Source organism: Pantoea sp. Acro-807, assembly GCF_011752675.1.
Classification (GTDB): domain Bacteria; phylum Pseudomonadota; class Gammaproteobacteria; order Enterobacterales; family Enterobacteriaceae; genus Pantoea; species Pantoea eucrina.
In genome coordinates, this window is the sequence record NZ_VWXE01000003.1 from 113,509 (window position 1) to 228,851 (window position 115,343).

Consider the following 115,343-nt stretch of genomic DNA (forward strand, 5'->3'; position numbering starts at 1 on the left):
GCGATTTTTTATCGCCTGCGTGTAGTCATACAGCGCGCGATCGCTGACCACATCATGCGTCTCGGGATAGCGCTGCTGCAGGAACGCGCCTAATCGCTGATGATCAATCAGCATTTGCACCTGTTCGAGGATATTTTCAGGGTAACCCTGCAGATAAATTAATGACATTGGGATTCCTGACGAAAGACAGTATACTGCGCCCCCCTTTTCAGGGCGAAAATTGCGCAAAGTGTACCACGCCGGAGATCCCATGAGCCAACTTGAACTGACCCATAGCACCCTTACGCTGGAGCGCTTTCCGCCGATGCGCGAAGAGAGCCCGTTACAGGCGTGGGATGCTGCCGATGAATATCTGCTGCAGCAGACGCTGCCGGAAGGTCCGGTGCTGGTGTTCAATGACAGCTTTGGGGCATTAACCTGTGGCCTGCAGGATCGGGAGATCTGGCATGTCAGCGACTCCTGGCTGAGCCAGCAGGCAGCCAGACAGAATCTGCGCTTAAACGGTTTGTCTGACGATCGCATTCACTTTATTGACAGCCTGAGCGCGCTGCCTGCGGCGCCTGCTGCTGTCTTAATCAAAATTCCCAAAGCGCTGGCGCTGCTGGAGCATCAGCTGCGTGCGCTGCGCAGCGTGGCCACGCCAGAGACGCTGATTCTGGCGGCAGCCAAAGCAAAAGATATTCATAACTCCACCCTGCAGCTGTTTGAGCGAATTCTGGGTGAGAGTAAAACGTCGCTGGCCTGGAAAAAAGCGCGTCTGATCTACAGCCGTTACAGCGCCCCGGCGCTGGCTGAGGCGGCGGACACTACCGTCTGGCCACTCGATGAGACGCCTTACCAGATCCATAACCACGCCAACGTCTTTTCACGCACTTCGCTGGATATTGGCGCGCGGCTGTTTATGCAGCATTTGCCACACAATATTGAAGGCGAAATCATGGATCTCGGCTGCGGCAACGGCGTGATTGGCTTAATGGCACTGGAGCAGAATCCGCAGGCTGAGGTACTGTTTTATGATGAATCTTATATGGCGGTCGCCTCCAGCGAGCTGAACGTCAGGGTTAACCGCCCGCAGGATCTGTCGCGCAGTCAGTTCCGCGTTAATAATGTGCTGAGCGGCTTTCCCTCCGACCGGCTGCATGCGGTGTTGTGCAATCCGCCGTTCCACCAGCAGCATGCGGTTACCGATCACCTGGCGTGGCAGATGCTGCGCGACGCAAAGCGTTGCCTGCAGTATGGCGGTGAGCTGCGCATCGTGGGCAACCGGCACCTCGGCTATCACCAGAAGATGAAGAAGCTGTTTGGTAACTGCGAACTGGTGGCGTCCAGCGCCAAGTTTGTGGTGCTGCGCGCGGTCAAACTGCGCTGATCACAGACTCAGCGCCAGCGCGGTAGCCTGTGCAATAGCCCGCCGCGCGTCCAGCTCCTGCGCCACATCTGCGCCGCCGATCACCCGCACCGGTTTGCCGCGTGCGGTCAGCTCGTCAGCCAGCAGGCGCAGCGGCTCCTGACCGGCGCAAACCACAATATTATCAACGGCCAGCGTGACCGGTTTACCCTGGTGACGCAGATGCAGCCCTGCATCGTCAATGCGCAGATATTCCACATCCCCCCACATCTCTACGCCGTGCGCCTGCAGGCTGGCGCGGTGGATCCAGCCGGTGGTTTTCGCCAGGCCCGCTCCGGGCTTCCCACCTTTACGCTGCAGCAGCCAGATTTGCCGGCCGGGAGAGGGTGGCCGGGCAGGAACAATGCCGCCGCGCGCCTGCAGCGTGCGATCGATTCCCCAGCGCTGGTAAAAATCCTCTGATGAATGGAGTAAATAGGCGGCCGTATCAAAACCGATGCCGCCTGCGCCGATAATGGCGATGCGCTGACCCACCGGTTTTTTATGGCGCAGAAGATCCAGATAGCCGATCACGCTGGCATGATCGATGCCAGGAATAGAGAGCTGACGCGGCGTTACGCCGGTAGCAATGATAATTTCATCCGCGTCTGTCAGCTCTTCGGCACAGACCCGGTGGTTAAGCCGCAGCGTCACCTTCGCTGCCGCAAGCTGATGGCGGAAGTAGCGCAGGGTTTCGCTAAACTCCTCTTTACCCGGGATCTGTCGGGCGATACCAAACTGCCCGCCAATCTCCGCCTCCGCTTCATAGAGCGTTACTTGATGCCCGCGCTGAGCCGCCTGCAGGGCAAAAGCCATGCCTGCCGGACCAGCGCCAACCACAGCCAGCTGCTTCGGCTGCGTGGCTGGTACAACCGGCATCAGGGTTTCGTGGCAGGCGCGCGGATTGACCAGGCAGGATGTCACGTTGCCTGCAAAAATCTGATCGAGGCACGCCTGATTACACGCAATACAGGTATTGATAGCTTCAGGCTGACCCTGCGCCGTTTTGGAGACAAACGCGGCATCCGCCAGAAACGGCCGTGCCATTGAAACCATATCAGCAGTCCCGTCGCGCAGCAGGGCTTCAGCCACGTCAGGGTGGTTGATCCGGTTGGTGGCAATTACCGGCACGGATACGCGTTCGCGCAGGTGGCGGGTTACCCAGGCAAAGCCGGCTCGCGGGACACAGGTGGCTATCGTCGGGATGCGCGCTTCATGCCAGCCAATACCGCTGTTGAACAGCGTCACGCCACACGCTTCCAGCGCTTCAGCCAGCATCAGCGTTTCATCCAGCGTGCTGCCGTGCTGCACCAGGTCGAGCAGCGACAGCCGGAAAATAACAATAAAGTCTTCGCCTGTGGCGTGGCGTACCGCCTGCGTCACTTCACGGGCGAAGCGCTGCCGCCGCTGCACATCGCCTCCCCAGGCGTCAGTGCGCTGGTTAGTCTGCGCCGTCAGAAACTGATTAATCAGATACCCCTCGGAGCCCATGATCTCTACGCCATCATAGCCCGCCTGCTGTGCCAGACGGGCGCAGCGGGCAAAATCGGCAATCGTCTGTTCAATTTCTGCTTCGCTCAGCGCATGCGGAGTAAAAGGATTAATAGGCGCCTGGAGTGCGGAAGGGCCTACCAGCGCACGCTGATAGCTGTAGCGTCCGGCATGCAGTATCTGCAGCGCGATTTTTCCGCCCTGCGCATGGACCGCCGTCGTGATCTGACGATGCCAGCCGCACTGACTTTCATCGGTCAGCATCGCACCACCCTGTGCCACCACACCCTGCGCATTCGGCGCGACGCCGCCGGTTACAATTAGCGCCACGCCCTCGCGTGCGCGCTCAGCATAAAAAGCTGCCAGTCGCTCCGCCCCGTCAGGGTGCTCCTCCAGTCCGGTATGCATTGAGCCCATCAGAAAACGATTTTTTAACCGGGTAAATCCCAGATCAAGAGGCGTAAATAAGCAGGGGTAGTGCTCGATCATGATCGGGTACTCGAAAGTGGTCGGATGAGTTAACTCTAACGGTAATCGCGCATGATGGAAGAGGGGGACGCTGAGCTTGTGAGAGACGTCAAAAAAAGCAGGGCGGCAGGTTACGTACGAAGTATCAGCTTGTCTTCGTTACGCACGGGAAGGACCGGCGCGCCCTGAAAGGGCCAGAGTACAGGGCTAATGACTTAGCACTTTTTATATATCATCATGGATTCCTTTTTCCGGAAACGCCGGGTAATTATCAGACCGCGGCAACCTGTGTTCATCGCAACTCGCCTGAGTTTTAAATATTATAGCGGGAAAGTAATCTGGAAATAAGTCTTCAGATAGAGTCAGACAGAGAATTTATCATTTTAACCGCTATTTTAATGTTATTAATGATGCTTGTTAATTATAGCGCGCAGCTGAATGGTGCGATCGGATGAGTGATATATTTATTGCGCGCCAGCCCGCACAGTTAGCGGCAGCCAGCAGCCGGGGTGCCTCTTTTTCTGGGTGGATTATCCTTTATTTTATTTGTGAGGCAGTTAATTCCATATCTTAACAATTTTTTATTTATCGGTTTTATATAATTACCTGAATAATCACATTGTGAAGGTGATTTTCCTGCTATTACCACTGAGTTAACTGAAAAGGTTAAACGATATAGCCCTTTTACCTGTCATATACTTTTAGAGGAGAGGCAGATTGGATTTAAACACTCAGCCAGTCCGTATTGCTGTTCTTGACGGTCATCCTATGATTCGTCTGGTTTTTGAGCTATGTCTGAAAAACCATCCCGATATTCACCTTGTTGCTGCCTGGTCTTCCGGCAGCGAGCTTTTCAGCGCGTTAAGTACGCACAGTGTTGATGTTCTGATTCTGGATTTCCTGCTGGGCGAGCGTGAAATTGATGGCCTGACGCTAATAAAGCAAATACGTAATCACTATCCGATGCAGAAAATGCTGGTTTTAACCTCTGCCGAAAGCCCGGCGGTAGCAAGAATGGTACTCCGGGCCGGCGTAAACGGGTTTATCGGTAAAAGCCATCCCTTTGAAGAGGTACTGGCGGCGGTCAGATCCGTTGCTGAGAATAACCTGTTTTTAGCCACGCACCTTGCTGAAGAGATCCAGACGCTGTATGCCATTTCCGGAAAAAAGGCGGACGATGATTTCTGTATCAGCTGTAAGCCGGTTCTTCACGAAAAAATAAGATTATTAAGCCCGCGTGAAGCAGAAGTGATCCGCTGCTTTCTTGATGGCATGAGCGTTTCACAGATTGCGGCCAAGTTCAGACGAAGCCGGAAGACGGTAAGCGGACAGAAGCAGTCGGCGCTGAAAAAGCTCGGCGTCCGTTCAGATTCGGAACTATTTAAATATAGCCGGGAGCTGCTGTCAGCCCGGTAATCGCGCAGGGCGGCCGCGCCCGAGCGCAGCAACCTGATAGCCAGTTCACGTTCCCGGTAACATCTTTTCTGTAACATCGTTCTGAGTGATGTTCATCACAGTTTTATCCTGTTTAACCCGTTTTTATAGTCGTCACATCATCAGACTCACAGGATAAACATGAATATTGAAACGCAATCCTGCGTTATTACCGGCAAAAAGCAGGTCAGTGTCGCACAGCAGCAGGTGCAATGGGATGGCTCCGGCACGCTGGTGCGCATTACGCGCGGCGGAATCTGCGGCTCCGATCTGCACTACTACCAGGAGGGAAAAGTGGGCAGCTTTGCGCTGCAAATGCCCATGATACTCGGGCATGAAGTGATTGGTTACGTCATTGAAAGCGACGATCCCCGCCTGCAGCCGCAGCAAAAAGTGGCTGTCAATCCGGCTAAACCCTGCGGTGAATGCAAATATTGTCAGCGCCAGCAGGAGAACCAGTGTACCGCCATGCGCTTTTTTGGCAGTGCAATGTATGTCCCGCACGTCGATGGCGGATTTACCCGGCACAAAGTGGTGGCGAGCAGCCAGTGCGTGCCTTTTCCACAGGATGCCGATGAAAAGGTGATGGTGTTTGCTGAGCCGCTCGCAGTCTGCATTCACGCCACGCATCAGGCTGGCGATCTTACCGGTAAGCGTATCTTTATCTCCGGCACCGGGCCAATTGGCTGTCTGATTGCCGCTGCCGCGCAGGCGCGTGGTGCTGCAGAGGTTGTCTGCAGCGATATCAGTGAACGTTCGCTGGAGATGGCGCAGCAAATGGGTGCCACGCAAATAGCTAACGCGGCAAGCGGCGATTTCACCGGCTGGATGGCGGATAAGGGCTACTTCGATGTTGCGTTTGAAGCGTCCGGCCATCCGGCGTCACTGCAGCGCTGCCTGGAAGTTGTGTGTGCCAGAGGCACGGTGGTGCAGGTAGGAATGGGCGGCGCATTTCCTGATTTCCCCCTGATGACGCTGATTGCCAAAGAGATAAATCTGACGGGATCGTTCCGTTTTACGCATGAATTCAATACGGCAGTTGAGTGGCTGGCGCAGGGCGTTATCAACCCGCTGCCGCTCTACAGCGGGGAATACCCGCTTCAGGATATCGATGCGGCGCTGCAGTTTGCCAGCGATAAAACCCGCGCGGCAAAAGTTCAGCTGACTTTTTAGGGAGATACTATGAACGCACTCTTTTCTCTGGCCGGCAAGCGTGTACTGCTGACCGGTTCAGCACGCGGTATCGGGTTTCTGCTGGCGCAGGGCCTGGGTGAAGCCGGCGCCGAAGTGATTATTAACGCGACCACAGCTGAAGGGGCAGAGCGCGCCGCCGCCGCCCTGCGCGAGCAGGGGATCGTCGCCTGGGCCAAAGCGTTTGACGTAACCGATTCCGGCGCGGTGCATCAGGCGATCGATGAAATTGAAGCACAGTGGGGCGCCATCGATATTCTGGTAAATAACGCCGGCATCCAGCGTCGGCGGCCTTTTCTGGAGTTTCCTGAACAGGACTGGCACGACGTAATTGCGGTAAACCAGACCGCCGTGTTTTTTGTCTCGCAAAAAGTGGCGCAGCAGATGGTAACGCGCCAGCGCGGCAAAATTATCAATATCGGTTCAATGCAGAGTGAGCTGGGCCGCGACACCATCACGCCTTATGCGGCCTCTAAAGGGGCGGTCACCATGCTGACGCGGGGAATGTGCGTCGAGCTGGCGCGCTACAACATTCAGGTTAATGCGATTGCGCCGGGCTACTTTGTCACCGAGATGACGCAGCCGCTGGCTGACGATCCCGCGTTTACCGGCTGGCTGACTAAGCGTACGCCTGCTGCGCGCTGGGGTAAGCCGGAAGAGCTGATTGGTGCCGCCATCTTTCTGGCCTCTGCCGCCTCAGATTTCGTTAACGGACATCTGCTGTTTGTCGATGGCGGTATGCGCGTAGCCGTGTAGTGCGTGGCCCGAGAGCCTGCCTGGCAACATTTTAAACAGTGGAGATTCAGAAGGAAGCGCCAATCTCGCCGCCTGGAGCCGCGGCTCTGCTGACGCTTAGCGCGCTTATCCACGGGCCGGCTGCTCACAGGGCAGCAAAGCGATTAACGACGGCGGATCCACGAAAAGCGCGACTGGTATCCACTACTGAAGTGGGTATTGCGCCGGTAGCTGGATCCCGCCTCGGCCATACAGTAGGTACATACGTTGACCGCATCAATCTGTGCCGGCCCGAGTCCGCGCTCTAGCAGGATGCTGCGCGCCAGCCCGGGCAGGCTGAACCACGCCCCCTGCTGCTGCGCCTGCGCCTGCGCACGTACCGCCTGCGGATTCACGGGTTGCTGATGCGTCCACTGCAGCGGCGGCAGATCGCTGCGCTGCTGCATCTGGCGGATACGATCCTCGCCCAGCTCATAACAGCAGGGGCCAATGGCCGGACCGATAGCGACGCAAAGCGTATCGATACTCGCGCCGCGTGCCAGCAGGGCATCCAGCGCGCTTTGCAGAATTCCGCTAAGCGTGCCGTTCAGCCCGGCATGGATCGCCGCCACCTGCTGCTGCACGGGATCGGCAAACAACACCGGCAGGCAGTCGGCAGTATAAACCGCTACCGGACGGTTATCTTCAGCAATCACACCGTCAGATTCACAGCTTTTTGGCGGCCGGTTTTGTCCCGATAACACCACGCGGGCGCTGTGACGCTGATGTCCGTAAGCGGCAGCCTCAGGTGCAGGCAGACCCGCAGGCTGAAAGGCATACTCCAGCCATGTCAGGCTATCCAGCAGCGCTGAACGCGGACCGCAGATTTTACTCTCCATACTTCTCTCCTGTGACCTGAACGTAACCGGCGACTGCGCACAGCTTACGTTAACCGGTACGTTTTTACAGCGCTCCGGCAGATATCTTTCTCATCACGGCTAACGTCATGCGTTCAGCTTATAGCTGCCCGTATCACAGCGCTGTGTTTCACGATGGCCTGCGCTGAGATTGCCGGGCAGAGCCGGAGTAACTGCATAAAAGAGTGGAACGGTAAATAATTTGACCACTGAAAAAACACCCGGCGGCGCAGGGGATTACGTTTTACCGTCAGAGCCACGCATATTTACATTTTGCGTTAGCTGCCAGGCGCTGGCGGCATTTCATGATATATAACCTGATTTTACGCCAGCGATGAGTGGATAATTTTGATGTTTTCCGGGTAATACAGATTATTGCGCTAAGCATTAATTTTAATAACTAAGAACTATCCTGGTTATAGTGCGATTATTAGCCAGCGCGGTGCATGCTGCTGCCAGATAATATGTATATTTTTGTCAGCCAGCTTCTTGCGTTATTTTTTATAGATTTTTATCCATTGAAATATAATCGCTTTAACTAATTATCCTCTTTTAAATATGCTTGCTTAAACTGACTTATTAATTACCTTTCCTGACTTTTATTTTACAAAACGGCTGCCGTCCCGCGGCGTTAAATAATAAAGATGCAACTTAAATCTTAAGCGGCTATAACCAATTTTTGTGAGGTGAAGCTGCTTTGTCTCCGCTGCGGAGGTTTACGGCCTCCTGCTCAGAGGGCATTTATTATCTGCAAATCAGATACGCAGGCATAAAGAGAAGATGATTGTGATGATACAAAAACCGTTATCAGTGAAATATCGCGGCGCCGTTTTACCCTGTCATGAGCACCGCTCAGGCTATGTTAAATACCCTCTGCGTCATCTGTACCGCAATCAGCTAAGGAGCATGTGCCATGAACGTTAAAACACTGCGGCAGGATATTCCGGCCGGGCTGGTGGTATTTCTGGTGGCGCTGCCGCTTTGCCTGGGCATTGCTCAGGCCAGCGGTCTGCCGCCTTTCGCCGGTCTGCTTACCGGTGTAATTGGCGGGCTGCTGGTAACCGCGCTGAGTCCGTCGCGCTTTGCGGTCAGCGGCCCGGCAGCAGGGCTGGTAACGATTGTGGTGGCGTCCATCCAGACGCTGGGCAGTTTTTCTGCTTTTCTGACCGCGCTGATTCTGGCGGGTGTCCTGCAGTGCCTGCTGGGCCTGCTGCGCGCCGGGCGGTTTATCGCGCTGGTGCCCGGCAGCGTAATTAAAGGCATGCTGGCCGCAATCGGCATTTTGCTGATTATGCAGCAGATTCCGGTGGCGCTGGGCGCAGCCGGAGAGGGCGGGCTGGGGGCGCTTCTGTCAGCCAATACTGCGTTTTCAGCAAGCGCGGCAGGCGTGGCCGCAGCGGGCCTGCTGACGCTCTGGCTCTGGACCACGCCGCTGGTTAAGTCAGTCAGGGTGCTCAGCTGGATCCCCGGTCCGCTGGTGGCGGTGCTGATTGGCTGTATGGCAACCTTCGCCGGAGACCGGCTCTTACCAGCGCTGGGTGACGGGTTACCGCGTATCGTACTGCCTGCGTTTGACAGCCTTAGCGCGCTGGCCGCTGAGCTGGAAACGCCGGACTGGCTGGCGTGGCAGAATCCCGCCGTCTGGGTGGTCGCGATCACGCTGGCGCTGGTCGCCAGCCTGGAGACGCTGCTCAGCCAGGAGGCGCTGAAAAAACTGCGCCCGCAGTATCCGGCTCCTTCGCCTGATAAAGAGATGGTGGCGCAGGGAATAGGTAACTTAACGGCAGGATTACTGGGCGCAATGCCGATTACCGCCGTCATTGTCCGCAGTTCGGTTAACGTCAGCGTCGGTGCACAGAGTAAGCTCTCAATTCTGATCCATGGCGTCCTGCTGCTGGTCTGTGGCCTGTGGTTCAGTTCGCTGCTCAACGCGATCCCGCTGGCCAGCCTGGCCGCTGTGCTGCTTTACACCGGCTACAAGCTGGCGACGCCGCGCCTGTTTGCTGAGCAGATCCGGATGGGGTGGGCGCAGTCGGTGCCTTTTCTGGCCACGATTGGCGGCATCATCCTGCTGGGGATGCTGGCCGGTATTTTCCTCGGGATCGCCGTGCAGATCCTCTGCAGCATCTATCAGAGCCACCGCAATGCGCTGCAGCTCACCCGCCATGACGATCACTATGTGCTGCGCTTTCATCAGAATCTGACGTTTATGCATAACCCTAAGCTGCAGGGCGTGCTGGCAGAAATTCCGGAAAACAGCCTGGTGATTGTGGAGCAGGGTAACGCGGAATATCTCGATCCGGATGTGAAAGCGGTTCTGCGCGACTTTGGCGAAAATGCGCCGGAGCGGGGCATACGGCTGAGCCAGTGGCCGGTAGCCGTTAAGTAGGTGATTATGCCCGGCAAAAATCGGATATCACGGGTAGACGGTTTTTGTTCGGGCGCGGCATAATCGGCGGCAGAACGTCTGCAGGCCGGATGCCTTAGCCAGCCGAACAGGAGAGTAAACCCGAACCTGTTCGCTGAATTGGCACCGCACGATCTGATGTTCAATAAAAGGGGGTGCCACTGCAACGCGGCAACGATTTCAGGTTACAGGATGCGGATGAATGCGCGTTTCGCTGTTTGATGAACATAACGATAAGAAAAATGCTCTCACGCTTTTCTTGATTACGCTCTTTTTCTGTTTTCTTGGCAGCCACCTGCGGGTCCCTGAAGAGTTTTCACTGTTCTGGCCTGTTAATGCGCTGATTGCCGGGCTGATTGTCCGTCAGCCTTTTCTGCATACGCCCTCCACTTATCTTGTTGCTCTGGCCGCGATGATTTTTAACGACACGGTATTTTCAGGCTGGGCGTTTGCTGCTGTCACGATCAATATCGCCAATATTCTGTTTACGCTTGTCGCGGTCTGTATGCTGATCAGACCGCTGCAGACACCAGCTGCCAGCAGTCAGGTCGTCAATGCGATGCGCATTTTTCCCGCCTGTTTACTCGGGGCCGCTGCCTGTGCGACCTGGGGCGCCTGGGCGCAGGGCATCGATTTCAATGCGCGCTTTGTGGTCGCATGGGCTGACTGGTTCAGCGAACAGATCTCGACCTCGCTGATGCTGCTGCCCGTTATGCTGGCCCGCCCGCTGCGCAGCGTCTCTCTGCGTCAGCTGCTGACGCCGGCGACGCTGCTGCCGCTGCTCGCCGTGGTGCTGTCGCTGACAGCGGGCGCGCTGATTGGCGGCGCCGGCAGTCTGACCTTTCCGGTGCCGGCGCTGATCTGGTGTGCGATTGTGCTGCCTATGCCGGTCACCAGCGTGGTGATCCTGCTGACCGGTATTACAGAGATTGTGCTGGTTTCTCACGGCGTGATGAATATTCAGGGTAACGACGCGCTGTTGCCGATTGGCCACCTTACGTCGGCACGCCTCGGGGTGGCGACCGTTGCGCTGAGCCCGCTGCTGGTGGCGGTCAGTATGGACGCTATCCGTCAGCTTAATCAGCGTCTGGCGCTGCGGGCAAACGTCGATGTGCTGACGCAGCAGCTGTCGCGCTCCGGCCTGTATGAACAGCTGAAACAGATGCCGTTTTCTCTGCAGCGCCATACCGGCGTGATCATGCTGGATGTCGATTACTTCAAAACCATTAACGACAACTTCGGACACGACGCCGGTGACAGCGTGCTGGAAGAGATTGGGCGACGTATCCAACAGGTGGCGCAGCAGCAGGGCATGATCTGCCGCTTTGGCGGCGAAGAGTTTGTGATTGTGGTGTTTGATGCCGTGCCGGAACAGCTCTACCGGCTGGCGGAGTCCGTGCGCCAGGCGCTGGCGCGCGAAAAGTTCTGGATCAAAGGAAACAGCGTGACGGTGACGGCCAGCATGGGCCTGGCGTGGGATTGCGCGCGGCACGAGCGGGAGTGGCCGGAGGTGATTAACCGGCTGATTTCCGCAGCAGATAAACATCTCTATAGCGCCAAGCGCAACGGACGTAACCAGGTGGCGCCCGCCGCCGCGCTGAGCGCCAGTCATGTGGCCTGAGCGCCGCTTACATCGTGCTGGCTAAGCGCTGACGCTGCTGATGTCGCGCCTGCGCCAGCTCAATCAGGCGGCTGATCAGATCGCGATAGCTCAGATCCGCCGCCTGCCACAGCTTGGGATACATGCTGATATTGGTAAAGCCGGGCAGGGTATTCACTTCGTTCACCACGATCTCGTCGCGATCCGTCAGAAACACATCGACACGCGCCATGCCAAAACATTCGAGCGCTTTGAAGGCGGCCAGCGCGGTTGCCTGAATAGCCGCGCTGTTTTCCCGGCTGATGTTTGCCGGCACCACCACCTGCGCACCGCTGGCGTTGATATATTTGGTGTCATAGGCGTAGAACGCATCCTGCACCACTACTTCTCCGCACGGGCTCGCTTCCGGCGCGTCGTTACCCAGCACCGCACACTCAATCTCACGCCCGTTAATCCCTGTTTCAATCAGGATTTTGCGGTCAAAACGAAACGCTAAATCGGCAGCAGCGTTAAACTCAGCGGCATCGGTAACTTTGCTGACGCCCACCGACGATCCCTGATTAGCCGGTTTGATAAACAGCGGCAGGCCCAGCTGCGCAATGACCGCTGCCGCGTCCAGCGTGTCGCGCTCTGCCTGGGTCACGCTGATCCACGGCGCAACGCGAAGGCCGGCATCACGCAGCAGACGCTTGGTAAAATCTTTATCCATGCTCACTGCGGACCCCAGTACATCCGAGCCGACAAACGGGACATCCGCCATGCGCAGCAGCCCCTGCAGTGAGCCATCTTCCCCCTGCGTACCGTGCACAATCGGAAAAATGACATCCAGATGAGGCAGCGGCTCCGCCTGCTCACAGCCGATAAACTGCGCCCGCTCGCCTCCGGGTATCAGCGCCACGGCTTCTCCCTCCGGGTGCAGCGCAATGCGCGCCGGATCCGTAGCGTTGAGCAGAAAGCGGCCGGCGTCATAGCGCCGCCAGCGGCCCTGTTTATCAATGCCCAGCAGCACCGCGTCATACTTCTGCGGGTCCAGCGCATCCAGAATATTTTTTGCTGATTGTAATGAGACTTCATGCTCAGCAGATTTGCCGCCGAAGACAATCCCTACGCGCTGTTTTGCCATTGTTTCTTATCCGATTGCAGTTAAGCGAGCAGCTAAGATAGCACGCGTATTCCGGGTCAGGGGAGCGCAAATCGCATCAGAACGGCGCGCCTGCTGCCGTGCTCCCGCTGTTGCAAAAAACGGTCAATCATCCCTAAACAGACGGGAAATCAGTTTGATTACGCGACTTTCTGTGCTTAAAATCGCGGCGGTTTACTTAACAGGAGCACTCTCTTGGACAACTGTCCCAAACGATCGCAAAAGGCGTCCGCGCTAAGATAGTGTTCCCGCTGTCTTAACCGCGCGTTGAGATGGCATATTCCCTCCCGAATGGCCTCTGTTCATCTGCTGCCTCACGTGCAGCACGTCGCCCGCTGCGATCCATTCTTTCATTCTGAGCTGTTGTCAGCGTCTGCTGACATGCGGAGGATAAAATGGACTGGAAAATTTTCCTGCTGCGGGTGACTGCAGCACTGATTCTGGGTGCGCTGATCGGCAGCGAACGCCAGCTGCGGCAGCGCATGACCGGCCTGCGCACCAACGCGCTGGTCAGCACCGGTGCCTGCCTGTTTGTACTGATGACGCAGAGCGTACCTGGTATTGCCCATGACGCATCGCGCATCGCCGCCTACGTGGTCTCCGGCATCGGCTTTCTCGGTGGCGGCGTGATTATGCGTGATGGCCTGAACGTGCGCGGACTCAACACCGCTGCCACGCTCTGGTGCACGGCGGCAGTAGGGGTGCTGTGCAGCATGGGGCTGCTGCTGGAGGCGGCTATCGGCACCCTGATCATCCTGTGCGCTAACATTCTGCTGCGCGAACTGACGCGGAGCATCAACCGTCAGACGCTGGTGCCGGCCGCCGAAGCGGTGCAGCACTATACGGTGCAGATCACCTGCCTGGCGCAGGATGAGGTGCAGGTACGCAGCCTGATGCTGCACAGTTTAGGCAACAGCGATCTGCGCCTGCAGTCGCTGCAGAGTGAAGATATCGACAGCTCGCAGCGCATGATGGTCAGCGCCGAAGTGCTGGGTAAGCCCAATCTGACCCAGCAGCTGGAAAATCTTGTCAGCCGCATCAGCCTGGAGAAGGGCGTCAGTGCGGTGCGCTGGCAGGTGTGCGGTATGGAGCGCGATTAAAAGCGTCTGGTTTTACCTGCTTGTTAATTACATCGAGGAACTGTTCCATAAAAAAACAGTTAAAAGATAATGATCAAGTTAACTGCGCAGAGTTCTCATAACCTGGCGGAATGAAAAATACAATCGATTAATTTTCAGATAAATCTGAACAATGTTTTAAAAATCAATTTCAATGACTTAAGTCGAATTTCCGCTTTTTTTCTATATAAATCAATTATAAGAATTTAACCCATGCGGTTGATTTATTAATCCGGCCTATTTTATATTCACGCCATACCCCTAAGGAAGCAGAGGGGTTATCTGTTTTTTTCGCCATTTTTACAGGAGTAAATATGAGCAATTCTTATCAAAACGAGATCCCTAAAGCACGTATTAATCTGCGCCTTGACCTGCATACCGGCGGGGCACAGAAGAAAACTGAGCTGCCGCTGAAACTGCTGGTGACAGGCGATTTCAGCAACGGCAGAGATAAGCGTGTAGTTTCTGAACGCGAAAAAATCAGCGTCAACAAAAACAACTTTGACAGCGTGCTGAGCGAGTTTTCACCTGCGGTAAATTACGCTGTACCAGACGCCGTCGCCGCTGACGGTAGCGAACAACAGGTCAGCCTGACATTTCGCAGCATGAAGGACTTCGAGCCGGAACAGGTTGCCCGTCAAATCCCGCAGCTCAATGTGATGCTGGCCATGCGCAACCTGCTGCGCGATCTGAAATCCAACCTGCTCGACAATGCGACCTTTCGCAAAGAGTTTGAAACCATTCTCAGAGATCCGGCCCTGAGCCGTGAACTGCGCAGCGAGCTTTCTGCCCTCGCCAGTAACCACGACTGAATTCTCCCCTTAACGGACTAATACGAGAGACAATCCTGATGTCAGTTCAGAATGAAACCCTGTCTGCGGGCAGTGCCGCCGTGCCGCAGCGCCCGGCAGCGGAGGGCGTTTACGCCTCGCTGTTTGATAAAATCAATCTCAATCCGGTCTCTGAACTCAGCGATCTGAACGTCTGGCAGGATAGTCAGGCGCTGTCAGACGCCTCGGCCGATGAGCGCGTTACCGCGGCCATACAGGTGCTGCTTACCCGTCTGAAAAGCAGCAACACACAGGTTGAGAAACTCGACAAGCATCTGCTGGATCACCACATTGCTGAGCTTGATGCGCAGATTAGCCGTCAGCTGGATGCAGTGATGCACCATGAGGCGTTTCAGAAGGTTGAGTCGGTGTGGCGCGGCCTTAAATCCCTGGTAGATAAAACCGACTTTCGTCAGAACGTGAAGCTCGACGTGCTGGACATATCGAAAGATGACCTGCGCCAGGATTTTGAAGATGCGCCGGAAATAGTCCAGAGCGGTCTCTATTTGCAGACCTACGTTGCCGAATACGATATGCCAGGCGGTGAGCCGATTGGGGCAGTCATTTCAGCCTATGAGTTTGATGCATCCGCACAGGATATCGCGCTGCTGCGCAACATCTCTAAAGTGGCAGCCTCTGCGCATATGCCGTTTATCGGTTCAGCAGGTCCGGCGTTCTTCCTGAAAGACTCCATGGAAGAGGTCGCGGCCATTAAGGATATCGGCAACTACTTTGATCGCGCTGAGTACATCAGGTGGAAATCTTTCCGCGAAACCGATGATGCCCGCTATATCGGCCTGACCATGCCGCGCGTGCTGGGTCGTCTGCCCTGGGGCCCCGACACCATGCCGGTACGCAGTTTTAACTACGCGGAGGAGGTGAAAGGCCCGGACCACGAGAAATATCTGTGGGTAAACGCCGCGTTCGCTTTTGCCGCAAATATGGTGAGAAGTTTCATCAGCAACGGCTGGTGCGTACAAATTCGCGGTCCGCAGGCGGGCGGCGCAGTAGATGACCTGCCTATTCATCTTTACGATCTCGGCACCGGCAACCAGGTGAAAATCCCGTCAGAGGTGATGATCCCGGAAACCCGCGAGTTTGAGTTTGCGAACCTCGGCTTTATTCCGCTCTCGTACTATAAGAATCGCGACTACGCCTGCTTCTTCTCGGCAAACTCCACGCAGAAACCGGCGCTGTATGACACGGCTGACGCTACGGCAAACAGCCGTATCAATGCCCGCCTGCCCTATATCTTCCTGCTGTCGCGTATTGCGCACTACCTGAAGCTGATTCAGCGCGAGAACATCGGAACCACCAAAGATCGTCGCCTGCTGGAGCTGGAGCTCAATAACTGGATAAAAACGCTGGTGACGGAGATGACAAATCCGGGCGATGCGCTGCAGGCTTCGCACCCGCTGCGTGAAGCAAAAGTGGTGGTGGAAGACATTGAGGACAATCCAGGCTTCTTCCGCGTGAAGCTGTTTGCGGTGCCGCACTTTCAGGTGGAAGGCATGGACGTCAACCTGTCACTGGTATCCCGGATGCCAAAAGCGAAAGCGTAAGGCGGCCATCCGGAATGAAAATTTACCGTCCGTTATGGGAAGAGGGCGCGTTTCTGACGCCGCAGCAGTTCCAGCAGCAGGCGATGTGGGACGCGCATGTGGCCGGTACCGTCGCAGGTATGACGCTGGCTCATCCATGGGGAGTGCTGTGTGCAGAGTTCGATGACGGCGCGCTGGCACTCTCAAAACTGAATGCGACGCGCATTGCCGTCCGCTTTACCGATGGCACGCTGGTTGATACCCGCCTGGCTGATGCGCTTCCGCCAGTTTGTGACTTAACGAACGTCACAGATCGGGATTGTGTGGAGGTGGTGCTGGCATTACCGCTCATCAACGCAAGCGGCGGTAATCTGGTCAACGATGCCGAAAGCGAGCGTCCGCGCCGCTGGGTCGCCGCCCGGGAGCGCGTGCAGGAACTGGCCGGTCATGAGATCACGGAGATGGCGGTGCAGCGTTATGCCCTGCGGCTGCGGCTGACGCATCAGGAAAACGCCGCGTATCTGACCTGTCCGGTAGCCCGTCTTAAGCGCAATGCGCAGGGAGAGTGGGTACGCGACGCGGCATTTATCCCGCCCATGCTGGCACTGACTGCCTGTCCGGCGCTGGTTACGGGGCTGGGTGACCTGCTGCACCGCCTGCAGGCGCGGCGTCAGCATCTGATGCAGCTGCGCCGCGAAAGCAATGAGCGTATGGCGGACTTTGCCGTATCCGACGTTTCTCTGTTCTGGCTGCTGAATGCGCTGAACAGCGCCGATCCGGTACTGACAGAGCTGCACCACGCGCCGTCACGTCATCCTGAACTGCTTTATCGCGAGCTGGTGCGGCTGGCAGGCAGCCTGCTGACGTTTTCCCTCAGCAATACGCCGGATGAGATCCCACGCTACCGGCATGAGCTGCCGGAGCAGGTTTTCCCGCCGCTCTTTATGCTACTGGACACGCTGCTGGAGGCGAGTCTGCCTTCCCGTGTTATCGCCATTGAGCTGGAGAATCAGGGCGTACTGTGGAAGGGAAAGCTGCACGATGCCCGTTTGCGCGAAGGGGCCGATTTTTATCTCTCTGTTCGATCGTCTCTGCCAAATCACGAACTTCAGGCGCGTTTTCCGCTGCTGTGCAAGGCTGGCAGCCACGCTGACGTTTCTGAAGTGGTGAATATTGCCCTGAGCGGTATGACCATCCGCCCGCTAGCCCATGTGCCTGCGGCTATTCCGCTGCGCCTTGAAAACCAGTACTTTGCGCTGGATCTTTCAACGGATGCGGCGAAGGCGATGCTTGCCTCCGGCGGCTGTACTTTTTATACCCCGGAATCGCTGGGTGAGCTGAAGCTGGAACTCTACGCGGTGCTGCGCTCATGAATAATCTTAACAAACTGACGGAACGACTCTTTTTTCAGGGCTGGCTGATGGTGAGCCAGCTGCGAGGCGGGCAGCAAATTGAAAACGGAGACGCGCTCTATCGTGAGGCGGTTAACTGGGTCAAGTCAGCCCGTGAAGCGCTGTCAGAAGCCGGAGTCAGCGAGGCCAGCTGCGACCATATGTTATATGCCTTCTGCGTGTTGCTGGATGAGGCGGTACTGAACCGGGGAGTTCAGGATGATGGCTGGGCTCGCTGGAGCCGTGATCCGCTGCAGGTGCGTTTTTTTGGCTCCCTGAACGGCGGGGAAGCGTTATGGGATCGCATCCGTACCGTGCTGCATGAGCCAGCGCCGGAGATCGCTGTCCTGACCTGCTTTTACCGCACGCTGCAGCTGGGTTTCGTCGGGCACTATCGCGCTCAGGATGATGAACGCCGTGAGGATGTGGTGAATGCGCTGGCTGCGCGGGTGCCGCCGTTTACGCTGCCGGAAGATGCACCGCTGGTTATCCGGCCCGCAGGTCTGCGCACCGGACGCCGCGTTTACTGGCTGAGCTGGGGAGTGGCCGTGATGCTGCTCGCCGGACTCTGGTTCGTGCTGGAGTCAGCGCTGGCAGATATGGTGTCGCACATTGCGGGGGCGCAGTAATGTTCCGACCCGATTCACGTCAGGGCCTGGTGCTGCTGGGGAGCGGACTTGCCCTGCTGCTGGTAGTGGAGTACTGGGGTCTGAAGCCGCTGAACAGGGCGATGTTCTGCGGACTGATACTGCTGGTATCTGCGTTTATTCTGTGGCGGTTGCAGCGGTCCACCTCTGACAGTCACTCTGCTGCAGATGCCAGCCTGCCACCTGAAACCTGGCGCCGGCCGGTGATCCTCGTGACAGGAGACACCGCGCTGCTGTTTGGCGAGCGGGACCACCATGAGAGCGGGCAGGGATGGTATCTGAACGTTCGCCAGCCCGGTGAGTTATCCGCGCTGGCGGAACGGCTGGCTCTTCACTCTCCGTCACTGATGCCGCAGCTGTCAGTAATGCTGGCAATCGTCCCCGGACTGCACACCTCCGCAGAGATATTTACACAGCAGCAGTGCGTATGGCTGCGGGCATTTCTGCAGTGCCGCCGCGTGCTGAACGGACTGCCGCCGCTCCGGACGGTGATATGGAATTCGTCCGGGGATAGCGGCACATACTGGTTCAGCCTGACGGCCGACCATCCAGAGCTGCAGTTTCATCCGGACAAACGTGCCCGCCTTTCACTGAGTGAATGGGCAGCACAGGATGCGCACTCTGTTCACCACGCGCTCAGGCTGCAAAGCGTGATGCAGTGGTATGCGGGGCAGTTTGCCGCTTCGCACTCAGCGCGCCCCTGCCAGATCGGTCTCTGCCTGACGCCGTCGCCGGCGCTGGCGGACAACCTGTGGCAGCAGCATGTTGCCGGGCTGACCACGCTTTCATCTGAAAACAACGAATCCCCGCTTTCACTACCGCTGCCGGATCGCCTTCTGTCCGGCCTGGCGCGGCGGCCGGGGATCAGCCGCTGGCTACGCAAATTGCGCATAGCTGGCCTGATGCTGGGTTTGTTTCTGGCACTCGCCATGCTTTTTTCTTTCATTCACAACCAGCGCCTCACACGCAGCGTGACCGATCACCTTGACCTGTGGCGCAGCCTGCCTGATGACGCCATTGCGGCGAAAACCCTTGCGCGCAATGCGCTTATCCGCGATCGCGCGCTGCTGGATGAGTGGCAGCGCAGCGGTGAGCCGATGCGGTTTGGTATGGGGCTCTATCAGGGCATGCGGCTGACCGCACCGGTGAATGCGGCCATACACCGCTGGGCACCGCCCCCGCCGCCGGCCCCGGTTATCCGGCAGGTCGTACAGGGGCCAGAAACGGTGCGCCTTGACAGCCTGTCGCTATTTGAATCGGGCAGGGCAACGTTAAAAACCGATTCCGGCAAGGTGCTGCTCCACGCGCTGGTGAATATCAAAGCCCGGCCCGGCTGGCTGATTGTGATAGCCGGCCACACCGACAGTACCGGCAGTGCACAAGCTAATCAGCTGCTTTCACTGAGACGCGCGGAAGCCGTGCGCAACTGGATGCGCGACACCGGCGACGTGCCGGAGAGCTGTTTTGCGGTGCAGGGTTACGGTCATGACCGCCCGCTTGCCGCCAACGACACCGCGGCGGGTCGCGCGCGTAACCGTCGCGTCGAAATCAGTCTGGTACCGCAGGCTGACGCCTGTCACGTAGCGAACGGACTCACCCGGTCATCACAGGATGATGGCCATTCTTAATCTGAAAAGGAGCAATACCATGGCAATTCCGGTTTATCTGTGGCTGAAGAATGATGGCGGAGCGGACATCAAAGGGTCTGTAGATGTGAAGAGTCGCGAGGGCAGCATTGAGGTGGTGGCACAGGAGCATAACCTGTACATCCCTACCGACAACAATACCGGCAAGCTGACCGGCACCCGTATTCATACGCCCTTTCTGCTCACTAAAGAAATCGACGCGTCAAGCCCGTATCTCTACAAAGCGGTAACCACCGGACAGACTCTGAAATCGGCGGAGTTCAAATGGTATCGCATCAACGACGCGGGTCAGGAAGTTGAGTACTTCAACACAAAGCTTGAGAACGTGAAGGTGGTGAAGGTGAATCCGGTGATGCACGACACCAAAGATCCGGCAAAGGAGAAGCACAACCATCTGGAGCACGTTGAGCTGCGCTACGAAAAGATCACCTGGACCTATAAAGAAGGCAACATCATCCACTCCGATTCCTGGAGCGAACGCGCTACCGCGTAACTGATTCACCCTGCTCAGGGCGTTGTGCTCTGAGCACCTGCAAATGGAGGCGTTATGTCGCATCTCGCTAACTGGGCGACCAACTGGCAGAAAGATCCGCGTTTCAGCAAGAACTATACGGAACGCCTGATTGAAAAAGCGTGTGCCATCGATTCTCAGCTTAATGATGCTTATTGCAGCGGTACGCTCAAGGTGATTGCCGGACCACACCGGAAAGCGGGGCCAAATGGCGGCGGTGATGCCCGCTGGCATATGACACTGCAACCGGATACGGGCAGCTCCTGCTGGCACGTCATTCTGGATAACAGCGTCACCCGGCCAATTGATATCAATAAAAGAGAGCACCTCGGCCACAGTTTTTAACCCCTCTGTGGCGACACCTGTCGCCACGTTCAGTGAGCGTTTTTACACCAGCGCTCAGCCAATCCTGTTTTTAAGCCTTATGGGCCTCGGTGAACGGCCAGGGGCGGTAGCGTGCCTGAAACGGAGAGAAAATATATGGAACATGCGTCTGCAGCGCTGCTGCGCCGGCTTAACCCTTTCTGCGCGCGTGCGCTGGAGGCCGCTGCCTCACTGTGCCAGATCCGCGCACATGCAGAAATCTTACCTGAGCACTGGCTGCTTAAACTGCTGGAGCAGGGAGAAGGGGACATCACGGTCATCGCGCGTCGCTACGAGTGGGACATGGATGACGTCTGGCAGGATCTGCTGAGCTTTCTCAACGATCGGCCACGTCAGGTGTGTGGCCGGCCAGCGCTGTCGGCCCGTCTGCACCATCTGCTAAAGGAGGCCTGGCTGGCTGCCTCGATGGCCGGGGAGGAGCGTATCCGCAGCCTGCACCTGCTGCTCGCCATGGCCGATCATCACGGGCTGATGTGCTGTGCTGCACTCTGGCCGGTTCTTACCCTGGATCGGCCCCGGATAACGGCGCTGCGCCCGCTGCTGGATGCGCAATCGGATGAAAGCCAGGCGGAGCCGCAGCGTATACCGGATATCACCGTTCAGCCGTCCGATCATCCCGGAGAAAAAAAATCCGCTGCCTCAGAGGCGCTATGCCGCTTTACCCGCGACATGACTGCTGATGCGCGCGACGGCAAGATCGACCCGGTATACGGGCGCGATAATGAAATCCGCCAGATGGTGGATATTCTCTCCCGCCGCCGCAAGAATAACCCGATTCTGGTGGGCGAGCCGGGCGTGGGTAAAACTGCGCTGGTGGAAGGGCTGGCGCTGCGCATTGCCGAAGGCAACGTGCCGGAGAGTCTTAGCACGGTCAGCGTGCGCACGCTTGACCTCGGTATGCTGCAGGCGGGGGCGGGCGTAAAGGGCGAGTTTGAGCAGCGCCTCAAAACCATCATTACTGAGATACAGCAGGCGGAGCAGCCGGTGCTGCTATTCATTGACGAAGCGCACACCCTCATCAGTGCCGGTAATCAGGCGGGTGGCGCAGATGCGGCTAACCTGCTCAAACCCGCGCTGGCGCGTGGCGAGCTACGTACCATCGCGGCTACCACCTGGAGCGAGTACAAGCAGTACTTCGAAAAGGACGCCGCGCTGGAGCGTCGCTTTCAGAGGGTAAAAGTTGATGAACCGGATGATGAAACCGCCTGCCTGATGCTCAGAGGCCTGAAATCGCGTTACGCAGAGCATCATGACGTACATATTAGCGATGCCGCCGTCCGCGCGGCCGTTACGCTTTCCCGGCGTTACCTGACCGGACGACAGCTGCCTGATAAGGCAGTAGACCTGCTGGATACCGCGAGCGCCCGCGTACGTATGAGTCAGGATACGGTGCCGGAAGCCATCACGCGGTTACGTGCCCGCACGGACGCGCTGAACGTTGAAAAACGCGCCATTCTGGATGATGAAGCGCTGGGCGGTCCCGTCCAGGCAGGGCGCATGCATGACATTCTAAGCGAGCTGGCCCGCGCTGAGGAACGCCTTGAACAGCTGGAGCTGCGTTACCAGGCCGAGCGCGAAATGATGGAGACGCTGCTGGCCTGTCGTCAGGACGCGACGCAGAACGTCAGGCGTGGCACGTTACACTCTGCCCTGCAGACGCTGCAGCAGGGTGAGCCGCTGATCACGCTGGACGTAGACGCGCGTACGGTAGCGGGCGTCATTGCCGACTGGACCGGCGTACCGATCTCTTCCTTAATGAAGAATGAGCAGACGGCGCTGCTGACACTGGAAAAGACGCTGGAAACCCGCGTGGCAGGCCAGCCGGCAGCGCTGAATGCCATCGCACAGCGACTGCGGGCGTCGAAAACCGGCCTGACCGCTGAGAACGGCCCGCTGGGCGTGTTTCTGCTGGTGGGCACCAGCGGAACTGGTAAGACAGAGACGGCGCTGGCGCTGGCTGACACGCTGTACGGCGGCGAAAAGTCGCTGATCACCATTAATCTCTCCGAGTACCAGGAGGCGCATACGGTGAGCCAGCTCAAGGGCTCACCGCCGGGCTACGTGGGCTATGGTCAGGGCGGCGTACTGACCGAAGCAGTGCGCCAGCGCCCGTATAGTGTGATCCTGCTTGATGAGGTGGAGAAAGCGCACCGCGACGTGGTTAACCTGTTTTATCAGGTATTTGACCGGGGCTTTATGCGCGACGGCGAGGGACGGGAAATTGATTTCCGCAATACGGTTATCCTGATGACCTCCAATCTCGGCAGCGACGCGCTAATGCGGTTGCTCAGTGAACAGCCGGACGCCAGCGAGGCGGATCTGCAGCAACTGCTGCGTCCGATTATCCGCGACCATTTCCAGCCGGCACTGCTGGCGCGCTTTCAGACGGTAATTTACCGCCCGCTGAGCCGTGACACGATGCGTATCATCGTTGAAACGAAGCTTGAGAAGGTCAGAGATCGCCTGCAGCGTCACTACGGCCTGCATACGGATATCACAGACGCGCTCTGTGATGCCCTCACCGCCGCCTGCCTGCTGCCGGATACCGGCGCGCGCAACGTTGACAGCCTGCTCAGCCAGCAGATTTTGCCGGTTGTGAGCAGGCAAATCCTCGCCTGGCAGGCGGCGGGCTCTTGTCCGCAGCAGCTATCTATGACGTGGACAGAAGATGAAGGTTTCGTGCTGGTGTTTAGAGAATAGTAACTTATGGACAGTACAAAAAAGATTGCCAGAGATATGCTTGATGCGATTAATCTTGATGACTCAGGACTATTGGTGAATTTCACCAAAGGATTTATTTCTTTTTCGGTGAGCATGGCTTACCTGAGTTATGATTACATAGATACTGAACGTCGCAGAAATAACAGTAACGATAAATATCGGATAGCAGAGTTAGTTAAGCGGGGCGTTTTCAGAAAAGAGGTTGTTGAGAAAATCGTCAGCGTTTTTATTGATGATTTTACTTCAAGAATCAATTTTGAAAAGGTAAGGGATGTTGCAGACAAAACTGGCGTTAATATTATGGGCCGATTGTCTTTCTCCCATCTGACAGGTGTCAATCTGGGACGTGCTCTGACAGCTAATGCTACAAATGCTATATTCTCTGGCACGATAATTGGCTCACTATTATACCTTGGTAGCGAAGCATCGAGAGCAATTTATACATCAAGAAATCTTGAGTCAGCTAATCCGGTCATTTACTCCAGACTAAGACGCATGGGTAATCTGGATTTACTCTATTTTGTTGTTAAAGATACTGTTGCTCCCTTTGAAAGAGCCTGCAATATACATAAAGAAAACCCTCTTGAGTTTGACGAGTTATGTAGACATTTTTTTAATGGTTTAAAAGGTTAATTTTATCTGCCTGAGAGTATGGTAAGAGGAGTCATGAAAAATTCTTTGATAAAACGCATAAGCTTAACTTTGGCATCACTCGCTGTCAGGGCAATAGGCTCAATGCTGATGGCGACAGGTTTGGTTATGTCAATCTGGTATGTTTTCTTTTCAACTAGCGATTATCGCTATGTCATAATTGCTATTTTGTTCTTGCTGGTATATGCAGGTTATAGTTTGATTAAATTTAGCTTTGAAAAAATGCATAATGAATTTGATATTCACTATTAAGTTTTTCTCATGCGGGAATTTAATTATTTAAACACTTTAGCTGACCTGCGTTTTTCCACTGGCTATGAAAGCACACAGGCACCCCCGGTGGGAATTGATCTTATCATGGAGGATAAATGGTCCCTTATAATAATCTCATTAAATCTTCTCCGCTTTCACTCAATCGATTTCATCTGGAAATTCCTGACTGCCTCTTTCAAATGGATGTCGAAGAATTTGATGCTCAGGAGGGGTTGAGTGAAATCTATCGCTATACAATCAGGTTTACCAGTGACAAATCAAATATTCCTTCTCAGAAAGTGCTACGTAAACATATCTGGCTGTATATGTACGACATGCCAGGTGCGCGGGATAAAATGCTGCCTTTGAAAACGCGAAAAACTGTGCATGGCATTGTCACAGGTTTTCGACGCCTGCAAAGCTCCGTCGATCAGGCTTTGTATGAAGTGGAGATAAAACCCTTCATTGCATTACTTGATAAAAATTTTCGCACTCATCGTTTTTTTGTTAATAAATCCGTTACTGAAGTCGTTTCTCAGATATTAGCAGAGCATGGACTGGAGAGCTGGCAATATCAATTCAGCCTGAAGCGGGATTATCCGAGGCGTGAACAAATTAATCAGTATCAGGAAAGCGACCTTGCTTTTATCCAGCGGATATTAGCTGAGGTCGGGATTTTCTACTATTTCCGGTTGCAGGAAGAAGTATGTACTGAGGTTATTCATTTTGGCGATAGTCAGGCAGCATTTGAAGCGGGAAAAGTATTACTGTTCACCACACCCTCAGGCATGGAGGATGGAGGCATCGACTCAGTCTGGGGCTTAAACCAGCAGCATCATATTGTACAAAAAAGCGTGACGACGAAAGATTATAATCATCGCACAGCTCAGTATATTTTGCGTTCTGAAGAAGCAGATATGATGCGGGGGGATGGCGACAAAATAAATTACGGGAAGGCTTATCATTATCGCGCCCGACATCTTCAGGCAGGCGATAAAATGTTTCCCTCCGCAGAAACCGCCAACTTCTATGCGCAACTCGATCACGAACGGTTTCTGGCTGCTCAGTCTGTTATCGTGGGTACAAGCAGCGATCCTGGCCTTGCTGCAGGGCAGGTTATTACTGTAACCGATAATAATATTCCCCCTTCTTTGCCGGAACAGCTTCTCAATCCACTTGTTATGGTCAGACTGGGGTTTGTTGCCAGCAGAAAGTCAGCAATGCGCGTAACGCTTAGCGCCGTTCCCTATAGTGAAACCCTCTGCTGGCGTCCCGATTTACCTGAACGCCCAAAAGTCAGCGGCACCATGACGGCGCGCGTGACCAGCGCAAAAGATAACGATATCTACGCCTGGCAGGATGCCGCGGGATTATACCGCGTGGTATTTGACGCCGACGAGGAGAGCCGGGAGCGCGGTCTGGAGAGCATGCCGGTGCGCCTGGCGAAACCCTACGGTGGCGATATGTACGGCTTCCACTTCCCGCTGATACAGGGCACCGAGGTAGCGATAGCGTTCCGCGAAGGCGATCCGGACCAGCCTTATATCGCGCACGCGTTACACGATTCAAGGCATGTCGATCACGTCACTGAAGAGAACAGCACGCGCAACGTCATCCGTACGGCAGGCTTTAACAAGCTGCGCATGGAGGATAAGCGCGGTGAGGAGCACATCAAGCTCAGCACGGAGTATGGCGGGAAGACGCAGCTGAATCTGGGGCATAACGTTGACGCGAGCAGGGTTCTTCGTGGTGAAGGGGCTGAACTGCGGACGGATAAGTGGGTAACCGTTCGTGGCGGAGCCGGTGTATTCATCAGTGCAGACAGCCAGCCATATGGCAGCAATAAAATGCTCTCCATGAAAGAAGCTGAGGCACAGCTTGAACATGCGTTGAGTATTGCCAGAAGCCTGTCAGGTGCGGCAGAAGGTGCACAGGCATATCCAGCGGATATTCAAAGCCAGAAATTAATGACAGACGCACTGACAGAACTGGTACAGCCGGGGATGGTATTGAATGCACCGCAGGGAATAAGTATCAGCAGTCCGGAAGGCGTACGCGTCTCCTCGGGAAGCGCCAGCGTAGGGATCGTAGCGCAAAAAAATGCTGATATCAGTGTGATAAAGCGCTTTACGGTAGCGGCAGGTGAAGCCATCAGTATGCTGGCACGTCAGGCTGGTATGAAACTATTTGCGGCGAAAGGAAAAGTTGAAATCCAGGCGCAGGATGATGCGCTGGACGTCATAGCGAAGAAAGATGTCACCGTAACCACCACCGAAGGTAAAATTAATATTACAGCAACAACGGAACTGGTCATTAACTGCGGCGGTGCTTACATCAGGTTAAGTGACGGAAATATTGAACTGGGCTGCCCGGGAAATATTCTGCTGAAATGTGCCAATGTGCAGAAAATGGGAGCAGCTTCTGTAGACACTCCTGCTCCTGAATTTCAAAAAGGCTATGGCGGTGTTTACTCCCTGACTGACGAAGCAGGCAATATTATCCCCCGGACTGAATATAGGGTAACAACTGCTGATGGGCAGGTATTCCATGGAGTGTCAGATGACAGCGGAAAGACGTTGCCGATATATACCGCAATGCCTGGGAAATTAAAAATTGAGATCCTTGGCACTGGCAATTCAGTAGCAGGGAGTAAATAACTATGCCTGATTATCATGCATGGGAAGCCACTGAATGCGAGCATATTACTGATGTAAACATTTCAGAGAAAAAAGTTGTCTGTAAGCGTAAGCCTGTTCCAGGAATAACAATTATTATTGGGGTTTTCTTTGATGGTACGGGAAACAACACATTTAACACTCAGAACCGCATTCTGGAGTCATGTTCTCATCTTGATGTTGGAATGAAGGCAGAAGATGCAAAAGCTTGCGCCAGGAAACTGGGCTGGAATGTCAGCAGTGCCGGAAGTTATATTGGGTATTATTCTAATATCCACTGGCTGAATACGCTTTACGCTACCGATGACGAAGTGATTGAGGGGCAGGCAGTTTATCAACGAGCAGTCTATGTACAGGGCATTGGTACTGTCAGAGGTAGTAGCGATAGCTCGATAAGTATGGCGACAGGCGGCTGGTTTTATGGCGTAGTTGATAAATCTGATGAAGGCGTCGCTCTTATCACTGAGCAAATTTCGAAATTCCTGGAGCTTAACCAGGAAGTAAATTTTGCAATTGAGAAAATTCAGTTCGATGTTTTTGGATTTAGTCGTGGAGCAGCAGCAGCCCGCCACTTTGTAAACCGTGTAAGAAACGACGATAAAGCCATACGGCTGGCAATAGCTAAAGGGCTGGGCGGTCGAAATCACCATGGTAAACCTGCAGGAGAAACCCGCTTTCTGGGGTTATTTGATACTGTGTGCGCGGTAGGTACGGTAAGTAATTTATTTGATGTACATAATGGTGTGAACCCTGGCGTTGAGCTGGATTTACCTCCGGGTATTGCACAGAAAGTCTTTCAAATTACGGCGATGCATGAGTGCCGCTACAACTTTAGTCTTAACAGCATCAGGGAATCGTGGCCGGAACTGGCCCTGCCAGGCGTGCATTCAGATATCGGCGGTGGCTATAACCCGAGGGAAAAAGAATATCTTTACCTGACCGAACCCCGGAACGAAACTGTTAATGAAGGTATTTCTTCTGAAATGACCAATGTCTATCGGCGTTCAGTGGCAGAAATATCCGATCTCAATAGTAATCCATTGTTAAGTGCAATAATTCCGAACGGTGAGGTAAAGACAGAGACCTGGTATGACTATCTGGTCAACGAGGATAAAAAACGTGGTGGCACCCTACAAAAACGTGTTGGGGCGGCAATAACTATTGAGAGAGTAGTGACTAATGACTGGAGCAAAGTGAGTTTACGGGTAATGCTGGACGCGGCTCAGGAAGCAGGAGTAATGATGAAAGAAATTGAACCTACAAATGAATATTTGAATTTACCGGATGATCTTATCTTCTTATGCCAAAAAGCAATTGATCAAGGAAAGGAAGTAAGAAAAGGCAATCACCCAATGCCATTTGTCTCACCAGAACTAAAATTGATTGGAAAGTATATTCACTGCTCCGCTCACTGGAACCCTGTAGTTGTTAAAGATGTCTGGCTGGACGGGAAGAAAGTAAAAACTATCTATGGCGCTGTCAAATCATCTGATTTGTTTTTTTATATCAATCGTCCGAATCCCGGCTGGGTTCGCGCTGTGTGGAATATGCAGGGAGGAAAATCATGAGATTAATTACCAGACCAATTCAGCTTTTATTGCTTGTGTGTACTGCTACCGCCTGTACCAGCAATAAACCTGACAGTTACAAGACTCCCTGGGAGAGGTGGTATTTTGCTTTTACCACCCCTAAATCTTTGCCGGCACAGGTAACACTGTTAAGGCTGCTGGACATAGATGGCTATGCAACTACATATCGGACTATTGATCAACCTCGGGGTATCAGCACAGGACGCTGGAGTGAAAAAAATTCAGCAGGAAATACGCAATTTAACCAAGCCGAAAGATTGCCGCAAATAATGATATTTTGCTGGGACTCAATTATAGATAAAAAAATTTACCAATCCACTCTGTTTTTCACTCAGGATACATGGAAAAAGATGATTAGCCCTTACCCTGACGTTCTGAAACCAGGAAAAAATGCATACCGACAGACGATGCTGATAGGTCTGGCGCCTGAGGGGAAAGTCCGCGTCTGGCTGAGGCAATATGGTCATTCAGATATCCCATTAATCGATACAGAAATAATAACTGTTTCAGGTAAAGAACTAGATATGTGCAAAGGTGTCACAGGAAGTGATTTTTCCTATGGTTACAGTAATGAAACAAAAGCGTTTATTTCAAATAAAAAATACCCTTATGGCTCTTGGTAAATTTGATTAAATGCGGTTTGATTATTCATTCAATATGTTATTATTTCTTAGCGCTCAGCCTGAGATAATAAGGTGAGGGTGAGTATGAAAAATACATCCAGGTTAATTTCGTTTTTCTTGATTTTGTTTTTTACTATTTCTTGTGCCAGTAGTAAATCTGACAGTCTCAAAACTCCCTGGGAGAGGTGGTACTTTGCTTTTACCACGCCTAAATCTTTGCCGGCACAGGTAACATTGTTAAGGCTGCTGGACATAGATGGCTATGCATCTACATATCGGACTATTGATCAACCTCGGGGTATCAGCACAGGACGCTGGAGTGAAAAGAATTCAGCAGGAAATACGCAATTTAACCAAGCCGACAGATTGCCGCAAATAATGATATTTTGCTGGGATTCAATAATTGATAAGAAAACTTACCAATCCACTCTGTTTTTCACTCAGGATACATGGGAAAAGATGATTAGCCCTTACCATGACGTTCTGAAACCAGGAAAAAATGCATACCGGCAGACGATGCTGATAGGTCTGGCGCCTGAGGGGAAAGTCCGCGTCTGGCTGAGGCAATATGGTCATTCAGATATCCCATTAATCGATACAGAAATAATAACTGTTTCAGGTAAAGAACTCGATATGTGCAAAGGTGTCACAGGACATCCAGATGGATATGTATACTATGGAGATACTCCTCATTTTATTAAAGATAAAAAGTATCCTTATGGAATCTGGTAAGTAACTATATTTAAAGTAAAATTAGCAAAGCAACCTCCCTCTCATCTAAATGGATTTTTCATGAAGCCATCGAATAGCTTATTTTTTATTTTTATCTCTGCTTGTTTATTTTCTGCAACAACCATTGCCGATACCATATCAACAACCAGGGCGGACGATGCAGATAAAATAGCTAATATTTATTATTCAGGCATGGGAGTTCCGCGGGCTATGAAAAAAGCCTTCGGGCTCTACCAGAACGCTGCTGAATCCGGAAGCACGGATGCTCAGGGTGATTTAGGTGATATGTATTATTACGAAAAAGAAACCGAGAAAAGCTAAGAAAATGCGAATTACTGGTATGAGAAAGCAGCGAAAAATGGCAATGCCACTGCCCAGATGAATTTAGGCTACGCATACCTCAATGGTGAGGGAGTTGAAATGAACTATGCCAAAGCCAGAAACTGGCTTGAGATTGCAGGAAAACAAGGCCAGCCTTCGGCGATGTATCACCCGGCACGATGTACTTTAATAACAACGGGGTTGCTGAAAACAAGGAGCTGGCCGTCGGGCTATTCAAAAATAGTTGCTCTATAGGCGATTGCAATGCGTGCGATAAGTTAAAAGAGATTAAGCAAAAGAACTAATAAAATTATATGCATAATGAAGTTTATATGCGGAATTAAATATGGGTCTCAATATGTCAAAAGGTTTTGTGTTGCTGGGTGATAAAACCACACATGGTGGACAGGTCATTTCCGCCTCATCAACAATGGTAATTAATGGAAAGAGTGTTGCCCTTGTTGGCGATAAAATAAGTTGCCCGATAAATGGCCATGGCATTAATGCTATTATCGATGGCTCGCCAGAATGGATATCAGATGGTAAAGCCGTGGTTGTTAATGGTTGCCACTGCGAATGTGGCTGTCAGGTTATTTCCAGTGCGCCGGATTGCGCAATAGGATAAATAATGAGTTGGGAGCGTCAAAAATCAATAATATCAGCTAAGCCCGAAGAGCCTTCATTCACCCTGTGGATAATGGCAGGGGTTCTGGCACTGGTCGGGTGCATACTATTATTTGTCCTGCATGCTAATAAAATGGCAGGAGTACTTAAAGCATATAATCTTTGGGCTGCCACCTCATTTCCTGCTGTTATCTGGATATTCTTTCTCTGCCTGCGCAGTTGGCTCTACAACAACGCGTTTAACAGACATAAATTTGAATTAAATGAAGCAGAATTTGCACAACAGCAGTGGGAAGAGTGGGCTGGCCGCAACATCGCAGTCCTGCACAGCGGTGTTATATTGCCTGCAAATCTGACATCTAAAATTCTTTTGGCTTCTCCGCCAACACTGGAGCAAAGCACATTTTTATCCCGACGAATCGCTCTACACACTCCTGAGGCGCACTTTTCTGTTTTGCTAGCAGGGGTAAATCAGGCTTTGGCAACGTTGCCTTCAGGTATCGTACCTGTCGTTACATTGCTGACCGATTTTTCTGATGATTTGCCTGCGTTGCAGGCTGCATTTATGAATGCCTGGCAGAGAGATATTCCCGATCGCCCGGGACCCCGGTTGACCATTCTTAAGTCGAAGTCCTTCCTTTCACTGGATGAGCGAATTCGCGCGCCTGCGCTGGATGTGGAAATAATCCTGATTCATCAGACTCAGGGAGGAGATGCGTATAGTGATGCGCTGGCTCTTCTTATGATGACCTCCGATGATGTGGTCACAAAATTCAACCTCTCTTTCAACGCCCGTATTTTGCGTCCAATGGCACTTGACAGGGAAATATCAGAAACGTCGCTGGATACGTTTTTCTCAACGCAAACGCAGGCCTGTTCAACGGTCAGTATCGTTGGTGACAAAGTGGATTGGGGTAATGCATTTTTTCGTTTGCTCAATTCAGTCAGAGAATATGGCGGTTACTGGAAACCTGAACAGCTCCACTGGCTGGAAAAATATGCCGGAATAAGTGGCCCCTTCTCTCCATGGATATTGGCTGCTGTAGCCAGCGATATCGTCAATATACAAAAAGCGGACTGCCTGATGCTCTCAAAGGATGATGAGCAGAAATTTATTAATACGGTGCAAACAGGGAATATAACTAATGAAAACAGGTGACTCTTTATGGCGTGGAGAATGGGGCCGGCTGGGATTCTCCGCCCTTATTGCAGGAGGGATTGTCTGGCTGATATGGCACTTTGGCGATAGGATTGGGCTACATACTACGCTTATGAAAAGTCTGGTACTTGCCGGTGCGTTATTTCTGTTGATGATGCTTCGTCATAGCAAAACAATGAGTCTGGTTATTCAGCAGAGCTGGCATCGCTTAGAGGCTAAGCGAAAGAATGCCCTGCCTGCTGATGAAAGCCGTGTTGCACAGACCGCACCACGCACCGTCACCGTTGATGCTATCCGCCTCACCCTGCGCAATCTTCACGGTCGCTGCTGGGCACGTAAAACGCGCATCCTGCTGATAACCGGCGCAGTTGATGAAGTGGAACAATTAACCCCTGGCCTGCCGGATCAGCTCTGGCAGGAAGACCGTGGCACGCTGCTGTTGTGGGGGGGCGATCTCAACTCACCTGGTGACATTGCCTGGCTGACAGCGTTACGCAAACTGCGCCGCCGTCCGGTTGATGGAGTAGTATGGGTGACCCGGGCATTCGACCAGCTGTCAGCGCCGGGACTGGAGCAGCGGCTGTCGCTGCCTTCTGAGAGCACCATGGCTCCCCCGTTTTATGCCATTCGCGCCCGGATGGATGCGCTGGGCTGGAAGCTTCCGCTATATGTCTGGTCCCTGCATACGCATGCCGGTAAGCCGGAAACTCGCATCACGCAGGCCACTGGCTGTCTGCTACCTGCCGGCTGTCATAGTGAGGCTTTAACAGAAACGCTGACTGTCCTGACGCCGGTCCTCATCTCGCAGGGGCTGCAGCAAACCTGTGGTGAGGTAAACCATCACTTTCTTTTGACACTGGCTGACCAGCTCAGCCGCAGATCGGAGAACGTGACCGCGCTCCTCTCAGTGATGTTCAATCCTTCCAGCCCACTATCGCTCGCGGGGCTGGTGTTCAGCCAGCCTTCTGCGGGTACCAGGCAAGCTGCTATGCACCACTGGCGCATGGATAAGTGCTGGGATGTTCTGCCTGCGTCAGTCCAGATGCTTCCTGCAGATCTTCGTCCACGTAAGCCGGGCATTCCATGGCAAAAGATAATGGCGTCTTGTGCTTCTCTGACAATGGTGGGCTGGGCTGCGTGGATATGTATTGCATATATAGCTAATTACAGACAGGTAGCTGACGTAAATGCCCAGGCCGCGCTTGCCGTCAGGCTGAATCAGTCGCCTGAACAACGTATGAAAGCGCTAACTGAACTTCAGCACACGCTGGCTCGCCTGGAGCATCGCTCAGAACATGGCGTGCCATGGTATCAGCGCGCCGGGCTTAGTCAGAACGAAAAACTGCGTTCTGCTCTGTGGCCTCGCTACCTTGAAGCAGCACAGCCCCTCCTGCGCGACGACGCCGCAGCCTGGCTTACCGGTGCATTGCAGACTTATGCCACACTCCCGCCTGACAGCCCGCTGCGTGAAACGCAGTCAAAGCAGGCCTATGTGCATCTCAGACTCTATCTGATGCTGACGCGTCCTGAACGTATGGACGCCAGCTGGTTCAGTCAGACGCTGATGCAGAACCGGACACAGCGGCAGGGGCTGGATGAGGCTTACTGGCAGGGAGCCGGGGAGACGCTGCTGGCCTTCTATGCAGAGCATCTGATCACTCACCCCGAATGGGCGCTGAAAGCAGACCCGGATCTGGTCGGGCAGGTACGCACCCTGCTGGTGCGTCAGATGGGGGTAACCAACAGTGAATCGCGGCAGTATCAGCGGGTGATCTCCAAAGTAAAACACCAGTACGCCGATATGCGGCTGGCCGATATGACCGGCGATACGGATGCCGCTCGCCTCTTTATCACTGATGAAATTGTGCCCGGCATGTTCACCCGTCAGGCGTGGGAAGAGGGCGTTAAACCTGCCATTGAAAAAGTGGCGCGTGAGCGGCGTGAAGAGATGGACTGGGTACTGAGTGATGCACCGCCGCCTGCAGGTGAGGCGGCTTCGCCTGAGACACTGGAGACGAGGCTCGCCAGCCGCTACTTTGCCGATTACAGTGCAGCCTGGCTGCACTTCCTTAATAGTCTGCGCCTGCAGCCCGCGCCGACGCTCTCCGATGCGATTGACCAGCTCACGCTGATAGCGGACGTCAGGCAGTCGCCGCTGGTGGCGTTAATGAACACGCTCAATGTGCAGGGGCGTACCGCACAGAGCGGCGGCGCGATGAGCGACTCGCTGGTGAAATCTGCACAAAACCTCTTTAACCGGGAGAAGCGCCCGGTGATTGATCAGCGCAGCGGCCCGCAGGGGCCGCTTGATGCCACGTTCGGGCCGCTGCTGGCGCTGACCGACAATCAGAGCAGCAGCACGATGAATCTGCGCACTTTCCTGACGCGCGTAACGCAGGTGCGCCTGCGCCTGCAGCAGGTCACCAGCGCGGCAGATCCACAGGCGATGACGCAGGCGCTGGCCCGGACGGTATTTCAGGGAAAGAGCGTTGACCTGACGGAGACACGCGACTACGGCAGCCTGGTCGCCGCCGGACTGGGGCAGGAGTGGAGCGGGTTCGGGCAGACGGTGTTTGTGCGCCCGATAGAACAGGCGTGGCAGCAGGTGCTGATGCCGGCTGCAGGCAGCTTCAACGCACAGTGGCAGCAGGCCGTAGTGAATGAATGGAACCGCGCATTCGGCGGCCGCTACCCGTTCAAAAATGTCAGCAGCGAGGTATCACTGCCGCTGCTGGCGAAATATCTGAATGCGGACACCGGACGCCTTACCCGCTTTCTGCACGCTCGTCTGGGTGGCGTACTCCATCGCGAAGGGACCCGCTGGGTACCGGACCGCATTAACGCCCGCGGACTGACATTTAATCCCGCTTTTCTGCAGGCGCTAAATCAGCTCAGTCAGATTGCTGACGTGGTATTTGCCAGCGGTCATGCCGGCCTGCATTTTGAGCTGCGTCCGGGAACGGCAGCAGACGTGATGCAGACTGACCTGATAATCGATAGCCAGAAGCTGACCTACATGAATCAGCAGCCGGTCTGGCGGCGCTTTACCTGGCCTGCTGACACCGACGCGCCAGGCGCGTCGCTGAGCTGGATCAGCACCAAAGCAGGCACTCGTCTGTACGGTGAGATGCCGGGCAGCTGGGGGTTGATCCGCCTGCTGGAAAAGGCGCACGTCAGCGCCAGACCAGGGCTGGGCAGCAGCTGGCAGCTTACCTGGCATGCCCCCGACGGGCGGCCGTTAAACTACACCCTGCGTACCGAAGCCGGCGAGGGGCCGCTGGCGCTGCTGAAGCTGCGCAACTTTACGCTTCCGTCCGATATTTTTCTCACCAGCAGCACCCAGAACCCGCCTGGTAATGCTGAATTCATTGAGGAGGAGTGATGCCTCTGCAATCTCTGATTAGCGCCTGCGGCATGGATGCGGAACCGCTCCGCGCGCAGGCTGCTGAGCATATTCTCTTATGGGAGCACTGGCTGCAGCCTGTAAGCACCAGCCATCCTGCCGGTGAAGACCCGACCTATACCGATACGTTTCAGCGGATGCAGGAGGAGATGAACCGCCTGTCCGGCACGGATATGGCACTGATCTGTTCGCTGGCGGAGCAGATACTGACTTCGGAAGCGAAAGATATCCGCGTAGCGGTCTGGTACTGCGTGGCCCGCCTGCAGCAGGATGGCGAAGCGGGGTTTGCTGAGGGGCTTGCCTTACTGGCGGGCCTGCTGCAGCGCTTTGGTGACAACCTGCATCCGCAGCGGACGCGCAGTCGCGAGGTGGCGCTGAATTTTATATCCGGCGCGCGCGTGCTGGATACGCTGACGCTCTATCCGGAGGTGACGACCGCCACGGCGCAGCGCACCGTGGCGGCGCTGCTGGCTATTGATGACATCTGCAGGGCGCAGGGCGGCACCCATTGCGCAGCGCTTTACAGCGCGCTGGAGTCCCGGCTGCTTAACGCCGGTGGTCCTGATGCGATAGTGCCGCTGACGGCAGCAGACAGCCTGCAACCAGACGCGTCTTCAGCCTCAGCTGCGCCAGCGCTGGCTGCCATCAGCTCCGGGCGGGAGCTGATGGAACAGGCGCGAACGCTGGCAGCTTATCTGCGCGAGCAGCCAAATGGCGCGCTGGCCGCACACCGGCTGATGAAAACCCTCCGCTATGACACGCTCAGTCAGCTGCCGCTGCTGTCAGGTAACGGCAACAGTCGTGTGACGCCACCAAAATCTGACCAGCGCGCGCTGCTTAAACGCCTCTGGCTTCAGCAGAGCTGGGCCGAGCTGGCTGAGCAGGCGGACAGTCTGTTCAGTCGGGGAACAAACCACTTCTGGCTTGACCTGCAGTGGTATCAGCACCAGGCGCAGCTGCGATCGGGACATGCGGAATTTGCCGCTATTGTGCAGGACGATCTGAAAGGGCTGCTCTCCCGCCTGCGCGGACTGGAAACGCTGGCCTTCAGCGACGGCATGCCGTTTGCGGATGAGGTGACGCTGAGCTGGATCCGGCAGCAGGTCATGATAACGGAGAGTGCGTTCGGACCCGATCCCGCCGCTGCGGCGAGCATGCCGGAAGATGAGGTGCTGTTGCTGGAGAGCGAGGCGACTGAGCTGGCAGACAGAGAGGGCATTGCCGCTGCGCTGACCTGGCTGCAGCAGCGACCCGGTATCCACTCTCCGCGCCAGCAGTGGCTCCTTCGCCTGCTGATGGCACGGATTGCTGAGCAGTCTGGTCGGCAGGAACTGGCACTGCAGCTGCTGGGCGCGCTCGATGCTGGCGCAGAGAGTATGACGCTGGCGGAGTGGGAGCCAGCGCTGTTATTTGAAGTCAAGTCCCGCCGGCTGAAGTTACTGCGTGCCCGCGCAGGCCGGAGTGAAACAGATAAAGCCCGCCTGCAGTCTGACATGGAACAGCTGCTGGCCGGGCTGGTGACTATCGATGCGGCGCGAGCGTCAGTACTCTTTTCTTAATAGGGTCTGACCTCTTTCTTTAATTTAAATATAAATGGTTCAAAGGAATGATGACATTAACTGAAACACAGAATATGCAGCCGACAGGCTTTCATTATTTTGATAATACGTTTGTCAGCAGGGAAGAAATAAAAGGCGTCATCAATCACGCAGAGCTCATCAATTTAAAAGGCGCTCAGCTGAGTAAAACTGCCAGTCAGTACGAAATTGAATTGTGGACCGATAAACAGGTCATCAATATTCATGCCGGTAATATTCTGACCAATGTGATTATCACCCCGATTGCGGCTGCAGCGGACATTATTTCCTTCCCGATATCGCTGACGTTTCTCCGGTTTATGACTGGTCTGGGTGCGTTCAAATAAGAGAGGCTCGTCAGAATATGAAAGACTTAACGCTGCGCTATTACGATATTGAAATGCGCTATCTGCGCGACGCCGCAAAAGAGTTTGCCGAAACGCACCCTGACCGCGCCGCCATGCTCAACCTGGATCGTGCCGGCACGCCGGATCCGTTTGTGGAGCGCCTGCTGGAGGGTTTTGCCTTCTCGGTAGGACGGCTGCGTCAGAAGATCGATGATGACCTGCCGGAGCTGACCGAAGGCCTGGTCAGCATGCTCTGGCCGCACTATCTGCGCACCATTCCATCGCTCGCAGTGGTGGCACTGACGCCGGACCTGCCGAAAATGAAGATGGCAGAGACGGCGCCGGCAGGACTGGAGATCTTTTCCCGTCCCGTGGGGCCTAAAAATACCGTGTGCCGCTATCGCACCACGAAGCCGGTCACGCTTAACCCGCTGGCGGTCACCGGGGTTGCTATGGGCACTGAGCCGGATGGGCGCTCTGTGCTGCGCCTGCGCCTGACCAGCAGCGGGCAGGCGGACTGGAGCCAGTGTGACCTGCGCCAGCTGAGCCTGTGGCTGGGAGAAGATCTGCCCGTGGCGACGGCACTGCATCAGAGGCTGACCCGCTGCCAGGCGGCGCTGTACATTCGCGAGGCGGGGCAGCCGGAGCGCAGGGCCTTTGACGGCTGGTTCAGCCCCGGCGGATTTGACGAGGATGACCGGCTCTGGCCAAAGGGGGAGAGCGCTTTCAGCGGCTATCAGCTGCTGCTGGAATACTTCACCTTTCCTGAGAAATTCCGTTTCGTGAATCTGAATGGGCTGGAGACGCTCGCGCTTCCGCCCGGGCTGGCATACGTCGATATCGAGGTGGTCTTCAGCGAGCCGTGGCAGAGTGATCTACCGGTGAAAGAGAGCTCTCTGCGCCTGCACTGCGTGCCGGTGATTAACCTGTTTGCACTGGAAGCCGATCCGCTGATTGTGAACGGACTGGAGAGCGAGTATCTGCTGCGCGCAAAGCGCCTGCAGGATGGGCACACGGAAATTTACTCGGTGGATACGGTCAGCGGTTCAGGACTGAGCGGTGCGGCTGAGTATGTTCCGTTCACCAGCTTCCGGCACCGGGGCGGCATGATGCGTCGTCTTGCTCCGGAGCGTTACTTTCATACCCGCGTGCGCCGGGGCGTCACCGGCCTGCATGACACCTGGCTGATCCTCGGCGGTCAGCAGTGGGAGAAAGACGATCTGCTTTCCCGCGACACCCTCTCGCTGCGCATTACCGGTACCAACGGCCAGCTTCCGCGTCGCGCGCTGCAGAGCACGCTGCTGGATCGCTGCGAACAGGTGCTGCAGACGCCGGTGACGGTGCGCAATCTCACCCGCCCGACGCTGCCTGCTTATCCACCCGCTGAGGACCGCTTTCACTGGCGGGTGCTCAGCCATCTCGGCTCTGGCTTTATCAACATGATGAACAGCGCAGAGGTGCTGCGCGGCACGCTGGCGCTCTATAACTGGCAGGATGATGAACGCGGTAACCGCAGGCTGGAGGCGATCCTTGACGTGCAGCAGCATCGTCTGCAGCGGTTTGAGTCGGGTTATCTGCTGCGCGGTCTCGATGTTGAAGTAACGCTCGACAGCAGCGGTTTTACCGGTGATGGCGATATCCATCTGTTTGGTGAAATGCTTAACCGTTTCCTGTCGCTGTATGCGGACATGAATCAGTTCATTCAGCTTTCGCTGATAGTCCGGCCTGAAGGAAAATGTATCCGATGGAAAGAGAATCACAGTCAGCGTCTGCCCGGCTGATAGCACGGCTGGGCGACCAGCTGCCCCGTATGAATTTTTACCGTTTTTGTCAGCTGCTGGAGAGGTGCGATCCTGAAGCGCCGGTTCCGGGCAGCGTCTGGCAGGTGCGACACGAGCCGGTACGGTTCAGGCCGCACCCTGGCATGGGATTTCCGGCTGGCGAAATTCGCGCGGCTGAAACCGCCGGGTATCCGCACCTTCCTCCAACCGTACGCATCAATTTTATGGGGCTGTATGGCACGGCATCTCCGCTGCCGACGCACTATCTCGACGATATCGCCCGGCAGCGTGAAGGGCATGAGGCGCTGCAGGATTTCCTGGATATCTTCAGTCACCGGCTGACTACGCAGTTTTATCGTATCTGGCGCAAATACACCTATCCGGCCACGTTCGCCGCCGGCGGCACCGATGAAACCTCTCAGTACCTGCTGGGGCTGGCTGGCCTGGGAATAGACGGCTGCGCGCAAAACATCGCCACGCCGGTTTCGCGCTTTCTGGCGCTGCTGCCGGTCATGATGTTGCCTGGCCGGACCGCAGAGGGTCTCTCCTCGCTGGTGGCGCTGCTGGCACCGGATACGCGCGCGCAGATAGTGCCGTGGGATCCGCGTCGTATTCCCCAGTCCTGCCGTTTACGTCTGAGCACGCAACAGCCGGTCAGCCTGATGCGTCGTCCGGTCATGGGAACGCATGCCACCGACGTTAACGGACAGGTACTACTGCGACTGCTCACCGATAACCCGGAGGAGATGCGCGGCTGGCTGCCCGGCGGACAGTTACACGGCGATCTGATGGCGCTGCTCCACGTCTATCTGGGAGCAAAGCTGGATGCACGGCTGGAGCTGTGCGTTGACCGCGCCCTGCTGCCGGATGCGCAGCTGAGCTGCCGGAGGGAAGCGGCACAGCAGCTGGGCCGCACCGCGGTGCTGCCTCAGCGGAACCTTAACGCCTCGCATAAACCCGATTTACTCACTATACCGCTCGGGCGTTATCAGCGTGTCCGGGAACAACCTTCAGGGACTAAAACAGATGAACAGGGCGACTACCGCTGGTAAAATAGTTATTCCTCTGATGCTGGCGCTGAGTGCCAGCGGCTGCGGCCTGACGCAGAAAGTATCCGAAGGCACCGCGTCCGTCACAAAATCTCTTTTTTACAAACAAATACGCACCCTGCACCTCGACTTCCGCGCCCGCGAAGGCGCCAACCGCAACGCGCAGGGCGCTGCGCTCTCAACCGTGGTGCGCATCTGGCAACTCAGCGACCGTCAGGCCTTTGACGCCTCCGACTACCCTTCACTGTTAGCAGCTGACAGTCAGGTTCTGAAAGCGGATCTGCTGGCGCAAAAGGCTATCCGGGTGCGTCCCGGCGAATCGGTCAGTATTGATGTCCCCATGGAAGAGAGAACAGCCTTTGTGGCGGTGGCCGGGCTGTTTTTGTCGCCAGATACTCAGGATGAGACGTGGCGACTGCTGCTGACCCGCGCAGACCTCCACCCGGACAAAGCCAGGGTAATTGAGCTGGGTGACGGCACGCTGACGCTGGTAGCGGAAAAAGGGGAAAGACCCTGATGCAGCCTTCACTTTACGACATGCTTTACGGCAATTTCAGCGGCGGCCTGGATCTGGATGCGGTGAGCGAACGGGAACAGGTGATTTTGTCGGTGCTGGATAACCTGCAGCGCATTCTGAACACCCGCGCCGGTGCCCTGGCTCATCTGCCCGATTATGGCCTGCCGGATATGACGCTCATCCTGCAGGGGCTGCCCGGCACTGCACATCAGCTGGTACATATTCTTTCTGACGTATTACTGAAGTATGAGCCCCGGCTGAAACAGGTTGATGTGGTGATGCTGGAACAGACGCAGCCCGGTGAGCTGCGTTATGCCATTGATGCCGGACTGGACGTCGTAGGTATGGTGCGCTATGGCACTGACTTTATGCCGGGAGGAAAGGTACTGCTGCGGCATCTGCGCCAGCAGAACGTGATGAGTTAAGCCATTGCCGTCAGCCAGCCAGATGAGATCTCCGGCCTGGCGCTTCGCCTTTACCTTCCCGCTAACGCTCTGATAACGGACCTGCTTCCGGCAGGTCTGCGGATAACTATGACCTTTTCATCTCAGAAACCGCACGTGCTGATGACCGGCGGAGACCCTCGCCTGCATCCCGAATTTATTTGTCTGCAAAACGAAATCAGGAAGCTCAGCCATCCCGCCCGGCCCGATATTAACTGGCTGCAGGTGATGGAGAGCTGCACCCGGCTTTTCGGACAGGCTGGAGCAGATCTGCAGTCAGTTTGCTGGTTTACGCTGGCGCTCTCCCATCTTGACGGCGCTAAGGGGCTGCAGGAGGGGCTCAGGGTTACGGAAGCACTAATGCGCTCACGCTGGCAGACGCTCTGGCCCTACCAGCCTGCAGACCGGATAGCGATCCTGAGAATGCACTTTCAGCGCCTGCAGTTTCTGTCACGCACCTGGCCGGCGGAGAAGCCTGATACGCAGATCGCGCTGAAGGCGTGCGCCACATATCTGGATCTGATTGAGCAGCATCTGGCGCAGGCGGGCCTCAACGCCGCGAGCGGTATCCGCCAGCTGTGCGATAAAGTCAGAACAGCAGCCGAAAACGCGGAGACGTCACCGGGCCAAAGCGACATGGCGACCGCACGCAGAAGCCGCCCGCGCGAGCCGCTTTCCGGCCCGGATCAGGCAACGGCAACGCCTCCGACCTTTATCATTCATCCCGAATCAGAGCCTGAACAGACATCATCAGGGCGTTATATCAGGCCTTTTATCGCCGGCATGGCCGCTATGTTGGTGGTTGTTGCAACAGGCACAGGCGGCTGGCTTTATGCCCGCCAGCCCGGTGAAAATACGCGTATGCTCTCTGCTGCCGTACCCGCGCTTCCTCATTCGCTGACGGAAGAGCAGCGGGCAGGCATCCGGCAGGATCGGCGTATCAACGCCGCAGAGTGGATCAATACGATCAAAACACAGGCTGAACGGCTTGATGCCGCCGGTATCGGCAGGGCGGGGAGCTACAGCGCCGACGTTGCGCTGCTGGCCGGCTCGATCTGGCCGGCTAAAGAGTTAACGCGCCGGCTGCTGACAGACGCGCTCGCCAGGAGAGAGGCGATGACAGCCTCGCCGGAAGCGGCAGGTGCCTGGCAGCAGGGGATGGAAAAACTCAGCCTGCTCAGTGAAAAGCTCAATGCGCTTGATGAGAAGCGGGGGCGTTACCTGACTGTCAGCGAGCTGAAGTCAGCAATATTTTCCACACAACAGGCATTCAGCCTGCATATCCCCGCTGAAGAGTGGCTGCGCCGCTATGAAGATTCTGCCTCTCCGACCGGGGAGGCGCAGTTTAAACGGGCAATCAGTGAACTGCAGGCGCGGTACGACATGATTCGCCTTCGCAGGGCAGCCGCATTGAGAGGCTCAGCTGCACAGGCAGGCGGATCGTAAATAAAACCGACGATCTGCTTATTATCAGCGAGTGAATGACAGCGATCCCGACTGATCTACCCCGACATGCTGCACTGGCAGTGAGCGCTGCGCTCATCGTTATTTTTATCGATTTCGTCCGGTGCTTCTCCGGGTGATGTGATAAATCTGACTGGTACAGAGAGCCTGGGTGAGAACAATCTTTACAGCATGCCATAAAGATTTTCACAACAGTAATTCAATCGCTGGATCGTCTTTTCTCGCATTAAGTGGGGAAATTCTGATATGGCATTGACTCCTGCCATCGCCATTTTGCCGCCACTCTAAAATCAGGAAACAAAAAAGCCACCCTGAAAGGTGGCTTAAATTTATGATTTTCATCATTAAATTTGGTGGCCCCTGCTGGGTTTGAACCAGCGACCAGGCGATTATGAGTCCCAATTTGAAACGAGTGGAATCAGTAACTTACTGATTTTAATCTTTTCTTTAGGCCGAATAGTGATGAAAAGTGGCACATAGCGTTGTGCTCTGCTGCCACTTTTCTGCCATTCTCAGTCAAGATATTCAGTAAAAATTCGCTTTTTTAAAATTATTTTTATGCAATGGTTTACTAACATTCATTTTTAATCGTTGACATTTTGTGAACATAATAAGTCATTTCCAAATAAATGCATAGCAGCATAAGCACCTACACCGATATACTCACTTTTCACTTCTGAATTAGCAATAAAGTTAGACTTTGACAAGCTATTACCGTTTCTAAAAGCGTCAATAAATGCTTTGGTCCAAATTCCAGCTAGCATAACGTTATAACTCCATGCTGGAGCCAATACGGCTTCATAACCCATATTCAGTAAACTATAAACAAGTGTGTTTATTTTTGTAGCATACAAGGACGGCCTTGAACTTCCTGAATGACAAATAAAAAGAATAGCAACTTTTCCTTTACCAAAAATATCTTTTTCATTTATAAAGTACATGTCTTCAGCTGGAGATATAGCCTTAAATCCGTAGAAATCATCTTTATCACCATGAGATATGAAGATATTAATATCTTGGTTAAGTTCGCTACGAGGGTTTAGACTCTCGACACGAATTAGTTCATCCTCTGAAAATTCATCGCATATTTTACCAAAAGCAATGTTTATTGGTATATCACCTTCTTCGACTGGCGCCCATAGTTTTAATTTTTTGGCGTTCACCACATGTTTTTCATAAGCTATATATGCGTTGATGGACGTTGATATTGACACGTTAGCTTGATCTGATAGTAACCTACCTTTACTGTCTTTGATAAGATTAATAGGATATCTAGCAATTTTTGCATCTCTAAAAATTACTACATCTTTATTGTCTATCTCTTCTATTAGTATAGGTAATTGTTTATAGATGAAATCATCTGATTCGCGTTTCCAAATATCTTCTTTTAAGCTTAAAAAACCCTCAATTATTGGCTGATCATTAAATGCCAATTTATGTATATTACTTTTCTCCCAATCTAAAATGGTAGTTGATGAAAAATTATAGTTTTTTGAAATGTTAAACTCTTTCTTGTAAAGCTTCAGGCAGTAAGAAAGTTCAGAGTTACATCCAATCCACAGAAAAGTAATATTTTCAGATTCTTTAATAAGGTTATCAATGTAGGATAAAAAGTTTTCGAAGATGGAACTACCCTTTTCATCAATAGTATCTTCCATCTTATACATGCCTAATCCCGATTTTCTCTCATTTATTGATATACCTGATGAGTCAGACGATAGAGTATGTGAAATTAAAACTCCTTCATAATTTTTTTCACGAATGCTATTTTTCAATAAATTAAAAATTAAAGGATAGATTGAAGTTAGTTCATAACTTACATCTGTATAACTAGCTGAATTTTGAATGTGATTAACTTTTTCTAATATTGCATTTTTGTTGTCTTGAACGTTTTCGCTCACGGCCATCCTAAAAGTTCTAAGTACCGTGCTCTCCTTTATACCCTTATCATCTTCAAGTCTGGAAATTGTTGAGGTTAAATTTATCTTGCTGCTAAATAGCTCCGGGTCTATTAATTTTAGATTCAGTAATAATGCAGTCCATGGAGTACCTGATTGTACACCAAAAAGCAGGGCATCATTCCTCCCTAAATATTCATCTACTTTATCAAAGACATCTTTATCACCCATAGTCAGTAACATGTTAAAGTAAGCCATGTCAAACTGATGGTTGCCATATTTATCGTCAATCTTTAATCTTTCATGAGCTTCATATACAGGTTTAGTGAAAGGGAAGAGATGAAGGTTCCTTAATGTAATAAATAGCTCAAGTAATGCCTTAGATAAGAATGTATCTACTTCAGAATGTGCATAGTTATAACCGTGCAGCATCAATTGTGCAGATAATAAGGCATCGATCATATTCATTTGACGAGCAAAAGAAGACATTTTTATAAAAAATGAATAATGTAGTTTTTTGTTTCTATGCCCAAGTATCAATGAAAGCTCTGCAAAATCTCGGATGGTTTGATTATGCCCATGAAAGCTCAGCTTATGAAGAAATGAATTAAATAAAATAAAGAATTCATATGTGCGATCCTTTTTAAATGATATTTCCCATATGTTAATTAAAATCAACATTGGAAATGCAATGCTTTCGCCTTCAATCTGCGGAGCACTTAAAAAATGATGGAAGAATTTTATTAGTCCTGCATAAAGCTTATCCTTACCGATACCGGCATCTGCTTTTCTATGACTTAAAAAATTAACAGTTGTGTTTTTTTTCAGATCGTTTTCAATGAAAGTGGATATTTTTTCAAAGTCATTGTAATCTTGTATCTTAACTCTTTCTTTTATCAGTATTCCGTCTAGGCAGCTTAATTTATTCATAAGCACAAATAACAATATCGCTACGCTGTTATCCCCTATATTATGGAATGCACCAGAGAGGCTCTGAATAAGAAGTCTTACTTTGTCTGGATTCCTTTCTTCATAAATTTTATCGTAAATAATATTTAATATTGACTCAATATCATCAATGTTTTTTTCTTCATTATTGATTATATATTTTCTAATTTCTGATTCAAGACTGCTGAATATGTCCATGTTTTATTTCCTAATTAATTTTTATCTTTGTGATATTGTCCAATTAGATGAGGCTAATTTTCTCATGACTAATTTAATTAATAGAGTTCTTCAGCCTTATATGGTCATTATTAATTCACTTGATTAAGGGGGGTAAACAGAATTGCCTCTGGCAAATGATCAGGTGCGAGATGTGCATACCGCATCGTCACCTTTATATCCGTGTGACCTAGTATTCGTTGAAGAACTAAAATATTACCTCCATTCATCATGGAATGAGAAGCGAAAGTATGGCGCAAAACATGCGTTAGCTGCCCGGGAGGTGTCTCGATACCAGCGCGTTGCATGGCCTTTCTAAAGGCTGAGTAACAAGGTTTAAAGAGCAACTGTGCTTTCCTGCTGGATGGCAGATCAGCCTGTAATTTTTCAGTTATCGGCACCGCGCGGTTTTTCTTGCCTTTAGTTTTCACGTAGATGATTTGACCGGCGCGGATTTGGTTCTCCTTCAAGCCTTCGGCATCACTCCATCATACGCCTGTTGAAAGACAGATTTTCACATTGGTCGTCAGATCTTTAGATCAGCTGTTCTTACATTTGGCGAGAAAGGTTCTGATTTCTCCAATAGTGAGACGTGTCATCTTCGATTCACCAATTTTTAACACGCGCATGCTCTTTAACGAATTCGGCAGGAGAATGCTATTGTGGGATTGATTCCTGCCATCGCCATTCTGTCGCCACTTTAATGAAGCGGAAACAAAAAAGCCACCCTGAAAGGTGGCTTAAGCGTATGATTTTCATTACTAAATTTGGTGGCCCCTGCTGGGTTTGAACCAGCGACCAAGCGATTATGAGTCGCCTGCTCTAACCACTGAGCTAAGGGGCCAGTAGTGCGGGGATTATAAAGTATCTGGCAAAGGCGATCCAGCGTTCACCGATCGGTTGATGAAAATTAGCACAATGGTGAGTGATTGATATTAATGAAAAAATCAGCGTGCTGCTGTGACAGGAGTGATTGCCACAGCAGTTTGAGCGTTTTTTTACTGCACAGGCGGTAAAAGAAATCGTTAACTCGTTGGGCGGCTGGCGCAGGGTTTTCACTTATCGCAATCGCCATGCTTTCCCCATCCCGCTGAATAACCTACGCTTTAAGCACGTTTACCAGGTATTCAGAGGCGTATGCAACCCGACCACGACATTCGCGATATTCTCTCGCACGATCTGCAGGTGCTGTTCTGCGGCATCAATCCCGGCAAGTCATCTGCGCATACCGGTTACCATTTTGCGCATCCCGGCAACCGCTTCTGGAAAGTGATCTATCTGGCTGGCTTTACGCGCGAGCTGCTGAAGCCGGAGCAGGAGCGGCGGCTGCTGGAGACCGGCTGCGGCATCACCGCGCTGGTTGAGCGTCCCACCACGCAGGCGAGCGAGCTGAGCGGCGATGAGCTGCGCGACGGCGGGCTGCGGCTGCAGGATAAAATTTTACGGTATCAGCCGCGGGCGCTGGCGGTGCTGGGCAAGGATGCGTATCAGCGTGCGTTCCGGCAGCGTAAAGTGGAGTGGGGCGAGCAGCCGCAGCCGCTGATGGAGACGCGCATCTGGGTGCTGCCAAATCCCAGTGGCCTTAACCGCGCTTCACTGGAGGAGATGGTGGCAGCGTATCGCCAGCTGGCGGATGCGCTGGGTCTGCCGGAGCGCGGGCAATAAAAAACCCCGGCGTGCCGGGGTTTTTGTTTTCCTGCAGACGATTAATCGTCGAGGAAGCTGCGCAGCACTTCCGAGCGGCTCGGGTGGCGCAGTTTACGCAGCGCTTTGGCTTCAATCTGACGGATACGCTCACGCGTGACGTCAAACTGCTTGCCCACTTCTTCCAGCGTGTGGTCGGTGTTCATATCGATACCAAAACGCATACGCAGGACTTTCGCCTCGCGCGCGGTCAGGCCCGCCAGCACGTCGTGGGTCGCAGAACGCAGGCTCTCAGAGGTAGCAGAGTCCAGCGGCAGCTCCAGCGTGGTATCTTCGATGAAATCACCCAGATGCGAATCTTCGTCATCACCAATCGGCGTCTCCATAGAGATAGGCTCTTTGGCGATCTTCAGCACCTTGCGGATCTTATCTTCCGGCATCAGCATACGCTCAGCCAGCTCTTCCGGCGTCGGCTCGCGGCCCATCTCCTGCAGCATCTGGCGCGAGATACGGTTGAGCTTGTTGATGGTCTCAATCATATGCACCGGAATACGGATGGTACGCGCCTGATCGGCGATAGAGCGGGTGATCGCCTGACGGATCCACCAGGTGGCGTAGGTTGAAAACTTATAGCCACGGCGATATTCAAACTTATCAACCGCTTTCATCAGGCCGATGTTGCCTTCCTGAATCAGGTCAAGGAACTGCAGGCCGCGGTTGGTATATTTTTTCGCGATAGAGATAACCAGACGCAGGTTAGCTTCAACCATCTCTTTTTTCGCGCGGCGCGCTTTCGCTTCGCCGATCGACATGCGACGGTTGATGTCTTTAACCTGTTCGATGGTCAGGCCGGTCTCTTCCTCAATCTGCAGCAGCTTCTGCAGCGAGCGCATGACATCTTCTTCAACATCTTTCAGCTTTTCAGACCACGGCTTGTTCATCGCCAGGGCTGCTTTAAACCAGCTCTCACTGGTTTCATTACCGGTGAACAGCGTAATAAAGTTCTTCTTCGGCATTTTGCACAGTTCGACACACAGCTTCATGATCAGGCGCTCTTGCGTACGCACGCGCTCCATCATTTCACGCATGTTGTTTACCAGGTAGTCGAACTGCTTCGGCACCAGGCGGAACTGCTTGAAGACTTCAGAAAGGTTGTTGATCTCGGTAACGGCATCAGCGTGGCTGCGGCCTTTCGCCTTAATAACGGTGCGGGCTGCTTCATACTGGGTACGCAGCTCAAGGAACTTCTCGCGCGCCAGTTCCGGATCGATAGAGTTGTCGTCGTCGCTGCTGTCGTCGTCGTCGCTCTCTTCATCTTCCTCTTCGTCGTCATTGCGATCTTCTTCAGACAGCTCAGAACCAACGTGGGTGGCAGTGGGGGCGAGATCTTCTTCAGCGTTAGGATCGACAAAGCCGGTGATGAGATCGGACAGGCGCGATTCGCCCGCTTCCACACGATCGTACTGATCGAGCAGGTAGGTAATAGCTTCCGGATATTCGGCAACAGAGCACTGCACCTGGTTGATACCGTCTTCGATACGCTTGGCGATGTCGATTTCGCCTTCGCGCGTCAGCAGCTCTACGGTACCCATTTCACGCATATACATGCGCACCGGATCGGTTGTGCGCCCGATTTCAGATTCAACGCTGGATAAGACCTGCGCGGCCGCTTCTGCAGCATCTTCATCTGTATCGGAGCTGTTCTCATTCAGCATCAGATCATCGGCATCAGGGGCTTCTTCCACCACCTGGATACCCATATCGTTGATCATCTGGATGATGTCTTCGATCTGATCGGAGTCGACGATATCTTCCGGCAGATGGTCATTGACCTCAGCATAGGTCAGATAGCCCTGCTCCTTACCACGGGTGACAAGCAGCTTAAGCTGTGACTGCGGGTTTTGCTCCATAAGACGGTATCCACACTTCTGTTAATTAGATTGGTGTCGGTCGGCAGCGAGCCAACTATAACAGTGAAGGCATTATGTTTTTGCCGCTGCCTTCAACGCGGCCAGGGCTGCAGCCCCTTTTAGTTCGGCACTTAAGCCGCTTGATATTCGGTCTGAAATCGTTGTGCTCCGGTTCCGCTTATATGGCGTGTAAACCGAAAGCCGCAGGCCAGAACGGGGAATACTCCGCCATTCTGGCCTGGCTGAATCTTATTTTTTCGCTAATGCCTGGCTTAATGCCCAGAATTCGCGCCGCTCAGCGGCACTGAGCCCTTCGGTGCGCTCACGCGCAATCAGCGCTTCCAGGCGCTGCTCCAGCGCAGCATCATATATGCTTGCCAGCGAGTCCTGAAACACCGCTTCGGCTTCCTCATCCACTATCATGTGGTTCCAGGTAGCCAGTGTTTCAAGGGGCTGGCTAAAATTTGTCCCGCGATATAACTCTAGTAGCTGTCCGGTCGTCAGGCCAGGATTCTCTGTGCAGCGGCTGACCAGGTCAACAAACAGCGACAGGCCGGCAAGTTTTGACTGAGCCAGCCCGTCAAGCGTGGGCACAATCGCTGCAAACTGCGGATTCTGTACCAGCAGCGCAATCAGTACGCGCATCGTGGTGCGCTTCAGCGGCGGCGCGACGGGCGGCGTCGCGTTTTCTGCCGCCTTTGGCATCAGCTTGTCTAACTGGTTATCGTCCAGAATGCCGAGTTTATTACCCAGTGTCTGGCGCATATAGATCCGCAGCGTTTCGCCCGGGATCTGACTAATCAGCGGCAGAGCGAGCGTCGCCAGCTTGGTGCGACCATCGCGGGTGCTCAAATCCACCTGTGGCATCAGGCTGTCAAACAGAAACACCGAGAGCGGCATCGCCTGCTCCATGCGTGCTTCAAACGCTTCTTTTCCCTCTTTGCGCACCAGCGTATCGGGATCTTCGCCATCAGGCAGAAACATAAAGCGTAGCTGACGCCCGTCATTCATGTAGGGCAGGGCGGTTTCCAGCGCGCGCCAGGCGGCTTCGCGACCGGCCCGGTCGCCGTCATAACAGCAGATAACCGTGTCAGTCGAGCGGAACAGCAGCTGAATATGTTCAGCCGTGGTGGAGGTCCCCAGCGACGCCACGGCATAATCGATGCCGAACTGTGCCAGGGCGACCACATCCATATAGCCCTCCACCACCAGCAGGCGCGCCGGCTGAGGATGGTTTTTTTGTGCTTCATACAGGCCATAGAGCTGGCGGCCTTTATGGAAAATCGGTGTTTCCGGCGAGTTCAGATACTTAGGCGTATCGTTACCCAGCACGCGTCCGCCAAAGCCAATCACGCGACCACGCTTATCGCGGATCGGGAACATCACGCGATCGCGGAAGCGATCGTAGCTGCGGCCTTTATCATTGGTGACCAGCATGCCCGCTTCCATCAGCGACTCGCGGTCTTCCTGCTGCTCTCCGAAACGCTTCAGCACGTTATCCCAGCCGGCGGGCGCATAGCCAATCGCAAAGTGATCGATCACCTGCTGGCTGAGCCCGCGCGAGCCTAAATAGCGCTGGGCCGCCTCTGCTCCCGGACTGCGGAAGCTTTGCTGATAGAAACCATCCAGTTTCTCCAGCAGCTGGTAAAGACTCTGACGCTGATGACGCTCAATCGGGCTGGGGCCGCTGCCTGTTTCGTACGGCACTTCAAGGCCGTGCTGGGTGGCGAGTTCCTCAACGCTTTCCACAAATTCCAGACGATCGTGATTCATCAGGAAATCGATAGCGTTGCCTTTGGCACCACAGCCAAAGCAGTAGTAAAACTGCTTTTCACCGCTGACGGTAAAAGAGGGGGTTTTTTCGTTATGGAATGGACAGCACGCGTGATAGTTCTTACCCTGCTTTTTCAGCTTAACGCGGGCATCGATAAGATCCACGATATCCGTGCGGGCAAGTAAATCATTGATAAAAACGCGTGGAATTCGTCCAGCCATAAGCCCCGATTTTTTTCAGCTCTTAAACGGCAACAAGCCGCGCTTCCTTTCGGAAAGCACGGCCTCTTACTTGACTCTGTCTGCGTTTAACACGCGGCGGAAGCGAACTTCCGAAAGAAATTAGTACAGACGAGTGCGGCGTGCGTTTTCGCGAGCCAGTTTCTTGGCGTGACGCTTAACTGCTGACGCTTTAGCGCGCTTACGCTCGGTCGTTGGTTTTTCATAAAACTCACGACGACGAACTTCAGCCAGAACGCCTGCTTTCTCGCAGGAACGCTTGAAGCGACGCAGTGCTACGTCGAATGGCTCGTTTTCACGTACTTTAATTACCGGCATGTAACTCTCACCTCGATAAAATTCGGTTTTTGCTGCTGACTGCGGCGTCAGCACATCTCAAAATGGTGCAGCATTTTACTCCAGCCGGGGCCAGCTTGTAAAGCACCATGGACAATTTAGAACCAACAGGAGCGTTTGCCTGTGCGGCTGCCGGTTTTTTCAGGCCGTGGAGTATAGCGCACTCTTTGTGCGGCAGAAAAACACTTTTTCCCGTCAAAGTAGTCCGGCGGCAGATTTGCCTGTGCTACACTGCGCGCCGCAAGAAGAGGGTAATAAAGCTATGCGAGTTCTGGGTATTGAAACGTCCTGCGATGAAACCGGCATCGCGATTTATGACGATGTGTCCGGTCTGCTGGCGAATCAGCTGTATAGCCAGGTGAAGCTACATGCTGACTACGGCGGCGTTGTGCCGGAACTGGCATCGCGCGACCATGTACGTAAAACGGTGCCGCTGATACAGGCCGCGCTGAAAGAGGCAAACCTGCAGGCCAGCGATATCGATGCGGTCGCCTATACCGCCGGTCCGGGTCTGGTGGGTGCACTGCTGGTCGGCGCCACGATTGGCCGCGCGCTGGCGTTCGCCTGGAATGTGCCGGCAGTCCCGGTACATCATATGGAAGGCCATCTGCTGGCTCCGATGCTGGAGGAGAATCCGCCGGCGTTCCCGTTTGTCGCGCTGCTGGTCTCCGGCGGACATACGCAGCTTATCAGCGTCACCGGTATCGGCGAATATACGCTGCTGGGCGAGTCAATCGACGATGCGGCGGGTGAGGCGTTTGATAAAACGGCCAAGCTGCTGGGTCTGGACTATCCGGGCGGCCCCATGCTGTCGCGCATGGCGCAGCAGGGTGTTGCGAACCGCTTCCGCTTCCCGCGTCCGATGACCGATCGCCCGGGCCTCGATTTCAGCTTTTCAGGGCTGAAAACCTTTGCGGCAAATACTATTCGCGAGCATGACGGCGACGAACAGGCGCGGGCAGATATCGCTCGCGCATTTGAAGATGCGGTCGTGGATACGCTGATGATCAAGTGCAAACGCGCGCTGGAGCAAACCGGCTTTACGCGGCTGGTGATCGCCGGTGGCGTCAGCGCCAACCGCACGCTGCGCGCGCGAATGGCAGAGATGATGAGCGCCCGCGGCGGCGAGGTGTTTTATGCCAGGCCTGAGTTCTGCACCGATAACGGCGCGATGATCGCCTATGCCGGCATGGTGCGTCTGAAGGGCGGCACACGGGGTGAGCTCGGCGTCAGCGTCCGTCCGCGCTGGCCGCTGGCGGAACTGCCCGCTATCTGAAAACAAAAAACCGGCGCGCAGCCGGTTTTTTTTATTCTTTCTTTTTTTTCCGTTTCCAGACGCGATTTTCCTGTCCGCGCCAGAGCCGCTGAATATTGTCATGATGCCGCAGCAGGATCAGGCAGGAGAGCATGGAAACCGGAAACGTAAACTGCGGCTTGAACCACCAGACGTAGAACGGGGCGATCAGCGCGCTGACAATGGCACCCAGCGAGGAGTAGCCGCTCAGCAGCACGGTCAGCAGCCACGTCCCGGTCATCAGGCCGGTAAGATCCCAGCCAATCGGCGCAATCGCGCCAAACGCCGTCGCCACGCCTTTGCCACCGCGAAAGCGGAAAAAGACCGGATAGATATGACCCAGGCAGGCAGCTATCGCGGTCAGGCCAAGATACATAGGCGTCACGTGCAGCATCCAGGCGATCCAGACCGGAACCATTCCTTTGGCCACATCAAATATCAGTACCGCTGCTGCTGACGCTTTGCCGCCGATGCGCAGGACGTTTGTGGCGCCAGGGTTACCAGAGCCTGAGATACGCGGATCGGGCAAGCCTGCGAGTTTACAGACCAGTATCGCACTGGAAATCGAGCCGCAAAGATACGCGAAAATAATCATACCAAGCGCGATAGCACTCATAGCGTCGTACCGTTCCTTTTGGGTCGTTTTGTTGCCGGTAAGCGTGGATAATACGCATAATCCGCCGGAAGTGGTATCCGGCCTGGCCAAAAACAGAGAGTGACATCATGGATATCGTATTTATAGAACAACTCACCGTGTTCACCACCATTGGCGTATACGACTGGGAACAGGGCATGCAGCAGAAGCTGGTGCTCGATGTCGAAATGGCCTGGGACAACCGGCGTGCCGCGGCCAGCGACGATGTCAGCGACTGTCTGAGTTATGCCGATGTCACCGACGCCATCCTCTCGCATCTGCAGGGAAACCGGTTTGCGCTGGTCGAGCGCGTCGCAGAAGAAATCTGCGATCTGTTGATGAATCGTTTCAAAACGCCCGGCGTGCGTATCCGGGTAGGTAAGCCGGGTGCAGTAGCCCAGGCGGCGAGCGTTGGCGTGCGTATTGAGCGCGGGACAATTCCTAAATAAACCCCCTTTGATTGCCATCACAATGAAACCAAATCAAATTATGGTGTGTCTTAGCTGAGGCCGTTGCGTTAAGCGAAACGAAGTGGCAGAAAACCCTAAGGTTTTCTTCAGATCAACGCCGGCATAATTTCAGGCGGTAGCAGTTTGCGACCGCCTTTTTACTGTTTAAAACGGATAGGGGAAAATTTTGATGGCAGATATGCATCAGCTATGGGTCGCTGCGATCCTCGGGGTCGTTGAGGGGCTGACCGAGTTTCTGCCGGTCTCATCCACGGGCCATATGATTATTGTCGGGCACCTGCTGGGATTTGAGGGCGATAAAGCAGAGACGTTTGAAGTGGTGATCCAGCTCGGATCAATTCTGGCAGTGGTCGTAATGTTCTGGCGACGTCTGTTTGGCCTGATCGGTATCCATTTTGGTCAGGAGCGTCATGAAGGCACCGGTACCGGTAAGCTGACGCTGATCCACATTCTGCTCGGGATGATCCCGGCGGTGGTAATCGGTTTACTGCTGCACGATCAGATCAAAACGCTGTTTAATCCGATCAACGTCATGTATGCCCTGGTGGTGGGCGGTGTGCTGCTGCTGGCGGCAGAGTTCCTGAAGCCAAAACAGCCAAAAGCGGTGGGCGTGGATGATATCACCTATCGTCAGGCGTTTATGATTGGCTGCTTCCAGTGTCTGGCGCTGTGGCCGGGCTTTTCCCGCTCGGGTGCGACGATTTCGGGCGGTATGCTGATGGGCGTCAGCCGCTACGCAGCGTCGGAATTCTCTTTCATTCTCGCCGTGCCGATGATGATGGGCGCGACCGTGCTGGACCTCTACAAAAGCATGGGCTTCCTGACGATGCAGGATTTCCCGATGTTCGCAGTGGGCTTTATTACTGCGTTCATCGTGGCGCTTCTGGCAATCAAAGTCTTCCTTGAGCTGATCAAGCGTATCTCGTTTGTATCGTTCGCCATCTATCGTTTTATCGTTGCAGCAGCGGTTTACGCCGTGTTTATGTAACAGCGGTTGCGCGGCGGGTTATGCCGGCCGCGCACCAATCAGCGTCTCTTCAATAGCCGCAATCCGGCGCCTGCCCAGCTCTTCCCGCACCTCTGCGCCTTTAAAGCCTGCTGCAATCACCTGCTGCACCGGTACCGCCTGCGCGAGCGCAAACGCCTGACGCAGATAGTTACCCTGCGGATAGGGCATACTCTCGAGCGTGGCGCGTCCGCGCGCGTCCGCCTCACTGGTCAGCGCCATCTTTTCCACCCGCTCCGGCTTACGCCAGGCGTCGATGCGATCAAACAGCGCTACCAGCGCCGCCGCTGACTGCCGCTCAATGGTGTGCACGATGTCATGGAACTCTGTCACGATTAGCGCCAGATCGCGTACGTGATTAGGGACGCGCAGCCGCTGGCACAGGGCAGCGACAAGCGGGACACCCGCCGGGCCATGACCGTGATGCGACGGCCACTTCTCCGGAGGAGTCAGCGCCTTGCCCACATCGTGAAACAGCGTAGCGAAGCGCACGTCGAGCTCATCAGAGAGCGCGGCCGCCAGCGTCAGCGTCATCAGCGTATGCACACCGGTATCGATCTCAGGGTGCCACTTCGGCGGGGCAGGAATGCCGTACAGATTATCGATCTCCGGAAAGAGCACCTGCAGTGCGCCACAGTCGCGCAGTGCCTGGAAATAGACCTGCGGATTGCGCGTCAGCAGTGCATTTTCCGTCTCTTTCCAGACGCGCTCTGCCGTCAGATGCGCCAGTTCGCCGCTGGCAGCCATCTCTGCCATCAGCGCCTGCGTTTCAGCGGCAATGCGAAAGCCAAGGTGGGCATAGCGGGCGGCAAACCGCGCCACGCGCAGCACGCGCAGCGGATCTTCGCTGAACGCTGCCGAAACGTGACGCAGCGTGCGACTGGCAAGATCGCGCTGGCCGTGGCAGGGATCGATCAGGCTGCCATCTTCCGCCTGCGCGATGGCGTTAATGGTCAGATCGCGCCGCTGCAGATCCTGCTCCAGCGTGACGTCGGGCGCGAAGTGCGTGATAAAGCCGGTGTAGCCGCTGCCCTGTTTGCGCTCGGTGCGCGCCAGCGCATACTCTTCACGACTGTGCGGATGTAAAAAGACCGGAAAATCGCGGCCTACCTGCTGATAGTTCTGCGCCAGCATCTCATCAGGCGTGGCGCCAACCACCACCCAGTCACGATCTTTTACCGGCAGCTGCAGTAAGGCATCACGCACCGCACCACCGACCAGAAAGGTTTTCACTCAACAACTCCAGAGGTATTCAGATAACTGCGCGTCAGGCGCCTGTTTCGTAATTGTTGCATACTTTGGCGGAAAAGCGGGCATGCGAAAGGGGGCATCTGGCGATCCCCCCCGGACAAACGGCTGGCGTGCGGCAGATTAATTCATCCAGCGATCTTTCTTTTTACGGCGCGGCACCATATGTGGCAGCAGCAGGCCCAGCAGCAGGCCAACGCCCAGTACGCCGCCCCCGTACATAAACCACTGCATAATGATGGTGCGCTGTTTGTCATCCAGCTGTACGTTGGCTGCGCTCACTTTTTTCTGCGCCACGATCAGCTCATTTTTGAGCTTCTGGTTTTCCTGTTTCAGACCATCAATCGTGCCGTCGCTGTTAGCGACTTTGTTCTGCATTTCTGACGTGCGCTGATTCCAGCTGTTGTCGATATTAGCCAGCTTGTCAGTCAGATCTTTAACCTGCTGCTCCAGCTGTGGCACGCGGGTGCGCAGGCTTGGGGTCGCGCTGAGCTGCGACAGCGGGATCCAGTTGGTTTTGCCTTCTGCATCGCGGATTTGCGCATACTGCGCATCGCTGTTGGTCTGCAGTACGGTAACTTCTTCCCCGGCGTTCAGCTTACCGACCAGGCGATACTGATCGCCCGGACCGCTGCGTACCCAGGTTGATAACTCATCGGAGATATAACGCTTTTCATCAGCAGCGTGAGCGGGGGTGATGGCGCTGAAAGCCAGCAAAGAAAGGGCGGCAAGTGTAATTTTTTTCATTCGATGTCGTATTTTCTTGATGGGCGTAAATTTACCGGCACAGTCTGGAGTTGCCTCGCATAAATCTGAATGAGAACTATCCTGGTCTCAATCCGGCGCGAAAAGGGGCGTAAAAGCACAAGAAAGCCGAGACAGCGTGCTTGTGGTGCATTACTCTCGCCAGATTAACCGTATAAGTGCCAGCAGCGTAGTAAATAAAAAATTATGACCACTGAAATCGAATTAAAGTTCATTGCCACCCCGCAGGCTGCCGCCACCCTGGCAGAGACACTGGCCGCCTGGCCGCATCAGCATGAAGCCGCCCGCGAGCTGACGAATATCTATTATGAAACGGACGACAACCAGCTGCGCCGCTGGGATATGGGGCTGCGCATCCGGGGTGTGGACAAGCGTTATGAGATGACGCTTAAGGCAGCGGGTCAGACGCTGGGCGGTCTGCATCAGCGCCCGGAGTACAACGTGGATATAACGGCGCCGCAGCTTGATATCGCCCGGCTGCCGGCAGAGATCTGGCCGCAGGGTACTGATATTGCCACCCTGCAGCAGCGGCTGCAGCCGCTATTCAGCACGCATTTCCGGCGCGAAACCTGGACGGTAGAGGCAGGTAACAGCACGATTGAAATTGCCTTCGATCAGGGCAGCGTGGCGGCCGGCGAGCTTAGCGAACCGCTGTGTGAAGTTGAGCTGGAGCTTAAACAGGGCACGCCTGCCGATCTGCTCAGGCTCGCGCAGACGCTGGCAGCGGGCGGCGGACTCCGTCCCGGCAGCCTGAGCAAAGCCGCGCGTGGCTATCAGCTGGCGCAGGGCAACGCGCTGCGTCCGGTTCGGGCGCTGCCGCTGCTGAAAGTGACGCCAAAAGCGACAGTAGAGCAGGGGATGATCGCCGCGCTCAGCGCCGCGCTGGATCACTGGCAGTATCATGAAGAGGTCTGGCTGCGCGGTAATCCGGCTGCGCGACACGCTGTGCTGGAGGCGCTGGAAACGCTGCGTCAGGCGTTTTCGCTGTTTGGTGCGCTGGTGCCGCGTAAGGCTAACAGCGAGCTGCGCCAGAAGCTGACCCGTCTTGAGGAGCTGCTGCAGGATGATGCTATCAGTGCGGAAACCCTCTGTTTCTCTGCCACCTCAGTTGAGGCGCAGATGGCGCTAACGTGCTGGCTGGCAGAAGCGCAGTGGCAGCCGTGGATCGACAGCAAAAACCAGATCAAGCTGCAGGGCTCTTATAAACGCTTTTGCGACATCATGCTAAGCCGCGTGGCTGCGGATCTGCGGGAAACCTTTACGGATGTAAAACTGGTCAGCGAGTTTCAGGATAAGGCCACGCGTCTGCAGCGGCAGCTGCTGGCTGTCTGTCTGCTGGCGGCGGCGTATCCGGCTGAAGAGGTATGCCAGTGGATGGCGGGATGGCAGGAGCTGCAGCTCGCCATCCGGGAAAAACAGCAGCACGGCCTGATTCAGCTCGCTACGATGGCCATGCGCCAGCCGCCATTCTGGCTGAGCAGCGGCGTCAGGCGTTAACAACACTATGTAAAAATTCAGGGAGAGAGGATGCAGTTACCGTTACCTTCGCTGATGCAGGCGCAGCTGGCCGGCATCGCAGAACGTCTGCAGCTGTCGCTGCCGGCGCTGACGTCTGAACAGGCTGGCGCGCTGGCCTTCAGTGACTTTATCGCAGATAACCTGCAGCAGCAGCCAGCATGGTGGCAGCAACTGCAGCAGCAGCCTCCTCAGCCTGATGAATGGCAGCACTATGCTCTGTGGCTGCAGCAGGCGCTGCAGCATGCGGATAGCGAGGCCGCGCTGATGCGTGAGCTGCGCCTGTTCCGCCGGCATATGCTGGTGCGTATCGCCTGGATGCAGGCGCTGCAGCACGCCACGACCGAACAGAGCCTGACGCAGCTTAGCGTACTGGCAGAAAGCCTGATCGCTGCCGCCCGCGATCGCGTGTGGCAGGATTGCTGTCGCGATTTTGGCACGCCCTGCAACGAGGCGGGCGAGCCGCAGCCGCTGCTGATCCTCGGCATGGGCAAGCTGGGTGGCGGAGAACTCAACTTCTCCTCTGATATCGATCTGATCTTTGCCTGGCCGGAGAGCGGCGTCACGCGCGGCGGGCGACGCGAGCTGGACAACGCACAGTTTTTTACCCGCATGGGGCAGCGCCTGATAAAAGTGCTGGATCAGCCTGGCGTCGATGGTTTTGTTTACCGCGTAGATATGCGACTGCGTCCGTTCGGCGATAGCGGCCCGCTGGTGATGAGCTTTGCGGCGCTGGAAGATTACTATCAGGAGCAGGGGCGTGACTGGGAGCGCTACGCCATGGTCAAAGCGCGTCTGATGGGCGACGATCGCGGCGAGTGGAGCCAGGCGCTGCAGCAGATGCTGCGGCCGTTTGTCTATCGCCGCTATATCGATTTCAGCGTGATTCAGTCGCTGCGTAACATGAAAGGGATGATCGCGCGTGAAGTGCGCCGTCGTGGCCTGAAAGATAATATCAAGCTGGGTGCCGGCGGTATCCGCGAAATCGAATTTATTGTGCAGGTGTTTCAGCTGATTCGCGGTGGACGTGAGCGCTTACTTCAGTCGCGCTCACTGCTGCCAGTGCTGCAGGCCATCGGTGAGCTGGAGTTGCTGCGTCCGCAGCAGGTCAGTCAGCTGCATGACGCCTACCTTTTTTTACGCCGGCTGGAGAATCTGCTGCAGAGCATCAATGATGAGCAGACGCAGACGCTGCCGCAGGATGCGCTCAACCGGGAGCGTCTGGCGTGGGCGATGAACTGCGCTGACTGGGAAGCGCTGACGGCACAGCTAACGGCGCACATGGCCGCCGTACGCGCGGTGTTTGATGAGCTGATTGGCGACGATGCCCCGGACGTTGATGACCAGCCGGAACTGGCGGAATTTGCGGCACTCTGGCAGGACACGCTGGAGGAGCATGAACTGACGCCGGTGGTGCCGCAGCTGAATGAAACGCAGCGGCAGCGTTTTTTTTACGTGCTTAATGACTTCCGGCAGGATGCCAGCCGGCGCACAATCGGGCCGCGTGGCCGGCTGGCGCTCGACCAGCTGATGCCGCGCCTGCTGGGGGAGATCGCTTCGCGTGAGGATGCCGACAGCGTACTGGAGCGCCTGACGCCGCTGCTGCTGGGGGTGCTGACGCGCAGCACCTATCTTGAGCTGCTGACTGAGTATCACGGCGCGCTGCGTCACCTGATCCGTCTCTGTGCCGCCTCACCAATGATTGCCAGCCAGCTGGCGCGCTATCCGCTGCTGCTGGATGAGCTGCTCGACCCCGCCACGCTGTATCAGCCCACTGCCACTGACGCCTACCGTGACGAACTGCGGCAATATCTGCTGCGTATTCCGGCAGAGGATGAAGAGCAGCAGCTGGAGGCGGTGCGCCAGTTCAAACAGGCGCAGCTCTTGCGTATTGCCGCAGCAGATATCGCCGGAACGCTGCCGGTAATGAAAGTAAGCGATCACTTAACCTGGCTGGCAGAGGCGATGATCGAGTCGGTGGTGCAGCAGGCCTGGCAGATGATGGTACAGCGCTATGGGCGGCCATCACATCTGACGCGTGACGATGAGCGCGGCTTTGCCGTGGTCGGCTATGGCAAGCTGGGGGGCTGGGAGCTTGGCTACAGCTCCGATCTCGATCTGGTGTTTCTGCATGATTGTCCGGAGAGTGCAGAGACCGACGGTGAACGCGTCATCGACGGAAGGCAGTTTTATCTGCGTCTGGCGCAGCGCATCATGCATCTCTTCAGCACCCGCACCGCCTCCGGTATTTTGTATGAGGTGGATGCCCGCCTGCGTCCTTCTGGCTCAGCAGGCATGCTGGTCAGCACCTTCGACGCCTTTGAAGAGTATCAGCGTAATGATGCCTGGACCTGGGAGCATCAGGCGCTGGTGCGTGCGCGTATTGTCTTTGGTGAGCCGGCGCTGATGGCGCGTTTTACGCAGATCCGCCACGCTATTCTCAGCCTGCCCCGTGCAACAGCACCGCTGCGGGCTGAGGTACGTGAAATGCGCGAAAAGATGCGTGCGCACCTGAGCAACAAACATAAAGGGCGCTGGGAGATAAAAACAGATGCAGGCGGTATTACCGATATTGAATTCATTGCCCAGTATCTGGTCTTAGCGTCAGCGGCGGATCGGCCGGCCCTGACGCGCTGGTCAGATAACGTGCGCATTTTTGCTCTGATGGCGGAGCACGATATTATGCCTGCCCAGGAAGCGCAGGCGCTGACGCATGCTTACGTCACGCTGCGTGATGCGCTGCATCATCTGGCCCTGCAGGCGCTGCCGGGTCACGTGGCACCGGATCGTTTTGCCCGCGAGCGCGGCATTGTCAACGCCAGCTGGCAGCGCTGGCTGGGCACGGTTGAGCCAGACAGTTGAGGCGTGCGGCGGCATCTTACCCTGCGGCGGGTATATGGTATTATCCGCGCAATATTTTGAGCGTAGTCTGGAGTCTCTGAAATGAAAGTAACACTGCCCGCGTTTGGCAAGGCCACCGTACTGGTTGTTGGCGATGTGATGTTAGACCGCTACTGGTATGGCCCGACCAGCCGCATTTCACCCGAGGCGCCGGTGCCGGTCGTCAAAGTGGATACCATTGAGGAGCGTCCGGGCGGCGCGGCCAACGTGGCAATGAACATTGCCGCGCTGGGTGCCGCATCGCGTCTGATTGGGCTGACCGGTGAGGATGATGCCGCGCAGGTACTGAGCCGCACGCTGGAGCAGGTTAACGTCAGCTGTGACTTTGTGGCGCTAAAAACGCATCCCACCATCACCAAGCTGCGCGTGCTGTCGCGCAACCAGCAGCTGATCCGGCTGGACTTTGAAGAGGGCTTTGATCAGGTCGATCCGCAGCCCATCCACGATCGTATGCGTCAGTCGCTGTCACAGGCTGGCGCGCTGGTGCTGTCAGACTACGCTAAAGGTGCCCTGAGCAGCGTCCAGACCATGATCGGGCTGGCCCGCGAAGCGGGCGTACCGGTACTGATCGACCCGAAGGGCACCGACTTTGAGCGCTATCGCGGTGCAACCCTGCTGACGCCAAACCTGTCTGAATTTGAAGCCGTTGCCGGCAAATGTAAAACCGAAGCGGACATCGTCAGCCGGGGAATGCAGCTGATCGCTGACTATGCGCTCTCAGCGCTGCTGGTAACCCGTTCTGAAAACGGCATGACGCTGCTGCAGCCGGGTAAAGCGCCCCTGCATATGCCGACGCAGGCGCAGGAAGTCTATGACGTGACCGGTGCCGGCGATACGGTTATTGGCGTCCTGGCCGCGGTCCTCGCGGCAGGTGACACGCTGGAAAACGCCTGTTTCCTTGCCAACGCGGCGGCAGGCGTCGTGGTGGGCAAGCTGGGAACCTCTACCGTCAGTACGGTGGAGCTGGAGAACGCTATTCATGCACGTCCCGAAAGCGGCTTTGGCGTGATGACGGAGAGCGAGCTGAAAACCGCCGTGGCTCAGGCGCGTCAGCGCGGCGAGAAAGTGGTGATGACCAACGGCGTGTTTGACATCCTGCATGCAGGACACGTCTCTTATCTCGCCAATGCCCGCAAGCTGGGCGATAGGCTGATTGTGGCGGTGAACAGCGACGCGTCAACCCGGCGTCTTAAAGGCGAAACCCGGCCGGTTAATCCGCAGGAGAACCGGATGATCGTGCTGAGCGCACTCGAAGCGGTGGACTGGGTCGTACTGTTTGAAGAAGATACGCCGCAGCGTCTGATTGCCGATGTGCTGCCGGATTTGCTGGTGAAAGGGGGAGATTACAAGCCGGAAGAGATCGCAGGCAGCAAAGAAGTGTGGGCCAACGGCGGTGACGTACGCGTGCTTAACTTTGAAGATGGCATCTCCACCACCAACATTATTAAAACGATCCGCAGTCACTGAGCAGACAGCCGGGGGCAGCAGCCACCCGGCTGATCATATTTACTGTGGCGTATCGATTTTACCGGCCGGATCGGGCGTCACCACTGCTGGCGCCGGTGCCGCCGGGCTTTCACTCTCCAGTTTAGCCAGACGCTGCTCCAGGGCTGCCAGCTTTTCGCGGGTGCGCAGCAGGACCTGAGTCTGCACATCAAACTCTTCACGGTTAACCAGATCCATACGGGTCAGCTGCGCCTGCAGAACCTGCCGGATTTTCTTCTCCACGTCGTCGCCAAAGTCGCGGATGCCTTTCGGCATCGCTTCATGGACCTGGCGCGCCAGTTGTTCAATTTTTTTTGTGTCGATCATGGTTATTTCCTGATTGCGGTGGCTGTGAGCAGCACGTTTTCCGACGGTACAAGAAGTAAGTGTAATGCCAGAACCAAAAAGGTTAAACCCGAAATCCGCAACGCATGATGTGCAAAAGCAATTGCACTTTTGTCGATTGCCCGTCCCGGTGAATAACGCTATAGTGATTTTGCTTATTCTCAGGGCGGGGCGAAATTCCCCACCGGCGGTAAATCAGCTTCTGCTGAAAGCCCGCGAGCGCTTTTGCGACCGTGCAAAAGGACAGCAGATCCGGTGTGATTCCGGGGCCGACGGTTAAAGTCCGGATGGGAGAGGGTAACGACATCAGCCGGGTTTATGCCCGCGTCACGTTTTTGCCATGTGTATTTTTCACGCACTCCTAAGCTCGCCCTGGTTCTGGTAACTCATAATATTTTAAGGTTAATTACCATGAATCAGACGCTTCTTTCTGAATTTGGCACGCCGGAACAGCGTGTAGAACGTGCACTTGACGCACTGCGTAACGGTCGCGGTGTGATGGTTCTTGACGATGAAGATCGCGAGAACGAAGGCGATATGATTTTTGCCGCCGAGACCATGACCACAGAGCAGATGGCGCTGACTATCCGCCACGGCAGCGGCATTGTCTGCCTCTGCATCAATGAGGCCCGCCGCCAGCAGCTCGATCTGCCGATGATGGTAGAGAACAACACCAGCTCTTACGGCACCGGATTTACCGTTACGATTGAAGCCGCAGCGGGAGTGACCACCGGCGTCTCTGCAGCTGACCGCATCACCACTATCCGCGCCGCGATTGCTGATAATGCTAAACCGGCTGACCTGCACCGTCCGGGACACGTTTTCCCGCTGCGCGCGCGCGAAGGTGGCGTACTGACGCGCGGCGGTCATACCGAGGCCACGCTCGATCTGGTCACGCTTGCGGGCTTCAGGCCGGCTGGCGTCCTGTGCGAGCTGACTAACGACGATGGCAGCATGGCGCGCGCCCCTGAAGCGATCGCGTTTGCGCAGCAGCATGATATGCCCGTGGTGACCATTGAAGATCTGGTGGCTTACCGCCGCCAGCGTGAGACCCGTCAGGCCAGCTAAAGCTGGCATACAAAAGCAGACCAGCCGGAGGGCGGGAAATCAGCCCGCGCCGGCGGTCTGCAGCAGCGTCAGACTCAGCCCCATCACCGTCATCCCACACAGCACGCCATAGCTCGGGTTATTGTGCGGATCGATTTCGCGCGCCAGCGGCATCAGTTCATCCACCGAAAGTGCGACCATAATCCCTGCGACGGCGGCCATAATGGCAGCAATCACTACCGGCGACAGCGCCGGACCGAGCAGCAGAAAGGCAATGACGCCGCCCAGAATTTCCGCCATACCAGAAATACAGGCCCAGAACAGCGCTTTGGCTTTGGAACCGGTCGCCGCGTACATCGGCCCGGCAACCGCCAGTCCTTCAGGAATATTGTGGATGGCCACGGCTAAAGCGATGCCCAGCCCCAGCTCCATATCGCTGCTGGCAGTAACAAAGGTGGCGACCCCTTCAGGAAAATTGTGCAGGCTGATGCCCAGCGTCAGCAGCACAGCAGTTCGCTTCAGGTTAACGGGACGACCCTGAGTGGCCATCAGATCCTGCGGATGCTGATGCGGCAGCAGGCGATCCATCGCGAAATAGCCGAGCAGGCCGAGCATAAACATACCGTATCCCAGCATCGGTGACATTCCCGCAGTATGCAGCGCCGCTGGCAGCATCTCCATCAGCGAAATCAGTAGCATAATGCCGGCGGCGAAGCCGAGCGCAAAGGCGAGCAGACGGTTTGACGGCTTTTGACCGAGAATGCCAAACAGGGCGCCAATAAAGGTGGCACCACCGGCCAGAATAGTGAGCAGTAAAGGCACCGACATAGCAAGCTCCATGATGATAATGATTACCAGTTACATTATAATTAACCTTATAAAATATCGAGTTATTAAGCGTAAAGTTATGTCGTTCACGCTTATTCAAATTTGCTGACAGACATTATCACGCTTCTCCGCGTTTAAGTGGCCTGGCAAGCGCGTATTGTGACGCTTATGAAAGCAACAGCGATGAGGTGTGAAAATGTGTGATGGCCGTATGCCTGCTCTGTTTCTGGGGCATGGCAGCCCGATGAACGTGCTGGAAGAGAACCGTTATACCCGGGTATGGCAGCAGCTGGGCAGAGATCTGCCGCGCCCGTGCGCTATTCTCGCGATTTCCGCGCACTGGTACACGCGCGGAACGCGGGTAACCGCCATGGAACAGCCACGCACTATTCACGATTTCGGCGGATTTCCGCAGGCGCTGTTTGACGTGCGCTACCCGGCACCCGGGTCGCCTGCGCTGGCGCAGCGCGTAACGGAGCTGCTGCCGGCGGCAGAAAAAGATGAGAGCTGGGGGTTCGATCACGGCTCGTGGGGCCTGCTGGCCAAAATCTATCCTGAGGCGGATATTCCGCTGGTGCAGCTCAGCGTGGACAGTACCCGGCCCGCCGCATGGCATTTTGAGGCCGGACGTAAGCTGGCTGCGCTGCGCGATGAGGGGATCCTGCTGGTTGCGAGCGGCAACGTGGTACATAACCTGCGCAAGCTGCAGTGGCAGGGGAGTGCGCCGGCGTATCCATGGGCCGAAGCGTTTAACCAGTATGTGCGCGATAATCTGCCCAGCGACGCGCCGGCAGCCGATCATCCGCTGGTTAACTATCAGCAGCATCCGGGCGCGGCGCTTTCGCATCCGACGGCTGAACACTATCTGCCGCTGCTCTATATTCTGGGCGCACGCGCAGCGGGTGAGGCGGTCAGCGTGCCGGTTGAGGGCATGGAGATGGGCGCAATCAGTATGCTGTCAGCGCAGGTGGGATAACGGCCCGCGGCGTCGCAGGCCGGAAGGGGGCGCACCGGAATGCGCCACCAGGTTAGCCGATAAAAGTATGCGGATAGAAGCGCGACAGATCCTGGGTGATCAGCGCCCGATCTTCGCGTAAGCCAATCCCCGCCGGCTGATCGTCTATCAGCCAGCTGCCAATCAGCGTATAGCTGTCGCCAAATCGGGGCAGCGCGCAGAACTGCTGGATAATCATACCCTCTTCGCCGTAGGGACCATCAGCGCGTGCAATTTCGTTGCCGTTTTCAATAATACGGATGTTGGCGCCCTCACGGGAGAAGAGCGGCTTCACCACATATTTATCCATCTGCGGCGCCTGGCTGTCATCTGCAAACCAGGCGGGCAGCAGATTAGGATGGTCCGGAAACATCTCCCACAGCAGCGGCAGCAGGGCTTTATTGGAGAGGATGCTTTTCCAGGCGGGTTCCAGCCAGCGTACGCCGGCATCGGCCAGCTTGGTTGAAAACACTTCGCGCAGCATGAATTCCCAGGGGTAGAGCTTGAACAGGTTGCTGATGACGCGATCGTGCTGGTCGGTAAACTGGCCTTTTTCCCCCAGTCCAATCTCGTCGATATAGAGAAACTCGCCGGGAAGCCCCGCTTCTGTGGCGCAATCCTGCAGATACTGTACCGTTGCGCGATCCTCTTCCGTATCACGGCAGCAGGCAAAGTGCAGCAAGTTAAAGCCGTGCTGCTGCTGCAGAACCGCAAACCGCTCAATCAGCTTCTCCTGCAGGCTGTTGAACTGATCGCTGCCCGCCGGCAGGTTGCCCGCTTTAAGCTGGTCTTCGAGCCAGATCCACTGAAAAAAAGCGGCTTCATAAAGTGAAGTTGGCGTGTCGGCGTTATTTTCCAGCAGCTTGATCTCACCGCTGCCATCCCACACCAGATCCAGACGGGAATAGAGCGAAGGCTGACGCTGAGCCCAGGATTCGCGGACAAACTCCCAGGTGTGTTTCGGAATGCAGAAGCGGGCGAGCAGCGCATCGCTGTTAACCACTTTTTCCACCGCCTGCAGGCACATCTGATGCAGCTCTGCCGTAACGCTTTCCAGCGTCTCCACCTGTGCCAGCGTGAACTGATAATAGGCCTCTTCACACCAGTAGGGCTCGCCATACATCGTGTGAAACTGAAAGCCATATTCAGTGGCTTTTGCACGCCAGTCCGGGCGTTCGCTGATAGCAATACGTTGCATACGGCGCTTAGCCTCCCAGCGAGCGACTGCTGGTGCCGCTGGCGCTGCTGCGCTGCATGCTGTTTTGCTTCGCGACCGTCTCACCAAAGCCACCGCGGGTAATGGTTGAGGTCGTGGCCGGTTTAGGCGCCATCGCGGTTTTAGGCACGTTCATGGTGCGGCCAGAGGTCGCTGAGCCATAATTTTTACCGGCGGCGTCTACGAACTGTCCGTTAGCCGGGCTGGCAGGCGTTTTAGGGGAAAACAGCGGCTGCTGAGCAAAACCGGCGCCGCCGCCCATCATACGTCCCATCATGTAGCCAGCCATCAGCGGCATCCAGAAGCCGCCGCTGTGCTGTGCTTCGGCATTGTTTGCGGTGGTGCCCGCACCCGCCTGAGCCGGTGCCTGCTGGCACTGATTTTCGCCAAATTCCGCCACGCAATCTTCGCGTGAGGCATATTTAGGCGCGGTGCGCTCCGCCTCTTTCAGCGCATTGTTATAAGCGGCTTTACACTGACCGCTCTGATCCGGATTGGCTTTCGCACAGTCGTCAGCATTCTGATAGAGCGAAACTGTTTCGTCGCTCTGTTCGCAGCCTGCCAGCATAAATACTGCAGTGACCGCCAGCGCGACGGGCGTAAGATGACGTGCATGCCAGCCTTTACGAAAAGCGGCATGACGGATATTTTTTGTCCGTTTCATAGTGATTATCCTGTACCCAGAGTTGCAGTCAGGATAGGTGATGCGAGGGGGGATTTAAAGCGTGAAGCCTGACAGGGCGCGGATCTTTACGTAGCTATACGTTCAAATGCGAAAGGGGCCGCAGGGGCCCCTTTTGCTGTCAGCGGCTGAATGGATTGCCGCTGTTGCGCGCTGCCGGCTGAACAGACGCCGCCGGAGCGGAAGCTGCCGCCTGCGGTGCGCTGTCGGCCTGTGCAGTCTGCTGGCTATTTTCCGGCGCGACGACTTCAGGTGAGGTCGTCACCTCTTTGCCCAGCGCGCTGTTCAGCTGCTGCAGGTCCTGCTCATTGAGAGTACCCAGCGCATATTTGATATTCAGCTGGTTAATCAGATAGCTGTAGCGCGCGTTGGAGAGCTGCTGTTTAGCGTTAAACAGCGTAGTGGTCGCGTCCAGTACATCAACAATCGTACGGGTACCCACCTGATAGCCTGCTTCAGAGGCGTCGAGTGAGCTTTGCGCAGAGATCACTGCCTGTTTGTACGCATCAATGCTGCTGATTGACGCATTCACGTTGTTAAACGAGGAGCGTACGGTCTGCACCGCGCTGCGATGCGCGCCTTCCAGCTGTTCGCTGGCGGCGACAAAGTTGTACTGCGCCTGTTTCACCTGCGAGGTCACTGAACCACCGCTGTAGAGCGGTAATGAGAAGCTCAGGCCGACCTGATTTGAACCCGAGATCGAGTCGTTATTGGTGATGCTCTGATTCGCCCGGCTGCCGCTATATTTATTGTTAGACAGACCGGTCGACGCCGTCAGATCCAGCGTAGGCATATGGCCCGATTCAGCATAGCGGATCTGCTCACGAGCCAGATCCTGGCTCAGGCGCGCAGAGAGCAGGTTAAGGTTGCGACTCTCAGCTTGCTTTAACAGGCTGGCGACCGCATCAGGCCGTGCTGTTTTAAAGCGATCGATGCTCAGCGAGGCCAGGGAGAGGTAGTCCATCCCGGTGATCTGACGCAGCGATTCAACCGCATTATCCAGCGTGTTTCGGGCCGTCACTTCATTCGCCAGCACGCTGTCATACTGGGCGCGGGCGTTCTGTACATCGGTAATCGCCACCAGGCCGACATTAAAGCGCTGCGTGGTTTGATCCAGCTCGCGATAAATGGACTGTTTCTGCGCTTCGGTATAGGAGAGCGTATCAATCGCATTCAGCACGTTGAAGTAGGCGGTAGCGGTATTGAGGATCAGATCCTGCTGCGCGACCTGGTAGGTGACATCCTGAATGCCGGCAGTTTTTTCCTGCAGCGTCAGGCTGCGCCACTTTGACATATCAAAAATCGTCTGCGTTAATTGCAGCGAGGCGCTTTTGGTAGTGGTGTTCAGTCCGCTGTTATCACGATAGCCGTTGTTATAGGTGTAATCTGCACCCAGGCCCAGCTGCGGCAGCAACGGGCTGCGCGCTTCGTTGATCTTTTCAAACGCAGCGTCGCGATCGGCGGCAGAGGCACGCAGATCGGGATTGCTCAGGCGCGCCTGCTGATAAACCTGCAGCAGGTTTTCTGCCTGGCTGGCAAGGCTGAATCCGCCCAGGCTCAGTCCAATAAAAAATGGGAGCAGTTTTTTCATTTGCATTCCTTTTGTTGCAGCCTGTGACGCGAAAAGTGCTGCTGCTAAGCCAAAAAAATAATCGCCGATTTTACAGAGGCGCTGTCAGAGATAGGTTGGCTGAACGTGCCTTCTTTCCCTAATTTACGTAAATAATTCAGAAAGAACCACTCGGATGGAGCACAAGGGTTGGCTTTTCGATGCTCTATCCCAATCTGCATAAGGAACCAGACGATGGCGGGCGAAAAAAAATCCCCTGTGACTTTCACAAAAAACGATGTAGAAATTATTGCACGCGATACCCGTTATGACGGTTTTTTTTCCATCGTCAGCTATCGCTTTCGCCACCGCCTTTTTAATGGCGGAATGAGTGGTGAAGTGGTGCGTGAAGTTTTCGAGCGCGGACACGCCGCCGTGCTGCTACCCTATGATCCCCTGCGCGACGAAGTCGTTTTAATCGAACAGATCCGCATTCCGGCTCTTGATTCCAGCGCCACACCCTGGCTGCTGGAGATGGTGGCAGGTATCATTGAGCCCGGAGAAACGCCGGAAGAGGTCGTACGACGCGAAGCACAGGAAGAAGCGGGCCTGAATGTCGGGCGCGTGAAACCGGTTATCAGTTATTTAGCCAGCCCTGGCGGCACCTCTGAACGGTTGTCGGTGCTGGTGGGTGAAGTGGATGCCAGCCTGGCAGAAGGGAACCATGGGCTGGAGGAAGAGAATGAGGATATTCTCGTACATGTGGTGAGCCGCGAACAGGCTTATCGCTGGGTGGAAGAGGGGATTATTGATAACGCAGCTTCTGTCATTGCGCTGCAATGGCTGGCGTTGCACCATGAAACACTACGACGTGAGTGGAAGGTAAAATGAAACAGCGCTATACCCCTGATTTTCCCGAAATGATGCGCCTGTGCGAAACGAACTTCGCGCAGCTGCGTCGCCTGCTGCCGCGCAGTGATGAAGCAGGCGCCTCGGTGCTCTATCAGGTCAACGGCGCCCGTTATCAGCTGACGATTGAAGAATCAACGCGTTATACCACGCTGGTTGAAATCCGGCAGGTGGCGCCGGCGGTAAGCTACTGGAGTCTGCCCGCGATGTCAGTGCGGCTCTATCACGATGCGATGGTCGCTGAAGTGTGTTCCACACAGCAGATCTATCGCTTTAAAGCACGCTATGATTATCCTAATAAAAAATTGCATCAGCGTGATGAAAAACATCAGATTAACCAGTTTCTGGCTGACTGGCTGCGCTACTGCCTGGCGCACGGTGCTCTGGCCGTGCCTGTTTGCTAAACGCGTCTGACGCATTGATGGCGTGGAGATTAAGGAAACGCTTTGGATAGCCTGCTCACTTTTCCTGCGGCACCAGGATCCGCAATCCGGATCCTGCAGATCACTGATACCCATCTCTTCGCGGGGAAGCACCAATCTTTGCTGGGGGTTAACACCTGGGCGAGCTTCGATGCGGTGCTGGATGCTATCGCGGCACAGCAGCACGAATATGATCTGATTATCGCGACCGGCGATCTGGCGCAGGATCATACCGTGGAAGCGTACCAGCATTTTGTTGCCGGTATTGCCCGCCTGCAAAAGCCATGCGTCTGGCTGCCCGGTAATCACGATTTCCAGCCAGCCATGGTGAATACCCTCGCCGAAGCAGGCATAGCGGCAGATAAACATGTTCTGCTGGGGGAGCAGTGGCAGCTACTGCTGCTCGATAGCCAGGTATCTGGCGTGCCACACGGCATGCTGAGCGACTATCAGCTGGAGTGGCTGGCAGCGTCACTTGCGCGGTTTCCTGGGCGGCACTCGCTCATCCTGCTGCACCATCATCCGGTGCCTTCCGGCTGTACCTGGCTCGATCAGCATAGCCTGCGTAACCCGCACCAGCTGGAAGCGGTGTTACAGGCTTTTCCGCAGGCGCAGCATCTGGTATGTGGCCACATTCATCAGGAGCTCGATCTTCACTGGCAGGGGCGCCGGGTTCTGGCCTCGCCTTCTACCTGCGTCCAGTTCAAACCGCACTGCACCAGTTTCACCATTGACACGCTGGCCCCCGGCTGGCGCTGGCTGACATTAGCGGCGGATGGCTCACTGGAGACGGAAGTGAATCGCCTGCAAAGCGATATGTTCCGGCCGGACCTTGACTCAGATGGGTACTGATTAATGGCCACGCTGCTCTATCTGCACGGATTTAATAGCTCGCCGCAGTCAGCCAAAGCGACGCAGCTGCAGGCGTGGTGCGCCGCAGCGCAGCCGCACATTAATGTTCTGGTGCCTCAGCTGCCCGCTTTTCCGGAGGAGGCCGCCAGCCTGCTGGAAGAGTTAGTGATGCAGCATACCGGCGAACCGCTGGGGCTGGTTGGCTCATCGCTGGGCGGCTATTTCGCGACCTGGCTGTCGCAATGTTTTATGCTGCCAGCGGTGGTGGTGAATCCGGCGGTACGCCCGTTTGAGCTGCTGACGGATTATCTGGGCGAGAACCGTAATCCCTACACCGGCCAGCAATATGTGTTAGAGTCACGCCATATTTACGATCTGAAAGTGATGCAGATTGACCCGCTTGATGCGCCCGATCTGCTCTGGCTATTGCAGCAGACCGGCGATGAGATCCTCGACTATCGCCAGGCACTGAATTACTACAGCGCATGCCGGCAGACGGTTGAAGCGGGCGGCAATCACGCCTTTATCGGATTTGAACGCCATTTTACGCAGATAGTAGATTTTCTGGGTTTATCCCTCTCCTAAGCTGCGTCATGGGCTCCTTTTTCTCTTGTTCATCAGACAAATACAATGAGCCAATCAAACTATAATGCTGACGCGATTGAGGTCCTGACCGGCCTTGAGCCTGTGCGTCGCCGTCCGGGTATGTATACCGATACCACCCGGCCAAACCATCTGGGTCAGGAAGTTATCGATAACAGCGTCGATGAAGCGCTGGCGGGCCATGCCAGCCGGGTCGAGGTGATCCTGCACGCCGATCAGTCACTGGAAGTGATCGACGACGGGCGCGGTATGCCGGTGGATATCCATCCGGAAGAGGGCGTACCGGCCGTTGAACTGATCCTGTGCCGGCTGCACGCAGGCGGTAAATTCTCCGGTAAAAACTATCAGTTTTCCGGTGGCCTGCACGGCGTGGGCATCTCGGTTGTCAACGCGCTCTCCACGCGGGTGGAAGTGACCGTACGGCGTAATGGTGAAGTGTATCGTATCGCTTTTGAGCATGGCGAAAAGGTTGAAGACCTGAAAGTGATAGGTACGGTCGCCAAACGTAACACGGGCACCAGCGTGCATTTCTGGCCTGACGTCAGTTTCTTTGACAGTCCGCGCTTTTCCGTATCGCGCCTGAAACACCTGCTCAAAGCGAAAGCGGTACTCTGTCCCGGCGTTGAGATTGTCTTTAAAGATAAGGTGAACAACAGCGAACAGACCTGGCTCTATCAGGATGGTCTGACCGATTATCTGAGTGAGGCGGTCAACGGGCTGCCCACGCTGCCGGAAACGCCATTTACGGGCAGCTTTGCCGGTGACGTGGAAGCGGTAGACTGGGCGCTGCTGTGGTTACCGGAAGGGGGCGAGCTGCTGACGGAAAGCTACGTTAACCTGATCCCGACCATGCAGGGGGGAACGCACGTAAACGGTCTGCGCCAGGGATTGCTGGATGCCATGCGCGAATTCTGTGAATACCGCAATATTTTACCGCGCGGCGTTAAGCTGTCAGCGGAAGATATCTGGGATCGCTGCGCCTACGTGTTATCGGTAAAAATGCAGGATCCGCAGTTTGCCGGTCAGACCAAAGAGCGTCTCTCCTCGCGCCAGTGCGCGGCCTTTGTGTCGGCGGTGGTGAAAGATGCGTTCAGCCTGTGGCTGAACCAGAACGTGCAGGCGGCAGAAATGCTGGCTGAGCTGGCGATCTCCAGCGCGCAGCGCCGTATGCGCGCGGCGAAAAAGGTGGTGCGTAAAAAACTCACCAGCGGGCCGGCGCTGCCGGGCAAGCTGGCAGACTGCACCGCCCAGGATCTGAATAAAACCGAGCTGTTCCTGGTTGAGGGTGACTCAGCGGGCGGATCGGCCAAGCAGGCGCGCGATCGCGAATATCAGGCGATTATGCCGCTGAAAGGTAAGATCCTGAACACCTGGGAAGTCTCTTCTGATGAGGTGCTGGCGTCGCAGGAGGTGCATGACATCTCCGTGGCGATTGGTATCGACCCGGATAGCGAAGATCTGAGCCAGCTGCGCTACGGCAAAATCTGTATTCTGGCGGATGCGGACTCCGATGGCCTGCACATCGCCACGCTGTTGTGCGCGCTGTTTGTGAAGCACTTCCGTTCACTGGTGCAGCAGGGACACGTCTATGTTGCGATGCCGCCGCTCTATCGTATCGATCTCGGTAAAGAGGTCTATTATGCGCTGGATGAAGATGAAAAAGAGGGCGTGCTGGAGCAGCTGAAGCGGAAAAAAGGCAAGCCGAACGTACAGCGTTTTAAAGGGCTGGGTGAAATGAACCCGCTGCAGCTGCGCGAAACCACGCTCGATCCGAATACCCGGCGTCTGGTACAGCTGACCATTGCCGATGAGGATATTGAGCAGACTCTGCGCGTAATGGATATGCTGCTGGCGAAGAAACGCTCCGAAGATCGCCGCAACTGGCTACAGGAGAAAGGCGATCTCGCCGATCTCGACGTTTAATGACGGCGACGCGCGCTGAGGATAACACGGTGAAAATTACTCTCGAAGAGCTGCGCGCCTGGGTGGCGGTGGTCGACAGCGGTTCGATCACCGCCGCTGCAGAACAGCTGGAGCAGACCACCTCCGGTATCAGCCGCGCGCTCAGCCGGCTGGAGAGTAAGTTACAGACCACGCTGATGCACCGCACCACGCGCCGTCTGGCGCTGACCGATGAGGGCGCGATTTTTCTCGAGCACGCCCGCCAGATCCTCACCTCCGTTGAGCGGGCCGAAGAGCAGATAGCCCGCCGCCGTGAGACGCCTGCCGGGCGACTGCGCATTAACGCCAATACCCCCTTTATGCTGCACGTCATCGTGCCGCTGCTGGCGGAGTTCCGGCAACGCTATCCGCAAATTGAACTTGAACTCAACACCGACGACATCGTTATCGATCTGCTGGAACAGCAAACGGATATCGCTATTCGCATTGGCGAACTGCGCGACTCGACGCTGCGCGCCAGGGTGTTAGGCAGCAGCGCGACGCGACTGGTAGCCAGTCCGGACTATCTGGCAAAACATGGCATACCCGATAGCGTAGCCGCGCTGAGCCAGCACCAGCTGATCGGGTTCAGCCAGCTGGATACCCATAACATCTGGCCCGTCTGGCAGCAGGAGGGGGAGTTTCTGCGTATTAAACCCACCCTGACCGCCTCCAGCGGCGAAACGCTGCGCCAGCTGGCCCTGCAGGGGCTGGGTATTGTCAGGCTCTCTGATTTTGTCAGCCGGGAAGATCGCGAACAGGGGCGGCTGATGGATGTGCTGGCGAGCGAAACCCGGGAGCTACGTTTGCCGGTGCACGCCGTCTACTATCGCAACCAGACGCTGAGTTCGCGCGTCACCTGCTTTCTCGATTTCCTGCAGGAGAAAATCCAGCGTCAGCAGCTGATTTAAGCATTCGGGCGGCAGACGCTCCGGCATAGCCAGAGCGTTGCCTGAGGAGAGGGTCAGCTGGCCGGTTCCAGCACCAGGATTTTCACATCCACCACGTCGTCTTTGATGCGGGCGCGATGTGCATCCATATGCGGCATCTGCTGATGCTGCTCCAGCGCGCGCAGCGAGGCCCACTGCTCCAGCATAAAGATGGAGTCAGGTGAGTTTTGCTTCCACGGCACCTGCGCCTGATGGTCGAGCAGCGCATCATACTGATGGCAACCCTCTTCCTGCAGTACCGCCGGAATCAGCTCATTGATAGCATCCAGCACCGCCTGACGACGGCCCGGTTTAACACAAATTTCAGCGACGACTGTTAACATAGCGCTTCCTCTTTTACCGTTGTGCTTACAGTTAAGCAAAGATTGCGCTGAGATGAGTCCGATAACGCGCAATATCGCGCGGCACATCGGGCTGTTTAATAACGTCGTTGCAGATAAAGGTGGGCAGCGCCTCCATTCCGAGGAACTGGTTGGCCTTATGGAAGTGCAGATAAAGGCCATCCACGCCCACGCCTTCAAAGAACTGATCGGCTTCAGTAAAGGCTTCCAGCGGCGCGTTCCACGTCAGCGACAGCATATATTTTTTACCCTGAATCAGGCCGCCGGAACCATATTTTTTACTGGCGTCGCTGCGTGAGCGGCCATCGCTGGCGTAAAGTTTGCCGTGACCTTCGGTAAAGATCTCATCGATATATTTCTTCACCGTCCACGGCTCGCCCATCCACCAGCCCGGCATCTGATAGATCACCACATCGCTGTCCAGATACTTCTGGATCTCCTCTGCGACGTCGTAGTTACTGTCGGCCAGCGTGACAGAGACCTGATGACCGAGATCGCGCAGCTGACTGGCCGCGACGTCGGTCAGCGTATGGTTAAGTTCGCCTTTTGAGTGAGCAAAGGTTTTGCCACCGTCAATGATCAGAATGTTGCTCATACTGTTTTGCACCTGAATGTTAGTTTGATACGGCACACTCTACGCGCGAAAGTTGCGGGGAAAAACGTGCCACGGGTCACAATACTGTTGCTTATAAAGCAATAATGCTCCGGCGTGTGAAACACTCTGTGCGCAACCCGGAATTAAAATAAGAAGAGGCTATGAAAAAACAGATCACTATCGCGCTGCTGCTGGTAGCGGGCACGGCTCAGGCGCAGTCACGTCTCGATCTCATTCAGCAGCAGCAGACGCTGCGCGTCTGTACCACTGGCGACTATAAGCCCTACAGCTTTCTGCGCAGTGATGGAAAATATGAAGGGCTGGATATCAGCATGGCGGAGTCGCTGGCCGCCAGCCTGGGCGCCAGAGTCGCGTGGGTGCCGACCACCTGGAAAAAACTGAGCGCCGATTTTGTTGCCCGCCAGTGCGATATCGCGCTGGGCGGCGTATCGGTCACGCTGAAGCGTCAGAAAATCGCCTGGTTTGCCCGACCGCTCGGCACAGATGGCAAAATTCCGCTGGTGCGCTGTGAGGACAAAGCGCGCTATCAGACCATTGCGCAGATAAACCGGCGTGAGGTGCGGGTCATCGAGCCTGCCGGAGGCACTAACGAAGCGTTCGTGCACAGCCATCTGCCGCAGGCTACGCTGCAGCTGGCAGAGAATACGACCATCTTTCAGCAGCTGACGGATAAAAAAGCGGACGTGATGATCACCGACGCGTCTGAAGCGCAGTTTCAGCAGCAGCACTATCCGTCACTATGCGCCATTAATCCGGATAAGCCGATGCAGTATGGTGAAAAAGCTTACATGCTGCCGCGCGATGATATGAGCTGGAAACTCTACGTGGATCAGTGGCTGCATCTGGCGACTGCCACGGGCGAATATGCGGCGATCCAGCAAGCGTGGCTGGGTAAAGAGCCCTGATGCGGTATGACGTCACACCGGGTTTTCTGCAGCAAAATCAGCGGTTTTATCAAAGGGCAAAAGCGGCCGGATCCGCCTGCTGCGCTGTTGTTTTTTAACGCAAACCTTTCTGCCGCAGAGACACGGCTTCTCTGTGACTAACTCGCGTGAATAAGGTACTATCCTCGCCAAATGACCCGCCGGTGCGGGCCACGAAGTGAGGATGCAAACGTAATGAGCGAAATGACGCAGGATGGTGCAGAGCGTCTTGCCCTGCACAAGTTTACCGAAAAAGCGTACCTGGACTACTCCATGTATGTGATTATGGATCGCGCGCTGCCCTATATCGGTGACGGTCTGAAGCCGGTGCAGCGCCGTATCGTCTACGCCATGTCAGAGCTGGGCCTGAGCGCCAGCGCCAAATTTAAGAAGTCAGCGCGCACCGTCGGTGACGTGCTGGGCAAATATCATCCGCATGGCGACAGCGCCTGTTACGAAGCGATGGTATTAATGGCGCAGCCGTTCTCCTATCGTTATCCGCTGGTTGATGGTCAGGGTAACTGGGGCGCACCGGACGATCCCAAATCTTTTGCCGCGATGCGCTATACCGAATCGCGCCTCTCTAAATATGCGGAAGTGCTGCTCAGCGAGCTGGGCCAGGGCACGGTTGATTACATCCCGAATTTTGACGGCACGCTGCAGGAACCCAAAATGCTGCCGGCGCGGCTGCCCAACATTCTGCTTAACGGCACCACCGGTATCGCCGTCGGCATGGCAACGGATATCCCGCCGCACAATCTGCGCGAAGTGGCTGAAGCCGCGGTGCGGCTGATCGACAAACCCAAAACCACGCTGGATGAGCTGCTGGATATTGTGCAGGGTCCTGACTATCCGACGGAAGCAGAGATCATCACGCCGCGTGAAGAGATCCGCAAGATCTACCAGAGCGGGCGTGGATCGGTACGTCAGCGCGCCGTCTGGAAAAAAGAAGAGGGTGAGGCAGTGATCACTGCGCTGCCGCATCAGGTCTCCGGCGCGCGCGTGCTGGAGCAGATCGCCGCCCAGATGCGTAACAAAAAACTGCCGATGATTGAGGATCTGCGCGACGAATCCGATCACGAAAACCCGACGCGGCTGGTGATTGTGCCGCGTTCTAACCGCGTCGATCTCGATCAGGTCATGCACCATCTCTTCGCCACCACCGATCTGGAGAAGAGCTACCGCGTTAACCTGAACATGATTGGTCTGGATAACCGTCCGGCAGTGAAAAACCTGCTGGAGATCCTCTCTGAATGGCTGGTCTACCGGCGCGATACGGTCACGCGCCGTCTGAATTACCGGCTGGAGCGCGTGCTGCGCCGCCTGCATATCCTTGAGGGGCTGCTGGTCGCGTTTCTGAACATTGATGATGTGATCCACATTATCCGCAGTGAAGATGAACCCAAAGCGGTCCTGATGTCGCGCTTTGCAATCAGCGAAACGCAGGCCGAAGCGATTCTGGAGCTGAAGCTGCGTCATCTTGCGAAACTCGAAGAGATGAAGATCCGCGGCGAGCAGGCCGAACTGGAGAAAGAGCGCGATCAGCTGCAGGCCACGCTGGCGTCTGAGCGGAAAATGAACAGCCTGCTGAAGAAAGAGCTGCAGGCTGACAGCCAGGCATACGGCGACGAGCGCCGCTCGCCGCTGCACGAGCGCGAAGAGGCGAAAGCGCTGAGTGAAAATGAGCTGGTGAGCGCTGAGCCGGTGACCATTGTGCTGTCGCAGATGGGCTGGGTGCGCAGCGCCAAAGGGCACGATATCGACCCTGCCGGCCTGAGCTATAAAGCGGGAGATAGCTATCGGGCGGCGGCGCGCGGCAAGAGCAATCAGCCGGTGGCATTTATTGACTCCACTGGCCGCAGCTATACGCTCGATCCCACCTCGCTGCCGTCGGCGCGCGGGCAGGGGGAACCGCTGACCGGCAAGCTGACGCTTCCGCCGGGCGCAGTGATGGAGCAGGTGCTGATGGAAGCGGACGATCAGAAGCTGCTGATGGCCTCTGATGCCGGCTATGGCTTTATCTGTACCTTTGCCGATCTGGTATCGCGCAACCGCGCCGGTAAAGCGCTGCTGACGCTGCCGGAGAATGCGCGCGTCATGACGCCGCTGGCGGTCAATTCCGGCGATGACATGCTGCTGGCAATCACCCAGGCGGGCAGAATGCTGATGTTCCCGGTGGCTGACCTGCCGCAAATGTCTAAAGGCAAAGGCAATAAAATTATCTCAATTCCTGCCGCAGATGCTGCCTCCGGTGCCGACCGGCTGCAGTGGCTACTGATTCTGACGCCGGGCAGCACTCTTACCCTCTATGTGGGTAAACGTAAGCTGATCCTGCGCGATGAAGATCTGCAGAAAGTGCGTGCCGATCGCGGCCGTCGCGGCAGCGTATCACGCGGCCTGCAGCGTATTGACAGCGTTGAAGTCAACGCGCCGGCACGCCCTAAGCGTGACGCAAGTGCAGAGTAACCAGGTTATCTGCGAAGGAGTATTTTTTTGAGGACGCTATGTTACTAATTTTACGCGCGATAATTATTATCATCTATTCCGTACTGGTCTGTGTCTTCGGCAGCATCTGGTGCCTGTTTTCGCCGCGCAACCCGCGCCATGTCGCGACGTTTGGCCATCTTTTTGGCCGGCTCTCCGGAGTGCTGGGCGTTAAAGTTGAGCTGCGTAAGCCTCCTGAGGCGGCGAATTACGGTAATGCTATCTATATTGCAAACCATCAGAACAACTATGACATGATCACGGCGGCGAAAATCGTACAGCCGACCACCGTTACCGTGGGCAAAAAGAGCCTGTTGTGGATCCCGTTTTTCGGGCAGCTCTACTGGCTGACAGGCAACCTGCTGATCGATCGCGACAACCGGGCGAAAGCGCACGGCACTATCGGAGAGATTGTCGGGCAATTTAAAAAGAAGCGTATCTCATTCTGGATGTTCCCGGAAGGCACGCGCAGCCGCGGACGTGGCCTGCTGCCGTTTAAGACCGGCGCGTTTCACGCTGCCGTCGCCGCTGGCGTACCCATTATCCCGATCGTCGTCTCCAATACGCATGGCAAAATTAATATGAATCGCTGGAAGAATGGCCTGGTGATTGTAGAGATGCTGCCACCGGTCGATACCGCACAGTTTGAGACCACCTCTGTGCGTAAGCTGGCGACCCACTGCCGTGAAATAATGTCTGCTAAGCTGGAAGAGTTAAACGCAGAAGTCGCTGAACGCGAAAAAAACGGTAAAATCTGAGCCCTATCCGGGGGTGGTGGATGCCACCCCCGTGCACCACAGCAAAATTAACAACAACAACAACATGGACACGGCGTTTTACGCCCCGCTCAAAAGGTCTGAAGTTTTATGTCTTGCAGCAGACGTCACTTTATTCAGCTTTCTGCCGGCGTTGCGCTGGCCTCCCCGGCACTGACTTTTTCAGCCCGCGCCGCTACTCCGGCTGGCGATGTCCCGCTGCCGGTCCCGCCGCTGATTGAATCCCGCCGCGGACAGCCGCTGTTTCTGACGCTGCAGCGCAGCCACTGGTCGTTTACGGGCAGCGGCAGCAAAGTTCCGGTCTGGGGCATTAACGGTCTCTATCTGGGGCCGACGGTGCGGGTTTACAGCGGTGATGACGTTAAGCTTATCTACAGCAACCGGCTTAATGAGCCGGTGGCGATGACGGTCAGCGGCCTGCAGGTGCCGGGCGCGCTGATGGGCGGGGCGCCGCGCATGATGTCAGCGGGTGCTGACTGGTCGCCGGTGCTGCCCATTCGGCAGGGGGCGGCGACGCTGTGGTATCACGCCAGCACGCCGAATCATATGGCCCCGCACGTCTATAACGGCCTGGCGGGAATGTGGCTGATTGAAGATGAGGTCAGCAAATCGCTGCCGCTGCCTAAGCACTACGGCGTGGATGATTTTCCACTGGTGATTCAGGATAAGCGCCTCGATAACTTCGCCACCCCGGTCTATAACCCGCCATCAGAGGGCGGGTTTCTTGGTGATACGCTGCTGGTTAACGGCGTGCAGAATCCCTATGTGGATGTTTCCCGCGGCTGGGTGCGCCTGCGCCTGCTGAATGCCGCCAATGCGCGCCGCTTTGACCTGCGTTTTTCAGACGGTCGCCCTTTTACCGTTATTGCCAGCGATCAGGGGTTCCTGCCTTCGCCGGTCGCGGTGCAGACGCTCTCTCTGGCGCCAGGCGAACGGCGTGAGGTGCTGGTGGATATGTCGCAGGGGGATGAAGTGTCAATCACGGCGGGCACGGCGGCAGGGATTATGGATCGCCTGCGCGGCCTGTTTGAACCCTCATCCATTCTGACCAACACGCTGGTGCTGACGCTGCGCCCGACCGGGCTGCTGCCGCTGGTCACCGATAACCTGCCGATGCGACTGCTGGCCGATCAGATCCTCGACGGCGTGGCGGTGCGGACGCGCGAATTTCGTATTGGCGACAGCGTACCGGGCATTAACGGCGCGCTGTGGGATATGAACCGCATCGATACCACAACGCAGCAGGGAACGTTTGAGCGCTGGATTATTCACGCCGATCGCCCGCAGTCGCTGCATATTCAGGGCGTCATGTTCCTTATCAAAAGCGTCAACGGCGCGCAGTCGATGGGCGAAGATCGCGGCTGGAAAGATACAGTCTGGGTTGACGGCAGTGTGGAACTGCTGGTGAGTTTTCCGCAAAGCGCCAGCGATCACTTCCCGTTTGTCTATTACAGCCAGACGCTGGAACTGGCCGATCGCGGTACGGCAGGGCAGATGGTCGTCAATCCGCTTTCCTGAAGCAGAGTGTGAAAGGGCCGCCGCTGAGGGCGGCCGCAAACATCATACTGCTTTAGCCGTTAAATGCTTCCGGATCGGGTCCCAGACGCTGGCCCTTATCCAGTTTGGTGATTTCACTGATCTCACTTTTCTCCAGCCGGAAATCGAAGACGTTAAAGTTCTCTTCAATGCGTGCCGGGGTGACTGATTTCGGGATCACCACCAGGCCGCTGTCCAGATGCCAGCGGATCACAATCTGCGCGGCGCTCTTGCCATATTTCTTCGCCAGCGTGCGGATAATCTCCTGATCGAAAACACCTTCGCCACCCTGTGCCAGCGGGCTCCAGGACTCTGTCTGGATCTGATGCAGCGCGTTCCAGGCGTGCAGCGTACGCTGCTGCAGCATCGGGTGCAGTTCAATCTGATTCACCACCGGCGTCACGCCGGTTTCATCAATCAGGCGTTTCAGATGGGCTTCATGAAAGTTACAGACGCCGATGCTTTTGGTCAGGCCCTGCTGCTGCAGCTCAACCATCTTTTTCCATGCCTCAACGTAGGTATCTTTCGCCGGACATGGCCAGTGCATCAGGTAGAGATCCACGCTGTCGAGCTGCAGTTTCTCCAGGCTGGTCTCCATCGCCTGCTGTACATTCTGCTGATCGTCATTCCACAGCTTGGTGGTGACGAAGATATCGTCGCGCGCTACCGGCGTATCCTTCAGCGCCCTGCCAATCGCCTCTTCATTTTTATAGGCGGCAGCGGTATCGATAGAGCGATAACCCACTTCCAGCGCTTTCAGTACGGCGGTATGCGCCTCTTCCTGACTTGCCTGCCAGACACCGAGGCCAAGCTGCGGCATCATATTGCCGTCGCGCAGTTTGATAATAGGTTGATCTGCCATAGGGGCTCCTTTTTCATTGCGATCGCTGAATGGAAAAACTGTGTGCTTAAGTCTAGACAACAAACGTGCAGTGCGGATCGCTCTGCCAGAGCGGACTCTGACCCTTTTCTGCAAAAATCTTGCCTGATCCTCCAGGGGAGTAGAGCTTTGTGCAGCGTTGCGGCACACTGAATTTTTTATCCGGAAAGCCGCCATGTCCCATGACGCCCTGTGTCGCCAGCTTGCCCGCCGGGTCGTCGCGCTAATGTGCGACCCGCAAAAACCGCACTGTGCAGTGAAAAATGTCCGGCTCATTTACGCCAGCGAAACGCTGCCGCGTACGCCGATGATGTATCAGCCCGGCATTGTGATCCTGTTTCAGGGACGCAAAACCGGCTATCTCGGCAGCACGGTCTTTCACTATGACGCCAGTAAATATCTGATGCTGACGGTGCCGTTGCCGGTTGAGTGCGAAACGGAAGCCACGCCCGATGCGCCGCTGGCGGGCATGTGTCTGAGCGTGGATACCGCTTCGCTGCAGGATCTGCTGCTGGATATCGGTGACGATGAGCAGTTTCAGCCCGCGGTGCAGACCTCGGGTATTCATTCTGCCTGGCTGAGCGAAGAGATGCTGTGTGCCGCAGAGCGGCTGCTGGATGTGATGAGCCATCCGCGCGATGCACGGGTGCTCGGCCCGCAGCTGGTCCGGGAAATCCTTTATTATGTGCTCACCGGTCCGATTGGCGGGGCGCTGCTGTCGCTGGTTAACCGGCAGACGCAGTTCAGTCAGATTGCGCGTGCGCTGCGGCGGATAGAAACGCATTTTGCCGACAGCCTGAGCGTTGAGACGCTGGCGGCCGAGGTCAACATGAGCGTGTCCGCTTTCCACCACAACTTTAAGGCGGTAACGCAGACGTCCCCGCTGCAGTACCTCAAACGCTATCGTCTGCATCAGGCGCGGCTGATGATGCTGCAGGATGGCGTAAAGGCGAGTACAGCCGCGCTGCGGGTAGGGTATGAGAGTCCGTCACAGTTTTCCCGGGAGTTCAAACGGCTGTTTGGCACAACGCCGGGTGAAGAGGTCAGCCGCGCGCGTCAAACGGTGCAGACGCTGCCGTTTGACGCGGCGTGATAATTAAGAGGTTTTCTGACGGCGTTTTTTCCAGATCACCACAATGCTGCCGGCCAGCCCGGTAAACAGCAGCACCAGCGGCAGGATCATCAGAATAGCCATAACCTGATCTTCATGCCGCTTGATAAACGGCACCTGGCTGATGCCGTAGCCCATCGTAACGACAATGCCGACCCACAACACGCCGCTTAACCAGTTAAACAGCTGAAAACGGCTGTTACGCAGTCCGGAGATACCCGCCATGGTAGGCAGCAGCGTGCGCACAAACGCCAGGAAACGGCCCACCAGCAGCGCCATCAGGCCGTGGCGGTTAAACAGATGCCAGGCGCGCTGATGGTACTGCGCGGGCAGATGCATCAGCCAGCTTTTGACCAGCTTTGTATTGCCCAGCCAGCGCCCCTGCAGATAGCTCAGCCAGCAGCCGAGGCTGGCGGCAGTGGTCAGGATCACCATGGTCGGCACAAAGTCCATTACGCCTTTAGCAATCATGGCGCCCGCCAGCAGCAGCAGGCTGTCACCCGGCAGAAACGACGCTGGCAGCAAGCCATTTTCCAGAAACAGCGTCAGAAACATCACGCCGTAGACGATCCATACGACATCCGGATTGGCCAGCGCAGCAAAATCCTGATGCCAGAGCGCCTGGACAATCTCATGTAAAACACCCATCTGCTATCCCGTCGAGTTACAAGGCTTTTATAGTAGCCCTCCGCAGCCGCCGGCGCGTTGATCTGACACGGCGAGCCACGGATGGTTGAAGGTTGGTTTAATTCGTTAAGCGGTCAAAACCCGCCTGCAGATCGGCCAGCAGGTCGCTGACGTGCTCCAGACCGATATGCAGACGTATCAGCGTGCCCGTAAAGTCGACGCCGCCTGCCGGGCGAATCGCCGCCAGCTCTTCGGGCTGGCTGGCCAGAATCAGCGACTCATAACCGCCCCACGAATAGGCCATGCTGAAATGATGGAAGCGATCGAGATAATTTGCCAGCTGCTGCGCATCCAGCCGCTCATGCAGCACAAATGAAAACAGGCCGCTGCTGCCGCTGAAGTCGCGCTGCCAGAAACGGTGTCCCGGGCTCTGCGCCAGCGCCGGATGATTGACCCGCGCCACTTCAGGCCGGCCAGTCAGCCACTCCGCCACCTGCAGCGCGCTCTCTTCGTGCTGGCGCAGGCGGGTGCCTAAGGTGCGCAGACCGCGGCTCGCCATATAGGCCGTATCCGCATCGACCATCTGCCCCATCAGGTAAGAGTTCTCACGCAGCTGCGGCCAGCAGCGGGCGTTGGCCACCGCGGTGCCAATCATGGCGTCGCTGTGACCAATGATATATTTGGTGCCGGCCTGGATAGAAATATCAATCCCGAACGACAGCGCGTTAAACAGCACGCCCGCCGCCCAGGTGTTGTCCAGCATGATAATCGCCTCGGGCGCTTTGGCACGTACGGCGGCAACAATCGCCGGGATATCCTGCACTTCCATCGTCACCGACGCCGGCGACTCAAGAAACACCACGCGGGTATTGGGCTGCACCAGTTCACCGATCTCACTGCCAATACAGTGATTAAACCAGGTGGTGGTGACCTGCATTTTAGTGAGGATTTTGCTGCAGAAATCCTGCGTCGGTTCGTAGACCGCTCCGCTCATCAGCACGTGATCGCCCGCTTCAACAAACGCCAGAATGGCGTTGGCAACGGCGGCTGCGCCGCAGGGATAGAGTGCACAGCCTGCGCCACCTTCCAGTTCGGTCATCGCATCCTGCAGCGAAAAGTGCGTAAGCGTGCCGCGACGGCCATAAAAGAGTTCGCCTTCAGCCCGCCCGGCGGTGGCGCGCTGTTTATCCGCGACGGTATCAAAAACCAGGGATGAGGCGCGCTGTATTACGCTGTTCACCGCGCCCTGCGTATAACGTTTATTACGTCCTGCGCTCACCAGCGCGGTATCCAGTTTTTTCGTAGCCATCACTGCCTGTCCTGACCCATCTTACAAAGCATTCACGTTACCACGAATCAGGGGAGGGGTTGAGCCTGTTTACCGATTATCAGAGTGGCACCAGCCCGGCAGTGCAGGCACAGCAGCAGCAGGCGCTGCTTTGTAAATAGTAATGAGAACGACTATCACTTAGATCCTTTTTTTTGCTATGATCGTCTCTTCAGTCGTGAACTCTACAACAGAATCTGGAGATGCAGCGTGGTAGCCAGTGATTTAATGCAGACAGACCTCTCCGTCTGGGGGATGTACCAGCATGCCGACATCGTGGTTAAAATTGTCATGATTGGCCTGTTACTGGCATCCGTCGTGACCTGGGCCATCTTTTTTGGCAAATATGCTGAACTGAGCGCCGCGAAACGTCGCCTGAAAAAAGAGCAGCAGGCGCTGGGCGCAGCACGCTCGCTGGCTGACGCTTACCGTACGGCAGAGAGCTTTAAAGCCAGCAGTCACAGTGCTGTACTGCTGGCCGATGCGCGCGAGGAGCTGACGCTGTCAGCGGGCACAGACGATCTGGCGGGCATCAAGGATCGCACCAGTTTTCGCCTTGAGCGTCGGGTAGGAGCGTTCGGTCGTCATGCCGGGCGCGGCAATGGTTTTCTGGCAACCATCGGTTCCGTGGCGCCTTTTATCGGCCTGTTCGGTACCGTATGGGGCATTATGAATAGCTTTATCGGCATCGCTAAAACGCAGACCACCAATCTTGCCGTGGTCGCGCCTGGCATTGCTGAAGCGCTGCTGGCGACAGCAGTCGGCCTGGTTGCCGCTATTCCTGCCGTGGTTATTTACAACGTTTTTGCGCGCATGATTGCCAATTATAAAGCGTCGCTGGGTGACGTCGCAGCCCAGGTGCTGCTGCTGCAAAGCCGCGATCTCGATCTCGGCACGGCGCACGTCGCGGCGGAAACCAGCCGTCCGGCCGCTACGCATAAGCTGCGCGCAGGATAATCATTATGGCGATGCGTTTAAACGATGAGGCCGCTGGCGACAGCGAAATGCATGAGATTAACGTCACGCCGTTTATCGACGTTATGCTGGTGCTGCTGATTATCTTTATGGTGGCGGCACCACTGGCAACGGTAGATGTACGCGTTAACCTGCCAGCGTCCACCAGCGCACCGCAGCCGCGCCCGGAGAAGCCGGTCTATCTCTCAATCAAAGCGGATAAGCAGATCTATATCGGCAATGATGCGGTGACGAAAGAGACGCTGGTAAACGCGCTGACTGCGCAGACCGCGGGAGATAAGCAGACCACTATCTTCTTCCAGGCCGATCAATCAGTGGACTATGCCACGCTGATGGCGGTGATGGACCAGCTGCGCGCAGCGGGCTATCTGAAGATTGGCCTGATGGGAATGGAAACGGCCGGCAAATAGCCGGACTGTTTTGCCGAAGAGAAAGCCGCTGATAACAGCGGCTTTTTTTATACCTGCTTTCTGCAGAGCGGCTGTCAGAACCGCCCCGCATTGTTAATTTCCTGTTACCTTTTGTCAGTCTTTGTAAAGCACAATGGTGATTCAGATCACATTCATTCCTGGCTTAGCAGGCTACAACGGGTAAAAAACCAGGAAGGACAGTATGAGCAGCCAGTTATCTCTGCAAAAACCTGCGCGCAGCGGGGCGAAAACCATCTTTAGCGTTACCAGCGGTAACTTTCTTGAGATGTATGATTTTATGGTCTTTGGCTACTACGCCACCGCCATCGCGAAAACCTTTTTTCCCGGCGACGATCCCTTTGCCTCTCTGATGCTGACGCTGATGACCTTCGGCGCCGGATTTCTTATGCGTCCGCTGGGCGCCATTGTGCTGGGTGCCTATATCGACCATCACGGCCGGCGCAAAGGCCTGCTGCTGACGCTGGGGCTGATGGCGATTGGCACACTGACCATTGCGCTGGTGCCGGGTTACGCCACGCTTGGCGCCGCGGCACCAATTTTGATCCTGCTCGGACGCCTGCTGCAGGGCTTCTCCGCGGGGGTAGAACTCGGCGGCGTCTCAGTCTATCTCGCAGAAGCTGCGCCCAAAGGACGTAAAGGGTTTTGGGTCAGCTGGCAGTCGGGCAGTCAGCAGGTGGCGGTGATTTTCGCTGCGCTGCTGGGACTGGGGCTGAATCATTTACTGGCGAAAGAGGCCGTTACCGAATGGGGCTGGCGTATTCCGTTTGTGGTGGGCTGTATGATTGTGCCGTTTCTGTTCTGGATCCGCCGCATGCTGGAGGAGACAGAGGCGTTCAGCCAGCGTAAAACGCATCCTTCGATGCGCCAGATTGTGCGGTCAGTCGGACAGAACTGGGCGCTGGTGCTGGCGGGCATGCTGATGGTGGTCACCACCACCGTTATGTTCTACATGATCACCGCTTTCACGCCAACCTTTGGCAAAACGGTGCTGATGATGAGCGATAAGCAGAGCTTTCTGGTCACGCTGTTTGTCGGGATATCCAATCTGTTCTGGCTGCCGGTTATGGGGGCACTTTCCGATCGGGTCGGACGGCGACCGCTGCTGATTATCTTTACCGTGCTAATGATCCTGACGGCCTGGCCGGTGCTGCACTGGCTCACCGGTTCCGCGAGCTTTGCGCATCTGGTCGAAGCGGAGCTGTGGCTCTCTTTTCTCTATGCCAGCTACAACGGTGCCATGGTGGTCTATCTGGCAGAGATTATGCCGGCAGAGGTGCGCGCATCCGGCTTTTCCCTGGCCTACAGCCTGGCGACCGCACTGTTTGGCGGCTTTACGCCAGCCATCTCCAGCTACCTTATTCATGCCACCGGCGATAAAGCGATGCCCGGCATCTGGCTCTCATTTGCTGCCGTCTGCGGACTGGCAGGCACACTGCTGATTGGCCGGATGGTGAGACAGTATCAGCAGCGCCACGCGGTAACGCCCGCCAGCGCCTCACTCTGATACTTTTCCGGCCGCGCCCTGCGGCCGGCTCTCTCCCCGCTAAAACGCCACGTCCACCACCACGTTATCCGTGTAATTTCCGGCTGCCGGCGTCGCCTGCGTCGTCAGTATCCGGGCCGTGTAGGTAAAGTTGCGCGTTACCGTATCGGGATTAAGCGAGGTTGACGTTGTGCTGCTCCAGCGATCGCTGCCGGAGGGTCCCCAGCGCGAGGTCGTGGCCGCGTCTTTATAAATGTCATAGGCCAGCCGGCTGGCTCCATTTGCCATCTGCCGCGCGGTGCCGCTGAAATTATTGCCGTTGCTCAGCCCAACGCTATAGGTGCTCCCTTTAGAGCAGACCACGCTGATGGTCTGCTGAACGGCAGAGAAGCTGCCCGCCAGCGGCGCGCTGCCAAAGTTGAGGTTCGGGGCGGTAATGGTGGTGCAGTCGTTGGTGACCACCAGCGTCACGGTCAGCGGCAGGGCGGTGCCGCTGCTGGCTTGCACGGTTCCCAGACAGATACCGGCCACGCCGGCGCTGGTACAGACGCTGTAGCTTACCGTCAGCGTCAGGGTGGTGGTGTATGTGCCTGCCGCAATCACCTGGCCCGGCACGGTGCGGAAATAGAGCGGGATAGTGAAGTTGAGGCTGTTGCCCAGCGCCAGCAGCGCCGAGGCGTTCCAGCGATAGCTGTTGCCCTGACGCAGCTCGGTGGCGCAGGCGCTGTCGACACAAAGCTGGATCGGAACGTTATCGCTGCCGCCGGCGCTCGCTTTCAGCGTGGCGCGGGTCCCGTTCAGGTAGCTGGCAGCGGTAAACGCATAGGCAATATAGTCGTTGCCCAGCAGATTAAGCGTGGCGGAGCCGCAGTTGACATTCGTATTGGCGGACGTGGGGATAACCTGGGATTGCACAGAAAAGGTGGTCTGGCTGCCAAAGCTGGCCGGCGAAGCGGAGAGCGGGCAGAGCGCATAGCTGGCGCCGGGCAGCAGCAGTGCCAGCATCAATAGTAACTTAATCATGTTGTAATCCTGCTGAGGGTGTCTGCGCCAGCGCACCGGCGCCGGGCTGCGGGAGAGGTAGCGCGCAGACCAGCGGGCCATAGGTTTTCAGCGCCTCTGGTTCGCCGCGCGCGACGCTGAACGTGGTTTCACACTGGCGGCCATCGGGCGTGATAACCTGCAGCGTATTACGCGCCTGCAAATTCTCCAGCCAGACGATGCCGTCCCAGCCGACATAGCTGCTCTCTTTACCTGCGCGCAGCACCTGACTGGCAAGCGGCAGCGGCTGACCGCGCGTGTCGTGCAAAATAACGCTGGCGGCACGCAGCGGCTCAATCGGGAAGTCGAGCAGAAAACCGCTTTTACGCTTCACGGCAATGCGCTGCTCAACCCGGGATGCGGCGACGCTGGCAGGCAGATCCAGCGTATCGATATCATATTTTGCGCCGTAGTAGCTGCTGACCGCCGGGACCAGCAGATAGCCCTGGCCGTCAGTTTTCCCCATCGCCTGATTCTCATAGCGCACGGTCACGCCGGGATAGCGGGTTTTCACCAGCACAAAGGCGTCGTTGATATCATTAGCAGCAAAGAGGCGGTTATCCATCAGCACCAGCGCACCAGAGAGATCTGCCCATTGCGTTGTATTGTCATCATCGCCCCAGAATCCGGCTGAGGTATCGATCCGGTTATTGCGATAGCGCAGGCTGCCCTGACGATAATCGCCGCTGTCGCCCCCCTGGCGTGCCCAGGAGGCGTCCCAGGCGATCCCCCCCTCGGTGGGCATTGCCCGCGAGGCATACAGCCGCTGGTTACTGCGCCCCTGGCGATCGCGCTCCACGCTCACAGAGGCGCTGCTCTGTTCACCAAACGGGATCACCAGTGAAATCGCCCCGTCCCAGCTACCGAGATCGCGATCGCGGCTGGCTGAGATATAGAGACTGCTGTTGCCCCACAGGTTTTTGCTCCAGGTCAGGTTCCACAGACGCGTGCGCTCACCGTAGCCGCCGCTGATATCGAGATAAGCGAGTCCCAGACTGCCGTAGTCGCTGAGCGACAGGCTGGCCGTATATTGTGCGCTGCGACGCGCGAGTGAATAGCGGCTGTCGGCGCTTTCACTGCGGCTGCCGATCAGCGCCAGATTACTGAACGTGGTATCGCGCAGAATGTGCTGGGTGCCAAGGCTGAACCAGCTGTTGTTATATTGATATCCCCAGCTGTACTGCGTGCCGCTCTGGCCCTGCGCGTCGCTCTGCGCCACCGCCGCGTTGATAACGCCCAGGCTACCCGCTTTCAGCAGGCCGCCCGCACCGCCCATGACAATGTCATCACTGCCTTCAGCGTGCGACTCCAGCGTCAGCCAGTCGCTGATACCGTAGCGATAGGAGCCACTGGCAGCGGCAGCGCCGTAGTCGGCACTCTTCACACCATAATTTTGCCGGACAGCGCCGGCAGAGAAGGCGTAATCAGACAGGCCACTTTTTAACAGGCTGGCCGACACGTAAAAGGGCAGCGTGGTGGTGACCTGACGCCCCAGCGCATCGGTGGTGGTGATCACCGCATCCCCGGCACCATTGACAAAGGGGATGTTGGTCAGCGACCACGGACCGGGCTGCACCGCCGTTTGCGCACTGCGATAGCCGTTAATAAACAGATCGACCGAGGAGGGCACCGCCGCCTGGCCGCTGAAGGCAGGCAGCGGATAAGTTACTAAATCGGGACGCACGCTGAAATCACGCGCTATCTGCACCCCGCCCAGCCGCACGCTGTTGCTCCAGCTCAGGGCGTCAGTGATAAGGTCGCCCACCCGCCAGCTGAGCGCGGCGTCTTCATTCTCATTGCTGAACCAGGTGTCGTAACGCAGATATCCCTCCTGCTGACCGCTGAGCGATCCATTCAGCTGCTGCGTATAGACGCCGTTAGAGGAGAACTGTCCTGCCGGGCCGAACAGCCGTAACTCATTCCACGAGGAGAGGCGTGAGCCGGCCCGGTCGGTGTGGGTCAGATAAACGTCGTAATTCAGCAGCGCCCCGTTGCTGGCGCGCGCCGGAAAGCGGGGACGCTGCTCAGCCTGCCCGAGCCGCTGCGCCGGCAGCCAGGCCGGCGGCACCGTCAGCAGCAGCCGCTGCCGGGTTTCATCATAGGTGACATCCGCGCCAGGCAGCTGCCGAAGATCGACCCGCTCATCCGGCAGCTTTTCCGCCGCCACGCCCGCCTGCAGCAGATCGCTGCGGCGCAGCCAGAAATGATCCTGCTGATGTTCAACGGCAACAATATCGCCGCGCGCGCGCTGATTGATAATTAACTCCAGCATTAGCTGCTGCCCCTGTGCGCTGCTTTCCAGCGCGGGCGGAGGCGGCAGCGCAGACCAGCTCTCCGCACGCCCGTGCGCGGGCAGGATCATCAGTACGCTGCCCAGCAGCAGATAACGCGAGGGCGCAGGCGTCATTAGCGTGCGGCAGTACTGCGCCAGGCGCGGTTGTTGACATCGGCTGCCAGCTCTCCGCGCAGGGGCTGGCTGACCGGCCAGCGCTGGCTGCTGTGTGCCAGCACATAGCCAAACAGGCCGTTGCCCAGGGCGGCTCCGCCGGCGCGGACATTGCTCAGGCGCGCATGGCCGCTGCCGCTGTTGGTCAGCTCCAGCCAGCGCCTGCCGCCGCTGCTGACTTCGCGCCAGCTCAGCACCGCTTTCGCGCTGTCGCGCGTCAGACCGCTGCCGTAGACAAACAGCGGAACGGAATAGCGCATCTGAAAGTTAAGCCCGGCCTGATTATCACCGGGCTTACGCGGCGACGGGATCTCATCAAGTACCACGCGATAGGCGCTCTCATGACCGGCAGGGGGCGGCGTCTGTTTGATTAGGCGCACCAGCTGTTTTTGCCCCGGCTCCAGCCGCACCATAGGCGGACTGGCGGCGACCTGCTGCTGCGTCTGATACTGCTCCTGGCCCTCGCGCTGCTGCCAGGCAAAAATGCGTACCTGCATAATGGTGCTGCTGCCGCCGCGGTTCTCCAGCCAGAGCTCGCTGGCTTTATCTTCAGAGGCTATGGCGGGGTCAATGGGCCAGATCATCAGCGAGTTGGCGGCCCGGACTGAGGGGATGATTAACAGCAAAAGCAGCGCGCACAGGTTTCTCATGGTTCATCCTTTTTTTCAGCATCACCAGCTCAGGGTGACGGTCAGCGTGTCGGTATAGGTTCCGGCTTGCGCGGTGCCAGGCAGCGTCAGCTGACCATAAACAGGCAGCGTAATCGTATTCGCATTGCTATAGTTCAGCGCTATAGCGCTGTTAATGGGTATAGGCGCAGTCAGCGCAGCGTTACTGAAGAGCCGGTAGGCAACGGTATTGCTGCTGCTGGTGTGTTTGAGATTGCGGACAGAGGTGTAGTTAGCGCCGCCGTCAATACTCATGCTGACGGCGGTGCCTGGCGTGCAGGCCAGGTTCAGCGTTGTGCTCTGCAGGTAGCTTGCGCTGAAGTTTCCCGTAGCCACGCCGGAGTGCGAGCCAAAGTTGAGCGTACCAAACACGCCCGTATTGCTGCCCGACACCACGCAGCCCGCCACGATGGACGCAGCGACCTGAAAGTTTGCCACAGGCAGCGCATCTGCCGGCAGGCAGGCGAAGGCTGCTATCAGCCCCGCCGCCCGCCAGAGAGAGAGGGATAGCCTCACTGCGCGCGCACCCGTGCTCAGTAATTCACCGCCACGTTTATGGTGTCGGTATAGGTACCCGCCGGGATAAGCGGGTTGAAGCCGCCGCCGACGACCCGACCATAGATGGCATAGTTGGTGCCCAGCGTCGGATCGGTGGTGCCGCTGGCGGCGATGTTGGTGTTGTTCGCTATCGCGGTGGTAAAGGCGGCGTCGCTGTAGAGGGTATAGGCGATGCCCCGCGTATTATCCGAGCCCAGAATGAGGTAGCGCGGCTGGCCGCTGACGGTGCCGTAAATCGTGCCCGGCGCGCCGTTGCTGCTGGTGACCTGTACATTAAAGGTCTGTCCGGTTGTGCAGCGCACATAGATACCGCTGCCGGCCGCGCCCACCAGCGTGGCATTCAGCGTATCAAAGGTAGCTGCGCTGCTGCCAAAGTTCAGGGTACCGAAATTGACGCCGGTGGTGGCTGACTGACCGTTGACCAGGCAACCGGTCGTCAGCGTGAGCGTGGCGTTGATCGCCCCGGTAGTGGTGGCTGCCAGGGCCGTTACGGACGTCAATCCTGTGTACATGCCTGCGGTCATAAGAAAAAGCTTGAGTTTCATAATCATTCCTTACTGATTATCCGGAGTCGATGCTTTTCCACCTGGCCTATTAATAAAAAACGAACCCGTAAAATGCCGCTGGCAAAGAGAATTAAGGCGATATATGGCGCTTCCCCCAGATTAGCACTGAGGTTGCTTTATGATTTACATCAGTTTTATTTACTATAGTTCAGCCTGGTAGTACGTCTAATCTCTGACACGCTTTTTCTACTCATTATTTTTGCCCGCAGGCCGATAATAGAGTCATAACAGTGGCTGGCCTTGCTGCCAGCCTGCTGTCGTCTGGCGCGGGAAGAGGGCTGGATTTCTGCCTCGTTCAGGAAGGGCGATAGCGGTTCAAAAGCTGCAGGGATGCCGTTTACACGACTTTATAGCTGGAAACAGCGTTAATCCGGACTTCCCTATGCTGGTAACGTCATACGACTCATTCACGGTTATCGTTTCAATTATTGTCGCCATGCTCGCCTCCTTTACTGCGCTGGATATGGCAGGCCGGGTCGCCTCCTCGTCAGGTCGCGTCGCGCTCATCTGGCTGCTGGGTGGCGGTTTTGCCATGGGCGTAGGAATCTGGGCGATGCATTTCATCGGCATGCTCTCCATGAATCTCGATATGGAGATGAGCTATGATCCGGTGCTCACTGCAGCCTCCATGCTGGTTGCTATTCTCGCCTCGATTTTTGCCCTGCGGCTGGTCTGCGTGGGAGAGCTGCCGTGGCGGCGACTGGCTGGCGGCGCGCTGGTGCTGGGGTCGGGCGTAGTGGCTATGCACTATACCGGCATGGCGGCGCTGATGTTTATGCCGGGTATTATCTGGAACCGGGGCTGGATCGCCGTCTCGGTGCTGATTGCGCTGCTCGCATCAGGGGCTGCGCTCTGGCTGGCCTTTCACCTGCGTCACAGCTATGGCCGGGTAACGCTGCTGCGTTTTGGCGCCTCGGTTGTCATGGGGTGCGCCATTGCCGGCATGCACTACACCGGTATGGCGGCGGCCGGATTTCCGGCGAGCAGCCACGTCACACATCACGGGGTAAACAGCGACTGGCTGGCGATGATTGTCACCGTGGTAACGCTGGCGATACTCGGCATTACGCTGCTGGTCTCTATGCTGGATGCGCGTATGCAGGCGCGCACGTCAATTCTGGCGCACTCGCTGGCAGAGGCGAACCGTGAACTGGCCCAGCTGGCGCTGCATGACAACCTGACCCGGCTGCCCAACCGTATTTTACTGGAGGATCGGCTCGATCAGGCGATCAACAAAGCCAATCGCGAGAAGTCGCAGTTTGCACTGATGTTTATGGATCTTGATGGTTTTAAAGCGGTTAACGATGCGTTCGGGCACCATATCGGCGACAAACTGCTGGTGAGCGTAACAGAACGTATGATGAGCCAGATGCAGGGGCACTATACGCTGGCGCGAATGGGCGGAGATGAGTTTGTGCTGCTGCTGGAGATTGACGATCCCAACGACGCCGCCTCGGTGGCCGATATGCTGGTGAAGGCCGTTGACCGGCCGTTTGCCATATCGCGTTATGAGCTGGTGGTCTCTTTAAGTATCGGGATTGCCGTCTATCCTGGCGACGGCAGAGATGAGCGCGAGCTGATGTTTAACGCTGATGCCGCGATGTACCACACCAAACACAATGGCCGCAACGGTTACACCTTCTTCCAGCCCTCAATGAATATTCTGGCGCAGTCGCAGCTGCAGCTTAACAACGATCTGTGGCAGGCGCTGGATAACCGTGAACTGCGGCTGTTTTACCAGCCGAAGTATTGTGCCCCCGGCGGGCCGATTCTCGGTTTTGAAGCGCTGCTGCGCTGGCAGCACCCGCAGCGCGGTCTGCTTACGCCTGATCTGTTTCTGCCTGGCGCAGAAAAAACCGGTTTAATCATAAATATAGGTAACTGGGTGATCGATGAAGCGTGCCGCCAGCTGCACTGCTGGCATCAGGAGGGGCATACCGCCTGGTCAGTTGCGGTGAACCTCTCTGCGCTGCAGTTTGAGCAGTCCGGGCTGATTACCACCGTGACGCAGGCGCTGAAAACGCATCAGATCCCGGCAGAGCAGCTGACGCTGGAGGTGACAGAGACCACGGCGATGCGCGATCCGGAAGAGAGCGTGCGTATCCTGACTGAACTCACCAGCATGGGGGTAAAGGCGTCGATTGATGACTTCGGAACCGGCTACTCCAGCCTGCTCTATCTGAAGCGGCTGCCCGCCAGTGAACTGAAGATCGACCGCGCGTTCGTGAATGAGCTGCAGGCAAATTCCGAGGACGCCACTATCGTCTCCGCTATTGTCGCGCTGGCGCAGTCGCTGGATCTGAAAGTGGTCGCGGAAGGGGTGGAGACGCCCGATCAGCAGGCTTTTCTGACCGGCCTTGGCTGCGACACGCTGCAGGGATACCTGCTCGGCAGGCCGCTGCCACCTGAGCGCGTAAATGAACTGCCCGATTTTGTCAGCAGCCAGTGCGATCTGGATAAAACCGCCTGAGTGTGCGTCTGCAACCTCTTTGCCGGAGAGCGATCGCTATCACAAACCGGCAACGCCGAAACGAAAAATTTGGCTTAAGTTACTAAGCGACTAATTAACAGGGATTTTTTCAGATATTGCCACATTGCATTACCGCCTGAAATTGCCACAATTAATTAACATTATTTGTCGGAGCACGTTCATGGCGTCCTGTTCTTCCAGCCTGCTGTTATCGATGTCGTTTGCTGCCGGCACCTTTTCAGCAGGCGCCTCCTTTAACCCGCAGCATCTGCGGCTCTCTCACGCCAGCGGCGGCGTGCCGAACAGCCCGCTGCCGCTGATTATCTGGCCGCGTGTGGTGCCGGATGACACGGAAGATAGCGCACGCTGGTTTGAAACGACCTTTACCGCCAGCGGCTGGCCTGCCGCATGGCGCGCGCCGGTATTCCCTTATACCCACTATCATCCGAATACGCATGAGGTGCTGGGCGTCGGGGCGGGCTGGGCTGAGATCCTGCTGGGCGGCGACAGCGGGCGTATGGTGGTGCTGCGTGAAGGTGATGCCGTGCTGATCCCGGCAGGCGTCGGGCATAAACAGGTTTACGCGTCAGACGATTTTTTCATGGTCGGCGCTTATCCGGAAGGAATTACGCCCGAAACGGTACGCGATGAACCCTCGCGGCTGCGTGCAGCCAGAGAGCAAATTCAGCGCGTTCCTCTGCCCCCGCGCGACCCGCTTACCGGCGGCAAAGGGATGATGACCGACCTGTGGCTGCCGGTTATGCAGCAGCTGGTAGCCCGATAGGCCAGCGACAGCGTCTCGTCTCTCTGCGTATACCGGCTCCCTCCGGTATGCGGCTTTCCTGCATGCTCTTCCCCGACTGACCTGCCATAAATAGCAGGTAGCCACGAGGAATGATGCATTTCTCTGAACGTTTTCTCGCCACTGCCGATAACACTCCTGCCAGATTTTGTCTGAAATCGATTAGCGCTTGTCAGCGCTGCACTTTTGCGTTTAAGTCTGAAATAATTAAGAATCTTCTGAAAAGCCGATGCTGTATCAGGCCGGAACAGGCACAAAATATGAACAATAACTCTGATGTAATGTATCGGCTGCTGGTGCAGAGCGTCGTAGATTACGCCATTTACATGCTCAAACCTGACGGTACCGTTGCTAACTGGAATACCGGTGCGCAGCGCGCCAAAGGGTATACACCAGATGAGATCGTTGGTAAAAATTTTGCGCTGTTTTATAGCGAAGAGGAGCGCAAAAACGGCGCGCCGCAGCGCGGTCTTTCTGTTGCTGCCGCAACCGGTAAGTTTGAAACCGAAGGCTGGCGCTATCGCAAAGATGGCAGCGCGTTCTGGGCTCACGTCGTGATTGACGCTATCCGGGATGAGCAGGGCGAGCTGCTGGGTTTTGCCAAAATCACCCGCGACTACACGCAGCAGCAGGCGCAGCAGCGCAGGCAGCGTGAACAGGAGCAGCGCTTTCGTTTACTGGTAGAGGGCGTAACCGACTATGCGATTTATATGCTGGATCTGGAGGGCAACGTTGAGAACTGGAATGCCGGGGCTCAGCGGACAAAAGGCTACGTGGCAGAGGAAATTGTCGGACAGCACTTCTCCCGCTTTTACAGCGCGCAGGATCGTCTGAACCATCTACCGGAAAAGAATCTTACGACCGCGTTTAAAACCGGACGTTTTGAAGATGAGGGGTGGCGCTATCGTAAAGATGGTTCCGCTTTCTGGGCGCACGTTATCATCGACGCAATTCGCGACGACGCCGGGAAACTGATTGGCTACGCAAAAATTACCCGCGACTGCACTGAACAGCAGGCGCTGCTGCGCCAGCAGCGCGAACATGAAAAAACGTTTCGGCTGCTGGTGGAGGGCGTCACCGATTACGCTATCTACATGCTGGACCTGAAGGGGCGAGTCGTTAACTGGAACGCCGGGGCGCAGCGCGCTAAAGGATATCGCGCAGATGAGATTGTGGGGCAGCACTTCTCACTCTTTTACAGCGCGCAGGAGCGCCAGCTCCATCTGCCGGATGCAAACCTCGGCATTGCGCTAAAAACCGGGCGGTTTGAAGATGAGGGATGGCGCTACCGGAAAGATGGATCGGCTTTCTGGGCGCACGTGGTAATTGACGCGATTCATGATGAGAGTGGATGCCTGATCGGATTTGCCAAAATCACGCGCGACGTGACGGAGCGGCGTGAACATGAGCAGCAGCTTCTGCGCGCGCGCGATCTGGCACAGGCGCAGAGCAGCAGAATGTCGGAGCTGTCGACCTTTCTCGACACCATCATCAGCAACATCCCCTCCTGCGTGATCGTGGAGGATGCTATCAGCCGCGAAATTCTGATGGTGAATGCCAAGGCTGAGCAGCTGTTTGGGCTGAGCCGATCGCTGCTCATGCATAAGCGTCCGCACGAGTGCATGTCTGCCGAACTGAGCGACTACTTTAATAGCCTGGCGGATATTGCGCTGCGCAGTGAAGGCATTCACGCCCGCGAGCAGCTGCTGCTGACCGCCAGCGGTGAGCGGGTTCTGCATACCCGCGCCACCACCATCACCGGCAAAGATATGCGGCAAAATTATGTCATGCTAATCGTGGAAGATGTGACTGACCAGCGCGAAGCGGATGCGCGTATTCACCATATGGCGCATCACGACAACCTGACCAGCCTGCCTAACCGCATTCTGTTCCGGCAAAAACTCAGCGAAGCGCTGCGTAACGACACGGCACAGAACCAGATCAGCGCCACGCTTTGTCTCGACCTCGATAATTTCAAAAACGTGAATGATGCGCTTGGCCACCAGATTGGTGACGATCTGCTGCGCGCGGTGGCTAAGCGGCTGCGCAGCGTGCTGCGTGAGCGTGATACGCTGGCCCGCATCGGCGGCGACGAATTTGCTATTGTGCTGCCCGATATCCACAACGCTGACGAAGCGGCCACGGTGGCGCAGCGCCTGATCGAGGCGATTCAGCCGCCCATGAATGTCGAAGGGCATAATCTTACCGTGGGCCTGAGCGTGGGGATCGCCCTGACCACCCAGGCCGTCAACACGCCGGAACATATGCTGCGCTGCGCCGATATGGCGCTCTACGAGGCGAAGCGTAACGGCCGTAACCGCTATGAGCACTTTACGCCAGAGATGGATGACCAGGCGCGCAGCCGGCGCATCATTGAAAACGATCTGCGTGATGCGATTACCGGGCGGCAGCTCAGACTTTACTATCAGCCCATTACCAGTCAGAGCGGCATTATTGGTTATGAAGCGCTGATGCGCTGGCACCATCCGGTCAAAGGCTTGATCATGCCGGTGGATTTCATCCCGATTGCTGAAGAGACCGGGCTGATTCATATGCTGGGTGCCTATGCGCTGTATGAGGCGTGCCGCGAAGCGCAGAGCTGGAACACCGAACAGTCCGTTTCGGTAAATCTCTCACCGCTGCAGTTTAAAAACAGCTCGCTGGTGTCGGTGGTAGAGGGGGCGCTGAAGGAGTCAGGTCTGGCACCGCATCGGCTGGAGATGGAAATCACGGAGTCGGTGCTGCTGGACGATACGCTGGGCAATATCCGGACGCTGCAGAACCTTAAAGCGCTGGGCGTACAGATTGCGCTGGATGATTTTGGCACCGGCTACTCTTCGCTCAGCTATCTGCGCTCATTCCCGTTCGATAAGATCAAAATCGATAAATCTTTTATCAACGATATGGGCGACAGCCGCGAAGCGCTGGCGATCATCCGGGCAATAACCGGCATGAGCCGCAGCCTGGATATTCAGATCACGGCGGAAGGCGTGGAGAACAGCGAACAGTTTGCGAAGCTGCGTGAAGAGGGCTGCACGCTGTTTCAGGGGTATCTGTTTGGCCGCCCGCAACCCTCAGAGCTGCGACTGAAAGCGCTGGAGTAAGATGGCGCCATGGGTGACGACGTGACAACGCAGAGGGCGCATTTATGTGCTCCTGACCGTCTGCAGGCTCGTCGTCCTCTGAGCGCACGCTTTCAGCATAAAAAAACGCCCGGCAAAACCGGGCGCTGCTGCTTGCTGTATGTCATCTTTTTTATTATTGACCGTGACCTTCCACGTTCATGCGGCCCAGGTCCTTGTCCACCAGGAACAGACCTTCACCTTTGTTACCCACCAGCGCCAGTTTATCGAGCACGGTTTTAAACAATTTCTCTTCTTCATGCTGCTCTGCCACATACCACTGCAGGAAATTAAAAGTGGAGTAGTCCTGCGATGTCAGCGCGGTGTGGACCAGTTCATTGATTTTCTGCGTGATCAGCTGCTCATGCTTCAGCGCTTCGCTCAGCACATCGCTCAGAGAGTTCCAGCTGACAGCCGGTGCCGCTATGCTGCCCAGCACCGGCATGGAACCCGCGTCGCTGACGTAATCAAACAGGCGCTGCATATGCTCCATCTCTTCACGCGAATGCATTTTCAGGAAAGAGGCGGCCCCTTCAAATCCTTTATCGCTGCACCAGGCGCTCATCTGCAGATAGAGGTTGGCAGAGAAGAACTCCAGATTAAGCTGGTCGTTCAGGCGAGAGGTCATTTCAGCAGTTAACATAGCTGCGTCCTTATTAAGCAGTCAGAAAAATTACGGCGAATTATGCAGCAATATCAGCGTTTATGTGAAGGGTTTTTTGCACGAAATTTTAATTTATATCATTGAATATAAATGGAATTATTCAATATTCTGAATGCGACGAATTCTCATTGTTAACTGATTGCCATTCGCCTGCCATGACCGGACGCGGACGGAGCCGTAAGAGGTTACCTGCGCGCTACAGTCGTGATTTCCCCGCCTGCTGAAATATTGTATGCTATGCCGCCTCAACGCTGACCGGATAACCGGAGCACCGCCAGCACAGCCGCGAACCGCTGCTGTGCAGTGACGCCACGGCGTTGCCACTGGCACTGTTACCCACCGGACAGGTTCCGGAACGATTTATCTGCCGCGCGTTACAGACGCGCCGCCCTGAAGAAGAACGTACTCATGTCTAATGCTCCCTTTTTAGAAGAAGTGGCGCGCCGCCGTACCTTTGCGATTATCTCGCATCCGGACGCCGGTAAAACCACAATTACCGAAAAAGTCCTGCTGTTCGGACAGGCTATCCAGACTGCCGGTACTGTTAAAGGCCGCGGCTCCAGCCAGCATGCTAAATCAGACTGGATGGAAATGGAGAAGCAGCGTGGTATTTCAATCACCACCTCGGTGATGCAGTTTCCCTATCGTGAAAGCCTGGTCAACCTGCTGGATACGCCGGGGCATGAAGACTTCTCGGAAGATACCTATCGCACGCTGACCGCCGTTGACTGCTGTCTGATGGTTATTGATGCCGCGAAAGGGGTTGAGGATCGTACCCGCAAGCTGATGGAAGTAACCCGCCTGCGCGATACGCCCATCATCACCTTTATGAACAAACTGGACCGCGACATCCGCGATCCGATGGAGCTGCTGGATGAGGTTGAGAGCGAGCTGAAGATCGCCTGCGCCCCCATTACCTGGCCAATCGGCTGCGGCAAGCTGTTTAAAGGGGTTTACCACCTTTATAAAGATGAAACCTATCTCTATCAGAGCGGTAAAGGCCATACTATTCAGGACGTGCGCGTTGTAAAAGGATTGAATAATCCCGATCTCGACGCGGCGGTGGGCGAAGAGCTGGCACAGCAGCTGCGTGATGAGCTGGAGCTGGTGCAGGGCGCCTCACACGAATTTGAGCAGTCGCTGTTTCTCAACGGCGAGCTGACGCCGGTGTTCTTCGGCACTGCGCTGGGCAACTTTGGTGTCGATCATATGCTGGATGGCCTGGTCTCCTGGGCACCTGCGCCGATGCCGCGTAAAAGCGATACCCGTATTGTGGAAGCGCGTGAAGAGAAGTTCAGCGGTTTTGTCTTCAAGATTCAGGCGAATATGGATCCCAAACACCGCGACCGCGTTGCGTTCATGCGTGTGGTATCGGGTCGTTATGAAAAGGGTATGAAACTGCGTCAGGTGCGTACCGGCAAAGATGTGGTGATCTCCGATGCGCTGACCTTTATGGCAGGCGATCGTTCGCACGTTGAAGAGGCGTTCCCGGGCGATATCATCGGCCTGCATAACCACGGCACGATTCAGATTGGCGACACCTTTACCCAGGGTGAAGCGATGAAGTTCACCGGCATTCCGAACTTTGCGCCAGAGCTGTTCCGCCGCATCCGTCTGCGCGATCCGCTTAAGCAGAAGCAGCTGCTGAAAGGTCTGGTTCAGCTCTCTGAAGAGGGCGCCGTGCAGGTATTCCGCCCGGTGCATAACAACGATCTGATTGTTGGTGCCGTCGGCGTGCTGCAGTTTGATGTGGTTGTCGCCCGCCTTAAGAGCGAATACAACGTTGAAGCGATCTATGAAGCGATCAACGTCTCCACCGCCCGCTGGGTAGAGTGCAGCGACGCGAAGAAGTTTGACGACTTCCAGCGTAAAAATGAGGTCAATCTGGCGCTGGATGGGGGAGATAACCTCACCTATATCGCGCCTACGATGGTTAACCTGAATATTACGCAGGAGCGTTATCCTGACGTGGTTTTCCGCAAAACCCGCGAACACTGATCCCGCCTCGCTATCAGGACCAGTCATTACTGGTCCTGCTTTTTTTGTTACAGACTCCTCTTAATTACGCTGTCATTCTGACTTTCTGGCGAGATATCAACCACAAAAGCCAGCAAAAGCTGTAATCCCTACTATGATTATTCTGTCGGACGAAAAAACAGGCCTGCGAGTTTGGTTACGTCCATCAAGGCAACGGCGCCGTTAGCTGTTGTGCATTCGCGCTTGCGGGTGAATTAACTGATAGAAGGATCATATCGATGAATAAGACTAAGATTGCCAAGACCCTGATTGCTGCACTGGCCGGTACGGCGCTGTTAAGCGGTGCGGCATTTGCTGCTGATACCAGCTCGACGGGTTCCAAAATCGATAGTTCTATGAAAAAAGTCGATGGTTTTATGGATGACAGCGGCATTACAGCCAAAGCCAAAGCGGCGCTGGTTGATGATGACGCGATTAAAAGCACGGATATCTCCGTCAAAACGCAGCAGGGTGTGGTGACATTAAGCGGTTTCGTTGCCTCGCAGGATCAGGCTGAAAAGGCTGTCGCTCTGGTGCAGAAAGTTGAAGGAGTGAAATCCGTCAGTGACAAACTACACGTCAGAGACAATAAAGAAGGCTCGCTGAAAGGTTATGCCGGTGATGCCGCCACAACCAGCGAAATTAAAGCTAAGCTGTTAGCAGACGACATTGTTCCATCGCGCAATGTGAAGGTGGAAACCACCGATGGCGTGGTTCAGCTGTCAGGAGAAGTTGCGAATCAGGCACAGTCTGAGCGTGCTGAGAAGATCGCAAAAGCCATTGAAGGCGTGAAAAGCGTGAAGAATGACCTCAAGGTGAAATCTTAACGCAGCCGGAACGGCATCGCTCTGATGCTGTTCCGCAATAAAACAGTGAAGTGAAGAATAAGCAGTTCGATTTCTACTATGGTAAAGGAGAGGCTTATGTTTCGTTGGGGTATTATCTTTCTGGTCATTGCACTGATCGCGGCAGCCTTAGGATTCGGCGGTCTGGCAGGTACGGCAGCATGGGCAGCTAAAATTGTCTTTATTGTCGGTATTATTCTGTTCCTGGTTAGCCTGTTTACCGGGCGCAAAAAACTCTGACCAGACACATCAATTGCAGTAACCCGCTAGTGATGTAAAGCGGAGGCCAGTCATTGACGGCATTGTCTGCCGTCGCAGCTGCCCGTGCAGTGGGTCAGGGAATGACAATGACTGGTTCTCCGGGATGCCGCTCTGGCCTCCCTCAGAGCAGTAACTACTGAGGGTACGCCATTGGGTATACGCATTCCGGTTTCACTTGGTTCCTTTGAACCGCTGGCGCTTCAGCCATTTAAATCCCGCAAAATTGCACTTGTCTGTGAAGGCGGCGGCCAGCGCGGAATATTCACCGCAGGCGTACTGGACGCATTCCAGCGGGCCGGATTTAACCCTTTTCATCTGATGCTGGGCACCTCCGCCGGCGCGCAAAATCTCTCCGCCTTTGTCTGCGCTCAGCCGGGCTATGCCCGACGTGTTATTACCCGCTATACCACCAGTAAGCAGTTTTTCGATCCGCTGCGTTTTGTGCGCGGTGGACATCTTATCGATCTCGACTGGCTAATCGATATTACCCGCAGTGAATTTCCTCTGGCGTTCAGCAGCGCGCAGAAACTGTTTGCCGGTGGCAGCGAATTTTATATGTGCGCCTGCCGCAGTGACGATTATCAGGCACGCTATTTCAGGCCTGATGAGCTGACCTGGCATGACATCATCAAAGCATCCAGCGCTATTCCTGGCTTTTATCGCAGCGGCGTGCTGATGGATGGCGTCAGCTATCTGGATGGCGGCATCAGCGACGCCATTCCGGTGCGTGAAGCCGCGCGGCGCGGCGCGGATACCATTGTGGTGATCCGGACCACGCCTTCGCAGATGTTCTATACGCCGCAATGGTTCCAGCGGATGGAGCGCTGGCTGGGTGACAGTGCGCTGCAGCCGATGATCAACATCCTGCATCATCATGAAGCGAGCTATCGCGAGATCCAGCAGTTTATTGAACAGCCGCCGGGTAATCTGCGCATTGTGGAAATTTGCCCGCCGCGCCCGCTGGCCAGCATGGCGCTTGGCAGCCGCGTTGCCGCGCTGAACCACGATTATCATCTTGGCCGGCGCAGCGGACGCTATTTTCTGGCTACGCTGGGGCAGTGGTTGAGTGATGCAGAGCCGGCACGCCGATCGCTGCCGATTGCACCGCCCGCCGCCGCTGCCAATGCACCGCATACGCGACCGCTACACACGCCGCCGCTGGCGGGGAACGATGCTGCCTGGGATGAAGGATCGCTGGCATGAAATTTATCGACACGCACTGCCATTTTGACTTCCCGCCGTTTGTTGATGATGCGGTCTCAAGCATTGCCCGCGCCGCCGCCGCCGGCGTAGAGCGCATTATTGTGCCATCGACAGAAGCGAGTCGTTTTGCACGCGTTATGCAGCTGGCAAAAGATCACACGGCGCTCTATGCGGCGCTGGGCCTGCATCCGATCAATATTGCCCGTCATCAGGACGATCATCTGGATCTGCTCGCGCAGTATCTGGCACAGGCAGAGAGCAACTGCATAGCGATCGGTGAGATCGGACTGGATCTCTATATGAACGATCCCGATTTCGACAAGCAGACGCGGCTGCTGAACGCGCAGTTCATTCTGGCAAAACGTTTTGATCTGCCGGTGATCCTGCACTCCCGCCGCACCCACGATCAGCTGGCGATGCTGCTGCGGCGCCATAATCTGCCGCGGCGTGGCGTCGTGCACGGCTTTGCCGGCAGCCAGCAGCAGGCAGAGCGCTTTATCCAGCTCGGCTATGCCATCGGCGTGGGAGGCACCATTACCTGGGAGCGCGCCAGCAAAACCCGCCATACCATTGCCAGCCTGCCGCTGGCGTCGCTGCTGCTGGAGACTGACGCACCGGATATGCCGCTGCAGGGTTTTCAGGGAGAGCCCAACCGGCCTGAGCGGGCGCGCAATGTGTTTGAGGTATTGTGCACGCTGCGTCCTGAACCGGCTGACGTGATTGCCGATGCGCTGTGGCAGAACAGCCTGCGTATATTTGCATTTTCTTCCCGATCGCCGTCCGGCGATCTATCAGAGTGATACCATTCAGCGCGCGATTTTGTGATAATAATTACATCTGCGTTGCGATCTGTTTAGCCATGCATTCACGTCAAAAAGAGATCTTAAGCAGATTTTCTATGTAATTTCGAGCTGCTATCTCTTTTTTATGTGATCTGATTCGCAATGGCACTTCCCGACAATTGTTAAAATAATCACATTATCCGGCAGCTCGCTGCTGGCCTGACATCCGGAGCCTGTTATGACTGACCTTAATGCTGCTGCGCAGCGCGCGCTGCAACTGATGGATCTCACTACCCTGAATGACGATGACACTGATGAAAAAGTCATTGCGCTGTGTCATCAGGCCAAATCCCCTGCGGGCAACACTGCCGCTATCTGCATCTATCCGCGCTTTATCCCGATCGTCCGTAAAACGCTGCGCGAACAGGGTACGCCTGAGGTGCGCATTGCGACCGTGACCAATTTTCCGCATGGTAATGCGGATATTGAGATCGCTCTGGCGGAAACGCGCGCCGCTATCGCTTACGGCGCTGACGAAGTGGATGTGGTATTTCCCTATCGCGCTCTGATGGCTGGCGATCGTGATACCGGCTTTGCGCTGGTTAAAGCGTGCAAAGAGGCGTGTGCGGCAGCGGACGTGCTGCTGAAAGTGATTATCGAAACCGGCGAGCTGAAAGAAGAGGCGCTGATCCGTACGGCATCAGAAATTGCGATTGATGCCGGCGCTGATTTTATTAAAACCTCAACCGGTAAAGTGCCGGTGAACGCCACGCCGGAAGTTGCCGCCATCATGCTGCAGGTTATTCGCGATAAAGGCGTGCAGCAGCAGGTAGGTTTTAAACCAGCCGGCGGCGTGCGCACCGCAGAAGATGCCGCTCTTTACCTGAAGCTGGCTGACGACACCCTCGGTGAGGGCTGGGCCGACGCCCGTCACTTCCGCTTTGGTGCCTCCAGCCTGCTGGCAAACCTGCTCAGCACGCTGGGCCACGCAACCAGCGGCAGCAAAACGGGTTACTGATAGCGGCCCGGGTTGAATCCCGTTGCGGGATACGGAATCGAATATTGCCGTAGGGGCCGCATTAATGCGGCCCGGGTTGAATCCCGGCACTGCGTCCGGCCAGGGGCGCATGAATGCGCCCCCTACAGGGGCCGGAATCGAATATTGTCGTAGGGGCCGCATTCATGCGGCCCGGGTTAAATCCCGTTGCGGCATCCGGCCAGGGGCGCATGAATGCGCCCCCTACGGGGTACAAAATCCAACATTCCCGTAGAGGGCGCATTTATGCGCCGCGTATATACCAGCAATCACAGGAGGCAACCTTGTTTCTGCCACAGGAAATCATCCGGAAAAAACGTGACGGGCAGCCGCTGAGTGAGGCGGAGATCCGCTTTTTCATCGATGGCGTGCGCGATGAAACCGTTTCGGAAGGGCAAATCGCTGCGCTGGCGATGACCATCTATTTTAACGATATGAACCTGCAGGAACGCGTTGCCCTGACCATGGCGATGCGCGACTCAGGATCGGTTCTGGAGTGGCAGTCGCTGCAGCTCAACGGTCCGGTAGTGGATAAACATTCAACCGGTGGCGTAGGCGATGTTACCTCTCTGATGCTGGGACCGATGGTCGCCGCCTGCGGTGGATATGTGCCGATGATCTCCGGACGCGGTCTGGGTCATACCGGCGGCACGCTGGATAAGCTGGAGGCCATTCCGGGCTTTGATATTTACCCCAGCGACGACCGTTTCCGCGACATAATTAAACAGGTGGGGGTAGCGATCATCGGGCAGACCCGCTCGCTCGCGCCCGCAGATAAACGCTTTTACGCCACGCGCGATGTCACCGCCACGGTTGACTCCATTCCGCTGATCACCGCCTCGATTCTCGCCAAAAAACTCGCAGAAGGGCTGGATGCGCTGGTGATGGATGTCAAAGTGGGTTCAGGCGCCTTTATGCCCACCTTTGCCGCCTCGGAACAGCTGGCGCAGTCGATTGTGCGGGTGGCGAACGGCGCAGGATGCAAGACCACCGCGCTGCTTACCGACATGAATCAGGTACTGGCCTCAACCGCGGGTAACGCTCTGGAAGTGCGCGAAGCGGTGCAGTTCCTGACCGGCGAGGCGCGCAATCCGCGTCTGTATGAGGTCACGATGGCGCTTTGCGCTGAGATGCTGGTGTCCGGCCAGCTGGCAGCGAATGACACCGAGGCGCGGCAGAAACTGCAGCAGGTGCTGGATAACGGTAAAGCTGCCGAAGTATTCGCACGAATGGTGGCGGCTCAGAACGGGCCGGCAGATTTTATCGAGCGGATGGATCACTATCTGCCGGCGCCGGCTTTCAGCAGGCCGCTCTATGCAGAAGAAGCGGGGATCGTCAGCGCGATGGATACGCGGGCGCTGGGCATGGCCGTTGTGGCGCTGGGCGGCGGGCGGCGGCGGGCCACTGATACAATCGACTACAGCACAGGCCTGAGCGACATGATTGCGCTGGGCAGCCGGGTTGATACGCAGCGGCCGCTGGCGATGATCCATGCCGCCTCGGAAGCGCAGTGGCAGGAAGCCGCGCAGGCGGTCAGAACCGCCATCGTACTGAGCGACCAGGCACCTGAAACCACGCCCGTGGTCTATCGCCGCATCAGTGAATAGTGGCGTTACTGCGTGCCAGACAGCAGCCATTCAGGTATACTGATCTGATCGCTTTTTTTTGACTTGTCATCGCGCCTGGCGCGCAGGAGACTTGCATGAAACGTGCTTTTATTATGGTTCTCGACTCCTTCGGCATCGGTTCCAGTAAAGATGCTGATAAATTCGGTGATGCGGGTTCAGATACGCTTGGCCATATCGCTGAAGCCTGTTTTGAAGGTCGCGCAAACGAAGGGCGCGAAGGCCCGCTACATCTGCCAAACATGACCGCGCTCGGTCTTGGCAAAGCGGCAGAACTCTCGACCGGCCGCTTTCCGCCAGGGCTGGATCCAAATGCTGAAATCATCGGCGCTTACGCTTACGCCAGCGAACTCTCTTCCGGCAAAGATACCCCCTCCGGCCACTGGGAAATTGCCGGTGTCCCGGTTCTGTTCGACTGGGGCTACTTTAGCGATAAAGAGAACAGCTTTCCGCAGGCGCTGCTGGATAAGCTGGTGGAGCGCGCCGATCTGCCGGGCTATCTCGGCAACTGCCACTCTTCCGGTACGGTGATCCTCGATCAGCTGGGTGAAGAGCACATGAAAACCGGTAAGCCGATTTTCTATACCTCAGCAGACTCGGTGTTCCAGATCGCCTGTCACGAAGAGACCTTTGGCCTTGAGCGGCTGTATGAACTGTGTGAAATTGCCCGTGAAGAGCTGACGGAAGGCGGCTACAACATCGGTCGCGTCATTGCCCGTCCGTTTGTGGGTGATAAAGCGGGCAGCTTTGAGCGTACCGGGAACCGTCACGATCTGGCCGTTGAGCCGCCATCACCGACCATGCTGAAAAAGCTGGTCGACGAGAAGGGCGGGGAAGTGATCTCGGTAGGTAAAATTGCCGATATCTATGCGCATCAGGGCATCACGCAGAAAGTGAAAGCGACCGGTCTCGACGCGCTGTTTGACGCCACGATTGAGCAGATGAAAAAGGCGCCTGACACCTCTATCGTCTTTACCAACTTTGTTGATTTCGACTCAACCTGGGGTCATCGCCGCGATATCGCAGGCTATGCCGGCGGACTGGAGCTGTTTGACCGCCGTCTGCCAGAGCTGATGGCGCTGGTGCAGGAGGGCGATATTCTGATCCTGACCGCTGACCACGGCTGCGATCCCAGCTGGGAAGGCACTGAGCATACGCGTGAGCATATCCCGATTCTCATCTACGGTCCGGGCGTCAAGCCGGGATCGCTGGGTTATCGCGACACCTTTGCCGATATCGGCCAGACCATTGCCGCGTACTTTGGCCTCTCCAGCATGGACTACGGCAAAAGCATGCTGTAAAACAGCGCACACTTTTTTGAAAAGGAATAAGAACCATGGCAACGCCACATATTAATGCAGAAATGGGTGATTTCGCGGACGTCGTGCTGATGCCTGGCGACCCGCTGCGCGCAAAGCATATCGCTGAGACTTTCCTGGACGATGTTGTGGAAGTCAACAACGTACGCGGTATGCTTGGCTTCACCGGCACCTATAAAGGCCGTAAGATTTCGGTAATGGGCCACGGTATGGGGATCCCATCCTGCTCAATCTATACCAAAGAGCTGATCACCGATTTCGGCGTGAAGAAAATCATCCGCGTCGGCTCATGTGGTGCAGTACGTGCTGACGTGAAACTGCGTGATGTGGTGATTGGTCTGGGCGCCTGCACCGACTCCAAAGTAAACCGTATGCGTTTCAAAGATCATGATTTTGCAGCGATTGCTGACTTTGACATGGTACGCAACGCGGTTGACGCAGCAAAAGCGCTGGGCGTTGACGCGCGCGTCGGCAACATCTTCTCTGCGGATCTGTTCTATACGCCCGATCCGCAGATGTTTGATGTCATGGAGAAGTACGGCATCCTCGGCGTTGAGATGGAAGCCGCAGGGATCTACGGCGTGGCGGCAGAGTTTGGTGCGAAAGCGCTGACCATCTGTACCGTCTCTGACCATATCCGCACGCACGAACAGACCAGCGCGGCAGAGCGTCAGACCACCTTCAACGATATGATCAAAATTGCACTGGAATCGGTGCTGCTGGGCGACTAACTTCGCCTGTGTCCGGGGCGCATTAATGCGCTCCGGTCCTCCCTCCGTAAACATCTGACACACTTTTACCCAGGCTTGTGCATCTTCAGGCTGGCTCTGACGCTCACGCTGTTTATCATTAGCGCGATAATGAAGAGACCCTTTCCTGATGAATTTTCGCAATTTCGAAGCTGAAGAAAAACTGTTTGCCCGGCGGGCGCTGGTGGCATTTGCGCTGGTGGTGACCTGCTTTATCGTTCTGGGAATCAATCTTTATCGTCTGCAGGTCCGTCAGCACCGCTACTACCAGACGCGCTCCAACGAAAACGACATTAAAATGATCCCCATCGCGCCTACACGCGGGCTGATATACGATCGCAACGGCATTCCGCTGGTACACAATGTCACCTGGTATGACGTACTGGTCACGCCCTATAAGGTCAGCGATATGGCGGCCACGCTCCGCGCCCTGACGCCGCTGCTTGATCTGACGCCCGATGATATTGACGCATTCAGGCATGCGCTGCAGCACAGCAGCCGCTATAAACCGGTCGAGCTGAAAGCGGAGCTTACCGATCGTCAGGTGGCACGCTTTGCCGTGAACCAGTTTCGTTTCACCGGCGTCAGCGTATCGACTTATCAGGATCGGGAATACCCCTACGGCGCTGACCTGGCGCACGTGGTGGGCTACGTCTCCAAAATCAACGACGCTGACTACAGGCGGCTGAACGAGGCGGGCAGAGGGGAGAACTACGCCGCGGACCATAACATCGGTAAGCAGGGCATTGAAGGCTACTATGAGGCATTGCTGCACGGCAAAACCGGCTACCAGGAAGTGGAGGTCGACAACCATGGCCGCATCGTGCGCGTGCTGAAAGAGGTTCCGCCGGTGGCTGGCAAAAATATCTGGCTGACCCTCGATCTGCATCTGCAGCAGTATGTTGAGCAGCAGCTGGCCGGCCAGCGCGCGGCGGTACTGATTGAAGATCCGCACGACGGCAGCGTGCTGGCGATGGTCTCCAGCCCCAGCTACGATCCCAACCCGTTTGTGAAAGGCATCAGTTATAAAGCCTACAAAGCGCTGCTGCAGAATAAAGATTTACCGCTTATCAACCGCGTCACGCAGGGCCTCTATCCGCCCGCCTCGACGGTAAAGCCATATATGGCGATCTCTGCACTGCTGACCCACACTATCACGCCCGCGACCACCTTCTTTGGCGGACCCACCTGGACCCTGCCCGGCACGCACCGCACCTGGCGCGACTGGAAAAAAACGGGCCACGGTATGCTGGACGTCACTAAAGCGATTGAGGAGTCGGCAGACACCTTTTTCTATCAGGTGGCATTTATGATGGGTATCGATCGCATTCATACGATGCTGAGCCAGTTTGGCTATGGCAAGTCAACCGGTATCGATCTTAACGAAGAGTACACCGGTCTGCTCCCCGATCGCGCCTGGAAAAAGCGGGTGCATAAACGGGCGTGGTATCAGGGCGATACGGTATCAGTCGGGATCGGGCAGGGCTACTGGATCGCAACCCCGATCCAGATGGTCCGGGCGATGGTCGCGCTGATCAATAACGGCAAAGTGATCACGCCGCATCTGCTGGCTAAAGCGCAGCGTGGCGGCTGGCAGCAGCCTTATCAGCCCGTCAGGCCGCAGCCGCAGATTGGCGAGGCGAACTCGCCATACTGGGGGCTGGTGCGCCGGGCGATGTTTGGTATGGCTAACGCCCCTAACGGCACCGGATATAAATATTTTCATACCGCGCCATACGGCATTGCAGCGAAGTCCGGGACGTCGCAGGTGTTCAGCCTGAAGCAGAACCAGACCTATAATGCGAAAGCGATCCCGATCCGGCTGCGCGATCATATTTTTTATACCGCGTTTGCACCGTTCAGCGATCCTAAAGTGGCGATTGCGTTGATTCTGGAAAACGGCGGAAACGAGAGCGTGAGCGCCGCGCCGGTAATGCGCAATATTCTCGATCATATCTTCCTGCCGCCGGCATCCGACGCGCCGCTGCAGACGGCAGGGCAGTAGCGGCTACTCTTCTTTTAACGTCGCGGTGACGTGGCCGATAGCGCGGACCACGTCACCTGAGCTGCCGCGGATCTCCGCCATCATGTCGCCCGCCTCCTGAGCAAGCAGTACGCCCTGATCGGCGCGCTTCAGGTTAGATGCAATGCCCTGCAGCGCTTTCTCTGCCAGCAGATGGTTATCGCGCACCCGGTTTTCGATTTCAGTAGTGGCGCGATTGATATTTTCCGCCAGCGCACGCACCTCGTTCGCGACGACGGCGAAGCTGCGTCCATGCTGTCCGGCCCGCGCCGCCTCAACCGCCGCGTTCAGCGCCAGCAGATTGGTCTGTTCGGCAATACGGCGGATGCTTTCGACAATCGCGCCAATGCGATCGGAGGAGTCGCTGAGATTGGTAATATCACCGGAGATACCGTGCAGTTCGCCTGCCAGCGCATTCATGGTCTGCACGCTGTTCTCCAGCACGGTAGCGCCCAGGCGGGTGCTTTCGCTGGTCTGCAGCGCCGTCTGATACGCCTGCTGCGCAGCGTCACGCTCCTGCTGGCTCTTCTCCACCTGCGGGGTCACATCAGTGGCGAATTTAACAATTTTATAGAGAGTGCCCGCCTCATCGAAAACCGGATTATAGGTGGCGCGCAGCCAGACGGTACGGCCCTGTTTATCCACGCGCTGAAACTGGCCGGAGATGTATTCACCCTGATTCAGCTTCTGCCAGAAACGACGATAGGCGTTGCTCTGCTGCGTTTCTGGCGGACAGAACTGACTGTGGTGCCGGCCAAGGATCTCCTGCTCCCGATAGCCCATGGTTTTAAGAAAATTGTCATTTGCCATCAGCACTTCGCCCTGCAGATTAAAGGCGATAACCGCCATTGAGCGATCGATAGCCGCCGTCATGGCGCGCTGCTCCTGCGTATCCAGAATGTGTGCCGTAATGTCACTCGCCAGCTTAACAATCTTTATTACCCGGCCGCTGCGGTCCTGTACCGGCACATAATTGGCTTCCAGCCAGACCGGACGGCTGTGTTTCGCCACGCGCAGAAACTTATCGCTGAACCCCTCGCCGCGGTTGAGCCGTTGCCAGAAATTGCGATACGCGGCCGAGTGCACCATATCGGGCGTACAAAACAGAGCGTGGTGCTGCCCGACGATCTCCGGCAGGGTATAGCCCATGCGCTCCAGAAACAGATCGTTGGCGGTGATAATTTTGCCGTCCGGCGTAAACTCAATCATGGCGATAGCATCCTGCAATGAACTGAGCGTCGCGCGGCTGCGCTTTTGCCACGCAAGGCGTGACATAATACCTGATACAATAGTGCTGAACATGGTGGACCTTTTTATGTTTATTGGATGTCAGCACGGTTATCGGCAGCCGGATGCGAAAATCCATCGCGACAGCGCAGCAGAGTGTGTCAGAATTTAACCAGTAAGCGCAGCGGATGCTCTAAAAGTCAGCAGTCAGCGCGTATTTGCTGAAAAGCGTTTGACGCTGCGGCCGGGGTAGGGTTTAATGCGCCCCGTTGCCCGAATAGCTCAGTCGGTAGAGCAGCGGATTGAAAATCCGCGTGTCCCTGGTTCGATTCCGGGTTCGGGCACCACAATTCAGAAAACCCGGCCTTATGGCCGGGTTTTTGCTTTTCTGCGCTCCCCATATTCGCTCTGCGCTCCGGCGTATACGCTCCACTCCTGGTCTGACACAGTCAGCACCTTCATCTGCACGATCGCACCCCGGATACAGACAAACAGCTGCAAACACTGCTTTCATTTAGTTACTTTTACACTACGTGACTTTTCCTGAATCTTTGCCATTACTTAACAGGCGGACCCGCACTAAAAAATCAGGAATATGAGCAATGCCGATACGATCGCTGCAGGCGCTTTGTCTGGTGAGCTTTTTTCTCGCCGACGTGCGCGACGGGCTGGGACCTTTTCTGGGGATATTTTTAACGCAGCGTGGCTGGCAGCCAAATGATGTCGGCCTGGTGATGACGGCGGGCGGGCTGGCGGGGCTTATCGCCACGCTGCCTGCCGGGATCGTTACGGATGCCACGCGCTACAAACGTCTGCTGCTGCTGGGTGGCTGCGCGCTGATTACCGTTGCCACGCTGTGGCTCTGGTATTCACAGCAAAGCTGGGTGGTAGCAATTACGCAGATCATCAGCGGCGTTTCTGCCGCGTTTATTGCCCCGGTGCTGGCAGGGATTACGCTGGGTCTGGCCGGACAGCGCGGTTTTAACCGGCAGATGGGGCGCAACGAAGCGTTTAACCACGCCGGGAATATGAGCGCTGCGCTG

At 55.9% G+C, this 115,343-nt stretch carries 98 protein-coding genes, 2 tRNA genes, 1 pseudogene and 1 riboswitch (2 of these 102 only partly in view); of the genes and pseudogenes, 71 read left to right on the plus strand and 30 right to left on the minus strand.

The window, feature by feature from the left end; translation table 11 throughout:
* Nucleotides 1–168, minus strand: the 5' end (the start) of a protein-coding gene (locus F3J39_RS09350) for a M48 family metallopeptidase (protein WP_039380498.1). Its footprint begins 333 nt before the window's first position; the window shows 168 of its 501 coding nt (coding positions 1–168); it begins with the start codon at nucleotides 166–168; its stop codon lies beyond the left edge, outside the window.
* A gap of 82 nt (nucleotides 169–250) precedes the next feature.
* On the opposite strand from F3J39_RS09350, the gene rlmG reads away from it, so the two are divergent.
* Nucleotides 251–1,369: a 23S rRNA (guanine(1835)-N(2))-methyltransferase RlmG gene (gene rlmG / locus F3J39_RS09355; protein ID WP_094111017.1), complete on the plus strand. Its 1,119-nt coding sequence runs from the start codon at nucleotides 251–253 to the stop codon at nucleotides 1,367–1,369.
* On the opposite strand, the gene F3J39_RS09360 is transcribed toward rlmG, so the two are convergent.
* Complete coding sequence (locus tag F3J39_RS09360) at nucleotides 1,370–3,367, minus strand: NADPH-dependent 2,4-dienoyl-CoA reductase (RefSeq protein ID WP_166714100.1); 1,998 nt, start codon at nucleotides 3,365–3,367, stop codon at nucleotides 1,370–1,372.
* Between the two features lie 696 nt (nucleotides 3,368–4,063).
* Here F3J39_RS09360 and F3J39_RS09365 point away from each other — a divergent pair.
* The 3 genes from F3J39_RS09365 to idnO all read left to right on the plus strand — a co-directional run bounded on the left by F3J39_RS09365 (nucleotide 4,064) and on the right by idnO (nucleotide 6,727).
* Nucleotides 4,064–4,762, plus strand: coding sequence for a response regulator transcription factor (locus F3J39_RS09365; protein ID WP_039380492.1), 699 nt, complete (start codon nucleotides 4,064–4,066; stop codon nucleotides 4,760–4,762).
* A gap of 159 nt (nucleotides 4,763–4,921) precedes the next feature.
* Nucleotides 4,922–5,953 (plus strand): L-idonate 5-dehydrogenase, encoded by a 1,032-nt coding sequence (gene idnD, locus F3J39_RS09370; protein ID WP_166714101.1) that lies wholly within the window; start codon nucleotides 4,922–4,924, stop codon nucleotides 5,951–5,953.
* Nucleotides 5,954–5,962: 9 nt separating this feature from the next.
* The gene (idnO, locus tag F3J39_RS09375; RefSeq protein ID WP_166714102.1) at nucleotides 5,963–6,727 is read left to right on the plus strand and encodes a gluconate 5-dehydrogenase; all 765 of its coding nucleotides are present in this window, start codon (nucleotides 5,963–5,965) and stop codon (nucleotides 6,725–6,727) included.
* Between the two features lie 143 nt (nucleotides 6,728–6,870).
* Here the strand turns inward: idnO and F3J39_RS09380 are convergent, their stop codons facing one another.
* Nucleotides 6,871–7,584 (minus strand): polyphenol oxidase family protein, encoded by a 714-nt coding sequence (locus tag F3J39_RS09380; protein WP_039380486.1) that lies wholly within the window; start codon nucleotides 7,582–7,584, stop codon nucleotides 6,871–6,873.
* Nucleotides 7,585–8,515: 931 nt separating this feature from the next.
* On the opposite strand from F3J39_RS09380, the gene F3J39_RS09385 reads away from it, so the two are divergent.
* Nucleotides 8,516–9,991, plus strand: coding sequence for a SulP family inorganic anion transporter (locus F3J39_RS09385; protein ID WP_145339534.1), 1,476 nt, complete (start codon nucleotides 8,516–8,518; stop codon nucleotides 9,989–9,991).
* 220 nt (nucleotides 9,992–10,211) lie between these two features.
* A complete protein-coding gene (locus F3J39_RS09390) occupies nucleotides 10,212–11,630 on the plus strand; it encodes a GGDEF domain-containing protein (protein ID WP_039380482.1) in 1,419 nt (472 codons plus the stop codon).
* Between the two features lie 7 nt (nucleotides 11,631–11,637).
* Here F3J39_RS09390 and ddlA read toward each other — a convergent pair whose 3' ends face one another.
* Complete coding sequence (ddlA, locus tag F3J39_RS09395; RefSeq protein ID WP_039380480.1) at nucleotides 11,638–12,732, minus strand: D-alanine--D-alanine ligase; 1,095 nt, start codon at nucleotides 12,730–12,732, stop codon at nucleotides 11,638–11,640.
* A gap of 413 nt (nucleotides 12,733–13,145) precedes the next feature.
* Between ddlA and F3J39_RS09400 the strand changes: the two genes are divergently transcribed.
* The 27 genes from F3J39_RS09400 (at nucleotide 13,146) to F3J39_RS09525 (ending at nucleotide 42,728) form a co-directional block, all read left to right on the plus strand.
* Nucleotides 13,146–13,850: an MgtC/SapB family protein gene (locus F3J39_RS09400; RefSeq protein ID WP_039380478.1), complete on the plus strand. Its 705-nt coding sequence runs from the start codon at nucleotides 13,146–13,148 to the stop codon at nucleotides 13,848–13,850.
* 332 nt (nucleotides 13,851–14,182) lie between these two features.
* Complete coding sequence (gene tssB / locus F3J39_RS09405; RefSeq protein ID WP_104085399.1) at nucleotides 14,183–14,680, plus strand: type VI secretion system contractile sheath small subunit; 498 nt, start codon at nucleotides 14,183–14,185, stop codon at nucleotides 14,678–14,680.
* Between the two features lie 38 nt (nucleotides 14,681–14,718).
* Nucleotides 14,719–16,260 (plus strand): type VI secretion system contractile sheath large subunit, encoded by a 1,542-nt coding sequence (gene tssC, locus F3J39_RS09410; RefSeq protein WP_186368984.1) that lies wholly within the window; start codon nucleotides 14,719–14,721, stop codon nucleotides 16,258–16,260.
* A gap of 14 nt (nucleotides 16,261–16,274) precedes the next feature.
* Nucleotides 16,275–17,612 (plus strand): type VI secretion system baseplate subunit TssK, encoded by a 1,338-nt coding sequence (tssK, locus tag F3J39_RS09415; protein WP_145339536.1) that lies wholly within the window; start codon nucleotides 16,275–16,277, stop codon nucleotides 17,610–17,612.
* Nucleotides 17,609–18,259 (plus strand): type VI secretion system protein TssL, short form, encoded by a 651-nt coding sequence (tssL, locus tag F3J39_RS09420; protein WP_071669200.1) that lies wholly within the window; start codon nucleotides 17,609–17,611, stop codon nucleotides 18,257–18,259. The genes tssK and tssL overlap by 4 nt, the downstream gene beginning before the upstream one ends.
* Complete coding sequence (locus F3J39_RS09425) at nucleotides 18,259–19,905, plus strand: OmpA family protein (protein WP_211049527.1); 1,647 nt, start codon at nucleotides 18,259–18,261, stop codon at nucleotides 19,903–19,905. The genes tssL and F3J39_RS09425 overlap by 1 nt, the downstream gene beginning before the upstream one ends.
* Before the next feature lie 19 nt (nucleotides 19,906–19,924).
* The gene (locus F3J39_RS09430; protein WP_039380468.1) at nucleotides 19,925–20,416 is read left to right on the plus strand and encodes an Hcp family type VI secretion system effector; all 492 of its coding nucleotides are present in this window, start codon (nucleotides 19,925–19,927) and stop codon (nucleotides 20,414–20,416) included.
* A 54-nt stretch (nucleotides 20,417–20,470) separates the two neighbouring features.
* Entirely contained in the window at nucleotides 20,471–20,779 is a 309-nt protein-coding gene (locus F3J39_RS09435; RefSeq protein ID WP_039380466.1) for a hypothetical protein, read from the plus strand.
* Nucleotides 20,780–20,914: 135 nt separating this feature from the next.
* On the plus strand, nucleotides 20,915–23,518 hold the full coding sequence (gene tssH / locus F3J39_RS09440) for a type VI secretion system ATPase TssH (protein WP_166714103.1): 2,604 nt from the start codon (nucleotides 20,915–20,917) through the stop codon (nucleotides 23,516–23,518).
* 6 nt (nucleotides 23,519–23,524) lie between these two features.
* Complete coding sequence (locus F3J39_RS09445) at nucleotides 23,525–24,172, plus strand: hypothetical protein (protein ID WP_166714104.1); 648 nt, start codon at nucleotides 23,525–23,527, stop codon at nucleotides 24,170–24,172.
* 33 nt (nucleotides 24,173–24,205) lie between these two features.
* Nucleotides 24,206–24,442, plus strand: coding sequence for a hypothetical protein (locus tag F3J39_RS09450; RefSeq protein WP_166714105.1), 237 nt, complete (start codon nucleotides 24,206–24,208; stop codon nucleotides 24,440–24,442).
* Between the two features lie 116 nt (nucleotides 24,443–24,558).
* Nucleotides 24,559–27,099: a type VI secretion system Vgr family protein gene (gene vgrG, locus F3J39_RS09455; protein WP_166714106.1), complete on the plus strand. Its 2,541-nt coding sequence runs from the start codon at nucleotides 24,559–24,561 to the stop codon at nucleotides 27,097–27,099.
* A gap of 2 nt (nucleotides 27,100–27,101) precedes the next feature.
* Nucleotides 27,102–28,685, plus strand: a complete 1,584-nt coding sequence (locus F3J39_RS09460) for a DUF2235 domain-containing protein (protein ID WP_108569929.1) — start codon at nucleotides 27,102–27,104, stop codon at nucleotides 28,683–28,685.
* On the plus strand, nucleotides 28,682–29,329 hold the full coding sequence (locus F3J39_RS09465; RefSeq protein ID WP_039380458.1) for a DUF2931 family protein: 648 nt from the start codon (nucleotides 28,682–28,684) through the stop codon (nucleotides 29,327–29,329). The genes F3J39_RS09460 and F3J39_RS09465 overlap by 4 nt, the downstream gene beginning before the upstream one ends.
* 84 nt (nucleotides 29,330–29,413) lie before the next feature.
* Entirely contained in the window at nucleotides 29,414–30,061 is a 648-nt protein-coding gene (locus F3J39_RS09470; RefSeq protein WP_108569928.1) for a DUF2931 family protein, read from the plus strand.
* A 60-nt stretch (nucleotides 30,062–30,121) separates the two neighbouring features.
* A complete protein-coding gene (locus F3J39_RS18835) occupies nucleotides 30,122–30,382 on the plus strand; it encodes a hypothetical protein (protein WP_247648243.1) in 261 nt (86 codons plus the stop codon).
* 57 nt (nucleotides 30,383–30,439) lie between these two features.
* Entirely contained in the window at nucleotides 30,440–30,637 is a 198-nt protein-coding gene (locus F3J39_RS18840; RefSeq protein ID WP_247648244.1) for a hypothetical protein, read from the plus strand.
* 103 nt (nucleotides 30,638–30,740) lie between these two features.
* Nucleotides 30,741–31,007, plus strand: a complete 267-nt coding sequence (locus F3J39_RS09480) for a PAAR domain-containing protein (protein WP_166714168.1) — start codon at nucleotides 30,741–30,743, stop codon at nucleotides 31,005–31,007.
* Between the two features lie 3 nt (nucleotides 31,008–31,010).
* Nucleotides 31,011–32,165, plus strand: coding sequence for a hypothetical protein (locus F3J39_RS09485; RefSeq protein WP_166714107.1), 1,155 nt, complete (start codon nucleotides 31,011–31,013; stop codon nucleotides 32,163–32,165).
* Nucleotides 32,152–35,547, plus strand: a complete 3,396-nt coding sequence (locus F3J39_RS09490) for an ImcF-related family protein (protein WP_166714108.1) — start codon at nucleotides 32,152–32,154, stop codon at nucleotides 35,545–35,547. The genes F3J39_RS09485 and F3J39_RS09490 overlap by 14 nt, the downstream gene beginning before the upstream one ends.
* Complete coding sequence (gene tssA / locus F3J39_RS09495) at nucleotides 35,544–37,127, plus strand: type VI secretion system protein TssA (protein WP_348769941.1); 1,584 nt, start codon at nucleotides 35,544–35,546, stop codon at nucleotides 37,125–37,127. The genes F3J39_RS09490 and tssA overlap by 4 nt, the downstream gene beginning before the upstream one ends.
* A gap of 47 nt (nucleotides 37,128–37,174) precedes the next feature.
* Entirely contained in the window at nucleotides 37,175–37,492 is a 318-nt protein-coding gene (locus F3J39_RS09500; RefSeq protein ID WP_166714110.1) for a hypothetical protein, read from the plus strand.
* A gap of 17 nt (nucleotides 37,493–37,509) precedes the next feature.
* Complete coding sequence (tssF, locus tag F3J39_RS09505; protein ID WP_166714111.1) at nucleotides 37,510–39,273, plus strand: type VI secretion system baseplate subunit TssF; 1,764 nt, start codon at nucleotides 37,510–37,512, stop codon at nucleotides 39,271–39,273.
* Nucleotides 39,228–40,325 carry a type VI secretion system baseplate subunit TssG gene (tssG, locus tag F3J39_RS09510; RefSeq protein ID WP_166714112.1) on the plus strand — a complete coding sequence of 366 codons (1,098 nt, stop codon included), beginning with the start codon at nucleotides 39,228–39,230 and terminating at the stop codon, nucleotides 40,323–40,325. The genes tssF and tssG overlap by 46 nt, the downstream gene beginning before the upstream one ends.
* Nucleotides 40,300–40,839, plus strand: a complete 540-nt coding sequence (gene tssJ, locus F3J39_RS09515) for a type VI secretion system lipoprotein TssJ (protein WP_166714113.1) — start codon at nucleotides 40,300–40,302, stop codon at nucleotides 40,837–40,839. Before tssG ends, tssJ begins: the two co-directional genes overlap by 26 nt.
* Nucleotides 40,839–41,264, plus strand: coding sequence for a type VI secretion system baseplate subunit TssE (gene tssE / locus F3J39_RS09520; protein WP_166714114.1), 426 nt, complete (start codon nucleotides 40,839–40,841; stop codon nucleotides 41,262–41,264). The genes tssJ and tssE overlap by 1 nt, the downstream gene beginning before the upstream one ends.
* Nucleotides 41,265–41,372: 108 nt before the next feature.
* Complete coding sequence (locus tag F3J39_RS09525; RefSeq protein ID WP_166714115.1) at nucleotides 41,373–42,728, plus strand: VasL domain-containing protein; 1,356 nt, start codon at nucleotides 41,373–41,375, stop codon at nucleotides 42,726–42,728.
* 602 nt (nucleotides 42,729–43,330) lie between these two features.
* Here F3J39_RS09525 and F3J39_RS09530 read toward each other — a convergent pair.
* The 3 genes and pseudogenes from F3J39_RS09530 to F3J39_RS09540 all read right to left on the minus strand — a co-directional run bounded on the left by F3J39_RS09530 (nucleotide 43,331) and on the right by F3J39_RS09540 (nucleotide 46,652).
* Entirely contained in the window at nucleotides 43,331–45,790 is a 2,460-nt protein-coding gene (locus F3J39_RS09530) for a hypothetical protein (RefSeq protein ID WP_166714116.1), read from the minus strand.
* 110 nt (nucleotides 45,791–45,900) lie between these two features.
* Nucleotides 45,901–46,455, minus strand: a pseudogene (locus F3J39_RS09535) (tyrosine-type recombinase/integrase); the annotation flags it as partial.
* A gap of 121 nt (nucleotides 46,456–46,576) precedes the next feature.
* A tRNA-Ile gene (locus F3J39_RS09540) sits at nucleotides 46,577–46,652 on the minus strand.
* A gap of 293 nt (nucleotides 46,653–46,945) precedes the next feature.
* On the opposite strand from F3J39_RS09540, the gene mug reads away from it, so the two are divergent.
* Nucleotides 46,946–47,473, plus strand: coding sequence for a G/U mismatch-specific DNA glycosylase (gene mug, locus F3J39_RS09545; RefSeq protein ID WP_039380244.1), 528 nt, complete (start codon nucleotides 46,946–46,948; stop codon nucleotides 47,471–47,473).
* A 41-nt stretch (nucleotides 47,474–47,514) separates the two neighbouring features.
* On the opposite strand, the gene rpoD is transcribed toward mug, so the two are convergent.
* The 3 genes from rpoD to rpsU all read right to left on the minus strand — a co-directional run bounded on the left by rpoD (nucleotide 47,515) and on the right by rpsU (nucleotide 51,693).
* On the minus strand, nucleotides 47,515–49,362 hold the full coding sequence (gene rpoD / locus F3J39_RS09550; RefSeq protein WP_166714117.1) for an RNA polymerase sigma factor RpoD: 1,848 nt from the start codon (nucleotides 49,360–49,362) through the stop codon (nucleotides 47,515–47,517).
* Between the two features lie 249 nt (nucleotides 49,363–49,611).
* Entirely contained in the window at nucleotides 49,612–51,357 is a 1,746-nt protein-coding gene (dnaG, locus tag F3J39_RS09555; RefSeq protein WP_108569916.1) for a DNA primase, read from the minus strand.
* Nucleotides 51,358–51,477: 120 nt separating this feature from the next.
* Nucleotides 51,478–51,693, minus strand: coding sequence for a 30S ribosomal protein S21 (rpsU, locus tag F3J39_RS09560; RefSeq protein WP_001144069.1), 216 nt, complete (start codon nucleotides 51,691–51,693; stop codon nucleotides 51,478–51,480).
* Nucleotides 51,694–51,973: 280 nt separating this feature from the next.
* Here rpsU and tsaD point away from each other — a divergent pair, with 280 nt between their 5' ends.
* A complete protein-coding gene (gene tsaD, locus F3J39_RS09565; protein WP_039385641.1) occupies nucleotides 51,974–52,987 on the plus strand; it encodes a tRNA (adenosine(37)-N6)-threonylcarbamoyltransferase complex transferase subunit TsaD in 1,014 nt (337 codons plus the stop codon).
* 31 nt (nucleotides 52,988–53,018) lie between these two features.
* On the opposite strand, the gene plsY is transcribed toward tsaD, so the two are convergent.
* On the minus strand, nucleotides 53,019–53,621 hold the full coding sequence (gene plsY, locus F3J39_RS09570; protein WP_039380238.1) for a glycerol-3-phosphate 1-O-acyltransferase PlsY: 603 nt from the start codon (nucleotides 53,619–53,621) through the stop codon (nucleotides 53,019–53,021).
* A 107-nt stretch (nucleotides 53,622–53,728) separates the two neighbouring features.
* On the opposite strand from plsY, the gene folB reads away from it, so the two are divergent.
* Together folB and bacA are read left to right on the plus strand one after the other, a co-directional pair.
* Nucleotides 53,729–54,088 carry a bifunctional dihydroneopterin aldolase/7,8-dihydroneopterin epimerase gene (folB, locus tag F3J39_RS09575; protein ID WP_039380236.1) on the plus strand — a complete coding sequence of 120 codons (360 nt, stop codon included), beginning with the start codon at nucleotides 53,729–53,731 and terminating at the stop codon, nucleotides 54,086–54,088.
* 190 nt (nucleotides 54,089–54,278) lie between these two features.
* Nucleotides 54,279–55,097, plus strand: coding sequence for an undecaprenyl-diphosphate phosphatase (gene bacA / locus F3J39_RS09580; protein WP_039380233.1), 819 nt, complete (start codon nucleotides 54,279–54,281; stop codon nucleotides 55,095–55,097).
* Between the two features lie 18 nt (nucleotides 55,098–55,115).
* Here bacA and F3J39_RS09585 read toward each other — a convergent pair whose 3' ends face one another.
* Nucleotides 55,116–56,348, minus strand: a complete 1,233-nt coding sequence (locus F3J39_RS09585; protein ID WP_039380231.1) for a multifunctional CCA addition/repair protein — start codon at nucleotides 56,346–56,348, stop codon at nucleotides 55,116–55,118.
* A gap of 138 nt (nucleotides 56,349–56,486) precedes the next feature.
* Nucleotides 56,487–57,110 (minus strand): TIGR04211 family SH3 domain-containing protein, encoded by a 624-nt coding sequence (locus F3J39_RS09590; protein ID WP_094110976.1) that lies wholly within the window; start codon nucleotides 57,108–57,110, stop codon nucleotides 56,487–56,489.
* Nucleotides 57,111–57,314: 204 nt separating this feature from the next.
* Here F3J39_RS09590 and F3J39_RS09595 point away from each other — a divergent pair, with 204 nt between their 5' ends.
* The 3 genes from F3J39_RS09595 (at nucleotide 57,315) to hldE (ending at nucleotide 63,011) form a co-directional block, all read left to right on the plus strand.
* Entirely contained in the window at nucleotides 57,315–58,625 is a 1,311-nt protein-coding gene (locus F3J39_RS09595; RefSeq protein WP_166714118.1) for an inorganic triphosphatase, read from the plus strand.
* 30 nt (nucleotides 58,626–58,655) lie between these two features.
* Nucleotides 58,656–61,505 (plus strand): bifunctional [glutamate--ammonia ligase]-adenylyl-L-tyrosine phosphorylase/[glutamate--ammonia-ligase] adenylyltransferase, encoded by a 2,850-nt coding sequence (glnE, locus tag F3J39_RS09600; RefSeq protein ID WP_166714119.1) that lies wholly within the window; start codon nucleotides 58,656–58,658, stop codon nucleotides 61,503–61,505.
* A gap of 81 nt (nucleotides 61,506–61,586) precedes the next feature.
* Nucleotides 61,587–63,011, plus strand: a complete 1,425-nt coding sequence (gene hldE, locus F3J39_RS09605) for a bifunctional D-glycero-beta-D-manno-heptose-7-phosphate kinase/D-glycero-beta-D-manno-heptose 1-phosphate adenylyltransferase HldE (protein ID WP_039380223.1) — start codon at nucleotides 61,587–61,589, stop codon at nucleotides 63,009–63,011.
* Nucleotides 63,012–63,050: 39 nt separating this feature from the next.
* Here the strand turns inward: hldE and F3J39_RS09610 are convergent, their stop codons facing one another.
* Complete coding sequence (locus F3J39_RS09610; RefSeq protein WP_034828368.1) at nucleotides 63,051–63,356, minus strand: accessory factor UbiK family protein; 306 nt, start codon at nucleotides 63,354–63,356, stop codon at nucleotides 63,051–63,053.
* Between the two features lie 171 nt (nucleotides 63,357–63,527).
* Nucleotides 63,528–63,677, plus strand: a riboswitch (FMN riboswitch).
* Between the two features lie 108 nt (nucleotides 63,678–63,785).
* Between F3J39_RS09610 and ribB the strand changes: the two genes are divergently transcribed.
* Nucleotides 63,786–64,442 carry a 3,4-dihydroxy-2-butanone-4-phosphate synthase gene (gene ribB / locus F3J39_RS09615; protein WP_039380221.1) on the plus strand — a complete coding sequence of 219 codons (657 nt, stop codon included), beginning with the start codon at nucleotides 63,786–63,788 and terminating at the stop codon, nucleotides 64,440–64,442.
* 39 nt (nucleotides 64,443–64,481) lie between these two features.
* Here the strand turns inward: ribB and zupT are convergent, their stop codons facing one another.
* The gene (gene zupT / locus F3J39_RS09620; protein ID WP_166714120.1) at nucleotides 64,482–65,249 is read right to left on the minus strand and encodes a zinc transporter ZupT; all 768 of its coding nucleotides are present in this window, start codon (nucleotides 65,247–65,249) and stop codon (nucleotides 64,482–64,484) included.
* A 196-nt stretch (nucleotides 65,250–65,445) separates the two neighbouring features.
* Here zupT and ygiD point away from each other — a divergent pair, with 196 nt between their 5' ends.
* The gene (ygiD, locus tag F3J39_RS09625) at nucleotides 65,446–66,225 is read left to right on the plus strand and encodes a 4,5-DOPA dioxygenase extradiol (protein ID WP_168713753.1); all 780 of its coding nucleotides are present in this window, start codon (nucleotides 65,446–65,448) and stop codon (nucleotides 66,223–66,225) included.
* A gap of 52 nt (nucleotides 66,226–66,277) precedes the next feature.
* Here ygiD and F3J39_RS09630 read toward each other — a convergent pair whose 3' ends face one another.
* The 3 genes from F3J39_RS09630 to tolC all read right to left on the minus strand — a co-directional run bounded on the left by F3J39_RS09630 (nucleotide 66,278) and on the right by tolC (nucleotide 69,732).
* Nucleotides 66,278–67,441, minus strand: coding sequence for a glutathionylspermidine synthase family protein (locus F3J39_RS09630; protein ID WP_166714121.1), 1,164 nt, complete (start codon nucleotides 67,439–67,441; stop codon nucleotides 66,278–66,280).
* Between the two features lie 7 nt (nucleotides 67,442–67,448).
* Complete coding sequence (locus F3J39_RS09635) at nucleotides 67,449–68,123, minus strand: DUF1190 family protein (protein ID WP_166714122.1); 675 nt, start codon at nucleotides 68,121–68,123, stop codon at nucleotides 67,449–67,451.
* Nucleotides 68,124–68,262: 139 nt separating this feature from the next.
* Complete coding sequence (gene tolC, locus F3J39_RS09640) at nucleotides 68,263–69,732, minus strand: outer membrane channel protein TolC (protein WP_039380213.1); 1,470 nt, start codon at nucleotides 69,730–69,732, stop codon at nucleotides 68,263–68,265.
* A gap of 213 nt (nucleotides 69,733–69,945) precedes the next feature.
* Between tolC and nudF the strand changes: the two genes are divergently transcribed.
* From nudF to F3J39_RS09670, 6 genes are read left to right on the plus strand one after another with little or no spacing between them, the layout of a single operon-like run.
* Complete coding sequence (nudF, locus tag F3J39_RS09645; protein ID WP_039380210.1) at nucleotides 69,946–70,581, plus strand: ADP-ribose diphosphatase; 636 nt, start codon at nucleotides 69,946–69,948, stop codon at nucleotides 70,579–70,581.
* Entirely contained in the window at nucleotides 70,578–71,003 is a 426-nt protein-coding gene (locus F3J39_RS09650) for a DUF1249 family protein (RefSeq protein WP_039380208.1), read from the plus strand. Before nudF ends, F3J39_RS09650 begins: the two co-directional genes overlap by 4 nt.
* Nucleotides 71,004–71,045: 42 nt before the next feature.
* The gene (gene cpdA, locus F3J39_RS09655; protein ID WP_039380205.1) at nucleotides 71,046–71,873 is read left to right on the plus strand and encodes a 3',5'-cyclic-AMP phosphodiesterase; all 828 of its coding nucleotides are present in this window, start codon (nucleotides 71,046–71,048) and stop codon (nucleotides 71,871–71,873) included.
* Nucleotides 71,874–71,876: 3 nt separating this feature from the next.
* Nucleotides 71,877–72,458, plus strand: a complete 582-nt coding sequence (gene yqiA / locus F3J39_RS09660) for an esterase YqiA (RefSeq protein ID WP_039380202.1) — start codon at nucleotides 71,877–71,879, stop codon at nucleotides 72,456–72,458.
* A gap of 45 nt (nucleotides 72,459–72,503) precedes the next feature.
* The gene (parE, locus tag F3J39_RS09665) at nucleotides 72,504–74,399 is read left to right on the plus strand and encodes a DNA topoisomerase IV subunit B (RefSeq protein ID WP_039380200.1); all 1,896 of its coding nucleotides are present in this window, start codon (nucleotides 72,504–72,506) and stop codon (nucleotides 74,397–74,399) included.
* Nucleotides 74,400–74,428: 29 nt separating this feature from the next.
* Nucleotides 74,429–75,328, plus strand: coding sequence for a LysR substrate-binding domain-containing protein (locus F3J39_RS09670; RefSeq protein WP_039385639.1), 900 nt, complete (start codon nucleotides 74,429–74,431; stop codon nucleotides 75,326–75,328).
* A 53-nt stretch (nucleotides 75,329–75,381) separates the two neighbouring features.
* Here F3J39_RS09670 and F3J39_RS09675 read toward each other — a convergent pair whose 3' ends face one another.
* Nucleotides 75,382–75,690 (minus strand): putative quinol monooxygenase, encoded by a 309-nt coding sequence (locus F3J39_RS09675; protein WP_039380197.1) that lies wholly within the window; start codon nucleotides 75,688–75,690, stop codon nucleotides 75,382–75,384.
* A gap of 31 nt (nucleotides 75,691–75,721) precedes the next feature.
* Nucleotides 75,722–76,303: an NAD(P)H-dependent oxidoreductase gene (locus F3J39_RS09680; protein ID WP_071669235.1), complete on the minus strand. Its 582-nt coding sequence runs from the start codon at nucleotides 76,301–76,303 to the stop codon at nucleotides 75,722–75,724.
* 161 nt (nucleotides 76,304–76,464) lie between these two features.
* Here F3J39_RS09680 and F3J39_RS09685 point away from each other — a divergent pair, with 161 nt between their 5' ends.
* The 4 genes from F3J39_RS09685 (at nucleotide 76,465) to ftsP (ending at nucleotide 82,025) form a co-directional block, all read left to right on the plus strand.
* Entirely contained in the window at nucleotides 76,465–77,229 is a 765-nt protein-coding gene (locus tag F3J39_RS09685; protein ID WP_166714123.1) for a transporter substrate-binding domain-containing protein, read from the plus strand.
* 213 nt (nucleotides 77,230–77,442) lie between these two features.
* Nucleotides 77,443–79,713, plus strand: a complete 2,271-nt coding sequence (parC, locus tag F3J39_RS09690) for a DNA topoisomerase IV subunit A (protein ID WP_104085428.1) — start codon at nucleotides 77,443–77,445, stop codon at nucleotides 79,711–79,713.
* A gap of 38 nt (nucleotides 79,714–79,751) precedes the next feature.
* Nucleotides 79,752–80,489, plus strand: coding sequence for a 1-acylglycerol-3-phosphate O-acyltransferase (locus F3J39_RS09695; RefSeq protein ID WP_039380186.1), 738 nt, complete (start codon nucleotides 79,752–79,754; stop codon nucleotides 80,487–80,489).
* 108 nt (nucleotides 80,490–80,597) lie between these two features.
* The gene (ftsP, locus tag F3J39_RS09700; RefSeq protein WP_071669236.1) at nucleotides 80,598–82,025 is read left to right on the plus strand and encodes a cell division protein FtsP; all 1,428 of its coding nucleotides are present in this window, start codon (nucleotides 80,598–80,600) and stop codon (nucleotides 82,023–82,025) included.
* Nucleotides 82,026–82,077: 52 nt separating this feature from the next.
* On the opposite strand, the gene dkgA is transcribed toward ftsP, so the two are convergent.
* On the minus strand, nucleotides 82,078–82,905 hold the full coding sequence (gene dkgA / locus F3J39_RS09705; protein WP_166714124.1) for a 2,5-didehydrogluconate reductase DkgA: 828 nt from the start codon (nucleotides 82,903–82,905) through the stop codon (nucleotides 82,078–82,080).
* Nucleotides 82,906–83,098: 193 nt separating this feature from the next.
* Here dkgA and F3J39_RS09710 point away from each other — a divergent pair, with 193 nt between their 5' ends.
* Nucleotides 83,099–84,016, plus strand: a complete 918-nt coding sequence (locus F3J39_RS09710; protein ID WP_166714125.1) for an AraC family transcriptional regulator — start codon at nucleotides 83,099–83,101, stop codon at nucleotides 84,014–84,016.
* 3 nt (nucleotides 84,017–84,019) lie between these two features.
* Here F3J39_RS09710 and F3J39_RS09715 read toward each other — a convergent pair whose 3' ends face one another.
* Entirely contained in the window at nucleotides 84,020–84,682 is a 663-nt protein-coding gene (locus tag F3J39_RS09715) for a DedA family protein (protein ID WP_039380178.1), read from the minus strand.
* 97 nt (nucleotides 84,683–84,779) lie between these two features.
* Nucleotides 84,780–85,970, minus strand: a complete 1,191-nt coding sequence (metC, locus tag F3J39_RS09720) for a cystathionine beta-lyase (RefSeq protein WP_104085429.1) — start codon at nucleotides 85,968–85,970, stop codon at nucleotides 84,780–84,782.
* 246 nt (nucleotides 85,971–86,216) lie between these two features.
* Between metC and exbB the strand changes: the two genes are divergently transcribed.
* The 3 genes from exbB (at nucleotide 86,217) to F3J39_RS09735 (ending at nucleotide 88,898) form a co-directional block, all read left to right on the plus strand.
* On the plus strand, nucleotides 86,217–86,945 hold the full coding sequence (gene exbB, locus F3J39_RS09725; RefSeq protein ID WP_186368988.1) for a tol-pal system-associated acyl-CoA thioesterase: 729 nt from the start codon (nucleotides 86,217–86,219) through the stop codon (nucleotides 86,943–86,945).
* Between the two features lie 5 nt (nucleotides 86,946–86,950).
* Nucleotides 86,951–87,373, plus strand: coding sequence for a TonB system transport protein ExbD (gene exbD, locus F3J39_RS09730; RefSeq protein ID WP_039380171.1), 423 nt, complete (start codon nucleotides 86,951–86,953; stop codon nucleotides 87,371–87,373).
* 202 nt (nucleotides 87,374–87,575) lie between these two features.
* A complete protein-coding gene (locus tag F3J39_RS09735) occupies nucleotides 87,576–88,898 on the plus strand; it encodes an MFS transporter (protein ID WP_108569911.1) in 1,323 nt (440 codons plus the stop codon).
* 39 nt (nucleotides 88,899–88,937) lie between these two features.
* Here F3J39_RS09735 and F3J39_RS09740 read toward each other — a convergent pair whose 3' ends face one another.
* From F3J39_RS09740 to F3J39_RS09760, 5 genes are read right to left on the minus strand one after another with little or no spacing between them, the layout of a single operon-like run.
* Nucleotides 88,938–89,900, minus strand: coding sequence for a spore coat U domain-containing protein (locus tag F3J39_RS09740; RefSeq protein WP_039380166.1), 963 nt, complete (start codon nucleotides 89,898–89,900; stop codon nucleotides 88,938–88,940).
* The gene (locus F3J39_RS09745) at nucleotides 89,893–92,280 is read right to left on the minus strand and encodes a fimbria/pilus outer membrane usher protein (protein WP_247648247.1); all 2,388 of its coding nucleotides are present in this window, start codon (nucleotides 92,278–92,280) and stop codon (nucleotides 89,893–89,895) included. Before F3J39_RS09745 ends, F3J39_RS09740 begins: the two co-directional genes overlap by 8 nt.
* A 44-nt stretch (nucleotides 92,281–92,324) precedes the next feature.
* Nucleotides 92,325–93,014 carry a molecular chaperone gene (locus F3J39_RS09750; protein WP_166714127.1) on the minus strand — a complete coding sequence of 230 codons (690 nt, stop codon included), beginning with the start codon at nucleotides 93,012–93,014 and terminating at the stop codon, nucleotides 92,325–92,327.
* Nucleotides 93,015–93,035: 21 nt separating this feature from the next.
* On the minus strand, nucleotides 93,036–93,512 hold the full coding sequence (locus F3J39_RS09755; RefSeq protein WP_039385638.1) for a spore coat U domain-containing protein: 477 nt from the start codon (nucleotides 93,510–93,512) through the stop codon (nucleotides 93,036–93,038).
* A gap of 53 nt (nucleotides 93,513–93,565) precedes the next feature.
* Nucleotides 93,566–94,135 carry a spore coat protein U domain-containing protein gene (locus F3J39_RS09760; RefSeq protein ID WP_166714128.1) on the minus strand — a complete coding sequence of 190 codons (570 nt, stop codon included), beginning with the start codon at nucleotides 94,133–94,135 and terminating at the stop codon, nucleotides 93,566–93,568.
* Nucleotides 94,136–94,538: 403 nt separating this feature from the next.
* Between F3J39_RS09760 and F3J39_RS09765 the strand changes: the two genes are divergently transcribed.
* From F3J39_RS09765 to F3J39_RS09775, 3 genes are all read left to right on the plus strand, one after another.
* Nucleotides 94,539–96,626: a bifunctional diguanylate cyclase/phosphodiesterase gene (locus tag F3J39_RS09765; RefSeq protein WP_166714129.1), complete on the plus strand. Its 2,088-nt coding sequence runs from the start codon at nucleotides 94,539–94,541 to the stop codon at nucleotides 96,624–96,626.
* Between the two features lie 181 nt (nucleotides 96,627–96,807).
* A complete protein-coding gene (locus F3J39_RS09770) occupies nucleotides 96,808–97,410 on the plus strand; it encodes a hypothetical protein (RefSeq protein WP_166714130.1) in 603 nt (200 codons plus the stop codon).
* A gap of 278 nt (nucleotides 97,411–97,688) precedes the next feature.
* Nucleotides 97,689–100,532: a bifunctional diguanylate cyclase/phosphodiesterase gene (locus F3J39_RS09775; protein ID WP_104085436.1), complete on the plus strand. Its 2,844-nt coding sequence runs from the start codon at nucleotides 97,689–97,691 to the stop codon at nucleotides 100,530–100,532.
* Between the two features lie 154 nt (nucleotides 100,533–100,686).
* Here the strand turns inward: F3J39_RS09775 and ftnA are convergent, their stop codons facing one another.
* The gene (gene ftnA, locus F3J39_RS09780; protein WP_039380152.1) at nucleotides 100,687–101,193 is read right to left on the minus strand and encodes a non-heme ferritin; all 507 of its coding nucleotides are present in this window, start codon (nucleotides 101,191–101,193) and stop codon (nucleotides 100,687–100,689) included.
* Between the two features lie 429 nt (nucleotides 101,194–101,622).
* Between ftnA and prfC the strand changes: the two genes are divergently transcribed.
* The 10 genes from prfC (at nucleotide 101,623) to mrdA (ending at nucleotide 113,055) form a co-directional block, all read left to right on the plus strand.
* A complete protein-coding gene (gene prfC, locus F3J39_RS09785; RefSeq protein ID WP_039380149.1) occupies nucleotides 101,623–103,212 on the plus strand; it encodes a peptide chain release factor 3 in 1,590 nt (529 codons plus the stop codon).
* A 257-nt stretch (nucleotides 103,213–103,469) separates the two neighbouring features.
* Nucleotides 103,470–104,057, plus strand: a complete 588-nt coding sequence (gene osmY, locus F3J39_RS09790) for a molecular chaperone OsmY (protein WP_065648196.1) — start codon at nucleotides 103,470–103,472, stop codon at nucleotides 104,055–104,057.
* Between the two features lie 96 nt (nucleotides 104,058–104,153).
* Nucleotides 104,154–104,315 (plus strand): DUF1328 domain-containing protein, encoded by a 162-nt coding sequence (locus tag F3J39_RS09795; protein ID WP_065648197.1) that lies wholly within the window; start codon nucleotides 104,154–104,156, stop codon nucleotides 104,313–104,315.
* 171 nt (nucleotides 104,316–104,486) lie between these two features.
* On the plus strand, nucleotides 104,487–105,539 hold the full coding sequence (locus tag F3J39_RS09800) for a DUF6363 domain-containing protein (RefSeq protein WP_104085438.1): 1,053 nt from the start codon (nucleotides 104,487–104,489) through the stop codon (nucleotides 105,537–105,539).
* Nucleotides 105,536–106,339, plus strand: coding sequence for a TatD family hydrolase (locus tag F3J39_RS09805; protein WP_166714131.1), 804 nt, complete (start codon nucleotides 105,536–105,538; stop codon nucleotides 106,337–106,339). The genes F3J39_RS09800 and F3J39_RS09805 overlap by 4 nt, the downstream gene beginning before the upstream one ends.
* A 220-nt stretch (nucleotides 106,340–106,559) precedes the next feature.
* The gene (gene deoC / locus F3J39_RS09810) at nucleotides 106,560–107,339 is read left to right on the plus strand and encodes a deoxyribose-phosphate aldolase (protein WP_166714132.1); all 780 of its coding nucleotides are present in this window, start codon (nucleotides 106,560–106,562) and stop codon (nucleotides 107,337–107,339) included.
* A 302-nt stretch (nucleotides 107,340–107,641) separates the two neighbouring features.
* Complete coding sequence (deoA, locus tag F3J39_RS09815) at nucleotides 107,642–108,964, plus strand: thymidine phosphorylase (RefSeq protein ID WP_039380139.1); 1,323 nt, start codon at nucleotides 107,642–107,644, stop codon at nucleotides 108,962–108,964.
* Between the two features lie 95 nt (nucleotides 108,965–109,059).
* The gene (gene deoB, locus F3J39_RS09820) at nucleotides 109,060–110,283 is read left to right on the plus strand and encodes a phosphopentomutase (protein WP_039380136.1); all 1,224 of its coding nucleotides are present in this window, start codon (nucleotides 109,060–109,062) and stop codon (nucleotides 110,281–110,283) included.
* A 35-nt stretch (nucleotides 110,284–110,318) separates the two neighbouring features.
* Nucleotides 110,319–111,032 (plus strand): purine-nucleoside phosphorylase, encoded by a 714-nt coding sequence (gene deoD, locus F3J39_RS09825; protein ID WP_039380134.1) that lies wholly within the window; start codon nucleotides 110,319–110,321, stop codon nucleotides 111,030–111,032.
* Between the two features lie 148 nt (nucleotides 111,033–111,180).
* Nucleotides 111,181–113,055: a penicillin-binding protein 2 gene (gene mrdA / locus F3J39_RS09830; RefSeq protein WP_113655795.1), complete on the plus strand. Its 1,875-nt coding sequence runs from the start codon at nucleotides 111,181–111,183 to the stop codon at nucleotides 113,053–113,055.
* A 3-nt stretch (nucleotides 113,056–113,058) separates the two neighbouring features.
* Here the strand turns inward: mrdA and F3J39_RS18930 are convergent, their stop codons facing one another.
* Entirely contained in the window at nucleotides 113,059–114,375 is a 1,317-nt protein-coding gene (locus tag F3J39_RS18930; protein WP_104085440.1) for a PAS domain-containing methyl-accepting chemotaxis protein, read from the minus strand.
* 196 nt (nucleotides 114,376–114,571) lie between these two features.
* Between F3J39_RS18930 and F3J39_RS09840 the strand changes: the two genes are divergently transcribed.
* A tRNA-Phe gene (locus F3J39_RS09840) sits at nucleotides 114,572–114,647 on the plus strand.
* Between the two features lie 255 nt (nucleotides 114,648–114,902).
* A protein-coding gene (locus tag F3J39_RS09845; protein WP_039380128.1) for an MFS transporter crosses the window boundary here: on the plus strand, nucleotides 114,903–115,343 show its 5' end (the start). Its footprint extends 753 nt past the window's final position; the window shows 441 of its 1,194 coding nt (coding positions 1–441); its start codon is at nucleotides 114,903–114,905; its stop codon lies beyond the right edge, outside the window.

What these genes read in the sequence shown, in the direction of transcription:
- F3J39_RS09745 (WP_247648247.1), bottom strand. Translation starts at nt 92,280, where the DNA reads ATGATCCTGCCCGCGCACGGGCGTGCGGAGAGCTGGTCTGCGCTGCCG.
- F3J39_RS09490 (WP_166714108.1), top strand. Translation starts at nt 32,152, where the DNA reads ATGAAAACAGGTGACTCTTTATGGCGTGGAGAATGGGGCCGGCTGGGA.
- F3J39_RS09685 (WP_166714123.1), top strand. Translation starts at nt 76,465, where the DNA reads ATGAAAAAACAGATCACTATCGCGCTGCTGCTGGTAGCGGGCACGGCT.
- F3J39_RS09740 (WP_039380166.1), bottom strand. Translation starts at nt 89,900, where the DNA reads ATGATTAAGTTACTATTGATGCTGGCACTGCTGCTGCCCGGCGCCAGC.
- F3J39_RS09675 (WP_039380197.1), bottom strand. Translation starts at nt 75,690, where the DNA reads ATGTTAACAGTCGTCGCTGAAATTTGTGTTAAACCGGGCCGTCGTCAG.
- F3J39_RS09530 (WP_166714116.1), bottom strand. Translation starts at nt 45,790, where the DNA reads ATGGACATATTCAGCAGTCTTGAATCAGAAATTAGAAAATATATAATC.
- F3J39_RS09715 (WP_039380178.1), bottom strand. Translation starts at nt 84,682, where the DNA reads ATGGGTGTTTTACATGAGATTGTCCAGGCGCTCTGGCATCAGGATTTT.
- ddlA (WP_039380480.1), bottom strand. Translation starts at nt 12,732, where the DNA reads ATGGCAAAACAGCGCGTAGGGATTGTCTTCGGCGGCAAATCTGCTGAG.
- dkgA (WP_166714124.1), bottom strand. Translation starts at nt 82,905, where the DNA reads ATGGCAGATCAACCTATTATCAAACTGCGCGACGGCAATATGATGCCG.
- tsaD (WP_039385641.1), top strand. Translation starts at nt 51,974, where the DNA reads ATGCGAGTTCTGGGTATTGAAACGTCCTGCGATGAAACCGGCATCGCG.
- plsY (WP_039380238.1), bottom strand. Translation starts at nt 53,621, where the DNA reads ATGAGTGCTATCGCGCTTGGTATGATTATTTTCGCGTATCTTTGCGGC.
- ribB (WP_039380221.1), top strand. Translation starts at nt 63,786, where the DNA reads ATGAATCAGACGCTTCTTTCTGAATTTGGCACGCCGGAACAGCGTGTA.
- F3J39_RS09635 (WP_166714122.1), bottom strand. Translation starts at nt 68,123, where the DNA reads ATGAAACGGACAAAAAATATCCGTCATGCCGCTTTTCGTAAAGGCTGG.
- F3J39_RS09445 (WP_166714104.1), top strand. Translation starts at nt 23,525, where the DNA reads ATGGACAGTACAAAAAAGATTGCCAGAGATATGCTTGATGCGATTAAT.
- dnaG (WP_108569916.1), bottom strand. Translation starts at nt 51,357, where the DNA reads ATGGCTGGACGAATTCCACGCGTTTTTATCAATGATTTACTTGCCCGC.
- F3J39_RS09480 (WP_166714168.1), top strand. Translation starts at nt 30,741, where the DNA reads ATGTCAAAAGGTTTTGTGTTGCTGGGTGATAAAACCACACATGGTGGA.
- F3J39_RS09735 (WP_108569911.1), top strand. Translation starts at nt 87,576, where the DNA reads ATGAGCAGCCAGTTATCTCTGCAAAAACCTGCGCGCAGCGGGGCGAAA.
- mrdA (WP_113655795.1), top strand. Translation starts at nt 111,181, where the DNA reads ATGAATTTTCGCAATTTCGAAGCTGAAGAAAAACTGTTTGCCCGGCGG.
- F3J39_RS09650 (WP_039380208.1), top strand. Translation starts at nt 70,578, where the DNA reads ATGAAACAGCGCTATACCCCTGATTTTCCCGAAATGATGCGCCTGTGC.
- F3J39_RS09450 (WP_166714105.1), top strand. Translation starts at nt 24,206, where the DNA reads ATGAAAAATTCTTTGATAAAACGCATAAGCTTAACTTTGGCATCACTC.
- ygiD (WP_168713753.1), top strand. Translation starts at nt 65,446, where the DNA reads ATGTGTGATGGCCGTATGCCTGCTCTGTTTCTGGGGCATGGCAGCCCG.
- F3J39_RS09485 (WP_166714107.1), top strand. Translation starts at nt 31,011, where the DNA reads ATGAGTTGGGAGCGTCAAAAATCAATAATATCAGCTAAGCCCGAAGAG.
- exbD (WP_039380171.1), top strand. Translation starts at nt 86,951, where the DNA reads ATGGCGATGCGTTTAAACGATGAGGCCGCTGGCGACAGCGAAATGCAT.
- tssL (WP_071669200.1), top strand. Translation starts at nt 17,609, where the DNA reads ATGAATAATCTTAACAAACTGACGGAACGACTCTTTTTTCAGGGCTGG.
- bacA (WP_039380233.1), top strand. Translation starts at nt 54,279, where the DNA reads ATGGCAGATATGCATCAGCTATGGGTCGCTGCGATCCTCGGGGTCGTT.
- glnE (WP_166714119.1), top strand. Translation starts at nt 58,656, where the DNA reads ATGCAGTTACCGTTACCTTCGCTGATGCAGGCGCAGCTGGCCGGCATC.
- prfC (WP_039380149.1), top strand. Translation starts at nt 101,623, where the DNA reads ATGTCTAATGCTCCCTTTTTAGAAGAAGTGGCGCGCCGCCGTACCTTT.
- F3J39_RS09380 (WP_039380486.1), bottom strand. Translation starts at nt 7,584, where the DNA reads ATGGAGAGTAAAATCTGCGGTCCGCGTTCAGCGCTGCTGGATAGCCTG.
- F3J39_RS09390 (WP_039380482.1), top strand. Translation starts at nt 10,212, where the DNA reads ATGCGCGTTTCGCTGTTTGATGAACATAACGATAAGAAAAATGCTCTC.
- ftsP (WP_071669236.1), top strand. Translation starts at nt 80,598, where the DNA reads ATGTCTTGCAGCAGACGTCACTTTATTCAGCTTTCTGCCGGCGTTGCG.
- zupT (WP_166714120.1), bottom strand. Translation starts at nt 65,249, where the DNA reads ATGTCGGTGCCTTTACTGCTCACTATTCTGGCCGGTGGTGCCACCTTT.
- hldE (WP_039380223.1), top strand. Translation starts at nt 61,587, where the DNA reads ATGAAAGTAACACTGCCCGCGTTTGGCAAGGCCACCGTACTGGTTGTT.
- rpsU (WP_001144069.1), bottom strand. Translation starts at nt 51,693, where the DNA reads ATGCCGGTAATTAAAGTACGTGAAAACGAGCCATTCGACGTAGCACTG.
- F3J39_RS09465 (WP_039380458.1), top strand. Translation starts at nt 28,682, where the DNA reads ATGAGATTAATTACCAGACCAATTCAGCTTTTATTGCTTGTGTGTACT.
- F3J39_RS18840 (WP_247648244.1), top strand. Translation starts at nt 30,440, where the DNA reads ATGAATTTAGGCTACGCATACCTCAATGGTGAGGGAGTTGAAATGAAC.
- F3J39_RS09760 (WP_166714128.1), bottom strand. Translation starts at nt 94,135, where the DNA reads ATGAAACTCAAGCTTTTTCTTATGACCGCAGGCATGTACACAGGATTG.
- F3J39_RS09795 (WP_065648197.1), top strand. Translation starts at nt 104,154, where the DNA reads ATGTTTCGTTGGGGTATTATCTTTCTGGTCATTGCACTGATCGCGGCA.
- parE (WP_039380200.1), top strand. Translation starts at nt 72,504, where the DNA reads ATGAGCCAATCAAACTATAATGCTGACGCGATTGAGGTCCTGACCGGC.
- vgrG (WP_166714106.1), top strand. Translation starts at nt 24,559, where the DNA reads ATGGTCCCTTATAATAATCTCATTAAATCTTCTCCGCTTTCACTCAAT.
- tssC (WP_186368984.1), top strand. Translation starts at nt 14,719, where the DNA reads ATGTCAGTTCAGAATGAAACCCTGTCTGCGGGCAGTGCCGCCGTGCCG.
- tssJ (WP_166714113.1), top strand. Translation starts at nt 40,300, where the DNA reads ATGAACAGGGCGACTACCGCTGGTAAAATAGTTATTCCTCTGATGCTG.
- tssB (WP_104085399.1), top strand. Translation starts at nt 14,183, where the DNA reads ATGAGCAATTCTTATCAAAACGAGATCCCTAAAGCACGTATTAATCTG.
- tolC (WP_039380213.1), bottom strand. Translation starts at nt 69,732, where the DNA reads ATGAAAAAACTGCTCCCATTTTTTATTGGACTGAGCCTGGGCGGATTC.
- parC (WP_104085428.1), top strand. Translation starts at nt 77,443, where the DNA reads ATGAGCGAAATGACGCAGGATGGTGCAGAGCGTCTTGCCCTGCACAAG.
- F3J39_RS09500 (WP_166714110.1), top strand. Translation starts at nt 37,175, where the DNA reads ATGATGACATTAACTGAAACACAGAATATGCAGCCGACAGGCTTTCAT.
- F3J39_RS09770 (WP_166714130.1), top strand. Translation starts at nt 96,808, where the DNA reads ATGGCGTCCTGTTCTTCCAGCCTGCTGTTATCGATGTCGTTTGCTGCC.
- F3J39_RS09595 (WP_166714118.1), top strand. Translation starts at nt 57,315, where the DNA reads ATGACCACTGAAATCGAATTAAAGTTCATTGCCACCCCGCAGGCTGCC.
- F3J39_RS09525 (WP_166714115.1), top strand. Translation starts at nt 41,373, where the DNA reads ATGACCTTTTCATCTCAGAAACCGCACGTGCTGATGACCGGCGGAGAC.
- yqiA (WP_039380202.1), top strand. Translation starts at nt 71,877, where the DNA reads ATGGCCACGCTGCTCTATCTGCACGGATTTAATAGCTCGCCGCAGTCA.
- osmY (WP_065648196.1), top strand. Translation starts at nt 103,470, where the DNA reads ATGAATAAGACTAAGATTGCCAAGACCCTGATTGCTGCACTGGCCGGT.
- F3J39_RS18930 (WP_104085440.1), bottom strand. Translation starts at nt 114,375, where the DNA reads ATGTTCAGCACTATTGTATCAGGTATTATGTCACGCCTTGCGTGGCAA.
- F3J39_RS09805 (WP_166714131.1), top strand. Translation starts at nt 105,536, where the DNA reads ATGAAATTTATCGACACGCACTGCCATTTTGACTTCCCGCCGTTTGTT.
- F3J39_RS09425 (WP_211049527.1), top strand. Translation starts at nt 18,259, where the DNA reads ATGTTCCGACCCGATTCACGTCAGGGCCTGGTGCTGCTGGGGAGCGGA.
- idnD (WP_166714101.1), top strand. Translation starts at nt 4,922, where the DNA reads ATGAATATTGAAACGCAATCCTGCGTTATTACCGGCAAAAAGCAGGTC.
- F3J39_RS18835 (WP_247648243.1), top strand. Translation starts at nt 30,122, where the DNA reads ATGAAGCCATCGAATAGCTTATTTTTTATTTTTATCTCTGCTTGTTTA.
- F3J39_RS09775 (WP_104085436.1), top strand. Translation starts at nt 97,689, where the DNA reads ATGAACAATAACTCTGATGTAATGTATCGGCTGCTGGTGCAGAGCGTC.
- F3J39_RS09590 (WP_094110976.1), bottom strand. Translation starts at nt 57,110, where the DNA reads ATGAAAAAAATTACACTTGCCGCCCTTTCTTTGCTGGCTTTCAGCGCC.
- tssK (WP_145339536.1), top strand. Translation starts at nt 16,275, where the DNA reads ATGAAAATTTACCGTCCGTTATGGGAAGAGGGCGCGTTTCTGACGCCG.
- exbB (WP_186368988.1), top strand. Translation starts at nt 86,217, where the DNA reads ATGCAGACAGACCTCTCCGTCTGGGGGATGTACCAGCATGCCGACATC.
- tssE (WP_166714114.1), top strand. Translation starts at nt 40,839, where the DNA reads ATGCAGCCTTCACTTTACGACATGCTTTACGGCAATTTCAGCGGCGGC.
- F3J39_RS09765 (WP_166714129.1), top strand. Translation starts at nt 94,539, where the DNA reads ATGCTGGTAACGTCATACGACTCATTCACGGTTATCGTTTCAATTATT.
- F3J39_RS09430 (WP_039380468.1), top strand. Translation starts at nt 19,925, where the DNA reads ATGGCAATTCCGGTTTATCTGTGGCTGAAGAATGATGGCGGAGCGGAC.
- nudF (WP_039380210.1), top strand. Translation starts at nt 69,946, where the DNA reads ATGGCGGGCGAAAAAAAATCCCCTGTGACTTTCACAAAAAACGATGTA.
- F3J39_RS09695 (WP_039380186.1), top strand. Translation starts at nt 79,752, where the DNA reads ATGTTACTAATTTTACGCGCGATAATTATTATCATCTATTCCGTACTG.
- F3J39_RS09750 (WP_166714127.1), bottom strand. Translation starts at nt 93,014, where the DNA reads ATGAGAAACCTGTGCGCGCTGCTTTTGCTGTTAATCATCCCCTCAGTC.
- F3J39_RS09710 (WP_166714125.1), top strand. Translation starts at nt 83,099, where the DNA reads ATGTCCCATGACGCCCTGTGTCGCCAGCTTGCCCGCCGGGTCGTCGCG.
- tssH (WP_166714103.1), top strand. Translation starts at nt 20,915, where the DNA reads ATGGAACATGCGTCTGCAGCGCTGCTGCGCCGGCTTAACCCTTTCTGC.
- tssG (WP_166714112.1), top strand. Translation starts at nt 39,228, where the DNA reads ATGTATCCGATGGAAAGAGAATCACAGTCAGCGTCTGCCCGGCTGATA.
- tssF (WP_166714111.1), top strand. Translation starts at nt 37,510, where the DNA reads ATGAAAGACTTAACGCTGCGCTATTACGATATTGAAATGCGCTATCTG.
- F3J39_RS09460 (WP_108569929.1), top strand. Translation starts at nt 27,102, where the DNA reads ATGCCTGATTATCATGCATGGGAAGCCACTGAATGCGAGCATATTACT.
- F3J39_RS09610 (WP_034828368.1), bottom strand. Translation starts at nt 63,356, where the DNA reads ATGATCGACACAAAAAAAATTGAACAACTGGCGCGCCAGGTCCATGAA.
- ftnA (WP_039380152.1), bottom strand. Translation starts at nt 101,193, where the DNA reads ATGTTAACTGCTGAAATGACCTCTCGCCTGAACGACCAGCTTAATCTG.
- folB (WP_039380236.1), top strand. Translation starts at nt 53,729, where the DNA reads ATGGATATCGTATTTATAGAACAACTCACCGTGTTCACCACCATTGGC.
- F3J39_RS09630 (WP_166714121.1), bottom strand. Translation starts at nt 67,441, where the DNA reads ATGCAACGTATTGCTATCAGCGAACGCCCGGACTGGCGTGCAAAAGCC.
- deoB (WP_039380136.1), top strand. Translation starts at nt 109,060, where the DNA reads ATGAAACGTGCTTTTATTATGGTTCTCGACTCCTTCGGCATCGGTTCC.
- F3J39_RS09360 (WP_166714100.1), bottom strand. Translation starts at nt 3,367, where the DNA reads ATGATCGAGCACTACCCCTGCTTATTTACGCCTCTTGATCTGGGATTT.
- mug (WP_039380244.1), top strand. Translation starts at nt 46,946, where the DNA reads ATGCAACCCGACCACGACATTCGCGATATTCTCTCGCACGATCTGCAG.
- F3J39_RS09680 (WP_071669235.1), bottom strand. Translation starts at nt 76,303, where the DNA reads ATGAGCAACATTCTGATCATTGACGGTGGCAAAACCTTTGCTCACTCA.
- deoC (WP_166714132.1), top strand. Translation starts at nt 106,560, where the DNA reads ATGACTGACCTTAATGCTGCTGCGCAGCGCGCGCTGCAACTGATGGAT.
- idnO (WP_166714102.1), top strand. Translation starts at nt 5,963, where the DNA reads ATGAACGCACTCTTTTCTCTGGCCGGCAAGCGTGTACTGCTGACCGGT.
- F3J39_RS09400 (WP_039380478.1), top strand. Translation starts at nt 13,146, where the DNA reads ATGGACTGGAAAATTTTCCTGCTGCGGGTGACTGCAGCACTGATTCTG.
- metC (WP_104085429.1), bottom strand. Translation starts at nt 85,970, where the DNA reads ATGGCTACGAAAAAACTGGATACCGCGCTGGTGAGCGCAGGACGTAAT.
- rpoD (WP_166714117.1), bottom strand. Translation starts at nt 49,362, where the DNA reads ATGGAGCAAAACCCGCAGTCACAGCTTAAGCTGCTTGTCACCCGTGGT.
- F3J39_RS09435 (WP_039380466.1), top strand. Translation starts at nt 20,471, where the DNA reads ATGTCGCATCTCGCTAACTGGGCGACCAACTGGCAGAAAGATCCGCGT.
- rlmG (WP_094111017.1), top strand. Translation starts at nt 251, where the DNA reads ATGAGCCAACTTGAACTGACCCATAGCACCCTTACGCTGGAGCGCTTT.
- F3J39_RS09470 (WP_108569928.1), top strand. Translation starts at nt 29,414, where the DNA reads ATGAAAAATACATCCAGGTTAATTTCGTTTTTCTTGATTTTGTTTTTT.
- deoD (WP_039380134.1), top strand. Translation starts at nt 110,319, where the DNA reads ATGGCAACGCCACATATTAATGCAGAAATGGGTGATTTCGCGGACGTC.
- F3J39_RS09385 (WP_145339534.1), top strand. Translation starts at nt 8,516, where the DNA reads ATGAACGTTAAAACACTGCGGCAGGATATTCCGGCCGGGCTGGTGGTA.